The 115,080-nt window shown below is 55.5% G+C and carries 111 protein-coding genes and 1 pseudogene (2 of these 112 only partly in view); 65 read left to right on the top strand and 47 right to left on the bottom strand.

Translation table 11 applies throughout. The features are described from left to right. The 5 genes from USF70_RS09395 to USF70_RS09375 all read right to left on the bottom strand — a co-directional run. On the bottom strand, positions 1-237 hold the 5' portion of the coding sequence (locus USF70_RS09395; RefSeq protein ID WP_033145889.1) for an ABC transporter ATP-binding protein. Its footprint begins 480 nt before the window's first position; the window shows 237 of its 717 coding nt (coding positions 1-237); its start codon is at positions 235-237; its stop codon lies off the left edge, out of view. Continuing rightward, a complete protein-coding gene (locus tag USF70_RS09390; RefSeq protein WP_039263773.1) occupies positions 234-1,109 on the bottom strand; it encodes an ATP-binding cassette domain-containing protein in 876 nt (291 codons plus the stop codon). Before USF70_RS09390 ends, USF70_RS09395 begins: the two co-directional genes overlap by 4 nt. Next, entirely contained in the window at positions 1,106-2,380 is a 1,275-nt protein-coding gene (gene livM, locus USF70_RS09385; protein WP_047061114.1) for a high-affinity branched-chain amino acid ABC transporter permease LivM, read from the bottom strand. Before livM ends, USF70_RS09390 begins: the two co-directional genes overlap by 4 nt. Before the next feature lie 11 nt (positions 2,381-2,391). Further along, complete coding sequence (locus tag USF70_RS09380) at positions 2,392-3,306, bottom strand: ABC transporter permease subunit (protein WP_023312278.1); 915 nt, start codon at positions 3,304-3,306, stop codon at positions 2,392-2,394. A gap of 99 nt (positions 3,307-3,405) precedes the next feature. After that, complete coding sequence (locus USF70_RS09375) at positions 3,406-4,527, bottom strand: branched-chain amino acid ABC transporter substrate-binding protein (protein WP_033145885.1); 1,122 nt, start codon at positions 4,525-4,527, stop codon at positions 3,406-3,408. Between the two features lie 423 nt (positions 4,528-4,950). Between USF70_RS09375 and USF70_RS09370 the strand changes: the two genes are divergently transcribed. Beyond that, the gene (locus USF70_RS09370; protein ID WP_029741940.1) at positions 4,951-5,619 is read left to right on the top strand and encodes a YecA family protein; all 669 of its coding nucleotides are present in this window, start codon (positions 4,951-4,953) and stop codon (positions 5,617-5,619) included. A 33-nt stretch (positions 5,620-5,652) separates the two neighbouring features. On the opposite strand, the gene tyrP is transcribed toward USF70_RS09370, so the two are convergent. Beyond that, positions 5,653-6,864: a tyrosine transporter TyrP gene (gene tyrP, locus USF70_RS09365; protein WP_048979950.1), complete on the bottom strand. Its 1,212-nt coding sequence runs from the start codon at positions 6,862-6,864 to the stop codon at positions 5,653-5,655. Between the two features lie 229 nt (positions 6,865-7,093). On the opposite strand from tyrP, the gene USF70_RS09360 reads away from it, so the two are divergent. Continuing rightward, positions 7,094-7,435, top strand: coding sequence for a hypothetical protein (locus USF70_RS09360; protein ID WP_039263769.1), 342 nt, complete (start codon positions 7,094-7,096; stop codon positions 7,433-7,435). 36 nt (positions 7,436-7,471) lie between these two features. Here the strand turns inward: USF70_RS09360 and ftnA are convergent, their stop codons facing one another. Together ftnA and yecR are read right to left on the bottom strand one after the other, a co-directional pair. Further along, positions 7,472-7,969: a non-heme ferritin gene (gene ftnA / locus USF70_RS09355; protein ID WP_023336146.1), complete on the bottom strand. Its 498-nt coding sequence runs from the start codon at positions 7,967-7,969 to the stop codon at positions 7,472-7,474. Positions 7,970-8,173: 204 nt separating this feature from the next. Next, positions 8,174-8,512 carry a YecR family lipoprotein gene (gene yecR / locus USF70_RS09350; RefSeq protein WP_023336145.1) on the bottom strand — a complete coding sequence of 113 codons (339 nt, stop codon included), beginning with the start codon at positions 8,510-8,512 and terminating at the stop codon, positions 8,174-8,176. A 234-nt stretch (positions 8,513-8,746) separates the two neighbouring features. On the opposite strand from yecR, the gene azuC reads away from it, so the two are divergent. Beyond that, entirely contained in the window at positions 8,747-8,830 is an 84-nt protein-coding gene (gene azuC / locus USF70_RS09345; RefSeq protein WP_014884364.1) for a stress response protein AzuC, read from the top strand. A 108-nt stretch (positions 8,831-8,938) separates the two neighbouring features. Next, a complete protein-coding gene (locus tag USF70_RS09340) occupies positions 8,939-9,190 on the top strand; it encodes a DUF2766 family protein (RefSeq protein WP_008500405.1) in 252 nt (83 codons plus the stop codon). Positions 9,191-9,232: 42 nt separating this feature from the next. On the opposite strand, the gene USF70_RS09335 is transcribed toward USF70_RS09340, so the two are convergent. Then, positions 9,233-10,576 carry an anaerobic C4-dicarboxylate transporter gene (locus USF70_RS09335; protein ID WP_224979112.1) on the bottom strand — a complete coding sequence of 448 codons (1,344 nt, stop codon included), beginning with the start codon at positions 10,574-10,576 and terminating at the stop codon, positions 9,233-9,235. A 156-nt stretch (positions 10,577-10,732) separates the two neighbouring features. Beyond that, positions 10,733-11,236, bottom strand: a complete 504-nt coding sequence (locus USF70_RS09330; protein ID WP_232937726.1) for a non-heme ferritin-like protein — start codon at positions 11,234-11,236, stop codon at positions 10,733-10,735. 787 nt (positions 11,237-12,023) lie between these two features. Between USF70_RS09330 and araF the strand changes: the two genes are divergently transcribed. The 5 genes from araF to otsA all read left to right on the top strand — a co-directional run bounded on the left by araF (position 12,024) and on the right by otsA (position 17,979). After that, positions 12,024-13,013 (top strand): arabinose ABC transporter substrate-binding protein AraF, encoded by a 990-nt coding sequence (gene araF, locus USF70_RS09325; RefSeq protein WP_003859687.1) that lies wholly within the window; start codon positions 12,024-12,026, stop codon positions 13,011-13,013. Positions 13,014-13,084: 71 nt separating this feature from the next. Beyond that, the gene (gene araG / locus USF70_RS09320; RefSeq protein ID WP_320735560.1) at positions 13,085-14,599 is read left to right on the top strand and encodes an L-arabinose ABC transporter ATP-binding protein AraG; all 1,515 of its coding nucleotides are present in this window, start codon (positions 13,085-13,087) and stop codon (positions 14,597-14,599) included. Between the two features lie 14 nt (positions 14,600-14,613). Then, on the top strand, positions 14,614-15,600 hold the full coding sequence (araH, locus tag USF70_RS09315) for an L-arabinose ABC transporter permease AraH (protein ID WP_029742191.1): 987 nt from the start codon (positions 14,614-14,616) through the stop codon (positions 15,598-15,600). 176 nt (positions 15,601-15,776) lie between these two features. After that, positions 15,777-16,580, top strand: a complete 804-nt coding sequence (gene otsB / locus USF70_RS09310) for a trehalose-phosphatase (protein ID WP_320735559.1) — start codon at positions 15,777-15,779, stop codon at positions 16,578-16,580. Next, complete coding sequence (gene otsA / locus USF70_RS09305) at positions 16,555-17,979, top strand: alpha,alpha-trehalose-phosphate synthase (RefSeq protein ID WP_320735558.1); 1,425 nt, start codon at positions 16,555-16,557, stop codon at positions 17,977-17,979. Before otsB ends, otsA begins: the two co-directional genes overlap by 26 nt. A 15-nt stretch (positions 17,980-17,994) precedes the next feature. On the opposite strand, the gene uspC is transcribed toward otsA, so the two are convergent. Continuing rightward, positions 17,995-18,423 carry a universal stress protein UspC gene (gene uspC / locus USF70_RS09300; protein ID WP_033145878.1) on the bottom strand — a complete coding sequence of 143 codons (429 nt, stop codon included), beginning with the start codon at positions 18,421-18,423 and terminating at the stop codon, positions 17,995-17,997. A gap of 794 nt (positions 18,424-19,217) precedes the next feature. Between uspC and flhD the strand changes: the two genes are divergently transcribed. From flhD to cheW, 6 genes are all read left to right on the top strand, one after another. Next, positions 19,218-19,568, top strand: a complete 351-nt coding sequence (gene flhD / locus USF70_RS09295) for a flagellar transcriptional regulator FlhD (RefSeq protein WP_008500415.1) — start codon at positions 19,218-19,220, stop codon at positions 19,566-19,568. A 2-nt stretch (positions 19,569-19,570) separates the two neighbouring features. Next, a complete protein-coding gene (gene flhC / locus USF70_RS09290; RefSeq protein ID WP_013096051.1) occupies positions 19,571-20,149 on the top strand; it encodes a flagellar transcriptional regulator FlhC in 579 nt (192 codons plus the stop codon). A gap of 123 nt (positions 20,150-20,272) precedes the next feature. Next, the gene (gene motA, locus USF70_RS09285; protein ID WP_008500417.1) at positions 20,273-21,160 is read left to right on the top strand and encodes a flagellar motor stator protein MotA; all 888 of its coding nucleotides are present in this window, start codon (positions 20,273-20,275) and stop codon (positions 21,158-21,160) included. After that, entirely contained in the window at positions 21,157-22,086 is a 930-nt protein-coding gene (motB, locus tag USF70_RS09280; protein WP_032658606.1) for a flagellar motor protein MotB, read from the top strand. The genes motA and motB overlap by 4 nt, the downstream gene beginning before the upstream one ends. 4 nt (positions 22,087-22,090) lie before the next feature. Further along, a complete protein-coding gene (cheA, locus tag USF70_RS09275; RefSeq protein ID WP_320735557.1) occupies positions 22,091-24,127 on the top strand; it encodes a chemotaxis protein CheA in 2,037 nt (678 codons plus the stop codon). A 19-nt stretch (positions 24,128-24,146) separates the two neighbouring features. Then, positions 24,147-24,650: a chemotaxis protein CheW gene (gene cheW, locus USF70_RS09270; protein ID WP_023312262.1), complete on the top strand. Its 504-nt coding sequence runs from the start codon at positions 24,147-24,149 to the stop codon at positions 24,648-24,650. Positions 24,651-24,754: 104 nt separating this feature from the next. On the opposite strand, the gene USF70_RS09265 is transcribed toward cheW, so the two are convergent. Next, positions 24,755-26,020 carry a dicarboxylate/amino acid:cation symporter gene (locus USF70_RS09265; protein ID WP_320735556.1) on the bottom strand — a complete coding sequence of 422 codons (1,266 nt, stop codon included), beginning with the start codon at positions 26,018-26,020 and terminating at the stop codon, positions 24,755-24,757. A 429-nt stretch (positions 26,021-26,449) separates the two neighbouring features. Here USF70_RS09265 and USF70_RS09260 point away from each other — a divergent pair, with 429 nt between their 5' ends. The 11 genes from USF70_RS09260 (at position 26,450) to cheZ (ending at position 38,066) form a co-directional block, all read left to right on the top strand. Continuing rightward, on the top strand, positions 26,450-27,022 hold the full coding sequence (locus USF70_RS09260) for a spore coat U domain-containing protein (protein ID WP_167818538.1): 573 nt from the start codon (positions 26,450-26,452) through the stop codon (positions 27,020-27,022). Positions 27,023-27,034: 12 nt separating this feature from the next. Next, on the top strand, positions 27,035-27,583 hold the full coding sequence (locus USF70_RS09255; RefSeq protein WP_047061108.1) for a spore coat U domain-containing protein: 549 nt from the start codon (positions 27,035-27,037) through the stop codon (positions 27,581-27,583). A gap of 16 nt (positions 27,584-27,599) precedes the next feature. Beyond that, positions 27,600-28,355 carry a molecular chaperone gene (locus tag USF70_RS09250; RefSeq protein ID WP_047061107.1) on the top strand — a complete coding sequence of 252 codons (756 nt, stop codon included), beginning with the start codon at positions 27,600-27,602 and terminating at the stop codon, positions 28,353-28,355. Then, positions 28,331-30,715: a fimbria/pilus outer membrane usher protein gene (locus tag USF70_RS09245; protein ID WP_232937730.1), complete on the top strand. Its 2,385-nt coding sequence runs from the start codon at positions 28,331-28,333 to the stop codon at positions 30,713-30,715. Before USF70_RS09250 ends, USF70_RS09245 begins: the two co-directional genes overlap by 25 nt. Then, positions 30,712-31,674, top strand: coding sequence for a spore coat protein U domain-containing protein (locus tag USF70_RS09240; RefSeq protein ID WP_069303012.1), 963 nt, complete (start codon positions 30,712-30,714; stop codon positions 31,672-31,674). The genes USF70_RS09245 and USF70_RS09240 overlap by 4 nt, the downstream gene beginning before the upstream one ends. 84 nt (positions 31,675-31,758) lie before the next feature. Next, on the top strand, positions 31,759-33,426 hold the full coding sequence (gene tar, locus USF70_RS09235; protein WP_232937735.1) for a methyl-accepting chemotaxis protein II: 1,668 nt from the start codon (positions 31,759-31,761) through the stop codon (positions 33,424-33,426). 44 nt (positions 33,427-33,470) lie between these two features. Next, positions 33,471-35,072, top strand: a complete 1,602-nt coding sequence (gene tap / locus USF70_RS09230; RefSeq protein WP_033145869.1) for a methyl-accepting chemotaxis protein IV — start codon at positions 33,471-33,473, stop codon at positions 35,070-35,072. Positions 35,073-35,091: 19 nt separating this feature from the next. Next, positions 35,092-35,958, top strand: a complete 867-nt coding sequence (gene cheR, locus USF70_RS09225; RefSeq protein ID WP_023312253.1) for a protein-glutamate O-methyltransferase CheR — start codon at positions 35,092-35,094, stop codon at positions 35,956-35,958. Then, entirely contained in the window at positions 35,955-37,004 is a 1,050-nt protein-coding gene (locus USF70_RS09220) for a protein-glutamate methylesterase/protein-glutamine glutaminase (RefSeq protein WP_029741783.1), read from the top strand. Before cheR ends, USF70_RS09220 begins: the two co-directional genes overlap by 4 nt. A gap of 17 nt (positions 37,005-37,021) precedes the next feature. Next, positions 37,022-37,411: a chemotaxis response regulator CheY gene (gene cheY / locus USF70_RS09215; protein ID WP_008500431.1), complete on the top strand. Its 390-nt coding sequence runs from the start codon at positions 37,022-37,024 to the stop codon at positions 37,409-37,411. Positions 37,412-37,421: 10 nt separating this feature from the next. After that, positions 37,422-38,066 carry a protein phosphatase CheZ gene (cheZ, locus tag USF70_RS09210; protein WP_023312251.1) on the top strand — a complete coding sequence of 215 codons (645 nt, stop codon included), beginning with the start codon at positions 37,422-37,424 and terminating at the stop codon, positions 38,064-38,066. Between the two features lie 48 nt (positions 38,067-38,114). On the opposite strand, the gene USF70_RS09205 is transcribed toward cheZ, so the two are convergent. The 4 genes from USF70_RS09205 to USF70_RS09190 all read right to left on the bottom strand — a co-directional run bounded on the left by USF70_RS09205 (position 38,115) and on the right by USF70_RS09190 (position 43,230). Next, on the bottom strand, positions 38,115-39,278 hold the full coding sequence (locus USF70_RS09205) for a fimbrial protein (RefSeq protein ID WP_087822793.1): 1,164 nt from the start codon (positions 39,276-39,278) through the stop codon (positions 38,115-38,117). Positions 39,279-39,282: 4 nt separating this feature from the next. Beyond that, positions 39,283-41,823: a fimbria/pilus outer membrane usher protein gene (locus tag USF70_RS09200; protein WP_320735555.1), complete on the bottom strand. Its 2,541-nt coding sequence runs from the start codon at positions 41,821-41,823 to the stop codon at positions 39,283-39,285. Positions 41,824-41,832: 9 nt separating this feature from the next. Continuing rightward, on the bottom strand, positions 41,833-42,525 hold the full coding sequence (locus tag USF70_RS09195) for a molecular chaperone (RefSeq protein WP_087822791.1): 693 nt from the start codon (positions 42,523-42,525) through the stop codon (positions 41,833-41,835). A 129-nt stretch (positions 42,526-42,654) separates the two neighbouring features. Further along, the gene (locus USF70_RS09190) at positions 42,655-43,230 is read right to left on the bottom strand and encodes a fimbrial protein (RefSeq protein WP_047061101.1); all 576 of its coding nucleotides are present in this window, start codon (positions 43,228-43,230) and stop codon (positions 42,655-42,657) included. A gap of 502 nt (positions 43,231-43,732) precedes the next feature. Between USF70_RS09190 and flhB the strand changes: the two genes are divergently transcribed. The 5 genes from flhB (at position 43,733) to USF70_RS09165 (ending at position 50,333) form a co-directional block, all read left to right on the top strand. Beyond that, on the top strand, positions 43,733-44,881 hold the full coding sequence (flhB, locus tag USF70_RS09185; protein WP_033145863.1) for a flagellar biosynthesis protein FlhB: 1,149 nt from the start codon (positions 43,733-43,735) through the stop codon (positions 44,879-44,881). Further along, positions 44,874-46,952 (top strand): flagellar biosynthesis protein FlhA, encoded by a 2,079-nt coding sequence (flhA, locus tag USF70_RS09180; protein ID WP_033145862.1) that lies wholly within the window; start codon positions 44,874-44,876, stop codon positions 46,950-46,952. The genes flhB and flhA overlap by 8 nt, the downstream gene beginning before the upstream one ends. Beyond that, positions 46,952-47,344, top strand: a complete 393-nt coding sequence (flhE, locus tag USF70_RS09175) for a flagellar protein FlhE (protein WP_033145861.1) — start codon at positions 46,952-46,954, stop codon at positions 47,342-47,344. Before flhA ends, flhE begins: the two co-directional genes overlap by 1 nt. 261 nt (positions 47,345-47,605) lie before the next feature. Continuing rightward, on the top strand, positions 47,606-49,189 hold the full coding sequence (locus tag USF70_RS09170; protein ID WP_039263661.1) for an MFS transporter: 1,584 nt from the start codon (positions 47,606-47,608) through the stop codon (positions 49,187-49,189). Between the two features lie 4 nt (positions 49,190-49,193). Then, positions 49,194-50,333, top strand: coding sequence for a glycoside hydrolase family 105 protein (locus USF70_RS09165; protein ID WP_232937749.1), 1,140 nt, complete (start codon positions 49,194-49,196; stop codon positions 50,331-50,333). Between the two features lie 34 nt (positions 50,334-50,367). On the opposite strand, the gene argS is transcribed toward USF70_RS09165, so the two are convergent. Further along, positions 50,368-52,101 (bottom strand): arginine--tRNA ligase, encoded by a 1,734-nt coding sequence (argS, locus tag USF70_RS09160; protein WP_033145858.1) that lies wholly within the window; start codon positions 52,099-52,101, stop codon positions 50,368-50,370. Positions 52,102-52,340: 239 nt separating this feature from the next. Between argS and USF70_RS09155 the strand changes: the two genes are divergently transcribed. Both USF70_RS09155 and cutC read left to right on the top strand, forming a co-directional pair. After that, positions 52,341-52,901, top strand: coding sequence for a VOC family protein (locus tag USF70_RS09155; RefSeq protein WP_033145857.1), 561 nt, complete (start codon positions 52,341-52,343; stop codon positions 52,899-52,901). Positions 52,902-52,979: 78 nt separating this feature from the next. Then, entirely contained in the window at positions 52,980-53,723 is a 744-nt protein-coding gene (gene cutC, locus USF70_RS09150; protein ID WP_033145856.1) for a copper homeostasis protein CutC, read from the top strand. A gap of 189 nt (positions 53,724-53,912) precedes the next feature. Here cutC and cmoB read toward each other — a convergent pair whose 3' ends face one another. Genes cmoB through USF70_RS09125 form a run of 5 tightly spaced genes read right to left on the bottom strand, consistent with a single transcriptional unit; the run spans position 53,913 to position 57,493 of the window. Further along, positions 53,913-54,884, bottom strand: a complete 972-nt coding sequence (gene cmoB / locus USF70_RS09145) for a tRNA 5-methoxyuridine(34)/uridine 5-oxyacetic acid(34) synthase CmoB (RefSeq protein ID WP_039263658.1) — start codon at positions 54,882-54,884, stop codon at positions 53,913-53,915. After that, positions 54,881-55,624: a carboxy-S-adenosyl-L-methionine synthase CmoA gene (cmoA, locus tag USF70_RS09140; protein WP_029741772.1), complete on the bottom strand. Its 744-nt coding sequence runs from the start codon at positions 55,622-55,624 to the stop codon at positions 54,881-54,883. Before cmoA ends, cmoB begins: the two co-directional genes overlap by 4 nt. Positions 55,625-55,664: 40 nt before the next feature. Beyond that, positions 55,665-56,060, bottom strand: coding sequence for an MAPEG family protein (locus USF70_RS09135; protein WP_021240443.1), 396 nt, complete (start codon positions 56,058-56,060; stop codon positions 55,665-55,667). Between the two features lie 51 nt (positions 56,061-56,111). Then, positions 56,112-56,930, bottom strand: coding sequence for a DUF72 domain-containing protein (locus USF70_RS09130; RefSeq protein ID WP_033145853.1), 819 nt, complete (start codon positions 56,928-56,930; stop codon positions 56,112-56,114). Continuing rightward, positions 56,927-57,493 carry a hydrolase gene (locus tag USF70_RS09125; RefSeq protein ID WP_039263656.1) on the bottom strand — a complete coding sequence of 189 codons (567 nt, stop codon included), beginning with the start codon at positions 57,491-57,493 and terminating at the stop codon, positions 56,927-56,929. The genes USF70_RS09130 and USF70_RS09125 overlap by 4 nt, the downstream gene beginning before the upstream one ends. Before the next feature lie 263 nt (positions 57,494-57,756). Between USF70_RS09125 and aspS the strand changes: the two genes are divergently transcribed. The 6 genes from aspS to ruvB all read left to right on the top strand — a co-directional run bounded on the left by aspS (position 57,757) and on the right by ruvB (position 63,012). Further along, entirely contained in the window at positions 57,757-59,529 is a 1,773-nt protein-coding gene (gene aspS / locus USF70_RS09120) for an aspartate--tRNA ligase (RefSeq protein ID WP_023312238.1), read from the top strand. Between the two features lies 1 nt (position 59,530). After that, the gene (nudB, locus tag USF70_RS09115; protein ID WP_032658557.1) at positions 59,531-59,974 is read left to right on the top strand and encodes a dihydroneopterin triphosphate diphosphatase; all 444 of its coding nucleotides are present in this window, start codon (positions 59,531-59,533) and stop codon (positions 59,972-59,974) included. 27 nt (positions 59,975-60,001) lie between these two features. Next, positions 60,002-60,742 (top strand): YebC/PmpR family DNA-binding transcriptional regulator, encoded by a 741-nt coding sequence (locus tag USF70_RS09110; protein ID WP_008500447.1) that lies wholly within the window; start codon positions 60,002-60,004, stop codon positions 60,740-60,742. A gap of 34 nt (positions 60,743-60,776) precedes the next feature. Next, on the top strand, positions 60,777-61,298 hold the full coding sequence (gene ruvC / locus USF70_RS09105) for a crossover junction endodeoxyribonuclease RuvC (RefSeq protein WP_003859749.1): 522 nt from the start codon (positions 60,777-60,779) through the stop codon (positions 61,296-61,298). An 80-nt stretch (positions 61,299-61,378) separates the two neighbouring features. Further along, a complete protein-coding gene (gene ruvA / locus USF70_RS09100) occupies positions 61,379-61,993 on the top strand; it encodes a Holliday junction branch migration protein RuvA (RefSeq protein ID WP_023312236.1) in 615 nt (204 codons plus the stop codon). 8 nt (positions 61,994-62,001) lie between these two features. Next, positions 62,002-63,012 (top strand): Holliday junction branch migration DNA helicase RuvB, encoded by a 1,011-nt coding sequence (ruvB, locus tag USF70_RS09095; protein ID WP_023312235.1) that lies wholly within the window; start codon positions 62,002-62,004, stop codon positions 63,010-63,012. A gap of 58 nt (positions 63,013-63,070) precedes the next feature. On the opposite strand, the gene znuB is transcribed toward ruvB, so the two are convergent. Further along, on the bottom strand, positions 63,071-63,856 hold the full coding sequence (gene znuB / locus USF70_RS09090; RefSeq protein WP_029741768.1) for a zinc ABC transporter permease subunit ZnuB: 786 nt from the start codon (positions 63,854-63,856) through the stop codon (positions 63,071-63,073). Then, on the bottom strand, positions 63,853-64,608 hold the full coding sequence (gene znuC, locus USF70_RS09085; protein ID WP_023312233.1) for a zinc ABC transporter ATP-binding protein ZnuC: 756 nt from the start codon (positions 64,606-64,608) through the stop codon (positions 63,853-63,855). Before znuC ends, znuB begins: the two co-directional genes overlap by 4 nt. A 77-nt stretch (positions 64,609-64,685) precedes the next feature. Between znuC and znuA the strand changes: the two genes are divergently transcribed. From znuA to lpxM, 3 genes are all read left to right on the top strand, one after another. Next, the gene (gene znuA / locus USF70_RS09080; RefSeq protein WP_045404493.1) at positions 64,686-65,630 is read left to right on the top strand and encodes a zinc ABC transporter substrate-binding protein ZnuA; all 945 of its coding nucleotides are present in this window, start codon (positions 64,686-64,688) and stop codon (positions 65,628-65,630) included. A gap of 15 nt (positions 65,631-65,645) precedes the next feature. Then, a complete protein-coding gene (gene mepM, locus USF70_RS09075) occupies positions 65,646-66,965 on the top strand; it encodes a murein DD-endopeptidase MepM (protein WP_024909694.1) in 1,320 nt (439 codons plus the stop codon). Between the two features lie 121 nt (positions 66,966-67,086). Beyond that, complete coding sequence (gene lpxM / locus USF70_RS09070) at positions 67,087-68,058, top strand: lauroyl-Kdo(2)-lipid IV(A) myristoyltransferase (protein ID WP_087822785.1); 972 nt, start codon at positions 67,087-67,089, stop codon at positions 68,056-68,058. A 45-nt stretch (positions 68,059-68,103) separates the two neighbouring features. Here the strand turns inward: lpxM and pyk are convergent, their stop codons facing one another. Both pyk and USF70_RS09060 read right to left on the bottom strand, forming a co-directional pair. After that, a complete protein-coding gene (pyk, locus tag USF70_RS09065) occupies positions 68,104-69,546 on the bottom strand; it encodes a pyruvate kinase (protein ID WP_039263653.1) in 1,443 nt (480 codons plus the stop codon). A 140-nt stretch (positions 69,547-69,686) separates the two neighbouring features. After that, positions 69,687-70,556 (bottom strand): MurR/RpiR family transcriptional regulator, encoded by an 870-nt coding sequence (locus tag USF70_RS09060; protein ID WP_023312229.1) that lies wholly within the window; start codon positions 70,554-70,556, stop codon positions 69,687-69,689. 356 nt (positions 70,557-70,912) lie between these two features. Here USF70_RS09060 and zwf point away from each other — a divergent pair, with 356 nt between their 5' ends. The 3 genes from zwf (at position 70,913) to kdgA (ending at position 75,113) form a co-directional block, all read left to right on the top strand. Next, a complete protein-coding gene (gene zwf / locus USF70_RS09055) occupies positions 70,913-72,388 on the top strand; it encodes a glucose-6-phosphate dehydrogenase (RefSeq protein WP_023312228.1) in 1,476 nt (491 codons plus the stop codon). A gap of 232 nt (positions 72,389-72,620) precedes the next feature. Beyond that, entirely contained in the window at positions 72,621-74,432 is a 1,812-nt protein-coding gene (edd, locus tag USF70_RS09050) for a phosphogluconate dehydratase (RefSeq protein ID WP_047061092.1), read from the top strand. A 39-nt stretch (positions 74,433-74,471) separates the two neighbouring features. Beyond that, positions 74,472-75,113: a bifunctional 4-hydroxy-2-oxoglutarate aldolase/2-dehydro-3-deoxy-phosphogluconate aldolase gene (kdgA, locus tag USF70_RS09045; RefSeq protein ID WP_014884307.1), complete on the top strand. Its 642-nt coding sequence runs from the start codon at positions 74,472-74,474 to the stop codon at positions 75,111-75,113. A 41-nt stretch (positions 75,114-75,154) separates the two neighbouring features. Here the strand turns inward: kdgA and purT are convergent, their stop codons facing one another. Then, entirely contained in the window at positions 75,155-76,333 is a 1,179-nt protein-coding gene (gene purT / locus USF70_RS09040) for a formate-dependent phosphoribosylglycinamide formyltransferase (protein WP_033145846.1), read from the bottom strand. A gap of 170 nt (positions 76,334-76,503) precedes the next feature. Between purT and USF70_RS09035 the strand changes: the two genes are divergently transcribed. After that, positions 76,504-77,151 carry a tellurite resistance TerB family protein gene (locus tag USF70_RS09035; RefSeq protein ID WP_087822784.1) on the top strand — a complete coding sequence of 216 codons (648 nt, stop codon included), beginning with the start codon at positions 76,504-76,506 and terminating at the stop codon, positions 77,149-77,151. A gap of 85 nt (positions 77,152-77,236) precedes the next feature. Continuing rightward, entirely contained in the window at positions 77,237-79,297 is a 2,061-nt protein-coding gene (gene ptrB, locus USF70_RS09030; RefSeq protein WP_213729595.1) for an oligopeptidase B, read from the top strand. Here the strand turns inward: ptrB and exoX are convergent. From exoX to USF70_RS09015, 3 genes are all read right to left on the bottom strand, one after another. Continuing rightward, the gene (gene exoX, locus USF70_RS09025; RefSeq protein ID WP_010432611.1) at positions 79,294-79,956 is read right to left on the bottom strand and encodes an exodeoxyribonuclease X; all 663 of its coding nucleotides are present in this window, start codon (positions 79,954-79,956) and stop codon (positions 79,294-79,296) included. The genes ptrB and exoX overlap by 4 nt on opposite strands. Positions 79,957-79,980: 24 nt before the next feature. Beyond that, positions 79,981-80,631, bottom strand: a complete 651-nt coding sequence (locus USF70_RS09020) for a carbon-nitrogen hydrolase family protein (RefSeq protein WP_033145843.1) — start codon at positions 80,629-80,631, stop codon at positions 79,981-79,983. Positions 80,632-80,741: 110 nt separating this feature from the next. Then, the gene (locus USF70_RS09015) at positions 80,742-80,972 is read right to left on the bottom strand and encodes a DNA polymerase III subunit theta (protein WP_064672722.1); all 231 of its coding nucleotides are present in this window, start codon (positions 80,970-80,972) and stop codon (positions 80,742-80,744) included. Between the two features lie 136 nt (positions 80,973-81,108). Between USF70_RS09015 and yobA the strand changes: the two genes are divergently transcribed. The 3 genes from yobA to USF70_RS09000 are packed head-to-tail and all read left to right on the top strand — an operon-like array spanning position 81,109 to position 82,706. Further along, on the top strand, positions 81,109-81,480 hold the full coding sequence (gene yobA / locus USF70_RS09010) for a CopC domain-containing protein YobA (RefSeq protein ID WP_213729597.1): 372 nt from the start codon (positions 81,109-81,111) through the stop codon (positions 81,478-81,480). A 1-nt stretch (position 81,481) separates the two neighbouring features. Next, entirely contained in the window at positions 81,482-82,351 is an 870-nt protein-coding gene (copD, locus tag USF70_RS09005; RefSeq protein ID WP_087822782.1) for a copper homeostasis membrane protein CopD, read from the top strand. Between the two features lie 16 nt (positions 82,352-82,367). Further along, positions 82,368-82,706, top strand: coding sequence for a YebY family protein (locus tag USF70_RS09000; protein WP_033145840.1), 339 nt, complete (start codon positions 82,368-82,370; stop codon positions 82,704-82,706). A 439-nt stretch (positions 82,707-83,145) separates the two neighbouring features. On the opposite strand, the gene USF70_RS08995 is transcribed toward USF70_RS09000, so the two are convergent. After that, on the bottom strand, positions 83,146-84,042 hold the full coding sequence (locus USF70_RS08995) for a benzoate transporter (protein WP_064672719.1): 897 nt from the start codon (positions 84,040-84,042) through the stop codon (positions 83,146-83,148). 174 nt (positions 84,043-84,216) lie between these two features. Beyond that, positions 84,217-85,158 (bottom strand): VirK/YbjX family protein, encoded by a 942-nt coding sequence (locus USF70_RS08990; protein ID WP_320735554.1) that lies wholly within the window; start codon positions 85,156-85,158, stop codon positions 84,217-84,219. A gap of 166 nt (positions 85,159-85,324) precedes the next feature. Between USF70_RS08990 and pphA the strand changes: the two genes are divergently transcribed. Next, positions 85,325-85,969 carry a protein-serine/threonine phosphatase gene (pphA, locus tag USF70_RS08985; RefSeq protein WP_033145837.1) on the top strand — a complete coding sequence of 215 codons (645 nt, stop codon included), beginning with the start codon at positions 85,325-85,327 and terminating at the stop codon, positions 85,967-85,969. Positions 85,970-86,003: 34 nt separating this feature from the next. Here pphA and USF70_RS08980 read toward each other — a convergent pair whose 3' ends face one another. The 4 genes from USF70_RS08980 to yebS all read right to left on the bottom strand — a co-directional run bounded on the left by USF70_RS08980 (position 86,004) and on the right by yebS (position 91,755). Next, the gene (locus tag USF70_RS08980) at positions 86,004-86,243 is read right to left on the bottom strand and encodes a YebV family protein (protein WP_008500472.1); all 240 of its coding nucleotides are present in this window, start codon (positions 86,241-86,243) and stop codon (positions 86,004-86,006) included. Positions 86,244-86,349: 106 nt separating this feature from the next. After that, the gene (rsmF, locus tag USF70_RS08975) at positions 86,350-87,792 is read right to left on the bottom strand and encodes a 16S rRNA (cytosine(1407)-C(5))-methyltransferase RsmF (protein ID WP_087822780.1); all 1,443 of its coding nucleotides are present in this window, start codon (positions 87,790-87,792) and stop codon (positions 86,350-86,352) included. 77 nt (positions 87,793-87,869) lie between these two features. Further along, entirely contained in the window at positions 87,870-90,503 is a 2,634-nt protein-coding gene (locus USF70_RS08970; RefSeq protein WP_320735553.1) for a PqiB family protein, read from the bottom strand. Next, positions 90,472-91,755 carry a membrane integrity lipid transport subunit YebS gene (gene yebS, locus USF70_RS08965; protein ID WP_320735552.1) on the bottom strand — a complete coding sequence of 428 codons (1,284 nt, stop codon included), beginning with the start codon at positions 91,753-91,755 and terminating at the stop codon, positions 90,472-90,474. The genes USF70_RS08970 and yebS overlap by 32 nt, the downstream gene beginning before the upstream one ends. A gap of 132 nt (positions 91,756-91,887) precedes the next feature. Between yebS and USF70_RS08960 the strand changes: the two genes are divergently transcribed. The 4 genes from USF70_RS08960 to htpX all read left to right on the top strand — a co-directional run bounded on the left by USF70_RS08960 (position 91,888) and on the right by htpX (position 96,311). After that, the gene (locus USF70_RS08960) at positions 91,888-92,385 is read left to right on the top strand and encodes a GAF domain-containing protein (RefSeq protein ID WP_008500476.1); all 498 of its coding nucleotides are present in this window, start codon (positions 91,888-91,890) and stop codon (positions 92,383-92,385) included. 96 nt (positions 92,386-92,481) lie between these two features. Continuing rightward, positions 92,482-93,168 carry an RNA chaperone ProQ gene (proQ, locus tag USF70_RS08955; protein ID WP_023336085.1) on the top strand — a complete coding sequence of 229 codons (687 nt, stop codon included), beginning with the start codon at positions 92,482-92,484 and terminating at the stop codon, positions 93,166-93,168. A gap of 19 nt (positions 93,169-93,187) precedes the next feature. After that, the gene (gene prc / locus USF70_RS08950) at positions 93,188-95,236 is read left to right on the top strand and encodes a carboxy terminal-processing peptidase (RefSeq protein WP_029741991.1); all 2,049 of its coding nucleotides are present in this window, start codon (positions 93,188-93,190) and stop codon (positions 95,234-95,236) included. A gap of 193 nt (positions 95,237-95,429) precedes the next feature. After that, on the top strand, positions 95,430-96,311 hold the full coding sequence (gene htpX / locus USF70_RS08945) for a protease HtpX (protein ID WP_014884290.1): 882 nt from the start codon (positions 95,430-95,432) through the stop codon (positions 96,309-96,311). A gap of 50 nt (positions 96,312-96,361) precedes the next feature. Here the strand turns inward: htpX and USF70_RS08940 are convergent, their stop codons facing one another. Next, a complete protein-coding gene (locus tag USF70_RS08940; RefSeq protein ID WP_219939793.1) occupies positions 96,362-97,735 on the bottom strand; it encodes an MFS transporter in 1,374 nt (457 codons plus the stop codon). Positions 97,736-97,914: 179 nt separating this feature from the next. Between USF70_RS08940 and kdgR the strand changes: the two genes are divergently transcribed. Then, the gene (gene kdgR / locus USF70_RS08935; RefSeq protein ID WP_023312208.1) at positions 97,915-98,706 is read left to right on the top strand and encodes a DNA-binding transcriptional regulator KdgR; all 792 of its coding nucleotides are present in this window, start codon (positions 97,915-97,917) and stop codon (positions 98,704-98,706) included. A 67-nt stretch (positions 98,707-98,773) separates the two neighbouring features. Here kdgR and USF70_RS08930 read toward each other — a convergent pair whose 3' ends face one another. Then, on the bottom strand, positions 98,774-99,013 hold the full coding sequence (locus tag USF70_RS08930) for a YobH family protein (protein ID WP_033145832.1): 240 nt from the start codon (positions 99,011-99,013) through the stop codon (positions 98,774-98,776). A 161-nt stretch (positions 99,014-99,174) separates the two neighbouring features. Here USF70_RS08930 and mgrB point away from each other — a divergent pair, with 161 nt between their 5' ends. The 7 genes and pseudogenes from mgrB (at position 99,175) to rlmA (ending at position 104,406) form a co-directional block, all read left to right on the top strand. After that, positions 99,175-99,318, top strand: coding sequence for a PhoP/PhoQ regulator MgrB (mgrB, locus tag USF70_RS08925; protein WP_006175995.1), 144 nt, complete (start codon positions 99,175-99,177; stop codon positions 99,316-99,318). A 74-nt stretch (positions 99,319-99,392) separates the two neighbouring features. After that, positions 99,393-99,683 carry a YebO family protein gene (locus tag USF70_RS08920; RefSeq protein ID WP_048979899.1) on the top strand — a complete coding sequence of 97 codons (291 nt, stop codon included), beginning with the start codon at positions 99,393-99,395 and terminating at the stop codon, positions 99,681-99,683. A 21-nt stretch (positions 99,684-99,704) separates the two neighbouring features. Next, positions 99,705-100,694 carry an MBL fold metallo-hydrolase gene (locus USF70_RS08915; RefSeq protein WP_320735551.1) on the top strand — a complete coding sequence of 330 codons (990 nt, stop codon included), beginning with the start codon at positions 99,705-99,707 and terminating at the stop codon, positions 100,692-100,694. A gap of 525 nt (positions 100,695-101,219) precedes the next feature. Beyond that, positions 101,220-101,364, top strand: a pseudogene (locus USF70_RS08910) (DUF2627 domain-containing protein). Between the two features lie 13 nt (positions 101,365-101,377). Beyond that, positions 101,378-101,587: a transcription antiterminator/RNA stability regulator CspE gene (gene cspE, locus USF70_RS08905; protein WP_001062678.1), complete on the top strand. Its 210-nt coding sequence runs from the start codon at positions 101,378-101,380 to the stop codon at positions 101,585-101,587. 219 nt (positions 101,588-101,806) lie between these two features. Beyond that, positions 101,807-103,525 carry a peptidoglycan glycosyltransferase FtsI gene (ftsI, locus tag USF70_RS08900; protein WP_032658506.1) on the top strand — a complete coding sequence of 573 codons (1,719 nt, stop codon included), beginning with the start codon at positions 101,807-101,809 and terminating at the stop codon, positions 103,523-103,525. A gap of 65 nt (positions 103,526-103,590) precedes the next feature. Then, positions 103,591-104,406: a 23S rRNA (guanine(745)-N(1))-methyltransferase gene (gene rlmA / locus USF70_RS08895; RefSeq protein WP_320735550.1), complete on the top strand. Its 816-nt coding sequence runs from the start codon at positions 103,591-103,593 to the stop codon at positions 104,404-104,406. Here the strand turns inward: rlmA and mntP are convergent. The 5 genes from mntP to manX form a co-directional block, all read right to left on the bottom strand. Beyond that, positions 104,403-104,969: a manganese efflux pump MntP gene (gene mntP, locus USF70_RS08890; RefSeq protein ID WP_029741998.1), complete on the bottom strand. Its 567-nt coding sequence runs from the start codon at positions 104,967-104,969 to the stop codon at positions 104,403-104,405. The genes rlmA and mntP overlap by 4 nt on opposite strands. A gap of 398 nt (positions 104,970-105,367) precedes the next feature. Beyond that, positions 105,368-105,826, bottom strand: coding sequence for a DUF986 family protein (locus USF70_RS08885; RefSeq protein ID WP_111964794.1), 459 nt, complete (start codon positions 105,824-105,826; stop codon positions 105,368-105,370). 54 nt (positions 105,827-105,880) lie between these two features. Beyond that, the gene (locus USF70_RS08880) at positions 105,881-106,732 is read right to left on the bottom strand and encodes a PTS mannose transporter subunit IID (protein WP_006810994.1); all 852 of its coding nucleotides are present in this window, start codon (positions 106,730-106,732) and stop codon (positions 105,881-105,883) included. Between the two features lie 12 nt (positions 106,733-106,744). After that, complete coding sequence (gene manY, locus USF70_RS08875; RefSeq protein ID WP_008500490.1) at positions 106,745-107,545, bottom strand: PTS mannose transporter subunit IIC; 801 nt, start codon at positions 107,543-107,545, stop codon at positions 106,745-106,747. Between the two features lie 46 nt (positions 107,546-107,591). Then, positions 107,592-108,557, bottom strand: a complete 966-nt coding sequence (manX, locus tag USF70_RS08870; RefSeq protein ID WP_032658500.1) for a PTS mannose transporter subunit IIAB — start codon at positions 108,555-108,557, stop codon at positions 107,592-107,594. Positions 108,558-108,823: 266 nt separating this feature from the next. On the opposite strand from manX, the gene USF70_RS21745 reads away from it, so the two are divergent. Then, the gene (locus USF70_RS21745) at positions 108,824-109,033 is read left to right on the top strand and encodes a protein YoaL (RefSeq protein ID WP_372584218.1); all 210 of its coding nucleotides are present in this window, start codon (positions 108,824-108,826) and stop codon (positions 109,031-109,033) included. Continuing rightward, positions 109,021-110,580, top strand: a complete 1,560-nt coding sequence (gene yoaE, locus USF70_RS08865) for a CNNM family cation transport protein YoaE (RefSeq protein ID WP_033145827.1) — start codon at positions 109,021-109,023, stop codon at positions 110,578-110,580. The genes USF70_RS21745 and yoaE overlap by 13 nt, the downstream gene beginning before the upstream one ends. Before the next feature lie 6 nt (positions 110,581-110,586). On the opposite strand, the gene USF70_RS08860 is transcribed toward yoaE, so the two are convergent. The 4 genes from USF70_RS08860 to pabB all read right to left on the bottom strand — a co-directional run. Continuing rightward, on the bottom strand, positions 110,587-112,185 hold the full coding sequence (locus tag USF70_RS08860) for an EAL domain-containing protein (protein ID WP_320735549.1): 1,599 nt from the start codon (positions 112,183-112,185) through the stop codon (positions 110,587-110,589). Between the two features lie 130 nt (positions 112,186-112,315). Further along, positions 112,316-113,680 carry an L-serine ammonia-lyase gene (sdaA, locus tag USF70_RS08855; RefSeq protein ID WP_039263633.1) on the bottom strand — a complete coding sequence of 455 codons (1,365 nt, stop codon included), beginning with the start codon at positions 113,678-113,680 and terminating at the stop codon, positions 112,316-112,318. Between the two features lie 184 nt (positions 113,681-113,864). Beyond that, a complete protein-coding gene (locus USF70_RS08850; RefSeq protein ID WP_048977605.1) occupies positions 113,865-114,443 on the bottom strand; it encodes a CoA pyrophosphatase in 579 nt (192 codons plus the stop codon). A gap of 6 nt (positions 114,444-114,449) precedes the next feature. Beyond that, positions 114,450-115,080 carry the end of an aminodeoxychorismate synthase component 1 gene (gene pabB, locus USF70_RS08845; protein ID WP_320735603.1) on the bottom strand. Its footprint extends 695 nt past the window's final position, so 631 of the gene's 1,326 nt are visible here — the last part of the coding sequence; its start codon lies off the right edge, out of view; its stop codon occupies positions 114,450-114,452.

Here is a 115,080-nt window from a genome sequence, read left to right as displayed (position 1 = left end):
GGACGCGACGTAGTGGGTGGATTTATGGCTGATATCTTCGCCGCCGAAAAGGATCTGTCCGCTGCGAATGCGGGGCTGGCCAAAGATGGACATCAGCAATGTCGATTTACCCGCGCCGTTTGCGCCAATCAGCGCCACGGTTTCACCCTTATTGACCTCGAGGGAAACCTGTTTAAGCGCCTGAATGACGCCATAAAACACATCCACCTCGCGAAATGCCAGCAGCGGTTCGCTCATAGATTGACCTCGCTTTCATCCGTACCCAGGTAGGCGGCAATGACCTTTTCATCATGCTGGATCTGCTCGGGTTTTCCCCTGGCAATAACATCCCCGTGGTCGAGTACGATAATGTCGTCCGAAATCTCCATCACCATCCCCATATCATGCTCAATCAGTAATACCGTGATGTCATGATGATCCCGCAGAAAACGAATAATGCTGCTGAGCTTATGCGTTTCAACCGGGTTAAGCCCGGCGGCGGGTTCATCCAGACAGATCATTTCCGGCCCGGTGCACATTGCTCGCGCAATTTCCAGACGCCGCTGCTGGCCGTACGACATCTCTCCCGCCAGACGATTGGCGCACTCCACCAGATCCACCACTTCCAGCCAGTAGAAGGCCCTGTCCAGGGCGTCGCTTTCCGCGCGCCGGTATGCCGGCGTATTTAAGATCCCGGCGAGCAGATTGCGGTTAACGCGCATATGCTGCGCAACCAGCAGGTTTTCCACGACAGACATCTCGCGAAAAAGACGGATATTTTGAAACGTGCGGGCCAGCCCTGCGCGGTTGACCAGATGCGTTCCGCCAAACATTTTGTAGAACAGACGCTGCCCGAACTGCGCGGGGTTAATCCAGTCACCCGGCTGGAATTTTTGTCCGAGCACCTGAATAACGTTGGTCGTTTTATGGCGGGTATTAAATAAAATGTTGCCGCCGGAGGCCCTGTAGAAGCCCGTCAGACAGTTAAACACGGTGGTTTTTCCCGCCCCGTTTGGCCCAATAAGGGCGGTAATTGAGCCACGCTGTACGTCCAGGTTGACGTCGTTTAGCGCCTTAATCCCGCCGAAGTGCATCATCAGATGTTCAACGCGCAATATCGTTCCGTTCATGGCGCGACGCCCTTACGCACGGCAAACCCGCTGCGGTTAATACGGATCAAACCGCGCGGACGCCAGATCATCATCACCACCATGAGCATGCCAAACAGCAGGACGCGGTACTCGGCAAAACTGCGCAGCAGTTCCGGCGTTACCGTGAGCACAAAGGCGGCCAGCACCACGCCAAGCGTTGAGCCCATCCCGCCCAGCACCACGATGGCGAGGATCAGTGCAGATTCAAAGAAGGTAAAGGAGGTCGGGTTCACGAACCCCTGATAGGTGGCGAAGAACACCCCGGCAATCCCTGCGGTCGATGCGCCCAGCGTAAAGGCCGACAGCTTAACCAGAACATGATTTAACCCCATCGAGCGGCAGGCAATTTCGTCTTCACGCAGGGCTTCCCACGCCCGACCAATCGGCATCCGCGTCAGGCGGTGCTTGATATAGAGCACCAGCATCACCACCAGGAACAGCACCGCGTAGATAAAAATAAACTTCATGTTCGGGTTGTAGGTCAGGTGGAAAAACTCGTGGAAGGGCACGCCGCCTTCTTTCGCGCGTCGTCCAAATTCCAGACCGAAAAAGGTGGGGGGAGGGGCCGACACGCCGTTTGGTCCGCCGGTGAAGGTCAGCCAGTTGTTCAGTATCAGGCGAATGATCTCCCCGAACCCGAGGGTGACGATGGCCAGATAGTCACCGTGCATGCGCAGTACCGGGAAACCGAGCAGGGCGCCTGCGGCGGCGGCCATAATTGCCGCCAGCGGCAGCATGCTCCAGAAGCCTAAGCCGAGATACTGGTATCCCAGCGCCAGACCGTACGCCCCAATTGCGTAGAACGCGACATATCCCAGATCCAGCAGACCGGCCAGACCCACGACGATATTCAGCCCCAGACCGAGAAGCACGTAGATCAGCCCGAGAATGGCGACGGTCAGCACATATTTCGTGGCGACAAACGGAAAGCAAATCGCAAGGGTAATCACCAGAGGAATAATCCAGCGCATGCGGCTTTTGTATTCCGGTGGCCGGACATATACGCCCGCGCTATCGGCTTCGAAGCGTGACTGGAAACGGGCGCCCGCGGCGGTATCTAAAAAGGCGCTCAACAGAAAACGCCCGAGCATGACGATGCCGACCATCCAGGCCAGCCGCTGCCCGGCGAAGTTAAAGCTGTAACCGTCCAGCACCACGCCCGCAATGGGGCCGAAAATAATCAGCGCAATCAGCCCGGAAAAAATCGCGTCCAGCATGCAGCGTTTAAGTGAAAAACCGTGTGACGTCATCATTCTCTCCCTCACACTTTGGCCACAATCGGGCGCCCAAGCAGCCCCTGGGGACGGAAAATAAGGATCATGACCAGCAGGCCGAACGAAAAGACATCTTTATAGTCTGAGTTCACCATGCCCGAGAACTGGGCTTCCGCCACGCCCAGGATAAGGCCACCGAGCATGGCGCCGGGGAGGGAGCCGATGCCGCCGAGTACCGCCGCGGTAAAGGCTTTAATGCCGATCACGAACCCGACGTAGAAATCAAAGGTGCCGTAATTCATGGTGATCAGCACGCCCGCCAGACCGGCCATCGCCGCGCCGATGACGAAGACCAGTGAAATAATCCGGTCGGTGTTAATGCCCAGAATGGAGGCCATCTTACGATCCTGCTGTACCGCGCGGCACATCCGGCCCAGCCGGGTATGGTTGATAATCCAGGTGAGCACCAGCATGCCGGCAAACGAGGCAACCAGAATAAACACTTTGGTGTAGGTTATCTGTACGAACCCGTCGCCCAGATGCAGGCGAATCACGCCGTCCAGCATGGTCGGCACCCCTTGCTGGCGCGGACCCTGGCTCAGCTGCGCGTAGTTTTGCAGAATAAGAGACATCCCAATGGCGGAGATCAGCGGCGCCAGGCGCGTCGAGTTGCGCAGCGGCTTGTAGGCGATACGCTCGATGGTCCAGCCGTACACCCCGGTTACCACGATGGTGAACACCAGCGTCCCGAGGATCAGCAGCGGGAACGACTGCAGACCGAAGAACGAGAGCAGCGCCAGGCCGATGGCGCAGAGATAGGCGGAAATCATATACACTTCGCCGTGGGCGAAATTGATCATCCCGATAATGCCGTACACCATGGTGTAGCCGATGGCGATTAAACCGTAGACGGAGCCCAGCGTTAAGCCATTGATTAACTGTTGCAGGAAGAATGTACTCATCTTAGCGCGCTCGTTTTATAGGCTGCGCGATGCGCGCAGCCTGATGTTTATTACGCGCCGACGGGCAGGCCCGCCGACGTTGAGCGTGACTCCGTCCCGTTACTGCACTTCCTTATATTTGCCTTTGTCGTCCCACTGATAAACCACGTAGTCAGACACTTTCAGATCGCCCTTGCTGTCCCAGGCTTTTTTGCCCATCACCGTGTCGACGGAATTGGCTTTCAGCCACTCGCTGGCTTTGGCGGAGTCCTTGCCGCCGGTGGCCTTGAAGGCTGCGGCAATAGCCTGTACGGAGGCATAGGAGTAAAGGGTGTAACCTTCCGGCTCGAATTTACCGGCGCGGAATTTCTCGATAACCGCTTTACCGTCCGGGATAAGGCGCGGATCTTTACCGAAGGTCATGTAAATGCCGTTGGTGTATTGCGGGCCACCCGCGGCGGTCACCATCTCTTCGTTGACAATGCAGTCGCCGGAGAAGAATTTCGCCTGCACGCCCTGTTCACGCATCTGGCGAACCAGCGGACCGGCTTCCGGGTGACAGCCACCGAAGAACACGACGTCCGGTTTTTGCGCGCCGATCTTGGTCACCAGCGCGTTAAAGTCTTTTTCACCGCGAGATAACCCCTCATACATCACATCCTGAACCCCGCGTTTCGCCAGCGCCGCTTTGGTGGCGTCAGCCAGACCCTGACCATAGGTGTCTTTATCGTGAATAATCACCACGCGTTTGGCTTTCAGCTTGTCGATGATGAAGTCGCTGGCAACCTGACCCTGCTGGTCATCGCGTCCGCACATGCGGAACATATCGCTCATGCCGCGTTCGGTGATCAGCGGGTTAGTTGAGCCGGGGGTAATCGCAATAATGCCCGCGTCGCTATACACCTCGGAGGCGGGCATTGTGGAAGAGGAGCAGAAATGGCCGACCACGGCGTTGACTTTATCCTGGTCAACTAAACGGTTGGCGACGGCCACGGCCTGCTTGGGCTCGCAGGCATCATCCCCCTGAACCAGTTTGATCTTCTCGCCGTTAATGCCGCCTGCGGCATTAATGTCTTCAGCGGCCTGCGTTGCGCCGTGCCAGTACTGATCGCCATAGGTGGCATTCGGACCCGTGAACGGCCCGGCCACGCCAATCACAATATCTGCCCGGGCGGAAAACGCCGTCACCAGGCAACCGGCCAACACAAGAGAAAGAGGAGTTCTGATTAATTTCAGCGACATTATTATGTTCCTTAGCAAAGAGGTTTTTGCACCACGGCGTAAACCCGAACGCCCGACGGCGCAGCCAATCCGAAACACGAGCAAGAACAAAATGCACTAAACGAACAAGATACAGACGGCATCCTGCATATTACGGCGAGATTTCCCTGCGCAGAGGCGCGCGAAGAACGTTAAGCAAAAACGTTGCCAGAATGGTTAACCCATTGACGGGCATGCGACATGTTTGAGTATAGAGCGCCGCGTTATGCCGCCTTGCGGGAGGAGAAGAAATTACAGCGGAGATCACATATCGTTAACAATAAAGCCCATAAGTTGTGCAAAGGTCACGATTTGCACGTTTTTGCAGCAATAAAGACCTAAACTTCAGCCCGGAGAGGCGTGAGATATGTGTTAGGATCGTTTCCTTTTGCAGGAGTAACAGCGATGACTGAAGGCCCATTGAATGAAAGCGAAATGGCGTGGCTTGAAGAGACGTTAATGTCTTACGGTCATGATGACGCGTCCGTGATTGACGTGTCCGAACTGGACGGCATGCTTACCGCAGTGCTTTCCGGTCCTGTTGTCGTTGAGCCAGATGCCTGGCTGGTGGCGGTGTGGGGTGGCGAGAAGTACATTCCGCGCTGGAAAAACGATCGTGAGATGAATCGTTTTATCGATCTCTGCTTTAAGCATATGAACGATATTGCCGAGCGCCTGAGCGAGTACCCGGATCAGTTTGAACCGATGTTCGGTTATAACGATGTTGACGGTGAGAGCTATACCGTGGTGGAAGAGTGGTGCTATGGCTATATGCGCGGCGTGGCGCTGACGGACTGGTCAGCCCTGCCGGAAGCCCTGAAGGCCGATCTTGACGTGATTGCCCTGCACGGGACGGAAGAGAACAGCGAAAAGCTGGATGAACTGTCCGAAGAGGAGTATATCGCCAGCATCGAAAGCATCCAGCCTGCGGCACTGCGTCTATATCAATACTGGGTAAACAACCCGCAGCAGCCGGAAGTGAAGAAGCCGACGGTGAACGGCACGAAGGTCGGACGTAACGATCCGTGTCCTTGCGGCAGCGGGAAGAAGTTTAAGAGCTGCTGTTTGCACTAATAAAAAAGGGGCTGATGATAGCCCCTTTTTTATTTAACCCACTTCCGGCAGCATCCCGGCTGCAATCAATACCTGCACCAGAATAATCACCACCCCACAGCCAAACACAACGCACAGCAGCGGTTTTCCTCCCGCCACGCGATATCCCTGCTGAGGATGCTGCTGGCGGCTCTTCCACGCCAGCAGGGAAGGGAGCAGCAGGGCCAGGATAGAGAGCGCTACCCCTGCGTAGCCCAGCGCCATCACAAACCCGCGTGGGTAAAATAGCGCGAACGCCAGCGGCGGCAGGAAGGTGATGGCCCCCGTCTGCAACCGTCCGGCCGCGGTATTGCGACGCTGGAACAGGTCGGCCAGATAATCAAAAAGGCCGAGCGCCACGCCCAGGAACGAGGTTGCCAGCGCCAGGTCGGCAAACAGGTGTACCGCCAGCTCCACGTGCGGGGAGGTGACGACCTCGCGCAGCGCCAGCAAAAAACCGTTCAGGCCAGCATGTTGCGCCATCAGCCCAATAAAGGTTGAAGAGTCAATGCTGCCCAGCGTCACCAGCTGCCAGAAGATATAGGCGATCAGCGGGATCGCGCTGCCGATAACAAAGACGCGGCGCAGCTTGCGGATATCACCGTTCATATAGCTGACGATGCTCGGCACGCTGCCGTGGAAGCCAAACGAGGTGAAAATGACCGGGATCGCGGAGAGCGCCAGCCCTTTTTCCAGCGGCAGCGTCAGCAGGTTGACCTTGTGCACGTGCGGCGCCAGCAGCACCAGCATGACGATCAGGAAGAGAATTTTGGCGCTGAACAGAAAGCGGTTAAACAGATCGACCAGCGATGTCCCCACGCAGACCACGCCGCCGCCGATGAGCGCAAAGAAGATAGCCCCCGTCGCTGGGGTGATGTCAGAGCCAAACCAGTCGTTGACGCTGGAGGCGATGAGTTCCCCGGCGCCGCTGATATAGGCGGCGGTCAGGGCGTACATCAGGAACATCATGCTAAAGCCGGTTATCCACTGGCCGTAGCGTCCCAGATAGCGCGCCGCAAGCGAACCCAGACCGGTGTCGGCGGGCACGTGCTGGTAAACCTCAAGCAGCAGCAGGGCGGTGTAGCACATCAGCGCCCAGAGCGTACCCAGCAGCAGCAGGGTCATGCCAAATCCTACGCCCGCGGCTGCCAGGGGCATTGCCAGCATTCCTGCGCCAATCGTCGTTCCGGCGACGATAAAAATACTTCCCAGGGTTCTGTTTCTCACGCTTTCCTCTACAACGATGCTTAACCGCGACAAAATCTGCGGCGCAGAGTAAGGGAAAAGCCGTAACTCGTCAAATCACCGTTACAAGTAGTGTAATGAATTATTTACGAACTACTGGAGCTCTGACCCTTTTTAGGCGCAGGCCTACTTCATAAGGGCAATGTTGCCAGGCGACATTCCGGCGTAACGTAAACAATAAATATAAATTATCAAATTAAGTGAGGGTTTTATGGCTGGGGAGAATCCCTTTACTGCGGCATGGAGCCGGGGAGGTAACCTGTTGTGCCATGGCCACTGGATAATTAGCTGGCAGAACCAGCCCCTGATACTTCCCGAGTCCCGCCGCGAAAAGGATATGGGCACCTGGGCAATCTATTCGATTATCGATCCTGAAGATGAAACCTTTGCACAAGGCTTACAGGAAGATGAGTGGATCGTTGAGAATGTCGACTGGTTAACGGATATGTTCTTCGAGGTGGGGATTCCGCTGGAGACCTCCAGCTACCGCTATTTTTACCAGGCCGTGAATCCCCATGACTGGCGCTGCACCAGCTGTGCGGGCTGTATGTAAATTAACGCGGTGCCGGAAACCGGCACCGCGCTGAAATTAATTCTGCGTATCAAGAGTGGAAAGTTCTTTATCAATAAAGTAAAGGCCTTCGCCGGATTTCCCCACCAGAGATAATTTGTCCAGCACGGATTTAAACAGCTTCTCTTCTTCGTGTTGCTCAGCGACGTACCACTGCAGGAAATTAAAGGTTGGATAATCCTGGCTGGTCATTGCGGCATGAACCAGTTCGTTAATTTTCTGCGTGATCAGCTGCTCGTGCTCGTAGGTGGCGCGGAACAGTTCATCGAGAGAATTATACTCAGCGAAAGGTGATGTCACGGTTTCAATGCGCGGCAGGCTGCCCGTATCCGTAAGATAATCAAACAGACGCTGCATGTGGGTCATCTCTTCCTGAGCGTGACGACGCAGAAACGCGGCCGCACCTTCGAAGCTGTGGTAGCTGCACCAGGCGCTCATCTGCTGGTAGAGCAGGGATGAAAAAAGCTCAAGGTTCATTTGTGCGTTGAGCTTGTCGATCATTTCAGTTTTCAGCATGGTGACGCTCCGGATTATTATTTCTGGTTCACAATGAGCGACACTATAATTTGTTATTTAATTATTTGCAAAACGTAAAATTTTTATTTTATTTATTTAAAATACGAATGGGAATAAAACGCATTGGCGATTTTTATAATTTATTAATGAGAATTGTTTTTGTTCGTAATGAAATATACTGCCAGCAAGCGCTGGCAGCGTTGATTAATACCAGGGATTATTTGACTTAGGGTTAACGGCGTAACCCATACATTTATACTGGATAGTCACGCTCTCGTTCAGGCACAAAGAGCCGCTCGTCAGGGTACAGGTTTTGATGGGCTGACCATAGGCTGAAGCGGTGGCATACCCCATGCTCTGACACGCTTTTGCCGCCGTGCCGTTATTCACATACTCATCGGAATACGCATTTTGCAGCGCTGCCTGGCCGTAATCGAGGCGGACGATGCCGTTCGGCGCGTCGAGGCTGCTGACTTCAGCCTGGCGGTTGATACTACACCCCGCGAGCAGCAGGATTGTGCCGGCTACAATGACTCTTTTCATGGTTCGCTCTGAGTGGATGGAAATACCTTATCGTACCCGCAGATGCCCGCTGCAATGCCTGGAATAGCCGGACAATCTGCCCTCACTCTTCGCAACGGGTCAGAGGGGAGTGCTATCAGGCTAATTCCTCATAAAAATGTGATGAGTATCACAAAATGATTGATTTTTGTGATAATGGTCATATTATAAGCACGTTGACAATAAAGTTGTATAACAAGTTAATGGAGCATCATCGTGAAACTGCGCAAAATCCTGAAAAGCATGTGGGCCAATTACTGCCGCACGTTCAAAGACGTGCCGCCAGGCGCCATGTTCTGATTAAAAAAACCTGCTTCGGCGGGTTTTTTTGTACCTGCAGGCGACGAAGGGAAGATGTCAGGGGACGTGTTTTGCTACTATGGCGGCCTTTAAATAAGGAGAAAACCCATGTCACAAAACCTGAGCGCCGATCAGGAACTGGTCTCTGACGTTGTCGCCTGTCAGCTGGTTATCAAACAAATCCTTGATGTTCTGGACGTGATTGCGCCGGTTGAAGTGCGCGAGAAGATGTCTACGCAGCTGAAAAACATCGATTTCGCCAGCCATCCTGCTGCCGCTGACCCGGTTACGCTTCGTGCGATCCAGAAAGCTATCGCGCTGATTGAGCTGCGATTCACGCCGCAGGGTGAGTCCCACTAAAGCAGGGGTAGGGGCGACGGCACGTGTCGCCCTTTGAAGCGGTTAAAAGAACGTCTGGACCAGCAGGTAGCTCGCCGCGCACGCGCAGCTTACCCCAATCAGCCCTGGCAGAATAAAGCTGTGGTTGATGATAAATTTGCCGATGCGGGTGGTGCCTGAACGGTCAAAGCCGATGCAGGCCAAATCACTGGGATAGGTCGGCAGGACAAAATAGCCGTAGGACGCCGGGAAAAAGGCGATCAGCATTTTCGGGTCGATGCCGAGCATGAGACCCATTGGCGCAACGGCCGTCAGCGCAGCCGCCTGGCTGTTCACCAGTTTTGACACCAGAAACAGCACAATGGCATACGTCCACGGGTGGCTCTTCACCACGCCTTCCAGCGCCAGCTTTAACTCGTCGAGATGCGCCTGAAAAAAGGTATCGCTCATCCACGCCACGCCGAACACCGAGAAGATCGCGACCATACCGGCCTTAAACACCGCGCCGTTGGAAATGGCCGACGCATTAACCTTACAGGCCATCAGCATCACGGCGCCCGCAATTAACATCATCATCTGAATGACAAGGTTCATCGACAGCGCCGTCATTTTGCCTTTCACTTCAAAGGCGGGGCGCAGTTCCGGAAATGCCCCCAGCAAAACGACCACGGCAATACCGGCAAAGAAAATCCACGTGGACCAGTAGGCCTGTTTAGGGAAACGCTGATTCATTAACGTCTCCGTACCGCCGTAGATAAACTCGCGCTGCTTAGGATCTTTTAGCTTTTCCTGAAACTCTATGTCGTCAGCCAAATCTTTCCCACGGCGTAAACTCCACAGGGCCGCAATGGCTACGCCGATGAGCGAAGCGGGAACCGACACGGCGAGAATTTCCAGGATCCCCCACGCGTGGCCGATCCCATGCTGGGCTGCCAGGATAGACACCAGCGACACAACGGCAACGGAAACGGGGGAAGCCGTAATCGCCATCTGTGATGCCACCGACGCCACGGCCATGGGGCGCTCGGGGCGGATCCCTTTTTTCAGGGCGATATCCGCGATGATGGGGAACATGGTGTAGACCACATGGCCGGTGCCGCACAGAAAAGTCAGCATCCAGGTGGTGAAAGGGGCGAGCAGGGTGATGTGCTGCGGGTGTTTGCGCAGCAGACGTTCGGCAAACTGCATCATGACGTTGAGGCCGCCCGCAGTCTGCAGCGTAGCCGCACAGCCAATCACCGCAAGGATGGTCAGCATAACGTCAACCGGCGGTTTACCCGGTTGCAGACCAAAGACAAAACATAAAATAAAAAGACCAATACCGCTGATTAACCCAAGCCCCATACCGCCGAAACGCGTACCCGTCAGCAGGCAGAGGAGAATGACAACAAACTCAATGGTGATCATGATGCTCCCTCGTCAATGATTATGTAACTAAATAAATCATCACACGTTGTGTGGTTAATCATTGGGAGCCAGATCTGATTTGTTAAATTTCAGCAAAAGCAGAAGGTTGGAGATGGGAGGGGGGCCTGCTCCCCGGGACGGAAGCAGGCCAAAAACTCAGTGGTGCTGAACTGCCACAATGTCGAGCAGATGACGGTCGGTTTGCTCAGGACATAAACCCGCCTGCTGCGCATTATGGATTTCATCCGCCAGCGTCTTCAGCAGCATGCCATCCTGCTGCTGCTCTTTGTCCATATCGCGTAAGAATTTGAGCGTTGTAATATCCTGCTGCGCTTTGGCTTCATCGGCCAGTTTGCTGAGCGTGCTGCAGCGTTGCTCGTACTCTTCAAGCGTTTTCTGAAACAGTTCTTCCAGGCAGGAGTAGTTTTCGTTGATCCCACCAAGGGCTTTAACGACAGGATTTGCCCCTGCGGCTTTCAGGAAGTTAAAGACACGCATCATGTGGGTGACGTTACTTTGCGCCTGAGAGCGAAAGAATGTGGCAGACCCCGTAAGACTATTCTCGGCACACCACGCGCTTAAGTGAAGGTGCAGATTCGAGGCGTAGAACTCAAGGTTCATCTGCGCGTTAAGTTTTTGCATCATCGTTTGGGTAGCCATACTCATATCCTTATTGACTGTGGGACGTGATGTCCGTTGCGTAACCTGAGCGCCAGGCAAATACGAAGAGAAGAGCAGAAATAGACATTCTGCCGTGACCGAAGTCGACCGAAATTCACTTCCTGTGTTCGATATAAATAAGCATACCCTTGTATTGGGTCTAAGAAAACTCTTAATCAGACTATATTTACCATACATTACAAAGTTTAATATAGTACAGAAATACAATTAGCTCGCCATGAATTGAATGTGACTTAATGGACTAATAATTAACGATTTTTATCGTGATGACACACTGTTACTCTTTCGAAAATATTAAGTTGGAATATTACTCCGGGAAAAGGAAAAATACGGATTAATCATTTCGAATATATGATGTGTCAATAAAATTGCGCTAAATCAAATTCTGCGGAATAACGTTTTTTCAGGTGAGTTGTACATTCGTGATGAAAAACATGTTGAACCCCTTAACGCCAGGTGCCGTTTTGCCCGCTGAGAGGCATCAGGGATATCTTGGCTAATCTTATGGATAATTCTGCTTAACCCCTTTCTATTTGTCTGACAAATCCCGCCTTTTTTATGTCATTTTTCGCTGAATTTATGTACGCAATTACTGTAATTCTGCGGTGTGATGGGGCTCTCTTATGGATGATTAATTTCCCGCTAAAACTATCACCAGCAATAACGCTTATGACGAGGTAAGCGCTAATGCCTTGTTTTAAGTCCGATTAAATAAGAAGCACGCACTTATTCCCTACAGAAAAGAATGCTAAAGCTGGAGTTTACCATGCACAAATTTACTAAAGCGCTGGCGGCCATCGGTCTGGCTGCCGTTATGTCACAATCCGCTATCGCTGAGAATTTAAAACTCGGTTTTTTGGTAAAACAGCCCGAAGAGCCCTGGTTCCAGACTGAGTGGAAATTCGCAGATAAAGCCGGGAAAGATTTAGGTTTTGAAGTCATTAAAATCGCCGTGCCTGACGGCGAAAAAACCCTGAACGCCATCGACAGCCTGGCGGCCAGCGGTGCAAAAGGTTTCGTTATCTGTACTCCGGATCCAAAGCTGGGGTCGGCAATCGCGGCGAAAGCGCGCGGTTACGATATGAAGGTCATCGCGGTTGACGATCAGTTCGTTAACGCCAAAGGCAAGCCGATGGACACCGTCCCGCTGGTCATGATGGCGGCGACCAAAATCGGCGAACGCCAGGGCCAGGAACTCTATAAAGAGATGCAAAAGCGCGGCTGGGATGTCAAAGAGACCGCGGTAATGGCAATCACGGCTGACGAGCTGGACACCGCCCGTCGTCGTACTACCGGTTCAATGGATGCGCTGAAAGCGGCTGGCTTCCCGGAAAAACAGATCTATAAAGTCCCAACCAAATCCAACGATATCCCGGGCGCTTTCGACGCCGCGAACTCTATGCTTGTCCAGCATCCGGAGGTCAAACACTGGCTGGTGGTCGGCATGAACGACAACACCGTGCTGGGCGGGGTGCGCGCGACGGAAGGCCAGGGCTTCAAAGCGCCTGACGTGATCGGGATTGGCATCAACGGCGTTGACGCCGTCAGCGAGCTGTCCAAAGCGCAGGCTACCGGCTTCTACGGTTCTCTTCTGCCGAGCCCGGACGTTCACGGCTACAAATCCAGTGAGATGCTCTACAACTGGGTAACCAAAGGGGCCGAACCGCCGAAATTTACCGAAGTGACCGACGTGGTGCTGATTACCCGCGACAACTTCAAAGAGGAGCTGGCGAAAAAAGGGCTGGGCGGTAAGTAATACGCTGTGATTGTGCCCCTCATGCATCGTGAGGGGCCAGACGTACACACTACAGGAATCACGGAGACGTTATGCGACAGTCTGATCCGTATCTCTCTTTTCGCGGCATCGGGAAAACTTTTCCCGGTGTTAACGCGCTGACCGATATCAGCTTCGACTGCTATGCCGGCCAGGTTCACGCCCTGATGGGGGAAAACGGCGCGGGGAAATCCACGCTGTTGAAGATCCTCAGCGGCAACTACGCGCCTACGACCGGCACGCTGGCCATTCGCGGCGAAGAGGTGGCGTTTGCCGATACCACGGCGGCGCTCAATGCCGGGGTGGCGATCATCTATCAGGAGCTGCACCTCATTCCTGAGATGACCGTGGCGGAAAACATCTATTTAGGTCAGCTTCCGCACAAAGGCGGCGTGGTAAATCGTTCGCTACTTAATTATGAAGCGGGGCTGCAGCTTAAACACCTGGGTCTGGACGTCGATCCCCAGACGCCGCTGAAATATCTCTCCATCGGCCAGTGGCAGATGGTTGAAATTGCCAAGGCGCTGGCGCGTAACGCCAGAATTATCGCCTTCGATGAGCCCACCAGTTCGCTCTCTGCGCGTGAAATTGAAAATCTGTTCCGCGTGATCCGCGAATTGCGTCAGGAAGGCCGTACGATTTTGTATGTCTCGCACCGCATGGAAGAGATATTTGCCCTGAGCGACGCCATCACCGTCTTTAAAGACGGGCGCTATGTGCGCACCTTTACCAACATGCAGCAGGTTAACCATGACCAGCTTGTTCAGGCGATGGTCGGACGCGAGCTGGGTGATATTTATCACTGGCAGCCGCGTCAGTACGGCCCTGAACGCCTGCGTCTGGACAGCGTCAAAGCGCCGGGCGTGCGCACGCCGATTTCGTTATCCGTTCGCAGCGGCGAAATTGTCGGCCTGTTTGGTCTGGTGGGGGCGGGGCGCAGTGAATTAATGAAAGGCCTGTTCGGCGGTACCCGTATTACCGATGGGCAAGTTTCTATTGATGGTGAACGGGTCGATATCCAGAAACCGGCCCACGCGATCAGGGCGGGCATGATGCTCTGCCCGGAAGACCGTAAAGCCGAGGGGATTATTCCGGTACATTCGGTACGCGACAACATCAATATTTCCGCTCGCCGCAAGTTTATTCGCGCAGGCTGCCTGATAAACGATGGCTGGGAGTCGAGCAACGCCGACCACCATATTCGCTCGCTGAATATTAAAACGCCGGGTCCGGAACAGCTGATCATGAATCTGTCAGGCGGAAACCAGCAGAAGGCGATTTTAGGCCGCTGGCTGTCGGAAGATATGAAGGTCATTTTGCTGGATGAGCCGACGCGCGGTATCGATGTGGGGGCAAAACACGAGATTTATAACGTGATCTATGAGCTGGCAAAACGTGGCGTGGCGGTGCTCTTCGCCTCCAGCGATCTGCCGGAGGTGCTTGGCGTGGCCGACCGCATTGTGGTGATGCGTGAAGGCGAAATTGCCGGTGAATTGCTTCATGAACAGGCGAATGAACAACAGGCGTTGAACCTCGCCATGCCTAAAGTCAGCCAGGCTGTCGCCTGAGTAAGGAGTTAATGATGTCCTCTGTTACTACATCCGGAGCGCCGAAGTCGAAGTCGGCGCTGAGTTTTGGACGTATCTGGGATCAGTACGGCATGCTGGTGGTCTTTGCCGCACTGTTCCTCGCCTGCGCGATCTTTGTTCCTAACTTTGCCACCTTCATTAATATGAAGGGGCTGGGGCTGGCCATTTCCATGTCCGGGATGGTGGCCTGCGGGATGCTGTTCTGCCTGGCCTCCGGCGATTTTGACCTGTCGGTGGCGTCGGTGATTGCCTGTGCGGGCGTCACGACGGCAGTGGTGATCAACATGACGGAGAGCCTGTGGATTGGCGTTCTCGCCGGTCTGCTACTCGGCGTCATCAGCGGTCTGGTGAACGGTTTTGTTATCGCACGCCTGAAGATTAACGCCCTGATCACCACGCTTGCGACGATGCAAATTGTCCGCGGGCTGGCCTATATCATCTCCGACGGTAAAGCGGTGGGGATTGAAGACGAGCGCTTCTTTACCCTGGGTTACGCCAACTGGCTGGGGCTGCCTGCGCCAATCTGGCTGACCGTGGCCTGCCTGATCCTGTTCGGCTTCCTGCTCAACCGGACCACCTTTGGCCGCAATACTCTGGCGATTGGCGGTAACGAAGAGGCCGCCCGTCTGGCCGGGGTACCGGTGGTGCGAACCAAGATTATTATCTTCGTGCTCTCAGGGCTGGTTTCTGCCGCCGCGGGGATTATCCTGGCTTCGCGTATGACCAGCGGCCAGCCGATGACCTCTATTGGCTACGAGCTGATCGTCATTTCGGCCTGCGTTTTAGGGGGCGTTTCCCTCAAGGGCGGCATCGGAAAAATCTCATATGTGGTGGCCGGTATCCTGATTTTAGGCACGGTGGAGAACGCCATGAACCTGCTGAATATTTCGCCGTTCTCGCAGTACGTGGTTCGTGGTCTGATCCTGCTGGCAGCGGTGATTTTCGACCGTTACAAGCAAAAAGCGAAGCGTACCCTGTAACCCTTTTTCCTGTCTTTTATTGCTCAACTTATAACCATAGTTGACCCCTTAACCGCCCCGCCAGTAAAACTGGCGGGGCGGTTGTCAAATGGCGAGCGACGTCACACTGTCTATACTTACATGGCTATGAAAGAGGTAAAGGCGTTTACCTCTCGTAAACCGTAAGGAGGAAAAGGGTGGCTGACATGTTAATCGCACCGCCTGTACTGCCCGGACACTATGCTTTCTTTTTCGATCTCGACGGCACGCTCGCCGGGATAAAACCGCACCCTGACCAGGTGTCTATTCCGGATGCGGTGTTACAGGATTTGCATCAGCTCTCGCTCATGAACGAGGGAGCACTGGCATTGATATCAGGGCGCTCAATGGCCGAGCTGGATACGCTCGCCAGTCCTTACCACTTTCCGCTGGCCGGTGTACACGGAGCGGAGCGCCGCGACATCCATGATCACACGCATATCGTTTCACTCCCTGACGCACTCACGCAAACGCTCCAGAAGCAGCTTTCTGCTGCGCTGGAAGCGCTGCCTGGCACCGAGCTGGAAGCCAAAGGCATGGCCTTTGCCCTGCATTATCGTCAGGCGCCGCAGCATGAGGAGGCCGTGCTTGCGCTGGCTCAGACGGTAGCGGATGCCCATCCTCAGCTGGCGTTGCAGCCCGGCAAATGCGTCGTGGAGTTAAAACCGAAAGGGATTAATAAAGGCGCGGCCATCGCCGCGTTTATGGCGTCGCCGCCTTTTAAAGGGCGAACGCCCGTTTTCATTGGGGATGACCTGACCGACGAGGCCGGGTTTCGCGTGGTGAATCAGGCCGGAGGGATCGCCGTCAAGGTGGGGCCTGGTGACACCGTTGCCGAATGGCGGCTGGCGGATGTCGCCAGCGTCTGGCAGTGGATATCTGACATCGCTAACCAGCAACAACAACAAATAGCGCAAAGCAAAGGGGGAAACCATTATGGGTCGCTTAGTCGTCGTCTCTAACCGAATCGCACCGCCGGATGATAAAAAAGCCAGCGCGGGTGGCCTGGCGGTAGGGGTGTTAGGTGCCTTAAAAGCCGCTGGCGGGCTGTGGTTTGGCTGGAGTGGAGAAATCAGTGAAGAGGAGAAACCGCTCAACAAGGTGACGCGCGGAAACATTATGTGGGCTTCATTTGCATTGAAAGAGAAAGACTATGACGAGTATTACTCGCAGTTCTCAAATGCCGTCCTGTGGCCTGCGTTCCACTATCGTCTTGACCTGGTCAAATTCCAGCGTGAATCCTTCGAAGGCTACTCGCGCGTAAATGCGCTGCTGGCGGATAAACTGCTGCCATTAATAGAGGAAGACGATATTTTATGGATCCACGATTATCACCTGTTGCCCTTCGCGAGAGAGCTGCGAAAGAGGGGGGTGAATAACCGGATTGGCTTCTTCCTGCACATCCCGTTCCCGACGCCGGAAATTTTTACCGCGCTGCCGCCGCATGAAGAGCTGCTGGAGGCGCTGTGTGATTACGATTTGCTGGGCTTCCAGACCGAAAATGACCGCCTCGCGTTCCTTGACTCCGTGTCTGGCAAAGCGCGTCTGGTGACCAAAGGCGGGAAAACCCATACGGCGTGGGGGAAAACCTTCCACACCGAGGTCTATCCAATAGGGATTGAACCTGACGAAATCGCGGAGCAGGCTTCCGGCCCGCTGCCGCCGAAGCTGGCGCAGCTTAAGAATGAACTCAAGCACGTGAAAAATATCTTCTCGGTTGAACGTCTTGATTATTCCAAAGGGCTGCCGGAACGCTTCCTGGCGTATGAAACGCTGCTGGATAAATACCCGCAGCATCACGGGAAAATTCGCTATACCCAGATTGCGCCGACGTCGCGCGGTGAGGTTCAGGCCTATCAGGATATTCGTCATCAGCTGGAGACAGAAGCAGGGCGCATTAATGGCCGCTACGGCCAGCTGGGCTGGACGCCGCTGTTTTACCTGAATCAACACTTTGACCGTAAGATCCTGATGAAGGTCTTCCGCTATGCGGACGTTGGGCTGGTCACGCCGCTGCGCGACGGGATGAATCTGGTGGCGAAAGAGTATGTGGCGGCCCAGGATCCTGCCGACCCGGGTGTTCTGGTGCTTTCCCAGTTTGCCGGAGCCGCAAATGAGCTCACGTCGGCGCTCATCGTTAACCCTTACGACAGGGATGACGTGGCGAACGCGCTGAATCGTGCCCTGACAATGCCGCTCACGGAACGTATTTCCCGTCATGCTGACATGATGGAGACAATCCGGAAGAACGATATTAACCACTGGCAGGCGCGTTTTATTCAGGATCTCCGGAATATCGCTCCGCAAAGCCATGAAGGCGATCTGCAAAAAAAGATCGCGACCTTCCCTAAACTCGCCTGATTTACTGCTGGGGGGCTAATGCCCCCCAAGCGGCACTAACAGCACATCGACCTGGCTCGACGCGACAATAGATTTCGCCGCGCAGGCTGCCCGCGATAAAAAGCTGTGGTTATGGTTCCCGCAAATCACTAAATCTATATTTTGTCTGCGACACATATCGAGAATATGGGCGTTAAGTTCCCCGGTCGCAATAACAGTTTCATAAACAGGATATTGTGCCTTTTCCACTAATTCGCGCAGAAATTGCTGCGTTTCTTCCTGCAGAACCTCGCGAATATCCTCCAGCATGGGGGCGGCCAGCTGATTATACATCTCCGGCTCTGCGGCGAGGGTGATGAGGCTGATGCGGGCATTGTGGGGTCTGGCAATGGAAACCGCCCGGGCGACGAGCTGATGGCTTTCGGGGGAAACTGCAACGGAAACAAGAAGATGGGAGTAACTCATGGCGCACTCCTTAGATGTCTGAAAGACAGCGTTTAACCACCTTTACCGCGAAATCTCCGGTTCTGCAAGAGCAGATTACGACATTAGTGTGAAGCTTATCATAATTATTCATTAATTATTCTTATAAGAAGAATAACTGAAAAATGCGCCTAAATGAAAAAAATTAACAACTTAACGTAAATCACACAAATCCACGCCTGGACTGTTAAATCGTTTTGATGCGTTACAAACTCATTTCGAATGATCACGTCCTGAAACATCTTTTTTGTGCTACCTGCATAACTATATGTTTTTTCACGGTAAGAAAAATGTTTCCAGGAGAGGGGCCTGATGTAAATGTTTCCGCGCGGCGCTTACGGCATGAAAAGCACGTTGCATGCCAGTTTGGATCACCCTTCTGCATGAGTATTCGTCAATTAAGAATACAAAACAGTACCGATTGGCTAAATTTTGACCAAATTACAAGTCATACTGATGGATTTATGGGTCATATTCACTTAAATTGTGTGACGTGGATCACATTTTTTTTAAATTTGAGGGTGGCTGGATTGTATGTGTCAAAACTGACGAGTAGAGTTTGCGTCGAATTAGGAAAAATCTTAGTTATTTGTAAGAAATGATAAATCATGTAAGAGACGCATTCGCGGTTTCTCTCTTACGGTTTCAGTGAATACAAACCTAAATTCAACTATGCATTTAGCCTTTTCTTTTTTATACCGGGTGATTTCCCGGCGACATCACGGGGTGCGGTCTTTCCGCATAAAAATAATAGTTGGTTATTCGGGATGGGAACAATGCATACATCCGAGTTGCTAAAACATATCTATGACATCAATTTGTCGTATTTACTGCTCGCGCAGCGTTTGATTAGTCAGGACAAGGCGTCCGCGATGTTTCGTCTGGGTATTAACGAAGAAATGGCAACCATGCTGGGCGGCTTAACCCTCCCGCAGATGGTTAAACTGGCTGAAACGAATCAACTGGTTTGCCAGTTCCGTTTCGATGATTCACAGACAATAACGCGTCTGACGCAGGAATCCCGTGTGGACGATCTTCAACAGATCCATACCGGTATTCTTCTTTCCACTCGCTTGCTTAACGAAATCAGCCAGCCTGATGACGTAGCCCGTAAGAAAAGGGCCTAGCAATGAGCGAGAAAAGCATTGTTCAGGAAGCGCGTGACATACAGTTGGCCATGGAGCTGATTACACTGGGTGCTCGTTTACAAATGCTGGAAAGCGAGACTCAGCTGAGCCGTGGTCGTCTCATCAAACTGTACAAAGAGTTACGTGGTAGTCCCCCGCCGAAAGGCATGCTGCCGTTTTCTACCGACTGGTTTATGACGTGGGAGCAGAATATTCATGCTTCCATGTTCTGTAATGCCTGGCAGTATCTTCTCAAAACCGGTTTGTGTAGCGGCGTTGACGCCGTGATCAAAGCGTACAAACTTTACCTTGAACAATGCCCACAGCAGGAAGAAGGCCCTCTGCTGGCGCTGACCCGCGCATGGACGCTGGTGCGTTTTGTTGAGAGCGGAATGCTTGAACTGTCGCGCTGCAACTGCTGCGACGGCAATTTTATTACCCATGCTCATCAACCTGCAGGCAGCTTCGCCTGTAGTTTATGTCAGCCTCCATCCCGCGCAGTAAAAAGACGTAAACTTTCCCGGGATGCTGCCGATATTATTCCACAACTGCTGGATGAACAGATCGAACAAGCTGTTTAACCCGAACGTGTGGGAAAGATTCCAGCAGCGGTAAGCAATTACCGCTGCTTTTTTTTACCCCGCAAACGGTAAACGCTGCGAGCTGGACGTCCTTGCCATAGTCACTAGCGGAAGGATGATGTCGTGCTTATCTTATTAGGTTACCTGGTAGTTCTCGGTACAGTTTTCGGCGGTTACATGATGACCGGCGGGCACCTTGGAGCACTCTATCAACCGGCTGAACTTATTATCATCGGCGGTGCAGGGGTAGGGGCTTTTATCGTTGGTAACAACGGTAAATCGATCAAGGGCACGCTGAAAGCGATTCCGTTGCTGTTCCGTCGCTCGAAATACACCAAAAGCATGTATATGGATCTGCTGGCACTGCTCTATCGCCTGATGGCGAAGTCGCGTCAGCAGGGCATGTTCTCGCTTGAACGGGATATTGAAAACCCGAAAGAGAGCGAAATTTTTGCCAGCTATCCGCGAATTCTTGCTGATGCCATGATGCTGGATTTCATCGTCGACTATCTGCGACTCATCATCAGCGGCAACATGAACACCTTCGAAATCGAAGCGCTGATGGACGAAGAGATCGAAACCCACGAAAGCGAATCTGAAGTGCCGGCCAACAGCCTGGCGCTGGTCGGCGACTCGCTTCCGGCATTCGGTATCGTTGCCGCGGTAATGGGCGTGGTTCACGCCCTGGCCTCGGCAGACCGTCCGGCAGCCGAGCTGGGCGCGCTGATTGCCCACGCGATGGTGGGGACTTTCCTCGGTATTTTGCTGGCGTACGGCTTCATCTCTCCGCTGGCGAGCGTTCTGCGCCAGAAGAGCGCGGAAACCACCAAAATGATGCAGTGCGTGAAGATCACGCTGCTCTCTAACCTCAACGGTTACGCGCCACCGATCGCGGTTGAGTTTGGCCGTAAAACGCTTTACTCCAGCGAGCGTCCGTCGTTTATCGAGCTTGAAGAACACGTGCGTGCGGTGAAAAATCCAAACCAACAGACGACAACTGAGGACGCATGAAAAACCAGTCCCATCCGATCGTCATCGTAAAAAAACGCAAGCACAAGGGCGGCGGGCATGGCGCACACGGCTCGTGGAAAATTGCGTACGCCGACTTTATGACCGCAATGATGGCGTTCTTTCTGGTGATGTGGCTGATCTCCATCTCCAGCCCAAAAGAACTGATCCAGATTGCCGAATATTTCCGAACGCCGCTGGCAACGGCGGTGGCCGGTGGGCCGCGTATCTCTAACAGCGAAAGCCCGATCCCGGGCGGCGGCGATGATTACACCCAGCAGAAGGGTGAGGTGAAAAAAGAGCCGAACATCGACGAGCTGAAAAGAAAGATGGAGCAGGCGCGTCTGAAGAAACTGCGGGGCGATCTCGATCAGCTGATTGAAGCTGATCCGAAGCTGCGCGCGCTGCGCCCGCATCTGAAGATCGACCTGGTGCAGGAAGGGCTGCGTATTCAGATTATCGACAGCCAGAACCGCCCAATGTTTAAAACCGGGAGTGCGGAAGTCGAACCGTACATGCGCGATATTCTGCGTGCCATTGCACCGGTGCTGAACGGCATTCCTAACCGAATCAGCCTGTCAGGACACACGGATGATTTCCCGTACGCCAGTGGGGAGAAGGGATACAGCAACTGGGAGCTTTCTGCCGATCGTGCCAACGCCTCGCGTCGCGAGCTGGTGGTAGGTGGGCTTGATGATGGCAAGGTACTGCGCGTAGTCGGCATGGCCGCAACCATGCGCGTTTCCGACCGCGGGCCGGATGATGCCATCAACCGTCGTATCAGTCTTTTAGTGCTGAACCAGCAGGCGGAGCAGGCCATCCTGCATGAAAACGCCGAAAGTCAGAATGAGTCACTGGACGATTTAAAACAGCCTGGGGCCGTTCCTTCGGCTGCCGTTCCAACATCGCCACCAGCCAATCCGAGGTGATAGCGTGAGCATGGATATTAGCGATTTTTACCAAACATTCTTTGATGAAGCCGACGAATTGTTGGCCGATATGGAGCAACACTTGCTCGATTTGGTGCCTGAAGCACCGGACTCCGAGCAGCTCAATGCCATCTTCCGTGCGGCGCACTCTATTAAAGGCGGAGCCGGAACGTTTGGATTTACCATCCTGCAGGAAACGACCCATTTAATGGAAAACCTGCTTGATGAAGCACGACGCGGTGAGATGCAGCTCAATACCGACATTATCAACCTGTTTTTGGAAACCAAAGATATTATGCAGGAACAGCTCGACGCCTATAAAAGTTCGGCAGAGCCTGATGCCGCCAGCTTTGAATACATCTGCAATGCGCTGCGCCAGCTCGCCCTGGAAGCAAAAGGTGAGGTCGCTGCAGCCGTTGTCCCTGCGGCGAAACTGAGCGTTGTCGATGCGGTTGCTGCCGACGAGGCCGCGCCAGCCGCTGCACAAGCGGGCAAACTGCGCGTTGTGCTGTCACGTCTCAAAGAGAATGAAGTTAACCTGCTGGAAGAAGAGCTGGGTAACCTGGCGAAGTTAGGCAACGTGGTAAAAGGCAAAGACAGCCTTGCCGCGACGCTTGATGACGGTATTGGCCAGGACGATATCGTGGCGGTACTGTGCTTTGTGATTGAAGCTGACCAGATCGCCTTCGAAACCGAAACGCCCGCGGTCGACGCCCCTGCCGCTGCGGAAGAGGTGGCCGCTGTCGCTCAGGCCGCCGCACCGGCTGTGGCTCCTGCGGCTCCGGCGCTGAAGGCAGTGCCAAAAGAGGCCGCAGCACCTGGCCGCGGTGAGAAACCTGCCGCGCGCTCCAGCGAGTCAACCAGCATCCGCGTTGCGGTTGAGAAGGTCGACCAGCTGATTAACCTGGTGGGCGAACTGGTGATCACCCAGTCGATGCTGGCTCAGCGTTCTAACGAACTGGACCCGGTTACCCACGGCGATCTGATCACCAGCATGGGTCAGCTGCAGCGTAACGCCCGCGACCTGCAGGAATCGGTCATGTCCATCCGTATGATGCCGATGGAATATGTCTTCAGCCGCTTCCCGCGTCTGGTTCGCGACCTTGCCAGCAAGCTGAATAAACAGATTGAACTGACCCTGATGGGCAGCTCAACCGAACTGGATAAGAGCCTGATCGAGCGCATTATCGACCCGTTAACGCACCTGGTGCGTAACAGCCTCGACCACGGTATCGAACTGCCGGAAAACCGCATTGCCGCCGGAAAATCGCCGGTCGGCAACCTGATCCTCTCTGCGGAACACCAGGGCGGGAACATCTGCATCGAAGTGACCGATGACGGCGCGGGTCTTAACCGCGAGCGCATCCTGGCAAAAGCGATTTCGCAGGGGATGGCGGTCAATGAAAACATGACCGATGAAGAAGTGGGCATGCTGATCTTCGCGCCGGGCTTCTCTACCGCGGAGCAGGTGACCGACGTGTCCGGACGCGGCGTAGGCATGGACGTGGTGAAACGTAACATCCAGGAGATGGGCGGCCACGTTGAGATCCAGTCTAAACAGGGTTCCGGCACCACCATTCGCATCCTGCTGCCGCTGACGCTGGCGATCCTCGACGGCATGTCAGTCAAAGTGGCGGACGAAGTCTTTATCCTGCCGCTTAACGCCGTGATGGAATCCCTGCAGCCGCGTGAAGAAGATCTGCATCCGCTGGCGGGCGGCGAGCGCGTCCTCGAAGTGCGCGGTGAGTACCTGCCGCTGGTTGAGCTGTGGAAAGTGTTCGAAGTGGACGGGGCGAAGACAGAGGCCACGCAGGGCATCGTTGTGATCCTGCAAAGCGCGGGCCGTCGCTACGCGCTGCTGGTCGATCAGCTGATTGGTCAGCACCAGGTGGTAGTGAAGAACCTCGAAAGCAACTACCGCAAAGTGCCGGGTATTTCTGCCGCCACCATTCTGGGTGATGGTAGCGTGGCGCTGATCGTCGATGTGTCGGCGCTTCAGGGATTAAATCGTGAACAACGTGTGGCGTACACAGCCGCCTGATTAAGTAGAAGGTAATAACATGACCGGTATGAGTAATGTAACGAAACTGGCGGGCGAGCCATCAGGGCAGGAATTCCTGGTATTCACTTTAGGCGATGAGGAGTACGGCATCGATATCCTGAAAGTGCAGGAAATCCGTGGTTACGACCAGGTTACCCGCATCGCTAACACGCCTGCTTTTATTAAAGGTGTCACCAACCTGCGTGGCGTCATTGTGCCAATCGTGGATCTGCGCGTGAAGTTCAGCCAGGGCGACGTTGACTACGACGACAACACCGTGGTGATCGTTCTGAATCTGGGGCAGCGCGTGGTAGGTATCGTGGTGGACGGCGTATCTGATGTGCTTTCCCTGACCTCTGACCAAATTCGTCCTGCGCCGGAGTTTGCGGTCACGCTGTCGACCGAATACCTGACCGGCCTGGGCGCGCTCGGCGAGCGTATGCTGATTCTGGTGAACATCGAGAAGCTGCTGAACAGCGATGAGATGGCGCTGCTGGATATCGCCGCGAGTCACGTAGCGTAGGTAAATGCAAAACGGCAACCCAGGTTGCCGTTTTTTGTGTTTGCTCCCTCTCCCTGTGGGAGAGGGCAGGGGTGAGGGCATCAGGCCTCACCCTTTTTTTCACCTTACGCTTCCTGCTTTACCAGCTCAGCTTCAGCTTCCGCTTCCCGCGGGCCTTCATTCTGTGACAGCATCGCAGTCGCGATCCCATTCCCCAGCACGTTAATTGCGGAACGGCCCATGTCCAGGAAGTGGTCGATCCCCATCAGCAGCAGAATCCCCGCCACCGGAATATTAAAGCTCGGAATGGTTGCTGCCAGCACCACCAGTGAAGAACGCGGTACGCCGGCTATCCCTTTCGACGCCAGCATCAGGGTCAGCATCAGCACCGTCACTTCAGAGAAGCTCAGGTGAATGTTGTACGCCTGAGCGATAAACATCGAGGCGAAAGAGCAGTACACCATCGAACCCACCAGGTTGAAGGAGTAGCCAATCGGCAGAACGAAAGAGGCGATGTTGCGCGAGCAGCCGAAGCGCTCCAGCTGTTCCAGCGTTTTCGGGTAGGCGGCTTCAGAGCTGCTGGTGGTAAAGGCCACCAGGACCGGATCTTTCAGCATGCTGACCAGGCGAAACACCTCTTTTTTCAGCACCATGTAGCCCACGGCCAGCAGCACCATGCAGGTAAGAAGAATGGCAACATAGTAGCCGCCAATAAAGGAGGCGTAGTTCAGCAGAATGCCCAGACCCTGCGTGGCAATGACGGATGAAATCGCCGCGAAAATGGCCAGCGGAGCAACGTACATCACGTAACCCGTTACCTTCAGCATGATATGGGAAACCACATCCAGCGCGGCCACCAGCGGCGCGTTGAATTTCTGCCCCAGCGACGCGCCGCCGATGCCGAAGAACATTGAGAACACCACAATCTGCAGGATCTCATTGTTCGACATCGCCCCCGCGATACTGGTTGGAATGGTGTGCGACAGGAACGCTTTCAGCGTCATGCCGCCAACGGCCAGGCCGGTATCCACCGCTTCTGTCGGAACCGTCAGGTTCAGACCGCTTCCCGGATGCTCCAGCGTGACGATAAACAGGCCAACCAGAATAGAGAGCACGGATGAACTGATAAACCACACCATCGCTTTGCCGCCAACGCGGCCAATGGTGGAGGTTTCGCCCAGCTTCATAATGCCGACGGTGAGCGTGCTGAAGACCAAGGGTGCAATGACCATTTTGATCAGACGGAGGAAAATATCGGTCAGAAGGGTAATATTATCCGACCAGGCTTTGATGGCATCCGCAGATGCATACTCATGAATTGCTGCCCCTGAAAGAATACCCGCCAGCATGAATATCACGATGAAGAGTGTGAGTTTGTTTGCACTTGCCACGAAAAAAGATCCTCTATGCGCTTCAGATGTGGCCCGCGTCGATACATATAAATTTTTTATTACGATGCGGGAAATTATTCGGCACATAAATTGACGCAAAGTGTAGGGGGATACAACTCCTTTTTAATTTTTATTAATTTTGTTGTTAATGTGCTGACGATATATTGTGATCGTCGTCACACTTTAATGGATATATTCTCCCCGAATAGAATAAAATCGCTGCCTGAATTAATTTAACCTTCTGTTATTTATAAGAAAGTTGAGTCAATAAGACATATGCCTTATGCGTTAAGGGTCGGGTGGTCGAAGCGATATCCGTAAACTAAATTCTCAATAACCCCCTCAGAGGAACGTTAAGCGGGGCTAACATCTTGAACGACAAAAATAAAATGTGGCAAGGGAACGGAGACGTCTTCTGGAGGGTGGTAAATGAAAAGAAAACTTCTTTTGATCTGCGCAGGCACCTTACTGGCTGGGACAACGGCCCATCAGGCGCTGGCCGTCACCAGCAGCGGCACCATCGGTGCAACGCTGACGCTGACAAACGGGTGTCTGATAAACGGCTCGCCCGCGCAGAGTGGTATTAACTTCGGTACGCTCGATTTCGGTACCCATCCGGCAACCTTTTCCACGCTTACGACGCAGCTGAGCGGCGCTAGCGGCGGAAACACCTTCACCATTCAATGTACGACCGCCAGCTATACGGTCGCGATCACCGGTAATACCCACTCCACCGCGCCCGGCTCCGTTGTCGGTTCGCCGGGCACGCCTGAACGCTATCTGGTGAATACGGCCAACGCGGCACAGGGCGTGGCTTACAGCCTGTACAGCGACAGCGGGTTTAACACCGTGATTGCCAATAACGCCGCGCTGCCGATCGCGTCTACGGCCGGAGGGGTGGACAGTTACACCCTCTACGGACGGATTACCGGCGGCGGTAACAGCGTGACGGTCGTTCCGGGAACCTACACCGACACGATTAACGTCAGCGTCACCTACTAGTCCCAAACCGCCATGAAGGCATCTCTCACAGGTCTGCGCAAACGCGCAGAGGGACGCGTGCAGCCTTTTTTCGCGCTGATCGTCGGATTGCTCACGATGCCCACGGCGGATGCGGTGACATCCCAGTCGTTTAAGGTCAGCGCGACGATCGTACCGGGATGCGCGGTGGCCACCGGTAGCGGAGGGCTTCTCGGTACGCTGGATTTTGGCAGCCATAACGGCGTTGAGAGCGCGCCGGTCAGCACCAGCTTTGTGCCAAACGGGGCGTTGTCTATTGCCTGTACGCCAGGCGTGGCGCTGAGCATGAGCATTAATGGCGGTCAAAATTATTCATCCGTTCGCCGCATGAAGCGCGCGAACGGCGCCGACGTGGTGCCATACCGGCTCTACAGCAGCAGCTCGCTGGCCGCAAACAGCGAAATTGGCGTCAACCAGGCGATAGCGGTGACCTATACCAACAGCAATAACATCGCGCTGCCGCTTTTTGGCGTGGCGCTATTGACCGGGTTTAGCCCGGCGGGAACCTATTCCGATCAGCTCACCGTGACCTTGTCATGGTAATAAAGGGAGAGTGTTGATGAAGCCATTTTTCAGACCGGTTTGTCTGGCGGGCGCGTTGGGAATGGCGGTTGCTGGCCAGGCGCAGGCGGCGGCCACCATCCTGCTCTGGCCCATCGATCCCTGGCTTGCTGCAGACGCCAACGCCACGGAACTGTGGATCCAGAACCAGGGAAATAGTGCCACGACGATGCAGGTCCGCATTGTGCGCTGGAAGCAGGAGGACGGACACGAGCGCTATACCGCGCAGCAGGACGTGGTCGCCAGCCCGCCCATCGTCACGATTGGCACAGGCAGCAAGCAGCTTATTCGCCTTATCAAACAGGCTTCGGTTCCCGCTGGGGTCGAACAGGCCTATCGTATTATCGTCGATGAAATTCCCCAGCCAGATGCCAAAGCCGAACCCGCCATCGGCCTGAAATTGCAGATGCGTTACTCCATCCCTCTGTTCGTATATGGGCAGGGGATCCCGACCATCAAAGAGGGCGCGCATCACGCGCTGGCGGAGACCCAAAACCTGAGCTGGCGGGTGACGCAGGCGGAGGGGAAGCCTGCGCTGGAGGTCAAAAATCGGGGTGATGTCCACGTCAGGCTGAGCCAGGTGGCGCTGGAGCAGGGCGGTCAGAAACGCACGGTGGCGGAGGGATTGCTGGGTTACGTCCTGCCGGGCAGCACCCGCAGCTGGCCTATACCCGCTGGCGTTCGTCAGCCAGAGCGGATGAGCGCGCAGATTAATGCCAGGGACGAACAATGGCAGTCGACGCCCGTCAACTGAAGCCGGCGATGATGATACTGCTATGCGTCAGTTCCGCGACTCTGGCCGGGCCCGGCGACGACAGTTTACCGCCGCCTCCCCAGGCACAGGCGATAAATGATGAAGCGGTTTTCCAGCTGGCCATCGTGGTCAATCATTACGATACCGGCCTGGTCGTGCCCGTGACGCAGCGTAAAGGCGCTTTCTTTATCTCCAGCGCCGATTTGCTGCGCGCGGGGCTGCCCCCGGCGCACGTTCCCACCGGCGAGGTAAATCTCTCCTCGCTTGCTCAGGTTCGGGTGGAGTACGACAGCGCCGCGCAGCGCCTGCTGCTGACCGTTCCCCGCGACTGGGTGACGGCCCGCGTGACGCCTTTCAGCGCGCAAGCGGCGCAGGCCAAACCGCACTACGGGCGCGGGGCGCTGCTGAATTACGATCTCTACACCAACCACACGGAACATATCGGTGGTCAGGCGTCGATCTGGCATGAGTTCCGCTACTTCAACGAAAACGGCTCGTTTTCCTCGACCGGTTACGCGCGGGAAAATTTCACCGGTAACGACGGCCAGCAGGAAGGTTATGTCCGCTATGACACGACCCTGCTGTTCGCTAACGAAGATGACGCGATGAGCTGGAGCGCCGGGGACGTGATCAGCGATGCCCTGAGCTGGAGCTCCAGCGTGCGGATGGGGGGGATAAGCGTCGGGCGGGATTTCTCCCTGCGTCCTGACCTGGTGACATGGCCGCTGCCCGAGTTCGCGGGGGAAGCCGCGGTACCCACTTCGGTCGATCTCTTTATCAACGGCTATCGCTCCGGTTCAACCCAGCTTCAGCCGGGGCCTTTCACCCTGACTAATCTGCCCTATATCAACGGCGCCGGGGATGCGGTGCTGGTCACGACGGATGCGCTGGGGCGCCAGGTAAGCACCACGCTACCGTTTTACGTCACCAGCGACCTGCTCAAACAAGGGCTGAGCGACGGCGCCGTGACGCTCGGCAGCCTGCGGCGTAATTACGGCATCAAGAATTTTGACTACGGTCCGGCAGCCGGCAGCGGCTCGTATCGCTACGGGATGACGGACTGGCTAACCCTCGAGGGCCACGCGGAAGGGGCGCAGGAGCTGGCGCTGGGCGGCGCGGGGACGGTGATAAAACTCGGCCAGTTTGGCGTGGTGAATACCTCTTACTCGCAAAGCCGCATGCGCGGTGATACGGGCGGGCAAATCAACTGGGGTTACCAGTACAGTACCAGCGAGTTTAGCGTCGCCACTCAGCACACGCGTCGCGACCGCGGCTTTGGCAATCTCGCCCTTTACGATCAGCCGACGGTGTATGACGAAAACGATAAGCCCATCGCCAGCTTTAGCCGTAATACGGACCAGTATTCGCTGACCTTCAATCTGGGACGGTACGGCAATATCGGTGCGGCCTGGATCGGCGTGGAGAGTTTTGACAGCCAAAAAACCGAGCTGCTCAATCTCTCCTGGAGCCGCAACCTGTGGGGGGCGAGCAGTATTTACCTGGCCGGCAGCCGGGATCGGCAGCGGGGAGACTGGACGGTCGCGCTGTCGCTGCAGGTGCCGCTGGGTGCGCGCGACAGCGCTGCCGTCACCGTTGAAAATACCCCGGATGCAGGCAGTACCCAGCGCATTAACTACAACCACTCCATGCCTTCTGACGGTGGGTTCAGCTGGAACATGGCCTGGGCCAACCAGTCAAGATCCAGTGATTATCAGCAGGGTACGCTGGGCTGGCGCAATAACAACATCGAGCTGCAGGGCGGCGGCTATGGCGAAAGGGATGCCATGACCTGGTGGGGCGAGGCGATGGGCGCCGTTGTGCTGATGGACGGCGAGCTGTTCGCGGCGAATAAGATCAACGATGCGTTTGTGGTCATCAGTACCGATGGGCACCCGGACGTGCCCGTCAGCTATGAGAACCAGCCCGTCGGTAAAACCAATAACAACGGCTACCTCCTGGTCAGCGGGGTGTCGGCGTATTACCCGGCAAGCTACCGGATTGATACTTTGAATCTGCCGGCGGATACCCGTCTGAAAGAGACCGAGCGGCGGATCGCGATTCGGCGCCACAGCGGCTATCTGGTCGATTTCCCGATGGAGCAGGAACGGGTGGCCAGCGTTATTCTGCATGACGCGCGCGGGAAGGCGTTGCCGGTGGGAAGCCAGGTTCGACGCACCTCGCGCAGCAATGCGGTGGTGGGGTATGACGGCATCGCCTGGCTGGAAAATCTCAGCGATGTGAACCCGCTGGAGGTGATCGCACCTGACGGGAGGCGCTGTAAGACTACCCTGACCGTGGGGGCCAATCCGGAGCACAAGCTGAAAACCTACGGGCCGCTGGTTTGCCGGGAGGAGCCATGACGCGCCTGCTGCTATTCATCCTGCTGCTGTTCTCCGGCGGCGGCTGGGCAGCGTGTACCGTCAGTACGGTTAATGCGTCGTTTGGCAGCGTCACCTCGTTCGCGCTTAGCGGAACCGGAGAAGTTCAAACCACCGGCACGCTGGTGGTGGCCTGCGATGCCGTACTGAATCTGCTGACCAGCGACTCGGTAACGCTGACCTACACCGCGGCATCGGTTTCGGGCAGCAGCCGGGCCACGATGAAACGCACGGATAATGCGGCCATCACCGACGCGATCCCCACCCGGCTGTGCGGGTTATCGGGATGCGCGAGCAGCAGCGAGGTACAGATAAGTAAATCGTATACCTGGAGCGGGAGTACCCTGCTGGGGTTGCTGGGGTCAAAGCAGTACAACATTCCGCTCTATTTCCGCACCGTCGCCGGGCAAAACGTCACTGCCGGGCCATATCAGGTGCAGTTAACCTTCAGCATTAACTACAGCGTCTGCTCCGTCGGCGCGCTCGGCATTTGCACAATCAATCAGACGGGAACCGCGACAACCACCATCCTGCTGGATATGACCGTCACCAACGACTGCAGCGCCATGACCACGCCAGATGTGAACTTCAACAGCGCGCCGCTGGTGCAAAGTTTCCCCACCGTCTCGCAGGCGATTGCCGTCACCTGTACCAAAGGAAGTTCGTATACCATCGGCATTAATAACGGTGCCAACGCGCTGAACAACGTGCGGCGGATGGTGAGCGGCAGCAACGCCATGAGCTACGACATCTATAAGGAAGCCACCGGTAACCGCTGGGGCGGCAGCGGTAGCGAGCGCTGGTCCAGCGCGGTATCGTCCCAGGTCAGTACCGACGGTTTACTGCGCACCTACAACTACACCGCGAAAGTCCTGACCAATCAGGCCACGCCGCCCGCTGGAACCTACACCGACACGCTGATTGTCGACGTGGCGTTTTAACCCCGCGCTTTTCCCTTTCGCAAATGTAAAGTTCCTGTGGGCTGTGCCGATAACACCGTTAATAAATCTATGAGAAGGTGTTGTATGTTGAACCGTATCCGCGTTGTCACAATGCTCATGATGGTGCTGGTCATTTTCGCACTTCTTCAGCTCATCTCCGGCGGGCTTTTTTTCTCGTCATTAAAACAGAACCAGGACAGCTTCGCGGCCTCGAACGATCTCCGCCTGCAGCAGAGTGAACTCACGTCGACGTGGGATCTGATGCTGCAAACGCGTATCAACCTGAGCCGCTCGTCCGCGCGCATGATGATGGACCCCAACAATCAGCAGAGCAGCGCGAAAACCGATCTGTTGAAAAATGCCCGTGCCACCCTCGCTGACGCCGCGAAACATTACGACGCCTTCAAAAAGATCGCCCCGCAGCCTGCTATGGAGCAGGTGAGCCAGAATATCGATGAAAAATACAATGCCTACCATACCGGCCTGACAGAGCTGATTCAGTTCCTGGAGAGCGGCAACATGGACGCCTATTTCGCGCAGCCAACGCAGGGGATGCAAAACGCACTCGGCGCGGCGCTGGGGGAATACGCGAAGGTCAGTGGCGATCTCTATCACTCGGCCTTTACGGCAAGCCAGAATGACTACCGCTTTGCAAAATGGCAGATGGCCGTGATGGCGCTGGCGCTGGTCATTGTGCTGGTCGCGGTCTGGTACGGCATTCGCCATATCCTGCTGAACCCTCTCGGGCGCGTCATTGCCCACATTCGTGAAATTGCCGGCGGTGACCTGACCAAAACGCTGACCGTTTCCGGGCGCAATGAGATCACCGAGCTGGCAAACAGCGTTGACCATATGCAGCGTTCGTTAATCGAAACCGTTGCCAACGTACGTAACGGGTCGGAGGCTATCTACACCGGCACCAGCGAAATTGCGATGGGGAATAACGACCTCTCTTCTCGTACCGAGCAGCAGGCGTCCGCCCTGGAAGAGACGGCCGCCAGCATGGAGCAGCTCACCGCGACCGTGAAGCAGAACGCCGATAACGCCCGCCAGGCGTCTCAGCTGGCGGAAAGCGCCTCCGAGACGGCGCAGCGCGGCGGCCGCGTGGTGGATGGCGTGGTGAAAACCATGCACGAAATCGCCGACAGCTCGAAGAAAATCGCCGACATCATCAGCGTTATCGACGGCATTGCATTCCAGACCAACATTCTGGCGCTGAACGCCGCCGTGGAAGCGGCGCGCGCGGGTGAACAGGGGCGCGGGTTTGCCGTGGTGGCCGGGGAAGTACGCAACCTGGCCAGCCGCAGCGCCAACGCGGCCAAAGAGATCAAGTCTCTGATTGAAGATTCCGTCTCCCGCGTGGATACCGGCTCCGTGCTGGTGGAAAGCGCCGGGGAGACCATGAATGACATCGTGAATGCCGTCACCCGCGTGACGGACATCATGGGTGAAATCGCCTCTGCGTCCGATGAGCAGAGTCGTGGTATCGACCAGGTTGCCCTGGCGGTATCGGAAATGGATCGCGTGACACAGCAAAACGCCGCGCTGGTGCAGGAGTCCGCTGCGGCGGCCGCTGCTCTGGAAGACCAGGCGAGCCGTCTGAAGATGGCCGTCTCGGCGTTTCGTCTCGCTTCACTCGCTGGAAACACGGTCACCCCGCAGGCGACGTATCGCGTGCCAGCCGCTAAATCGGCTGTAAACCGTACGCGCACCGCGACGACCGGACAAGATGAAAACTGGGAAACATTTTGACTGACAATTAAACCGCGGCTGCTTGCCGCTTGATGGGAGCGTGGATGTTAAATCGTATTCGTATCTCGACCACACTGTTTTTGATTCTGATCCTTTGCGGTGTGTTGCAGGTTGGCAGTAACGGGTTGTCTTTTTGGGCGTTTCGCGATGGCTATCAGAATTTGCAGGAAGTTGAGGCGAGTAATCAGCAGCGCTCCGCACTGGCACAAACGCGTGCCGTGCTGTTGCAGGCAAGCACTGCGCTGAACAAGGCGGGAACCTTAACCGCGCTGAGTTATCCGCCGGATGACATTAAAGCGCTGATGGCGACCGCGCGCGACAGTCTGAAGCAGGCTGACGCACAGTTTAAAGCCTTTACGGCGCAGGCCGCCGACAGTGAGAAAGAGAAAGCGCTGAAGGCCGCCATGAAGACGAACTTTGAGCAGTGGTACAGCGATCTGGACCACCAGGCGACGTGGCTTGAGAACAACCAGCTTTCGGACTTTATGACTGCACCGGTTCAGGCCTCGCAGGCGGCGTTTGACGGCAGCTTTAACGCGTGGCAGCAGGATATTAACCAGTCTGTTCAGCGTGCCGGTGACCAGAGTCGTCAAAGCTATCACATGTCGGGCGTCATCTTTGCCGTGGTGGTGATCCTGGCAGGGCTGCTGACCGGCGGGGCACTGCTCTGGTCGCGCAGAATGATCGTACAGCCGCTGGCGATTATCAGCAGCCACTTCGACAGTATTGCGAAAGGGGACCTGGCGCGTCCGGTGGCGGTGTTCGGCAAGAACGAAATTTCGGCGATCTTTGCCAGCCTGAAGGCGATGCAGGGATCGCTGCGGGAAACGGTGAGCGACGTGCGGCAGGGCAGTTATGCCATGCACACCGGGATCTCTGAGATTGCGGCGGGCAACAACGATCTCTCGTCCCGCACCGAGCAGCAGGCGGCCTCGCTGGCGCAGACGGCGGCCAGCATGGAGCAGTTAACCGCGACGGTAAGCCAGAACGCCGATAACGCGCGTCAGGCGTCTGACCTGTCAAAACAGGCGGCGATGACGGCGAAGAAAGGCGGCGACCAGGCGTCCCATGTCGCCAGCACCATGCAGGAGATTGCCACCAGCTCGCAGAAAATTGGTGACATCATCAGCGTGATTGACGGTATCGCGTTTCAGACCAACATTCTGGCGCTGAATGCCGCCGTGGAAGCGGCGCGCGCCGGTGAGCAAGGGCGCGGGTTTGCGGTGGTGGCGGGGGAGGTGCGTAACCTGGCGAGCCGCAGCGCCAACGCGGCGAAAGAGATTAAGGTGCTGATCGAAGAGTCGGTTTCGCGCGTTCAGCAGGGCTCAACGCTGGTGGATACGGCGGCGAAAACCATGCACGAGATCGTCACCTCCGTGACGCGGGTGAACGACATCATGGGCGAGATTGCCTCTGCGTCGGATGAACAGCGTCGCGGGATTGAGCAGGTTGCCCAGGCCGTCAGCCAGATGGATCAGGTGACGCAACAGAACGCCTCGTTAGTTGAGGAAGCGGCAGCGGCAACCGATCAGCTGGCCAGCCAGGCGGATCGTCTGACCGGACTGGTCGCGGTATTTAATGTGAAAGAGCACGTTGAAGCAGTAACAGAAGTCGGGCGGTCGCAGGCCGTGCCAGTTGTATCCTGAATGTAATTAAGAAGGCGCTATGACATCACCAATGCCCCCTGGGCAAACGTCATTATTGTTGCAGATGACACAGCGCCTCGCGCTGTCCGACGCGCATTTTCGTCGGATATGTCAGTTAATCTACCAGCGTGCGGGGATCGTGCTTGCGGATCATAAGCGGGACATGGTCTACAACCGTCTGGTGCGGCGCTTGCGTACGCTGGGGCTGGATGATTTTGGCCGCTATCTGAGCATGCTCGAGGCGAACCAGAACAGCGCAGAGTGGCAGGCTTTTATTAACTCGTTAACCACCAACCTGACGGCGTTTTTCCGTGAAGCTCACCACTTCCCGGTCCTGGCCGAGCACGCCCGCCGTCGCACCGGGGAGTATCGCGTATGGAGCGCGGCCGCCTCGACGGGTGAAGAGCCGTACTCGCTGGCGATAACCCTTGCTGACACCCTGGGCATGACGCCCGGACGCTGGAAAGTCTACGCCAGCGATATCGATACCGAGGTGCTGGAGAAGGCGCGTAACGGCGTGTATCGCCAGGATGAACTGAAAACGCTGTCGCCGCAGCAGCTGCAGCGTTATTTCATGCGCGGCACGGGCCCGCATGAAGGCCTGGTGCGCGTACGCCAGGAGCTGGCGAACTGCGTCGAATTCGCGCCCGTTAACCTGCTGGATAAGCAGTACAACGTGCCGGGGCCGTTCGATGCCATTTTTTGCCGTAACGTCATGATCTATTTTGATAAAACGACGCAACAGGACATTTTGCGTCGGTTTGTTCCGTTGCTCAAGCCTGACGGTTTACTGTTTGCCGGGCACTCGGAAAACTTCAGCAACCTCGCGCGTGAGTTTAGCCTGCGTGGGCAAACGGTATATGCGCTGAGTAAGGAAAAAGCATGAGTAAAATCAGGGTGTTGTCTGTCGATGATTCAGCGCTGATGCGTCAGATCATGACTGAAATTATCAATAGCCACAGCGACATGGAGATGGTGGCGACTGCGCCCGATCCTCTGGTAGCGCGGGATTTAATTAAAAAATATAACCCCGACGTGCTAACGCTGGATGTCGAGATGCCGCGCATGGATGGCATAGATTTCCTCGAAAAATTAATGCGCCTTCGGCCCATGCCGGTGGTGATGGTCTCTTCCCTGACCGGAAAAGGATCGGAAATCACCCTGCGCGCGCTGGAGCTGGGGGCGGTGGATTTTGTCACCAAACCGCAGCTCGGCATTCGCGAAGGGATGCTGGCCTACAGCGAAATGATCGCGGAGAAGATCCGCACCGCATCGCGGGCGAAGCTTGCTGCCCATACGCCATTGGCCGCGCCTGCGACCCTGAAGGCCGGTCCCTTACTCAGCTCGGAAAAACTGCTGGTTATTGGGGCGTCAACCGGAGGAACAGAGGCAATTCGTCATGTACTCCAGCCATTGCCGCTTTCAAGTCCGGGTATTCTGATCACTCAGCATATGCCGCCAGGCTTTACCCGTTCGTTCGCCGAACGCCTGAACAAGCTGTGCCAGATCAGCGTGAAGGAGGCGGAAGACGGCGAGCGCGTGCTCCCGGGACATGCCTATATCGCCCCGGGCGACAAGCATATGGAGCTGTCGCGCAGCGGCGCTAACTATCAAATCAAAATTCATGACGGACCGCCGGTCAACCGGCACCGTCCGTCGGTGGATGTGCTGTTTCATTCGGTGGCGAAACATGCGGGGCGCAACGCCGTTGGGGTGATCCTGACGGGGATGGGCAACGATGGTGCCGCCGGAATGCTTGCAATGCACCAGGCTGGCGCCTGGACGATTGCGCAGAATGAAGCAAGTTGTGTGGTGTTCGGCATGCCGCGCGAGGCCATCAATATGGGTGGCGTGAGCGAAGTGGTCGATCTTAGCCAGGTAAGCCAGCAGATGCTGGCGAAAATCAGTGCCGGACAGGCAATACGTATTTGACTCAGGAGTATTATTTTATGGCGGATAAAGAGCTTAAGTTTTTGGTTGTGGATGACTTTTCCACCATGCGTCGCATCGTGCGCAACCTGCTGAAAGAGCTGGGCTTCAACAACGTTGAAGAAGCAGAAGACGGCGTTGATGCGCTGAACAAACTGCAGGCTGGCGGGTTTGGTTTTGTTATCTCCGACTGGAACATGCCAAACATGGACGGTCTGGAACTGCTGAAAACCATTCGTGCCGATGCCGGAATGGCGTCTATGCCGGTTCTGATGGTTACTGCAGAAGCGAAAAAAGAGAACATCATTGCCGCTGCACAGGCGGGCGCAAGCGGCTATGTGGTGAAGCCATTCACCGCGGCAACCCTGGAAGAGAAGCTCGGTAAGATCTTCGAGAAACTCGGCATGTGAGGTGATGGAAATGTTGCAACCTGCTATGAAACCCGTTGAAGAACACTCGCCGAGCGATATCATCGTCCGCATCGGCAGCCTGACGCGCATGCTGCGTGACAGCCTGCGTGAGCTGGGTCTGGATCAGGCGATTGCCGAAGCGGCGGAAGCCATTCCTGATGCCCGCGATCGTCTGGACTATGTTGTGCAGATGACCGCTCAGGCCGCGGAACGTGCGCTGAACAGCGTCGAAGCGTCACAGCCGCACCAGGATGCGATGGAAAAGGGGGCGAAAGCGCTGAGCAAACGCTGGGACGAGTGGTTTGAGAACCCTATCGAGCTGGCGGATGCCCGTGAGCTGGTGACGGATACCCGTCAGTACCTGGGTGATGTGCCGGGGCACACCAGCTTCACCAACGCCCAGCTGCTGGACATCATGATGGCGCAGGATTTCCAGGACCTGACCGGTCAGGTGATCAAGCGCATGATGGATGTTATCCAGGAGATTGAGCGTCAGCTGCTGATGGTTCTGCTGGAGAACATCCCGGAACCGGCGGCCCGTCCAAAACGCGAGAACGAAAGCCTGCTCAATGGTCCACAGCTCGACGCCAGCAAGGCGGGCGTTGTGGCAAGCCAGGATCAGGTAGACGATCTGCTGGACAGCCTCGGCTTCTGATTGTTTCGATTACCCTCAGGCTGCGGCGTCAACCTGAGGGTAGTTCGGTTAGCGAAGATCCATCTTCACCGTCACGTTACCTTCAAAGCGGCCCGGGGCCGGAGAGGCATTGGTCGTGCTGACCGGTACAGCCTGAATTTTGACCACACCGTTTCCCTGCGCGTCCATCGTCACCGGAAACTCATAGGTCCCGTCCAGCGCGACGTTCTGACTGTGTTCATCATATACACGCACCCCGAGGTCGTCTCTGTCCAGAAGTTTTGCAATGTACGGCGTACTGCTGTCCGCGACCCCCTGATCTGCGGTCAGCGTCAGCTTTATCCGGTCCGTGTTTCCCACTGCGTTATCATCACAGTGGTAGGCAATATCAACGTTTTTGATGGCATAACGTTTTGGCGGTTGCCCCTTGATGACGAATTGCTTGCTGACAATGCTGCCGAACTCAACCTCAATGGTGCTGCCTTCGTTGATAACGCAGCTTAGCGGCGCAGAAAGCGTGCCGCTAAACCAGATATCAGAGACCTGATCTGCCTGCCCGGGATCGCAGCTTCCCCCCGAGCCGAAATAAAGACAGGCATAGTTTTGCGCGACGATCGTCGAAGGGATCACCTCTTGACCCAGGATGGGTTTTTTAATGTGAAGCAGGATCGCCACGACGTTCCAGCGGAAATTACGCTTTACTGTAGCGGCGTTGCTCGGCTGGGTGCCACTACTGCAAACGTTGGCATCTCCCTCCGTTTTGGCGAGTGCATTCTCGCTAGTGTTACGCATATTAGCTCTGGACGTCGGGTATTCATTGACAGCTATCGGGGTCAAAGAAGTGCCGTCCGGAGAGTTGATTGCATCCGCATAGGCGGTGATATCGGCATCGATCTTTTCTGTCAAAAAGCCGTATCCGCTTGTTCCCGGTTTCAACGGGCTTCCGGCGAAGGTTTTTTCATAAACCATGCTCGAAGAAAATATATTCCCGGGACAGCTGCAGTTGGCCACTATCACCGGGCCATTGCCGACCAGATGATTTGGCACATCATAGTCATGATTGGCGATATTTTCGCTGGACGAAAACTCATGATCGAACGTCGTGGTGTAGGCTTGCGGCGCACCGAAGCAGTCATGAAGTAAAGTCGCGGCCATGCTCGGGCTGGTTGCGGTCAGGCTCAGTGCCGTGGCCAATGAAGCCCAGACGGCCCGTTTCTTGAATATAGTTGTCATGTGCTTATTCCTGCTGACAAAGCTCGCTAACCGAGCGAATACCGTTAGGGCTTTCGGTTTGGTTGGCTGACTGTTGCGTAATGCTGGCGCGGCACTGTTGGCCCGTGCCGTTGCCCCACTTCACGGTGAGCTGCGCGGTCTCTCCAATGCCTGACAGATAGACGGTGCTGGTTTCATCGACAATGCCGCTCATCACCGGGTCGCTACTGGTCGCGATGGCGCCGAACGGAACGGGGAGACCGTTTGGACGCTTCAGGGTGACCAGCATCCGGTAGCCTGTGTGGGCATCAAATCTGGCCAGCACCGCCGCGTTGCGCGAGGGAATGACGGTGATGGCGGTATCGCTGCTGTCCACATTTTCCGGCAGGCTCGAGGTATCAATACGAATATTGTTCTCCTGGTACGGAGTGAGTGATGGAATGACTGCGTTACCCTGCCAGTCGGTCTGAATACCCCGCTGGTTCAGGAAACGGACGCCGGAAGCGTCGTTGGCATTGACGATAGCAAACTGGCTTCCTAAAGGTTGAGCCAGCGTGATGCCCTGAGGATGGGCAACAATAGCGCCGCTAATGCCGTAGTTAAGCTGCTGAGAGTGATCGGTGGAAGCGTAATAGCCTGCGGTCAGATTGGCGTATTGCGAGCGGTAACTGCCATAGACGCTGCTGATATCTTCCCCGTCGTGGTTGGAGTGGCTCTGCTGCAACGAGTAGCTCAGACGCTCATCCTCCAGAAGCGTGCCGCTGAGGCCCACGTTTTGCCGCGTATAGCCATTTTTAGTGTTGCTGATGTTGTAGCTACTCCAGGCGCGTGGCAGCCATCTGGCGAGAGGAATGCTAAATCCCAAAGAAACCATCCTGTCAGACTCGTCGCCGTTGGTTTTGCTGTACGTATAGGCAATGTGATAGCTCGTGCCGGCAACAACGGTATTGAATCCCAGAGACAGGCTGCGCTCTTTTTTAGAGGTGCCCCAGTAATCCTGCTGATAACCGTTAAGATACAGACTTACCCCAGCAACGGTTTGGCTAACGCTGGCCTGAATGCGGTTGCGTTTATTGTAACGAAACAGCAGATCGTCATCGTGGCCGTCATGCTTCTGGTTGGCGTCGGCAAAGCTGTAATACCCGCGGCTGGAGTATCGGTAGCTGCCGAGGCTGAAGTTGGTATCGGTCGAATCCAGTTTACCGGTATAAAGCAAACGCCATGACTGGCCGGAATGCTGGCTGTTATCGTCTAGCCGGGTATCAGCCATGGTAACGTCAGCGGACAGCGAGCCCAGCGGCCCGAGCGCCAGACCGGCACCGGTATTGGCTGCGTTATAGTCTTTCGAGAGCGTCAGCCCTCCAAACCAGGTGAGAAGGTTATTTAAACCGTAAATCATGCTTCCCTGGAAAAAATCGGGTTCCTTTTGGTCGCTCCCGCTTTCAGCACGATAACGGCCTGCTGTCATTTCGTACTTCATACGCCCAGGCCGCAGCATAACCGCGATACTGGAGTAGGGCTGCGTAAAGCGATGCTCGGTGCCGTCAGCCTCTTTCACCGTAACGTCCAGATCGCCGCTGTTGGTCGTGGAGTAGAGATCGTCGATTTCGAACGCGCCCGGCGCGACATTTTGCTGATAGATGAGGTAGCCATTCTGGCGCACCGAGACTTCCGCATTTGAACTGGCGATGCCGCGTATGACAGGGGCATAGCCGCGTTGGCTGTAGGGAAGCATCTCTTCATCCGACGCAAGGTTAACGCCCCGGTACTGTAAGCTATCAAATACCTCGCCCCGCGTGTTGCTTTCTCCGGCCGTGAACTGTGCCTTGAGGGCGTCAACGTCATGCTGGAGGAAGGTATTGATGTTTTCCCACAGGTTTTCATTCTCTGAATTGCTCCACGTTGAATAGTTGCGCACTCGCCAGCCACCCATGTTGGCGCCGGTGCGCAAATTCAGATACTGACTGGTGGCGCTGTTGTCGCCGCTCTCCTTATTTTTTGATCCTGAGAAAGCGTAGTCACTGAACAACACGGGAACACCGTCGTCCCAGCGCGAAGGATCGATGTAATCGCGACCGGTACTTCTTAACGCGGCCTGAGGAATACTCAACGCTAATGTCATGTTTGAAAAATCAAGCCGCGCGGAGGCCTGGGGGATATAGTTGCTGATATCTTTAGGCAAAGCCTTATTGGCGGGTAACGCAAGCAAGGCGGGATACTGGTCGATAGCAACCCCCCATGCCCGCAGCATATCCGGTGTGAGCTGCGGTATCAGTGACCCTTCCGGGGAGCTGACGTAAGCGATACTGGTGGTGCTCAGGCGGTGTTCGTTCACCTGCACTCGTGAAGAATAGGTGCCGGGTAGCTGAGCATTCGACTTTGAAAAGAGTGAAAGGTCGATATCCTGCTGGGCCAGCATGTCTCCTTCAAGCGATGAGGGAGAGAAACGATACTCACGGGCCAGCGTCGAGAAGCTCGCGATGAGCAAGACACCGCCAAGGCAGCGAAGAAGCGGATTCGGTCTAAAGAGCCGCTCGTATGACATATCATTACGTCCTGTCATCATCGCGGTCTTTTAATCCTGCGCCAGGGTGGCGGTATATTTTTCGGAAGCATTGCCGTAATCGGTTATGCAGCGCCAGGTGACGCTCGTTCCCTGAGCATTGTCAGGGAGAGGAATGTCAGCGCGGGATTTAGGGGCAACCATGTCGGCTTTCTCCACTTTGTGCGCTCCCAGCGCAAGTGAATCAAAGACGCTGTAAAACGCCCCCTCGTTGATGACAGTGAGCAGCTGACCATGACGCGCGAAGCGCAGGTTTTTGCAGGATTCAGAGGGCGTACCGCTCAGTCCGACAGGGCGCCAGAACAGTTTCAGACGCGTTTTATAGATTAACCGCAGGACGTTTTTGTCTCCCTCATCCGTAGCCGTGGCAGGAACGGTTCGTACGTTCATATAGAACAGAGACTCTTTATCGCCTGCTAAGGTTGTCCCGTTCCAGGTAATACGCAGGCTTTGCTCTTTTTGCGGATCGAGCCGAAAGAGAGGCGGTGTCACGATAAACGGTCCGTGCGTTTTGCCATCACCAGTATCCGTCCATGACTGTATTAACCATGGAAGCTCTTTATCATTATTTTGTAAGGGCAGAGCAACTTCCTTTTTCGCGGCATCGTAGATTATGCGTGTGCGACCGATCTGAATACCTGCTGCGTGACAAAAGGTGCTCGCAATAACAGGAATGCATAATAAGACCCGGAGTAAAATGCGCATGGTGAAACCTTTAATAAAGGAGGTTGAAGGGAAATGATAATAGTCCGAGTCCGGACTATTATCAGATCATGACTCCTTAAACGTCATGACGCCTAAATATATATATTATGAATATCAGTAATACGATTATTAACGGTAAAGAATATTTACCGTCATATCAGCATCTGCTGGACCGGCGGTAACCGCATCTGCAAATGATTTATAGCGGGCATTAAAATCAGCTTTAATCGTATCTTCGGATTTTGTCGCCAGTTCGATATAGATCTGCCCTTCAGCGCCGTCCATCGTGATGAGCTTATCATCTTTACCCGCCGGGCTGACGGCAATGCCGATACCGGTGGCCGCGGTTTCGCCCGTGGTAGTAATTTTACTGACGTCCAGCAGCGTCTTGGTCTTGGTCAGGGTCGTTGGGCCGTTAAAGGTCAGCTGAACAGCCGGAAGCCCAGCGCTTGTTAACGGGCAGTTCGCCAGCGTAATGGAGAACTCCGTAAGTGCGGTCTCCTTCCCAACGGTATTAAACAATGATGTAGGATAGGTACCCAGTGGGATAGTACTGTCTGTACCGTCGTCACCCTGAATGGTACAGCTTGATTCGATAATTTCACCCGTAAAGTGAATAGTGCCGGCATTCATTTCTGCGGCGAAACCATTCATCGACAGTGTTGCAAGGGCTAAGCCCGCAATAATATTCTTTTTGAAATCCATATTAAATGTCCCTTAAGTAAAAAGAAATATCTGGCATACATTTTGCTTTCTGGTGAAAAGTAAATTATGTCGTATGAAATTATAACATTTAATTTTCTGCTGGTAAGGTAGTCTCAGGATTAATGTTATATAGATTTATCCATTTTGGGATTGTGTGGGGGAATGATTTATATGGTTTCGATTGCTGTGAATTATTAAATTTACATAGTTATATCATTCCTGCAATGCCGGGAGGTTAAAATCGACGGTTATGTTAATTTTCTTTCGGGATATTTTAGAGTGAATGTTCTTTAAAACTGCGCTTAATTCATTTTGTAATATGAAACACATCACAAAAGCTGGAGAATGTTCGTTCGAACATTCCTTGCCCTTTTTTCCCTAACCCTAATTGCAGAGGGGGGCTTAAACAGGATAAAAAGACCCGGTTATAGGGTTTTTTCAGCCCATTGATGAAAGGCGGTGCTGGCATGATACCCGTGACGTAATGGGCTGAGCATGCACTGTGGCAGAAGAGAACGACGACAAAACGGAAGCCCCCACACCCCACCGACTAGAAAAGGCGCGTGAGGAAGGGCAGATCCCCCGATCCCGAGAATTGACCTCCCTGCTGATCCTTATCGTAGGGGTGTGCATTATCTGGTGGGGCGGGGAGTCGCTCGCCCGCAAGCTGGCGGGAATGTTGTCCACCGGCTTACGTTTTGACCACAGCATGGTCAACGATCCGAATCTGATCCTCAGCCAGATTATTCAGCTTATTAAAGGGGCCATGGTCGCGCTGCTGCCCCTGATAACCGGGGTTGTGCTGGTCGCGCTGGTCTCTCCGGTGATGCTCGGCGGCCTGGTTTTTAGTGCCAAATCGCTGCAACCGAAATTTTCCAAACTGAACCCGCTGCCGGGTATCGCGAAAATGTTCTCTGCGCAGACCGGGGCTGAGCTGCTCAAAGCCGTTCTCAAATCGGTGCTGATGGGCAGTTCCGCGGGATTTTACCTCTGGTACCACTGGCCGGAAATGATGCGTCTTATCAGCGAATCGCCGCTCACCGCGATGAGCAACGCGCTGAATCTGGTTGGGCTTTGCGCGCTGCTGGTGGTGCTCAGCATTATCCCGATGGTGGGTTTTGACGTGATCTTCCAGCTTTATACCCATTTTAAAAAGCTGCGCATGTCGCGTCAGGATATCCGTGACGAATATAAGCAGATGGAAGGTGACCCGCACGTGAAAGGGCGCATCCGCCAGATGCAGCGTGCCGCCGCCCGTCGCCGGATGATGGACGATGTGCCGAAGGCCGACGTCATCGTCACCAACCCGACACACTATTCCGTTGCGCTGCGCTATGACGAAAACAAAATGAGCGCGCCGAAAGTCGTTGCGAAAGGGGCGGGGCTGATCGCACTGCGTATCCGGGAAATTGGTACTGAAAACCGCGTGCCGATTCTGGAAGCCCCTCCGCTGGCGCGTGCGCTGTACCGCCATGCGGATATCGGACAACAGATCCCGGGACAACTCTACGCCGCCGTGGCGGAAGTGCTGGCCTGGGTATGGCAGTTGAAGCGCTGGCGTCTGGCTGGCGGTCAGCGGCCTGTGAAACCTGAAAACCTTCCGGTGCCTGCCGCGCTGGATTTTATGAACGAGAAGGACACTGATGGCTAATCTGGTGGCAATGTTGCGCCTGCCCGGCAACCTGAAATCGACCCAATGGCAAATCCTTGCCGGGCCGATTCTGATCCTGCTAATTCTGTCGATGATGGTACTGCCGCTCCCGGCATTCATCCTCGATCTGCTTTTCACTTTCAATATTGCGCTGTCCATTATGGTGCTGCTGGTGGCGATGTTCACCCAGCGTACCCTGGAGTTTGCCGCGTTCCCGACCATTCTGCTGTTTACCACCTTGCTCCGACTGGCGCTGAACGTGGCGTCCACGCGTATCATCCTGATGGAAGGTCATACCGGTGCGGCAGCGGCAGGTAAAGTGGTGGAGGCATTCGGCCACTTCCTGGTGGGCGGCAATTTCGCTATCGGTATCGTGGTGTTCGTTATCCTCGTTATCATCAACTTTATGGTTATCACCAAAGGTGCAGGGCGTATCGCGGAAGTAGGCGCGCGTTTTGTGCTGGACGGGATGCCGGGCAAGCAGATGGCGATCGACGCCGACCTGAACGCGGGCCTTATTGCCGAAGATGAAGCCAAAAAACGCCGTTCGGAAGTGACGCAGGAGGCGGACTTCTACGGCTCCATGGACGGTGCGAGTAAGTTTGTGCGCGGTGACGCTATCGCAGGCATTCTGATCATGGTGATTAACGTGGTCGGCGGCCTGCTGGTCGGGGTATTGCAGCACGGGATGGACATGGGCCACGCGGCGGAAAGCTATACGCTGCTGACCATTGGTGACGGTCTGGTTGCGCAGATCCCGGCGCTGGTTATCTCCACGGCGGCGGGCGTGATTGTGACCCGCGTGAGTACCGATCAGGACGTTGGCGAGCAGATGGTGGGCCAGCTCTTCAGCAACCCGCGCGTTATGCTGCTGGCCGCTGCCGTTCTGGGTTTGCTCGGACTGGTGCCGGGGATGCCAAACCTCGTCTTCCTGCTGTTTACGGCGGGTCTGCTGGGGCTTGCCTGGTGGATGCGTGGCCGTGAAATCAAACCGGCAGCGGAACCTGTTCAGGTAAAAATGCCGGAGAATACCCAGGCCGTCGAAGCGACCTGGAACGACGTTCAGCTGGAAGATTCCCTGGGAATGGAAGTGGGCTATCGCCTGATTCCGATGGTCGATTTCCAGCAGGATGGCGAGCTGCTTGGCCGTATCCGCAGTATCCGTAAAAAATTCGCGCAGGATATGGGTTTCCTGCCGCCGGTTGTACACATCCGCGACAATATGGACCTGCCGCCCGCGCGCTACCGCATTCTGATGAAAGGGGTCGAAATTGGCAGTGGTGATGCCTATCCGGGCCGCTGGCTGGCGATTAACCCGGGTACCGCCGCAGGCACGCTGCCGGGCGAGCAAACCATCGATCCGGCCTTTGGCCTGGCCGCTATCTGGATTGAAAGTGCCCTGAAAGAGCAGGCGCAAATCCAGGGCTATACGGTTGTTGAAGCCAGTACCGTGGTGGCGACCCATCTTAATCACCTGATCGGGCAATTCTCGGCAGAGCTGTTTGGCCGTCAGGAAGCGCAGCAGCTGCTTGACCGCGTCACGCAGGAGATGCCGAAGCTGACGGAAGATCTGGTCCCGGGCGTGGTGACTTTAACCACGCTGCACAAGGTGCTGCAAAACCTGCTCGAAGAGAAAGTGCCGATCCGCGATATGCGCACCATTCTGGAAACCCTTGCCGAGCATGCGCCGATACAAAGCGATCCGCACGAGCTGACGGCGGTGGTGCGCGTGGCGCTGGGTCGTGCGATCACCCAGCAGTGGTTCCCGGGAACCGGAGAAGTGCAGGTCATTGGCCTCGATACGCCGCTTGAACGCCTGCTGCTGCAGGCCCTGCAGGGCGGGGGCGGCCTGGAGCCGGGCCTGGCGGACCGTCTGCTGGCGCAAACGCAGGAGGCGCTGGCGCGCCAGGAGATGCTGGGCGCGCCGCCGGTGCTGCTGGTGAACCATGCGCTGCGTCCGCTGCTGTCGCGCTTCCTGCGTCGTAGCCTGAACCAGCTGGTCGTGCTGTCGAATATGGAGCTGTCGGATAACCGTCACATCCGCATGACCGCGACGATCGGAGGAAAATAATGCGTAAATGGCTCTGGATTTTGTTCTTCCCGCTGGCGGCGCACGCTGCCGGGGAAGGCACCTGGCAGGCAAGCAGCATGGGTGTGACCCTCAGCAACCGGGGCGTTGCTATGTCATCTAACCCGCTGTCGCCTTCTGAAGGCGTTTCCGGTCAGATGGGCCTTGTGGTCTGGAATTACCGGCTGATTGGCCCAACGCCCGCAGGGCTGCGGGTGCGCCTCTGTTCTCAGACGCGCTGCACGGAAATTGACGGCGAAAATGGCACGACGCAGGCGTTCAACGGCGTACCGGCCATTGAACCTTTGCGTTTCATCTGGGAAGTGCCGGGCGGGGGACGTTTAATCCCGGCGCTGAAAGTACAGAGTAATTCTGTCATCGTGAACTACCGCTAACACCCTGCCTTTTCACCAGCCATCAGCAATTTTGATGGCTGGCTCTCAAAACTGACCTCACCTTTTGATCAAATAGAAACGCTGTTTTATAAATCAGTGACGCGCGTGACGGTACTCTTTGCATTATTGCCATTGACCCTCTTAGTGATGGCAGAAACAGAAAGGTATCAACCGGTCGATGCATTTACTGTAGCCGTCTAAAAGCTCCCGGAAGACGCTTGCTTGCAGGGAGTCTCCCAAAACTGATTAGGGGTGACGGCAATGAGAACACGTAAAATTGGGCTCGCAAATTATCTCGCTTACGGGTCAGGCGATTTCCTCGGGGCGGGTACCACCGCCCTGACGGCGGCCTGGCTTTTATATTTTTATACCACCTTCTGCGGGCTCTCACCGATCGAAGCAACGTTTATCTTTGCCGCTGCAAGGGTGCTGGATGCCGTCGTTAGCCCGTTAATGGGCTTTTTAACCGATAACTTTGGGACGACCTGGCTCGGTAAGCGCTTCGGCCGTCGTAAGTTTTTTATCCTGCTGGGGATTCCGTGCGTGTTCAGCTACTCGCTGATGTGGGTTGGGGACATGAGCTTCTGGTACTACCTGCTGACCTATCTGGTGTTTGATATTGTCTACACCATGATTCTGGTGCCGTACGAAACGCTGGTACCGGAAATGACCGATGACTTTAAACAGAAAACCAAGTTCTCCGGGGCGCGTATCTCTATGGCGCAGATGTCCGCCATTCTGGCCTCCTTCCTGCCGGGGATCCTGTTAACCCACTTCGGGAAAGAAAACGCCATCTCCTTCTTCTACGCAAGCCTGGTCTTCTCCTTGCTCTGCGCGCTGATGCTAACCTTCGTCTGGTTCTTTACCTGGGAACGCCCGCGCGAAGAGTGGTCAGAAGCGGCGCTGCGTGCTGAAGAAGAGAAGAAGAAGCTGACGCTGGGACAGAGCCTCAACCGCCTGATCGTTGAGTTAAGCTCCACGCTGCGCATCAAGATTTTCCGTCAGCATCTGGGCATGTACCTTGGCGGCTATATCGCGCAGGACGTGTTTAATGCGGTATTCACCTACTACGTGGTGTTCGTGCTGATGCAGGAAGCGTCAATGGCGTCCAATCTGCTGGGCACGATGGCTATTTTCCAGTTCTTTGCGGTTATCGCCATGATCCCGCTGTGCATCCGTTTCGGGCCTGCACCGTCCTACCGCATGGTCGTGGTGCTGTTTGGTCTGGCGTCTCTCTCTTACGCCATGCTCTATTACGCGGGCCTGAGTGACGTCTACGCTCTGCTGTTGCTGATCTCAGCGGTTGCCGGTCTCGGTCGCGGCGGTATCAACTACGTGCCGTGGAACACCTATACCTACATTGCTGACGTGGATGAAGCGATCACCGGCCAGCGCCGCGAAGGGATCTTCGCGGGCATCATGACCCTGACCCGTAAGGCGTCACAGGCCGGTGCGGTGATGCTGGTGGGCATCGTGATGCAGATGTCCGGCTTTGTCAGCGGCCAGAAAGTGCAGCCTGCGGAAGTGAGCCACACCATTTTGACGATCCTGAGCGTGGGCACGATCCTGGTGCTGTTCTGCGGCTTCCTCGTTTCCCTGCGCTTCAGGCTCAATTTGCAGACCCACAGCACGCTGCGCGAGGAGACCGCGAAAATGCGTGAGTGTGGTCATGCGATGCCTGAGTCAGCGACGCCACACGCCCGCGCCACCGTTGAGATGCTGGCCGGTATGCCTTATGAGTCACTCTGGGGCAATAACAACATCGGTTATCTGAATCGCAATAAGCCAGCGGCACCCTCGCTGAAGGATCGCGCGGTACTGAATTCGACATACAACAGAGGTTAAGATAATGAAAGTTTGGCCTGTCAAACATAGCCCGTTATTACGTCAGCCAGAGCGCTTTATCGCCCGGGACGAGCTGGAATCGCTGATTCAAAAGGTGACGCATAGCCTGGTCAATATCCACGACAAAACGGGTGAGTTTTTGCTGCGGCTGGACGACGGGCGCGTGATCGACACTAAAGGCTGGGCCGGATGGGAGTGGACGCACGGCGTTGGCCTGTACGGTATCTGGCAATATTACTGCCAGACCGGCGACGAAGGTATGCGAGACATCATCGACAGCTGGTTTGCCGACCGCTTTGCGGAAGGCGCGACCACCAAAAACGTGAATACCATGTCGCCGTTCCTGACGCTGGCTTATCGCTACGAAGAGACCAAAAATCAGGCCTGGCGGCCGTGGCTGGAAAGCTGGGCGGAATGGGCGATGGCCGAGATGCCGCGTACGGAACACGGCGGGATGCAGCACATCACCCTGGCGGAAGAAAACCATCAACAGATGTGGGATGACACGCTGATGATGACGGTGCTGCCGCTGGCGAAAATCGGCAAGCTGCTCAACAAACCGGAATACGTTGAAGAGGCGGTGTATCAGTTCCTGCTGCACGTGCAGAACCTGATGGACCGGGAGACCGGGCTGTGGTTCCACGGCTGGAGCTACGACGGCAACCATAACTTTGCCCGTGCCCGCTGGGCGCGCGGCAACAGCTGGCTCACCATCGCGATCCCGGACTTCCTTGAGCTTGTGGATCTGCCGGAAAACAGCGCCGTGCGCCGCTACCTGGTGCAGGTATTGAATGCGCAGATTGCCGCGCTGGCGAAATATCAGGACGACAGCGGGCTATGGCATACGCTGCTCGACGATCCACATTCTTATCTTGAGGCGTCCGCCACGGCAGGGTTTGCCTACGGCATTCTGAAAGCCGTGCGCAAGCGCTACGTTGGCACGGAGTATGCCGAAGTGGCAGAAAAAGCGATTCGCGGTATCGTCAAAAATATTTCGCCGGAAGGCGAGCTGTTGCAAACGTCGTTCGGCACGGGCATGGGCAGCGATCTTGAGTTTTATCGCCAGATCCCGCTGACGTCGATGCCGTACGGACAGGCGATGGCGATTCTCTGTTTAACGGAATATTTGCGGAAGTATTTCTGATAAGAAAAACCCGGCGCTTGCCGGGTTTTTTGTATTACATGCGTTCTACGGTTTCGATACCCAGGGTATCCAGACCCAGCTTCAGGGTCTTCGCCGTGAGCTGCGCCAGCTTCAGGCGGCTGTTGCGGACCGATTCGTTTTCCGCAGACAGAATAGGGCAGTGTTCGTAGAAGCCGGAGAACAGACCCGCCAGATCGTACAGGTAAGCACACATCACGTGCGGCGTGCCGTCACGCGCGACAACCGTCAGCGTCTCTTCAAACTGCAGCAGGCGCGCTGCCAGCTGCGCTTCACGATCTTCCGTGATGGTCACTGTCGCATTCGCCAGTACGTTTTCATCAATGTTCGCCTTACGGAACACCGAGAGCACGCGGGTGTAGGCATACTGCATGTAAGGCGCCGTGTTGCCTTCAAACGCCAGCATGTTATCCCAGTCGAAGATATAGTCGGTGGTACGGTTCTTGGAGAGATCCGCGTATTTCACCGCACCGATACCCACGGCGTTGGCCAGTTTTTCCAGCTCATCGGCAGACATGTCCGGGTTCTTTTCGGCCACCAGACGGCGAGCGCGTTCCAGCGCTTCGTCCAGCAGGTCGGACAGCTTCACGGTACCGCCCGCACGGGTTTTGAACGGCTTGCCGTCTTTACCCAGCATCATGCCGAACATGTGGTGTTCCAGCGGCACGCAATCCGGCACGTAACCGGCTTTACGCACGATGGTCCACGCCTGCATCAGGTGCTGGTGCTGACGGGAGTCGATGTAGTACAGCACGCGGTCAGCATGCAGCGTCTCGTAACGGTATTTCGCGCAGGCGATGTCTGTGGTGGTGTAGAGGTAGCCGCCATCCTTTTTCTGGATGATCACGCCCATCGGTTCACCTTCCTTGTTTTTATACTCATCAAGGAACACCACCGTTGCGCCTTCGCTCTCTACCGCCAGGTTTTTGGCTTTCAGGTCAGCCACAATGCCGGGCAGCATTGGGTTATAGAGGCTTTCACCCATCACGTCGTCACGGGTCAGGGTGACGTTCAGACGGTTATAGGTCAGCTGGTTCTGAGACATGGTGATGTCGACCAGCTTGCGCCACATCTCGAGGAAGTATTGGTCGCCGCCCTGCAGTTTTACCACATAGCTGCGCGCGCGCTCGGCAAAGGCTTCGTCTTCGTCGTAGTGTTTTTTGGCTTCGCGGTAGAACCCTTCCAGGTCCGCCAGCGCCATTTCACCCGCGTTTTCCTGCTGCTGTTTTTCCAGGTAAGCAATCAGCATGCCGAACTGGGTACCCCAGTCGCCCACGTGGTTCGCGCGGATCACCTTGTGACCGAGGAACTCGAGCGTGCGCACCGCGGCATCACCGATGATAGTGGAGCGCAGGTGGCCAACGTGCATCTCTTTCGCCACGTTCGGCGCAGAGTAGTCGATCACGACGGTCTGCGCCTCCGGCTGGGAAACGCCCAGACGGTCAGATTTCAGGGCCGCGTCAACGTGGCTTGCCAGGAATGCAGGCTCAAGAAAGATGTTGATAAAGCCCGGACCGGCGATTTCGGTTTTGCTGGCAATGCCGGAAAGATCCAGATGCGTCAGTACCTGCTCAGCGAGCTGTCGCGGCGGCATGCCCAGTTTTTTAGCCACTGCCATCACGCCATTAGCCTGATAGTCGCCAAACTGTACTTTTGCTGACTGACGAACCTGCGGTTCGCAATCCGCAGGCGCGCCTGCGGCAATCAGTGCCTGACTGACTTTTTCGGAGAGAAGAGCCTGAATATTCACCTGGATACCTTACGTTTTTGATGCGGGCTTACAGCCGCCCGCGCCAGTTAAAGAATTTAGGGCGGGAGTATACTGCAAATGCCCTCTGGCGTCAGCATTGCGGGGCCTGAAGATTGCTCAGAATCCAGGCGGTGAAGGTGTGCATAATCATGCAGTCGCAAAAAGCCGGATTCTGCGGTTGGTCAAAACAGGGCAACAGAGTAAATTAGCGGCTTTGCGACATGAAAAGAGAGTGACTTATGGCGAACTGGCAATCCATTGACGAACTGCATGATATTTCCGCAGATTTACCGCGCTTCACCCAGGCGTTCACAGAACTTGCCACCCGTCTTGGTCTGGATATTGCGCCGCTTGAGGCCGATCACATCTCTTTGCGCTGTCATCAGAATGCCACGGCCGAGCGCTGGCGTCGCGGGTTCGAACGGTGCGGCGAGTTGCTCTCCGAGAACATCATCAATGGTCGCCCCATTTGCCTGTTCAAACTGCATGAACCGGTGAACGTGGCGCACTGGCAATTCAGCGTGGTTGAGCTGCCGTGGCCAGGCGAGAAACGCTATCCGCACGAAGGCTGGGAGCATATCGAAATTGTCCTGCCGGGTGAGCCGGAAACGTTGAACGCGCGCGCGCTGGCCCTGCTTTCTGACGAAGGCTTAAGCAAGCCGGGGATTTTTGTGAAGACGAGTTCACCCAAAGGCGAGCGCGAGCGGTTACCTAACCCGACGCTGGCCGTTACGGACGGACAGGTCACGGTGAAGTTTCATCCGTGGACCATTGAGCAGATCGTTGCCAGCGAAGCGTAAGAGATGTGAGTTCACGCCGGGACTGAAAACGGACGGCGTGTCATGATGTTTCGTTTAGTGGAATTTCAGGAGGATTAAATGGCGCTGCTGGAGATTTGTTGTTACAGCGTGGAGTGTGCCGTGACCGCGCAAAAGCACGGGGCTGACCGCATTGAACTGTGTGCGGCACCCAAAGAGGGCGGGCTGACGCCGTCTTACGGCGTGTTGAGGTCTGCCCGTCAGGCCGTCACCATTCCCGTTCACCCGATTATTCGTCCGCGCGGCGGTGATTTTTGTTACACGGCGGGCGAGTTCAGTGCCATGCTTGATGATATCGCACTCGTTCGGGACCTGGGGTTTCCGGGGCTGGTGACCGGCCTGCTGAATGAAGACGGCAACATCGATATACCGCGCATGCGCCAGATTATGAGCGCCGCGCAGGGGCTGGCCGTCACTTTTCATCGCGCATTTGATATGTGTAAAGATCCGCTCCAGGCCTTTGAAACGCTTGAAGAACTTGGCGTGGCGCGCATCCTGACATCGGGTCAGCAGGCGTCAGCTGAAAAAGGACTGCAATTAATTACGGAACTAAAAGCACATTCCGGTGTTCCAATAATAATGGCGGGTGCGGGAGTCCGCGCCAGCAATCTGGAACGGTTTTTAAACGCAGGGGTAGAAGAGCTGCACAGCTCCGCGGGTAAATGGATACCTTCGCCCATGCGTTATCGCAATACAGGATTGTCAATGTCGACGGATGCTGAAGCGGATGAGTATTCACGCTATGGCGTAGAGGGAGAGTCGGTTGCGGAAATGAAGTCGCTGATTGAGCGCCATCACGTGTAGCAACGTACCGATTTTTACCGCGCATCATGTCGCCCAATATGATGCTTGCTTGTACCAGGCCCCTGCAATTTCAACAGGGGCCTTTTTTTATCCCCTCACCCTAACCCTCTCCCCATAGGGGAGAGGGGACGGCTCGGTGCGGTTTTTCTCCCTCGCCCCTATGGGGAGAGGGCCGGGGTGAGGGGAAAACTACGGCTTCGTCGCAATCAACACCGCACGCATCGGGGCCGGATAGCCTTCGATGGTTTTGCTGTGGTCGGCAGGGTCGAGGAACTGCTCCAGCGATTCGGTGATCATCCAGTCGGTGCGGCGCTGTTCCTCAATTGAGGTCACGCTGACGTCGGCAATCCGCACATCCACAAACCCGCACTTCTCCAGCCAGTTCTTCAGCGCCAGCGCGGAAGGGATGAAGTAAACGTTGCGCATCTGCGCGTAGCGATCGCCCGGCACCAGAACGGCATGTTCATCGCCTTCAATCACCAGCGTTTCCAGCACCAGCTCGCCGCCGCTGACCAGCTGATCCTTCAGTTGCCACAGGTGTTCAAGCGGGGAACGACGGTGGTACAGCACGCCCATGGAGAAGACGGTATCAAAGGCTTTCAGGGCAGGAAGTTGTTCAATGCCCAGCGGCAGCAGGTGCGCGCGCTGGTCGTTACCCAGCAGCTTACGCACCGCTTCAAACTGGCACAGGAACAGCTGCATCGGGTCAATACCTACCGCCAGATGCGCCCCCGCGCCAATCATGCGCCACATGTGGTAACCGCTGCCGCAGCCTACGTCCAGAATGGTACGTCCGGTCAGGTCGGAAAGGTGAGGCAGAACGCGATCCCATTTCCAGTCCGAGCGCCATTCGGTATTGATGTTCACGCCGTAAAGTGAAAACGGCCCTTTGCGCCACGGCATCAGGTTACGCATCAGCGTTTCGATGCGGTTGATCTGCCCGGCCGGGAGCGGCTCTTCGCTCTCGGCGGTTACGCTGTGCAGAAGGTCCAGACGATGCGGGGTCAGTTCGGGCAGATACTCCACCGCGTTTGACCACTGCTTTAACAGGCCGTGCTGCTGATCGCGCTGCCAGGCGGCAATCTGCGCGGGCAAGGTTTCCAGCCAGTGGGAAAGCTGGTTTTTGGCAATCAGCTGATAGAAGTTGCTGAATTCGATCATGCGGATTCTCCCGCTTTCAGCGCCACCAGAGAGCCAAAGTTAAAGCACTGGAACCACAGTTCGCTGTGCTCAAACCCGGCTTTGCTCAGACGCGCTTTGTGGGTTTCTACGGAATCCGTCAGCATCACGTTTTCGAGCATGCTGCGCTTCTGGCTGATCTCCAGCTCGCTGTAGCCGTTCGCCCGTTTGAAATCGTGGTGCATATTGAACAGCAGTTCGCCAACCTCGGCATCTTCGAAGCTGAATTTCTCCGAGAGCACCAGCGCGCCGCCGGGATTCAGCCCCTGATAAATTTTGTCCAGCAGCAGCTGACGGTCTTCAGGCACCAGGAACTGCAGGGTGAAATTCAGCACCACCATCGACGCGTTATTGATCTCAATCTCGCGGATATCGCCTTCCACCACGTCGACCGGAACAGGGGCTTTATACGCGTCAATGTGGCGACGGCAGCGCTCAACCATCGCCGGGGAGTTATCGACGGCAATGATTCGGCAGCCTTCGTGGTGAACGTTACGACGAACCGACAGCGTTGCCGCGCCGAGCGAGCAGCCCAGGTCATAGACCTGCGTGCCGGGTTGAACGAAGCGCTCAGCCAGCATGCCGATCATAGAGATAATATTGGAATAACCGGGAACAGAGCGCTGGATCATATCCGGGAAGACTTCGGCTACCCGTTCATCGAAGGTCCAGTCGCCCAGGCTGGCGATAGGCGCGGAAAAAAGCGTGTCGCGATCTGACATAACGTAAAAATCCGGGAAAAATAAAGTGGCGTATTGTGCGCTAATGAAGGGAGAAAACCAACTCCCACGGCATATACCACAGGTTAGCCAGCACCATCAGCAAAAGCGAACACCAGGTCGCGCTCATGCCGGAACGACGCCAGCGGATTAAGCGGTGGTGAAAACCGTAATAGTGCATCAGGCGGCCAGCAATAAGAAGCAGGCCACAGATGTGCACCATCCAGGTTTCTGCGCCATTCATCTCCATAAAAAGCAGCAGGATTAAGGCTGCGGGGATGTATTCGACCGCATTGCCGTGAATGCGGATAGCGCTTTGTAGCTCGGAAAACCCGCCGTCACCGTAAGAGACGCGGTACAGCGTTCTGAGGCGCACAACATCAAATGAAAACTTAATCAGCAGTAATGCACCTAACACCGCATACAGCGCGCTGACCATACAAACTCCCTGTTTTTGGCAGATGGCACTTCACTATGATAGGGGGTGATATCAGAAAAGAGAAGATTGTTGTGGGATGGAAGGGGCGCTGCCCACGGACGGCACCGCAGCCTGCAAGGCCTGCCACAGAGCATCGACCAGTTCGGGCGCCTGGGCGATATCCGGCGTATGCAAAAAGAGATACGGCGTGGTGGTGTGTTCCCACTTTGCTAACGTTTGCAGCCAGACGGCGAACATAGCCTGATTTTGCTGCATGTTATCGCTGCCGATAAACCTGACCATTGGGTTATGCGCGGTCACGATGGCGTGGACCGGCACTTTGGGTTTTTTACGCTGAGCTTCAACGATGGCTTCGCTATGGGGGACAGCGCTGTGCACCGGTCGGCTATCGAGGATCACCCGGTTAACGGAACGCTCAAGCAGGCCGCGATTGAGCGCTTTTTCTGCTTCGCCCTTCGCAAAAAATTCAGGATGCCTGACTTCAACGCCGTAGGCGAATTCACGGGGCAGGGCATCCAGGAACTGCCAGAGCGCAGGTAAATCGCGCGGGCCAAACGTGGCGGGCAGCTGGATCCAGTACTGACCGATGCGGTTCGCCAGCGGCGACATGCGCGTAAAAAACTCTTCGGTCAAATCCCCACAGTTGCGCAGCGCGGCCTGGTGGGAAATGGTGGCCGGAAACTTAAAGCAGAAGCGGAAGTCGTCGGTCGTTTGTTCCCGCCAGCGCGTAACAATCTCGGCTTTAGGGAGCGCATACAGGGTGGTGTTACCCTCGACACAGTTGAAGTGCCGGGCATACTCCTCAAGGCTGGTGATGCCAAGGCGCACCCATTTCGGGTGCGACCACTGGGGCAGGCCCACGTACATCATAGCGCGCTGACAATCTCATCCGTGCTGCGCACGCGGCCGATGCGCGGGAAGATATGGGTCATGCTGCCCTGGTGCTGTTCCGCGGAGGCCGCGCTGCAGGCATCTTCGGCGATCACCAGGTTAAAGCCCAGCTCCCACGCGTTGCGGGCGGTAGACTCCACGCCGATGTTGGTGGAAATGCCGCACAGGATGATGGTGTCGATGCCGCGACGGCGGAGCTGCAGCTCGAGATCGGTACCGTAAAATGCGCCCCACTGGCGTTTGGTCACTTCGATGTCGCTGTCGCGTTTGCCGAGTGCGGCCGGGTACGTCCACCAGTTTTCAGGCAGGGCGCGTGCAGGAGCCTGGGCATCAACGGGCTGTTTTAACGCTTCAGCGTAATCAGCGGACCAGCCGACGCGCACCATGACAACAGGCGCACCGCTGGCACGACATGTTTCCGCCAGGCGAGCTGCGCGGCTGACCACATCATCCGCGGTATGCGGGCCACCGGCGAAGGGCAGAATGCCTTCCTGTAAATCAATCACGACAAGTGCGGTTTTACTGGCATCAAGTGTTAACATCGTTACTCCCGTTAAATGAATCACTTCCAGACACCATACGATGTGATGGCCTGTTCCTGGGCGGATAATTTTGTTAATTTTTGTGAGAATGCGCAATAAGAGTGCAGCAAACGACCGCCAGGCCGTGGTTCGCTCTTATCGTCCGGCGGAATTTCCAGTATAATAGCCGCCTTTTTTCATCCAGTTGTGACATACAGAAAGCTGCGACATAGTAGCCTGCATACCAGGCGACATTTAGCCTGCGGCTAATTAAGGGATATCTCATGCGTACAGAATATTGCGGGCAGCTGCGTCAGTCCCACGTCGGACAGCAGGTCACCCTGTGTGGTTGGGTCAATCGTCGTCGTGATCTTGGTAGCCTTATCTTCATCGATATGCGCGACCGCGAAGGTATCGTCCAGGTGTTCTTCGACCCGGATCGCGCAGATGCGTTGAAGCTGGCCTCTGAGCTGCGTAATGAGTTCTGCATTCAGGTCACCGGCACCGTGCGCGCGCGTGACGAGAAAAACGTCAACGCCGACATGGCAACGGGCGCCATCGAAGTGCTGGCGTCCGATCTGGTGATCATCAACCGTGCAGAAGCGCTGCCGCTGGACTCCAACCACGTCAACACTGAAGAAGCGCGTCTGAAATACCGCTACCTGGATCTGCGTCGTCCGGAAATGGCTCAGCGCCTGAAAACCCGTGCGAAAATCACCAGCCTGGTGCGTCGCTTTATGGATGACCACGGTTTCCTCGACATCGAAACCCCGATGCTGACCAAAGCCACGCCGGAAGGCGCGCGCGATTACCTGGTCCCATCCCGCGTTCATAAAGGCAAATTCTACGCGCTGCCGCAGTCTCCACAGCTGTTCAAACAGCTGCTGATGATGTCCGGCTTCGATCGCTACTATCAGATTGTTAAATGCTTCCGCGACGAAGACCTGCGCGCTGACCGCCAGCCAGAATTTACCCAGATCGATGTGGAAACCTCCTTCATGACCGCCGAGCAGGTGCGTGAAGTGATGGAAGCCCTGGTGCGTAGCCTTTGGAACGACGTGAAAGGCGTTGAGCTGGGCGATTTCCCTATCATGACCTTCGCTGAAGCCGAGCGTCGTTACGGCTCTGACAAACCCGACCTGCGTAACCCTATGGAGCTGGTGGACGTAGCAGACCTGGTGAAAGGCGTTGAGTTTGCCGTCTTCGCTGGCCCGGCTAACGATCCTAAAGGCCGCGTGGCGGCCCTGCGTGTACCGGGCGGTGCGGCACTGAGCCGCAAGCAGATCGACGACTACGGCAACTTCATCAAGATCTACGGCGCGAAAGGTCTGGCCTATATTAAAGTGACCGAGCGTGCGAAAGGTCTGGAAGGCATCACCAGCCCGGTAGCGAAATTCCTGAACGCGGATATCGTGGAAGCGATCCTTGAGCGCACCGGCGCGCAGGACGGCGACATGATCTTCTTCGGCGCAGACAACAAGAAAGTCGTGGCGGATGCGATGGGCGCGCTGCGTCTGAAGCTCGGCAAAGACCTGAGCCTGACCGACGAAAACAAATGGGCACCGCTGTGGGTTATCGATTTCCCAATGTTTGAAGACGACGGTGAAGGCGGCCTGACCGCAATGCACCACCCGTTCACCTCGCCAAAAGACATGACGGCGGCAGAGCTGAAAGCGGCACCGGAAGATGCGGTCGCCAACGCTTATGACATGGTTATCAACGGCTACGAAGTGGGCGGCGGTTCCGTGCGTATTCACAGCGGCGAAATGCAGCAGACCGTGTTCGGCATTCTGGGCATCAACGAGCAGGAGCAGCGCGAGAAGTTTGGCTTCCTGCTGGACGCCCTGAAATACGGTACGCCGCCGCACGCGGGTCTGGCCTTCGGTCTTGACCGTCTGACCATGCTGCTGACCGGCACCGATAACATTCGTGATGTTATTGCCTTCCCGAAAACCACTGCCGCAGCGTGTCTGATGACCGAAGCGCCAAGCTTTGCCAACCCGGCCTCTCTGGCCGAACTGGGCATTGAAGTGGTGAAGAAGGAAGAGAAAAACTGATATGGCATATAAGCTTCCCGTTTCGGTCCTGGTGGTCATTTATGCAGAAGACACGAAGCGGGTGCTGATGTTGCAGCGGCGCGATGACCCTGATTTCTGGCAGTCGGTTACCGGCAGTCTGGAAGAGGGGGAAACCGCGTTGCAGGCCGCCGCGCGCGAAGTAAAGGAAGAGGTCACCATTGACGTTGCCCGCGAGCAACTGACCCTGAAGGACTGCCAGCGCACGGTGGAGTTTGAAATTTTTAGCCATTTACGTCATCGCTACGCGCCGGGTACCGAGCGCAATACGGAGTCGTGGTTCTGTCTCGCGCTCCCCCATGAACGGGAGATCGTGTTTACCGAACACCTGACCTACCGCTGGGTGAATGCGGCGGATGCCGCCGCACTGACCAAGTCGTGGAGCAACCGGCAGGCGATTGAAGAATTTGTAATTAACGCAGCCTGAGAAGGCGCGATTTTTGGAGAACTTTTTATGGCAGGTCATAGTAAGTGGGCCAACACCAAACACCGCAAAGCGGCACAGGATGCCAAGCGCGGTAAGATCTTTACCAAAATCATTCGCGAGCTGGTGACAGCAGCGCGTCTGGGCGGCGGCGACCCGGCATCTAACCCGCGTCTGCGCGCGGCGGTAGATAAAGCGCTGTCTAACAACATGACGCGCGACACCCTGAACCGTGCAATCGCACGTGGCGTGGGCGGTGATGAAGACGCGAACATGGAAACCATCATTTATGAAGGTTACGGCCCTGGCGGTACTGCGGTGATGGTCGAGTGTCTGTCCGACAACCGTAACCGTACCGTTGCGGAAGTGCGCCACGCGTTCACCAAAACCGGTGGCAACCTGGGCACCGACGGTTCCGTTGCTTACCTGTTCAGCAAAAAAGGCGTCATCTCCTTCGAGAAAGGCGACGAAGATGCGATCATGGAAGCGGCGCTGGAAGCCGGTGCGGAAGACGTGGTGACCTTCGATGACGGCGCTATCGACGTTTATACCGCGTGGGAAGAGATGGGTGCCGTGCGCGACGCGCTGGAAGCGGCTGGCCTGAAGGCGGACAACGCTGAAGTCTCCATGATCCCGTCCACTAAAGCGGACATGGATGCGGAAACGGCACCGAAACTGCTGCGTCTGATCGACATGCTCGAAGACTGCGACGACGTGCAGGAAGTGTACCACAACGGTGAAATCTCTGATGAGGTTGCAGCGACTCTCTGATGAGAGCCTGTAAACCGTTTACGGGAGACGCGTGATGTCGATTATTCTCGGGATTGACCCAGGCTCACGCGTCACCGGTTATGGCGTTATCCGTCAGGTGGGACGCCAGTTAACCTACCTGGGCAGCGGCTGTATTCGCACCAAAGTGGACGATCTTCCTTCGCGCCTGAAGCTCATTTATGCGGGCGTGTCGGAGATCATCACCCAGTTTCAGCCGGACTATTTCGCCATCGAGCAGGTCTTTATGGCGAAAAACGCCGATTCAGCGCTAAAGCTCGGTCAGGCGCGCGGTGTCGCCATCGTCGCTGCCGTGAACCAGGATTTGCCGGTATTCGAATACGCGGCACGTCAGGTCAAGCAGACGGTGGTGGGCATTGGGAGCGCGGAGAAAAGCCAGGTGCAGCATATGGTGCGTACCCTGCTGAAGCTTCCCGCGAACCCGCAGGCCGACGCCGCGGATGCGCTGGCGATTGCGATTACCCACTGTCACGTCAGCCAGAACGCGATGCAAATGAGCGAGTCGCGGCTCAATCTGGCGCGAGGCAGGTTACGATAATCAGAAATCAGGCTGGATAAACATCCAGCCTTTTTTTATTATGTCGGCAGTTAATTTCTCTCAGAACGCAGGAGCGTCACGTGATAGGCAGACTCAGAGGCATCATCATTGAAAAACAACCCCCGTTAGTGCTGCTGGAAGTAGGTGGCGTGGGCTATGAAGTCCATATGCCGATGACCTGCTTCTACGAGCTGCCGGACGCGGGCAAAGAGGCGATTGTCTTTACCCAGTTTGTGGTGCGTGAAGATGCCCAACTGCTTTACGGATTCAATAACAAGCAGGAACGCACCCTGTTCCGCGAGCTGATTAAAACCAACGGCGTCGGTCCGAAGCTGGCGCTGGCGATTTTGTCCGGCATGTCGGCACCACAGTTCGTGAATGCCGTTGAGCGCGAAGATCCTGCGGCGCTGATTAAGCTTCCGGGCATTGGTAAGAAAACCGCCGAGCGCCTGATTGTCGAAATGAAAGACCGCTTTAAAGGTCTGCATGGCGATCTGTTCACTCCGGCTGCCGATTTGGTATTGACCTCTCCCGGTGGCCCTGCGACGGATGATGATGCCGAGCAGGAAGCGGTTGCCGCGCTGGTGGCGCTGGGCTATAAACCTCAGGAGGCCAGCCGAATGGTGAGCAAAATTGCCAAACCGGACGCCAGCAGTGAAACCCTGATTCGTGAAGCGCTGCGCGCTGCATTGTGAGGTAAAGGATGATTGAAGCAGACCGCCTGGTGTCGGCAGGCACTATTCAGGCAGATGACGTGGTGGATCGCGCGATCCGCCCAAAACTGCTTGATGAGTATATCGGCCAGCCGCAGGTTCGTTCCCAGATGGAGATTTTCATCCAGGCGGCAAAGCTGCGCGGCGATGCGCTCGATCACCTGCTGATTTTTGGCCCTCCGGGTTTAGGCAAAACTACGCTGGCGAATATCGTCGCCAATGAAATGGGCGTCAACCTGCGCACCACCTCCGGCCCTGTGCTGGAGAAGGCGGGCGATCTCGCGGCGATGCTAACCAACCTCGAACCGCATGACGTGCTGTTTATCGATGAGATCCACCGCCTGTCGCCGGTGGTGGAGGAAGTGCTCTATCCGGCGATGGAAGATTACCAGCTGGATATCATGATCGGTGAAGGCCCGGCCGCGCGCTCCATCAAAATCGATCTGCCGCCGTTTACCCTGATTGGTGCCACCACCCGCGCCGGGTCGTTGACCTCTCCGCTGCGCGACCGCTTCGGCATCGTGCAGCGTCTCGAGTTTTACCAGGTGGCGGATCTCCAGCACATCGTTGGCCGTAGCGCCCGCTATATGGGGCTCGAAATGAGCGAAGAGGGCGCGTTTGAAGTGGCGAAGCGTTCCCGCGGTACGCCGCGTATCGCCAACCGCCTGCTGCGCCGGGTGCGTGACTTTGCCGAGGTGAAGCACGATGGCTCGATTTCCGCCGAGATCGCCGCCCAGGCGCTGGATATGCTGAATGTCGATGCCGAAGGCTTTGACTATATGGACCGTAAACTGCTGCTGGCGGTGCTGGACAAGTTCTTTGGCGGCCCTGTCGGGCTGGATAACCTGGCGGCGGCAATCGGAGAAGAGCGTGAGACGATTGAAGATGTGCTGGAGCCGTATCTGATCCAGCAGGGCTTCCTGCAACGCACCCCCCGTGGACGTATGGCAACGGTGCGGGCGTGGAATCATTTCGGCATTACGCCACCGGCAATGCCGTAATGTTTTGTTCCCTCTCCCTGAGGGAGAGGGCCAGGTGAGGGCTTCAGCGCCCTCAATGTTAATTCGCGGTCTTTTTCATCATACTGAAGATAAACAGCACCGCCGCACTCAGCACCACTGACGGCCCCGCAGGCGTGTCATAGAACGCCGAGAACGTTAACCCACCCGTTACCGCAATCATTCCGATAATCACGGCTACGCCGGCCATCTGCTCCGGCGTACGGGCAAAACGACGCGCCGTGGCGGCTGGGATGATCAACAGCGACGTAATAATCAGCGCGCCGACAAACTTCATTGCGACACCAATCGTTAACGCCGTCACCAGCATTAGCAGCAGTTTCACGCGCTGCAGCTTCACGCCGTCGACAAATGCCAGATCCGGACTGACGGTCATGGCCAGTAAATTCCGCCACTGCCAGAGCAGAATAGCGAGCACCACCACCACGCCAACGGCGATAGCGATGAGATCTTCCGGCGTCACGGCCAGCAGGTCGCCGAAGAGGTAGGCCATCAGATCCACGCGGATGTTCGACATCAGGCTGACCACCACCAGGCCCAGAGACAGGGCACTGTGCGCCATAATGCCAAGCAGCGTATCAATGGCGAGGTGAGGGCGCTTTTCCAGCCAGACCAGACCGGCGGCCAGCAGCAGCGTGACCACAATCACCGCGTAGAAGGGGTTTACATCCAGCAGCAGACCAAAGGCAACGCCCAGCAGAGACGCATGCGCCAGGGTATCGCCAAAATAGGACATTCTGCGCCAGACAACAAACGAGCCGAGCGGGCCCGCGGCGCAGGCAAGCATAATCCCGGCCAGCCAGCCGGGCAGTAACAGTTCAATCATGAGTGTCCATTTCCCCGACGCAGTACGATTCGTCCCTGTAAATCATGGCGATGATTATGATGATGGCGGTAAATGCCCAGCTGTTCAGCGCCGCGGGGGCCGAACATGGAGATAAACTCCGGGTGCATTGACACCACTTCAGGCGTACCGGAGCAGCAGATGTGGTGGTTGAGGCACAGCACTTCGTCGGTTTTTGCCATCACCAGATGCAGGTCGTGAGACACCATCAGCACGGCGCAATCAAGCTCCCGACGGAGCTGGTCGATCAAATCATAAAGCGCAACCTGACCATTCACATCCACACCCTGAGTTGGTTCATCCAGTACCAGCAGCTGCGGGCTGCTCAGCAGCGCGCGGGCAAGTAAAACACGCTGAGTTTCACCGCCGGACAGTTTTTGCAGCGGCGCATCGACAAGATGGCCCGCCTGCACGCGTTTCAGCGCCGGGAGAATATCGGCTTTACGGGTGCCGGGGCGCAGACGCAGGAAACGGCTGACCGTCAGCGGCAGCGTTGCGTCGAGGTGAAGTTTTTGCGGCACATAGCCAATACGCAATTTTTCCTCGCGCTTAATCACGCCTTCATCGGGTGCGACCAGACCCAGCACCACGCGCACCAGGGTGGATTTGCCTGCGCCATTGGGGCCGAGCAGCGTCAGAATTTTGCCGGGCTTCAGATCGAGCGACACGTCAGAGAGGACGCGGCGCTGCCCGAATGAGACCGAAATATTTTCAAGAGAAACCAATGTCGTCATGTCATTTTAAGCTTGAAGAAGTCAACGAATGTTATAATATCACATTCCACGCATTCACTACGATGATTAGTCGCATTATGTTACATAAAAATACGCTTCTTTTCGCAGCATTATCCGCTGCCCTTTGGGGTACAACCGCACAAGATGTTAACGCTGCGGTTGTCGCTTCGCTTAAACCACTCGGATTCATCGCGTCTGCCATTGCAGACGGGGTAACGGAAACCCAGGTTCTGCTCCCTGATGGTGCATCTGAGCATGACTATTCCCTGCGCCCGTCAGATGTAAAACGCTTACAAAACGCGGACTTAGTCGTCTGGATTGGTCCTGAAATGGAAGCGTTTATGCAAAAGTCAGCAAAACAGGTTGCTGGCGAAAAACAGGTGGCGATTGCCGAACTCTCCGGCGTGAAACCGTTGCTCATGAAAGGGGCGGATGACGACGGCGACGAACATGACCATCATGCCGCAGACGGCGAAAAAGGTGATGGAGATCACCATCACGGCGAGTACAACATGCATCTTTGGTTATCCCCAGAGATAGCGCGGCTTTCAGCGGTTGCAATCCACGACAAATTAGTGGAACTTATGCCGCAAAGTCGAGCCAAACTAGACGCCAACCTGAAGGATTTTGAGGCACAATTAGCCGCAACCGATAAGCAGGTTGGTAATGAGCTCGCACCGTTGAAAGGTAAAGGGTATTTCGTTTTTCATGACGCCTACGGCTATTACGAAAAACACTACGGTTTGACCCCACTGGGCCACTTCACCGTCAACCCTGAAATTCAGCCTGGTGCGCAGCGTTTACATGAAATCAGAACACAGTTGGTTGAGCAGAAAGCGACATGCGTTTTTGCTGAGCCACAGTTCAGGCCAGCGGTCGTAGAAGCCGTGGCCAGGGGAACATCCGTGCGCATGGGAACCCTTGACCCGCTAGGTACGAATATCCAGTTGAGCAAAGCGAGCTATTCGCAGTTCCTCAGCCAACTGGCGAACCAGTATGCGAGCTGCCTGAAAGGAGATTAACGAGGAAGTGAATACGTGCAACAGATAGCCCGCTCTGTCGCCCTGGCATTTAACAATCTGCCACGACCCCACCGCGTTATGCTGGGGTCGCTTACAGTTCTCACCTTAGCGGTCGCCGTCTGGCGGCCCTATGTTTACCACCCGAGTTCTGCCCCTATCATTAAAACCATTGAGCTTGAAAAGAGCGAAATCCGTTCTTTGCTGCCTGAAGCCAGTGAGCCTATCGACCAGGCGGCTCAGGAAGATGAAGCTATCCCGCAGGATGAGCTGGACGATAAAACCGAGAACGAGGCGGGTATCCACGAATATGTTGTCTCTACCGGGGACACGCTGAGCAGCGTGCTGAACCAGTACGGCATAGACATGGGCAATATCAGCCAGCTGGCGGCTGCGGATAAAGATCTTCGTAACCTGAAAATCGGACAACAGCTCTCCTGGACATTAACGGCGGATGGCGATCTCCAGCGTCTGACCTGGGAAATGTCCCGCCGCGAAACCCGCACCTACGATCGCACTGCAAACGGTTTCAAAATGACCAGCGAAATGCAGAAGGGCGACTGGGTTAACAGCGTTCTGAAAGGTACCGTGGGCGCGAGCTTTGTCTCCAGCGCGCGAGATGCAGGCCTGACCAGCGCTGAAATCAGCTCGGTGATCAAAGCCATGCAGTGGCAGATGGATTTTCGCAAGCTGAAGAAGGGCGATGAGTTCTCCGTCCTGATGTCCCGCGAAATGCTGGACGGCAAGCGCGAGCAAAGCCAGCTGTTGGGCGTACGTCTGCGCTCCGAAGGCAAAGATTACTACGCAATTCGTGCCGAAGACGGTAAGTTCTATGACCGCAGCGGTACGGGCCTTGCAAAAGGTTTCCTGCGCTTCCCGACGGCAAAACAGTTCCGCGTCTCCTCTAACTTTAACCCGCGTCGTCTGAACCCGGTAACCGGGCGCGTCGCGCCGCACCGTGGCGTTGACTTTGCCATGCCGCAGGGCACGCCGGTACTGGCGGTGGGAGATGGCGAAGTGGTGGTGGCCAAGCGTAGCGGTGCCGCCGGATATTATGTCGCGGTACGTCATGGCCGCACTTATACGACCCGCTATATGCACCTGCGTAAGCTGCTGGTGAAGCCGGGCCAGAAGGTGAAGCGTGGTGACCGTATCGCGATCTCCGGCAATACCGGACGCTCTACCGGCCCGCACCTGCACTATGAAGTGTGGATCAACCAGCAGGCCGTGAACCCGCTGACGGCGAAACTGCCGCGCACCGAAGGCCTGACAGGTAAAGATCGTACTGATTATCTGGCGCAGGTGAAAGAGGTGATGCCGCAGCTGAGCTTAAACTAAGCCCTCTGTTTTTGTTAAAAAAGCCGGCGCACACTGACGCCGGCTTTTTCTTTTGTGCGTGGACGACTGCCTCGCTACACTATCTGAATAAAATTTTGCGTCATCAGACCCTGGATCCAGCATGGAAACCAAAAAAAACAATATTGAATACATTCCTGAGTTTGAAAAATCCTTCCGCCATCCGCGCAACTGGGGCGCCTGGCTTGGTGTTTACGCCTTTGCGGGGATGGCGATGCTGCCTGCCTCTATACGCGATCCCGTTCTGGGGAAAATTGGCCGTCTGGCCGGGCGTTTAGGCAAGAGCGCCCGCCGTCGCGCGCAGATCAACCTTTATTACTGTTTTCCTGAGAAAAGCGACGCCGAGCGCGAGGCAATCATTGATGAAATGTACACCACCGCCCCGCAGGCAATGGCGATGATGGCTGAACTGGCGCTGAAAGGGCCGGATAAAATCGTCGATCGCGTTGACTGGAAAGGGCTGGACATCATCGAGGAGATGCGCCGCAATGACGAGAAAGTCATTTTCCTCGTCCCCCACGGCTGGGGCGTTGATATTCCGGCGATGCTGATGGCGTCTCAGGGCCAGAAAATGGCGGCGATGTTCCATAACCAGGGAAATAAAATCTACGATTTTGTCTGGAATACGGTGCGTCGTCGTTTTGGCGGACGTTTGCATGCGCGTAACGATGGCATTAAGCCCTTCATTCAGTCGGTGCGTCAGGGGTACTGGGGCTACTATCTGCCGGATCAGGACCACGGCCCGGAGCACAGCGAGTTTGTCGATTTCTTTGCGACCTATAAAGCGACGCTCCCCGCGATTGGTCGCCTGATGAAAGTCTGTCGTGCCCGCGTGATCCCGCTGTTCCCGGTCTATGACGGCAAAACGCATCGCCTGAGTATTGAGGTCCGTCCGCCGATGGATGATCTGCTGACCGCTGACGACCACACGATCGCGCGTCGAATGAACGAAGAGGTGGAAATTCTGGTGGGGCCGCATGCCGAACAGTACACGTGGATCCTGAAGCTGCTTAAAACGCGTAAGCCGGGTGAAACTGAGCCCTATAAACGCAAAGAGCTTTATCCGCGGAAATAAAAAAAGCCCTCTCCATCTGGAGAGGGCTTTTTAACACAGACATTATTACTCGACGGTCATAACGCGCGTGGTGTTGGTTGAGCCGATGGTGCTCATCACGTCGCCCTGGGTCACAATGACGATATCACCGGACACCAGATAGCCTTTGTCGCGCAGCAGGTTTACGGCATCGTGCGCCGCAGCTACGCCGTCACTGGTGCTGTCGAAGTGAACCGGCGTCACGCCGCGGTACAGCGCCGTCAGGTTCAGAGTACGTTCGTGACGGGACATGGCGAAGATCGGCAGACCAGAGCTGATACGAGAGGTCATCAGCGCGGTGCGGCCAGATTCGGTCATGGTGATGATCGCGGTAACGCCCTTCAGATGGTTTGCCGCATACATCGCAGACATCGCTATCGCTTCTTCCACGTTGTCGAACTGCACGTCCAGACGGTGTTTAGAAACGTTGATGCTTGGGATCTTTTCAGCGCCCAGGCAGACGCGCGCCATAGCGGCCACGGTTTCTGCCGGATACTGGCCCGCAGCGGTTTCCGCAGAGAGCATCACCGCATCGGTACCGTCCAGCACGGCGTTAGCCACGTCCATGACTTCTGCACGGGTTGGCATTGGGTTGGTGATCATCGATTCCATCATCTGAGTGGCGGTGATCACCGCGCGGTTCAGCTGACGTGCGCGACGAATCAGCGCTTTCTGGATCCCTACCAGCTCAGGGTCGCCAATTTCCACGCCCAGGTCACCACGCGCAACCATCACCACGTCAGACGCGAGGATCACATCGTCCATGGCATCCTGATCGCAAACGGCTTCCGCGCGTTCAACTTTCGCGACGATTTTAGCATCGCAGCCTGCATCACGTGCCAGGCGACGCGCATAGTTCAGATCTTCGCCGCAGCGCGGGAAGGAGACCGCCAGGTAGTCAACGCCGATCAGCGCAGCCGTCACGATGTCCGCTTTGTCTTTATCGGTAAGCGCTTCTGCAGAGAGGCCGCCGCCCAGTTTGTTGATGCCTTTATTGTTGGAGAGCGGGCCGCCGACGGTGACTTCGGTGAACACTTTCATGCCCTGAACTTCCAGCACCTTCAGCTGTACGCGACCGTCGTCGAGCAGCAGGATATCGCCTGGCACCACGTCAGCCGGCAGGCCTTTATAGTCGATACCGACTTTCTCTTTATCGCCTTCGCCTTTGCCCAGGTTGGCATCAAGCAGGAATTTGTCGCCGATATTGAGGAAAACCTTACCCTCTTTAAAGGTCGATACACGAATTTTTGGACCCTGCAAATCGCCGAGGATAGCAACGTGGCGGCCCAGTTTGGCTGCGATTTCACGCACTTTATCGGCACGTAATTTATGGTCTTCTGGCGTACCGTGAGAGAAGTTCATACGCACCACGTTGGCGCCGGCGGCGATAATTTTCTCGAGATTATTATCGCGGTCGGTGGCCGGGCCTAAGGTGGTTACGATCTTGGTTCTGCGAAGCCTTCTGGACATGTAATACTCCGTTGACTGAAACAACTTTGGTGTTGCGTGAACATTGAATCGGCCTTCATCTGCTGCAAGGCAGCGGAGAGTGGACCGAATGCCGTAAATCGTTACATCGTAATTATTGGTTACGTCTTCGTTATCAACTATCAGGGAACATCGCTCTTTATAAGCAATTCTTTATCAAAACGCGATTCCTTCAGCGCTTCCTTGACCCGCTTCAAGTTATCCCGGAATTTTGCGCCCCGACGCAAGGTAAAACCGGTTGCCAGCACGTCAATCACGGTGAGCTGCGCCAGTCGGGAAACCATCGGCATATAAATGTCGGTGTCTTCCGGCACGTCGAGGGTGATCGCCAGCGTCGCCTCACGGGCCAGCGGCGTGCCTGCCGTGGTGAGGGCAATCACCATGGCATCGTTTTCACGGGCCAGCTGCGCCAGCTCTACCTGACTCTTGGTGCGGCCGGTGTGCGAAATCAGTACCACGACGTCATCTTCACTGCAATTCATACAGCTCATGCGTTGCAGCACAATGTCATCGGAATAAATCACCGGGACGTTAAAGCGGAAAAATTTGTTCATGGCGTCATGCGCCACTGCGGCAGACGACCCGAGACCAAAGAACGCAATCCGCTTGGCCTGGGTGAGCAAATCCACCGCGCGATTCACGGAACTCATGTCCAGAGACTGGCGGACGTGGTCAAGCGAAGCCATAGCCGATTCAAAAATTTTCGCGGTATAGGCATCAACGCTGTCGTCTTCATCCACATTACGATTAACATATGGGGTGCCGTTAGCCAGACTTTGTGCCAGATGCAGTTTAAAATCAGGAAAGCCGCGCGTTTCGAGGCTGCGGCAAAAGCGATTGACCGTCGGTTCGCTAACACCCGCTTCCTGTGCCAGAGCGGCGATGCTTGAATGAATCGCCTGAGCGGGGGAGGCGAGAATGACCTCGGCCACTTTTCGCTCGGATTTGCTAAGGTGTTCCAGTTGAAACTGGATTTTTTCCAGCATGTTCATGTTAACAGGACGCTCATGGGTGTAAACGATTTCATAAATTGATGAAATCGTGATTCGATTTAACCGATATTACCCTTGTGGCTTCCATTAAGGGTAACAATCGACAAGATAATGTTGTTGTTTTTTTTCATTACTTGATCGGTGTCGGGTTTTGCTGTGACCCCGTTGCGCAAAGAAACGACGGTTGTTGCGTCATTGCGCCGTCGTAATCTTCCAAAGGGGGAAAAATCGCGTTATCGCACGCGACGATAAGCGCTAATGGTTTCGGGAATGACGTAAAAGCAGTACAGTGCATTGTAATAAAATTACAACGATACCTGGCAGAAGTACCAGGTGATCCAACTGAGGAGAATGACATGGCGGTAACGCAAACAGCCCAGGCATGTGACCTGGTCATTTTCGGCGCGAAAGGCGATCTTGCACGCCGAAAATTGCTGCCTTCCCTGTATCAACTGGAGAAAGCGGGCCAAATTCATCCGGATACCCGTATCCTGGGTGTCGGGCGCGCAGACTGGGATAAGGACGCTTATACCAAAGTCGTCCGCGAGGCGCTCGAAACTTTCATGAAGGAAAAAATTGATGAAAGTTTGTGGGATACCCTGAGTGGACGCCTCGATTTCTGCAACCTGGACGTTAATGACGTCAGCGCGTTTACCCGCTTAGGCGCGATGCTGGATCAGAAAAACCGTGTCACCATTAACTATTTCGCCATGCCGCCAAGCACCTTCGGCGCCATCTGCAAAGGTCTGGGCGAAGCCAAACTGAACGCCAAACCGGCTCGCGTCGTGATGGAAAAGCCGCTGGGTACGTCGCTGGCAACCTCGCGTGAAATCAACGACCAGGTGGGCGAGTTCTTTGAAGAGTGCCAGGTCTACCGTATCGACCACTATCTCGGTAAAGAGACGGTACTGAACCTGCTGGCGCTGCGTTTCGCTAACTCCCTGTTTGTGAATAACTGGGACAACCGCACTATCGACCACGTGGAAATCACCGTGGCGGAAGAGGTGGGGATTGAAGGTCGCTGGGGTTACTTTGACCAGGCCGGTCAGATGCGCGACATGATCCAGAACCACCTGCTGCAAATTCTGTGCATGATTGCCATGTCTCCACCGTCTGACCTGACGGCTGACAGCATCCGTGACGCAAAAGTTAAAGTGCTGAAGTCACTGCGCCGCATCGATCGCTCCAACGTGCGTGAGAAGACCGTCCGCGGCCAGTACACCGCCGGGTTTGCGCAAGGCAAAAAAGTGCCGGGCTACCTGGAAGAAGAGGGCGCTAACAAGTCCAGCAACACCGAGACGTTCGTGGCGATCCGCGTGGATATCGACGATTGGCGCTGGGCGGGCGTTCCGTTCTACCTGCGCACCGGTAAACGTCTGCCGGCCAAATGTTCCGAAGTGGTGGTTTACTTCAAAAACCCGGAACTGAACCTGTTCAAAGAGTCCTGGCAGGAACTGCCGCAGAACAAACTGACTATTCGTCTGCAGCCGGACGAAGGGGTGGATATCCAGATCCTGAACAAAGTGCCGGGGCTGGATCATAAACACAACCTGCAGACCACCAAGCTGGATCTGAGCTACTCCGAAACCTTTAATCAGACGCACCTGGCCGATGCTTACGAGCGTCTGCTGCTGGAAACCATGCGCGGTATCCAGGCGCTGTTCGTGCGTCGCGACGAAGTGGAAGAGGCGTGGAAATGGGTCGACTCCATCACCGAAGCCTGGGCTGCCGATCAGGATGCGCCAAAACCGTATCAGGCGGGTACCTGGGGACCTGTCGCGTCGGTGGCAATGATCACCCGCGATGGCCGCTCCTGGAACGAGTTTGAGTAAGATAATCCTCTAGCTCGAAAGTGTTATTTTACCGGTAACATGATCTAACACAGCTAGTGGCACAATTTTCAACTTTTAAGCTCCGCGTGGATTCACCCGCGGAGCTTTTTTTATTACACTGCCGGAAGTGATTTTGCCCCTGAGCTCCGGACAGCAAGCGTTTCAGCGTTGTTAACAACTGCCAGCGACTTTGTAAACTCCCGAGCCGGACAGATAATTTAGAGGAGCTTTTATGAATCCGACATTGTTACGCGTAACACAACGCATTATCGAGCGCTCGAAAGAGACCCGTTCGGCCTACCTCGCCCGGATTGAACAGGCAAAGAGCAGCACCGTCCACCGATCACAGCTGGCCTGCGGGAACCTGGCGCACGGCTTCGCCGCCTGCCAGCCTGATGATAAAGCGTCGCTGAAAAGCATGTTGCGTAACAATATCGCCATCATTACCTCCTATAACGATATGCTTTCCGCGCACCAGCCGTATGAGGTCTATCCCACTATCATCCGCAACGCGCTGCACAGCGTAAATGCGGTGGGCCAGGTGGCGGGCGGTGTACCTGCCATGTGCGACGGCGTGACGCAGGGGCAGGACGGCATGGAGCTGTCCCTGCTGAGCCGCGAAGTGATTGCGATGTCTGCCGCGGTGGGCCTGTCACACAACATGTTTGATGGCGCGCTGTACCTCGGCGTGTGCGACAAGATTGTCCCGGGCCTGGTGATGGCGGCGCTGTCGTTTGGGCATCTGCCTGCGATCTTCGTCCCGTCCGGCCCAATGGCGAGCGGTCTGCCGAACAAAGAAAAAGTGCGTATCCGCCAGCTGTACGCGGAAGGGAAAGCAGACCGTCAGGCGCTGCTGGAGGCGGAAGCCGCGTCCTATCATGCGCCGGGAACCTGTACGTTCTACGGTACGGCTAACACTAACCAGATGGTCGTGGAATTTATGGGAATGCAGCTTCCGGGCTCGTCCTTTATCCAGCCAGATGCGCCGCTGCGCAAGGCGCTGACAGAGGCCGCGGCCCGTCAGGTCACGCGTCTGACCGGCAACGGCAACGAATGGATGCCGATGGGCAAAATGGTCGACGAAAAAGTCATCGTCAACGGGATTGTCGCGCTGCTGGCAACCGGGGGCTCAACCAATCACACCATGCACCTGGTGGCCATGGCGCGTGCGGCGGGCATTCTGATTAACTGGGATGACTTCTCCGAGATCTCTTCCGTGGTGCCGCTGATGGCGCGCCTGTACCCGAACGGTCCGGCGGATATTAACCACTTCCAGGCCGCAGGCGGTGTACCGCTGCTGATGCGCGAGCTGCTGAAAGGCGGGCTGCTGCATGAAGACGTGAATACCGTGGCGGGCTTTGGCCTTCAGCGCTACACCCAGGAGCCGTGGCTGAACAACGGCGAGCTGGACTGGCGTGAAGGGGCGAGCGCGTCTCTTGATGCGCAGGTGATTGCCACTATCGACAAACCGTTCTCTCCTCACGGCGGCACCAAAGTGCTGAGCGGCAACCTCGGTCGTGCGGTAATGAAGACCTCTGCCGTACCGGAAGAGAACCAGGTTATCGAAGCGCCGGCGGTGGTATTTGAAAGCCAGCATGACGTGTTACCCGCCTTTGACGCCGGTCTGCTCGATAAAGACTGCGTGGTGGTGGTGCGTCACCAGGGGCCTAAAGCCAACGGGATGCCAGAATTACATAAACTTATGCCACCACTTGGTGTATTATTGGACCGCCGTTTCAAAATTGCGCTAGTCACCGATGGACGCCTCTCCGGGGCATCCGGTAAAGTGCCTTCAGCCATCCACGTGACGCCGGAAGCCTACGACGGCGGTCTGCTGGCGAAAGTGCGCGACGGTGACATGATCCGCGTGAACGGCCAGACGGGCGAGTTAACCCTGCTGGTGGATGAAGCCGAGCTGGCGGCACGTCAGCCCCATATTCCTGACCTGAGCGCATCGCGCGTGGGGACCGGACGCGAAATGTTCAGCGCGCTGCGTGAGAAACTCTCCGGTGCGGAGCAGGGCGCAACCTGTATTACGTTTTAAGACGACTTGATTTTAACGATCTGGCGAGAGAAAACTCTGATGAAAAACTGGAAAACAAGTGCAGAAGCAATCCTGACCACTGGCCCTGTCGTGCCGGTTATCGTGGTAAACAAGCTGGAGCACGCTGTACCGATGGCGAAAGCGCTGGTTGCGGGTGGCGTTCGCGTTCTGGAAGTGACCCTGCGCACCGCCTGCGCGATGGATGCTATCCGCGCTATCGCGAAAGAAGTACCGGACGCCATCATCGGTGCGGGCACCGTTCTCAACGCGCAGCAGCTGGCGGAAGTGACCGAAGCGGGCGCGCAGTTCGCCATCAGCCCTGGCCTGACCGAGCCGCTGCTGAAAGCCGCCACGGAAGGTACTATTCCGCTGATCCCTGGCATCAGCACCGTCTCTGAACTGATGCTGGGCATGGACTACGGTCTGAAAGAGTTTAAATTCTTCCCGGCTGAAGCGAACGGCGGCACCAAAGCGCTGCAGGCGATTGCGGGTCCCTTCTCTCAGGTACGCTTCTGCCCGACGGGCGGTATCTCTCCTGCCAACTACCGTGACTACCTGGCGCTGAAAAGCGTGCTGTGCATCGGTGGTTCATGGCTGGTTCCGGCGGATGCGCTGGAAGCGGGCGACTGGGATCGCATCACCAAACTGGCTCGCGAAGCGGTTGAAGGCGCGAAGCAGTAAGCCATTCGCCATATGAAAAACGGGCCTTCTGGCCCGTTTTTTTATCCTGCAACCTTGACGCTCGCAGCGGCCGCTTTCGCTCTCGCCACGGCGTCGTCAACGTTATCCCCGGTGGCTAAGGCCACGCCAAGACGACGAGTTCCGTCGATCTCCGGCTTGCCGAACAAACGTACCTGCAATCCAGCGCCCACCGCCCCGTCGACGTTATCAAACGTGACGTTCTGGCTGGTTAACTGCGGCAGGATCACCGCCGAGGCGGCAGGGCCATACTGACGTACACCGCCGACGGGCAGGCCGAGGAACGCGCGCACGTGCAGGGCGAACTCGGAGAGATCCTGCGAAATCAGCGTGACCATGCCGGTGTCATGCGGGCGAGGGGAGACTTCGCTGAAAATCACCTCATCACCGCACACAAACAGCTCCACGCCGAACAGGCCATAGCCGCCCAGCGCCAGGACGGTTTTACGGGCGATCTCCTGAGCACGCTCCAGCGCCAGGGTGCTCATCTGCTGCGGCTGCCAGGATTCGCGGTAATCGCCATCCTCCTGACGGTGACCAATCGGGTCGCAGAAATGGACGCCGTCAACGGCGCTGACGGTCAGCAGGGTGATTTCGAAATCAAACTTCACGACGCCTTCGACGATCACGCGACCGGCCCCGGCACGGCCGCCCTGCTGGGCATAATCCCACGCGTTATCCAGGGTACCGCTGTCGCGAATAAAGCTCTGTCCTTTTCCGGAGGAGCTCATCACCGGCTTAACGATGCACGGGTAACCAATTTCCTCGACGGCCTGCAGGAACGCGGCCTTATCGCCAGCAAAACGGTAGCTCGAGGTGGGCAATCCCAGCTCTTCCGCCGCCAGGCGACGAATGCCTTCGCGGTTCATGGTCAGCTTTGCGGCTTTCGCACAGGGCACCACGCGCTGGCCTTCCTGCTCCAGGGCGATCAGCGTATCGGTGGCAATGGCCTCAATTTCCGGCACGACAAAATCGGGTTTTTCGCGCGTAATCAGCTCGCGAAGGGCATCGCCATCCAGCATGTTAATCACATAAGAACGATGGGCGACGTGCATGGCGGGTGCGTCGGCGTAACGGTCTACGGCAATGACTTCCACACCTAAACGCTGGCACTCAATGGCGACCTCTTTCCCCAGCTCGCCCGATCCCAACAGCATCACTCGCGTCGCCGCAGGTCGCAGCGCAGTTCCTAAACGAATCATAACAATCCCCCTGAAAAAGTTGCGCGCAGTATAAACGAAAACGTTTGCGTCTGTCTCGTGCACGGCTAAACGAGGGGACAGAAATTTGCGCATCTTTAGCCCGACCAGACATTTCCTGACGCCTGCTCGCTTACGCTGTGAAACATGTTCACCGTTAAGTGAGGGAAACCATGTCTGGCTGGTTAAATCAATTGCAATCCCTGTTAGGGCAGAAAACATCGTCTGGCGAGCGGGACCTCAGCAAACTGCTGGTACCCGGGGCGCTCGGCGGGCTGGCAGGCCTGCTGGTCGCGAATAAATCCTCACGCAAGCTGCTGGCAAAGTATGGTACAGGCGCGCTGCTGGCCGGCGGCGGCGCCATCGCGGGCACCGTGCTGTGGAATAAATACAAGGACAGAATACGGACCGCGCACAGCGATGAACCGCATTACGGCGAGCACACCTCGCCGCTGGATCTGCGTACCGAACGGCTCATTCTTGCGCTGGTTTTTGCCGCGAAAAGCGACGGGCATATTGACGATAAGGAACGATCGGCGATCGAGCAGCAGCTGCGCGAGGCCGGCGTTGAAGAGAAGGGAAGAGTGCTGGTGGCGCAGGCGATTGAACAGCCGCTCGAGCCGCAGCGTCTTGCCCAAAGTGTGAAAAATGAGGAAGAGGCGCTGGAGCTCTATTTCCTCAGCTGTGCCGCCATCGATATCGATCATTTTATGGAGCGGAGCTACCTTAACGCTCTGGGCGATGCGTTAAAGATCCCTCAGGACGTGCGCGAGGGCATTGAGCGGGATATCCGGGAGCAAAAACAGGCGTTACAGGGATAGTCGTCGCCGTCGCGACGCTGTTTCGCTTGCATCATGCGTGGGTTTTGCCAACCTTATAGGGTGTAAAACTTAAAAGAATGATGACATGCCACCGAAAGCCCGACGTACTCCTTATGCGATCACCACGCATGGCGATACGCGTATAGACAACTATTACTGGCTGAGGGACGATTCGCGCTCCCGGCCAGAGGTACTCGACTACCTGCACGAGGAAAACGACTATGGCCGCAAGGTCATGTCCAGCCAGCAGACGCTTCAGGACCAGCTCCTGAATGAAATGGTGCAGCGTATTCCCCAGCGCGATATCTCCGCGCCCTGGACCAAAAACGGCTATCGCTATCGCCATATTTACGAGCCCGGCAATGAGTATCCCATCTACCAGCGTCAGTCGGTATTAAGCGCCGAATGGGATGAGTGGGATATTCTGCTGGATGCCAACCAGCGCGCCGCCCACAGCGAGTTTTATACCCTGGGCGGCATGTCCATTTCCCCTGACAACGCGGTGATGGCGCTGGCGGAGGATTATCTCTCCCGCCGCCAGTACGGCCTGCGGTTTCGTAATCTGGAGACCGGCAACTGGTATCCGGAAATGCTGGAAAACGTCTCCCCGGATTTTGTCTGGGCGAATGATTCCGAGACGGTTTACTACGTCAAAAAGCACGCGTCGACGCTGCTGCCTTACCAGGTGTGGCGACATACCGTGGGAACGGACTCCGCTGACGACGAGCTGGTTTATGAAGAGAAAGACGAAACCTTCTATGTCAGCCTGCATAAAACCTCCTCACGCCACTATGTGATTATCTTCCTTGCCAGCGCGACGACGTCGGAAGTCCTGCTGCTGGATGCCGAACTGCCGGACGCCCAGCCGCTCTGTTTCCTGCCGCGCCGCAAGGATCACGAGTACAGCCTGGACCACTTCCAGCACAGCTTTTATTTGCGCTCCAATCGCGAGGGCAAAAACTTTGGTCTCTATAAAACCAAAGTGCGCGATGAGCGCAAGTGGGAGGTGCTTATCCCCGCGCGGGATCAGGTGATGCTGGAAGGGTTCACCCTCTTTACCGACTGGCTGGTGGTGGAAGAGCGTCAGCGCGGGCTGACCAGTATCCGACAAATCAACCGAAAAACCCGGGAAGTGGTGGGGATTGCGTTCGATGACCCGGCCTACGTGACGTGGATTGGGTTCAACCCTGAACCCGAATCGTCGCGGTTGCGCTACGGCTACTCCTCCATGACCACGCCGGACACCCTGTTTGAGCTGGATATGGATACCGGGCAGCGCCAGGTGATTAAACAGACCGAGGTAAAAGGGTTTGAGTCCGAAAACTACCGCAGCGAGCACCTGTGGGTCACTGCCCGTGATGGCGTGGAGGTGCCGGTCTCTCTTGTTTACCATCGGGCTCATTTCCAGAAAGGCAAAAACCCGATTCTGGTGTACGGCTACGGCTCGTATGGCTCAAGCATGGACGCCGATTTCAGCAGCAGCCGGTTAAGCCTGCTCGATCGCGGTTTTGTTTTCGCCATCGCCCATATTCGCGGCGGCGGTGAGCTGGGCCAGCACTGGTATGAAGACGGGAAATTCCTGAAGAAGAAAAACACCTTCAATGACTACCTCGACGTCTGCGATGCGCTGATTGAGCAGGGCTACGGCGATCCGCAGCTCTGCTTTGGGATGGGGGGCAGCGCGGGCGGTATGCTGATGGGGGCAGCGATCAACCAGCGTCCCGACCGCTTTAAGGGGATTGTCGCGCAGGTTCCGTTTGTCGATGTGGTCACGACCATGCTCGATGAATCCATTCCCCTTACTACCGGGGAGTTTGAGGAGTGGGGGAATCCGCAGGATGAGATGTACTACCGCTATATGAAAGAGTACAGCCCGTACGATAACGTGGAGGCGAAATCCTACCCGCATATGCTGGTCACTACCGGTTTGCATGATTCTCAGGTGCAATACTGGGAGCCGGCAAAATGGGTGGCAAAACTGCGTGAGCTGAAAACCGATGACAATCTGCTGCTGCTGTGTACCGACATGGATTCCGGACACGGGGGGAAATCGGGGCGATTTAAATCGTACGAAGGGGTTGCTCTGGAATATGCCTTTTTAATAGGCCTGGCGCAGGACACGCTGCCAGGCCGTGCGGAGCGTTAAGCGTCGCCCAGATAATGTTTCAGCGTTAAGCGCAGCTCCGGGCTCATTCTGTCGAGGTTGTTATACAGCCAGCGCAAATAGCCCGGGTCTTTATCCGCCACCTCGGACACCGGCTTCCCGCGATATTTACCAAAGGTAAACGTGGTCAGCAGCGCGGGACGTCCTGTGATCGTCGCCATGTCATCCGGCGTCCAGCCAGAGATATTCATAATATCAATCAGCAACGCGGCGGTGATATAGCAGTCATACAGGGCGCGGTGATGGTGAAGCCCCTCAGGGGTACGAACGCTGAGCTTGCGGGACTTGTACAGCGCCATGTTGCTGTATTTAATCCCCGGCCAGAGACGACGCGCCAGCTTCATGGTGCAAATCCATTCCCCCGGCATTTCAGGCAATACCCGGCGGTCAAAGCTGGCGTTATGCGCGACGTACCACGGGCTACCGTAGTAGTGCGGAATGATCTCTTCGATCCACGGCTTATCCGCCACCATCGATTCGGTAATGCGATGGATAGCCATCGCCTGAGGGCTGATGGGGCGATCGGGACGCACCAGATGGCTCATTGGGTTGACGATTTTACCATCAACCACGTCGACAGAGGCCACTTCCACTATTCCGCCCTGAAGATCGCAAGTTTCGGTATCGATGACGCGCAGCATTGAAAACTCCTGAGCTTAAAACGCCTAGCCTAAAGGAATGATATCGCCTTGCCAACCCTCTCCGCCGAGCGTGCCGGTCACCAGAAGCTCGCCCTTATCCGCGCGCACGATCAGCTGGCCTTTTTCATCCCAGAGCGCGCTGCCGCCGCAGGCGTTCGCCATCAGCACCGCAATGGCATATTTATGCGCGAAGCGCTGCAGGTTACTGATGGACTGCCGCCAGCGATTATCCCCCACCGACTGGCAGCTGGTAACAAGCGTTGCCCGGGGATCGAGATTGGGCGAATCGGGATGTGCATCAAGGATGGTAAGGTGTTTATCCCCCGGCACGAGGCTGGCACCGCCCCCTTGCGGATAGCGCAAAATGCGATGGCGAGCGGGCGAAAACAGCACAAGGCCTTTCTGGCGCTGGCCATTCTGTTCCAGGGGGAGCCCGGCAATAACGGTGATCTGGTGTTGATGTGCCGCGTTGAGCAGCGGCTCCAGCTGCGCGTCATCGGGCGGGGGAGGTAACGTCGGCGAGCCAGAGCCCGTTAATGAGAGTTCAGGGAAAACCAGCAGATCGCACCGCTGCCGTGCTGCTTCGGCGATGAAGCGCAGGTGGTGCGTAACATGGTCATCTACAGTCTGATGCAGCCCGCCATACTGGGCTGCCGCTATATTCCAATGTGACATCGTGACTTCCTTATACACTGAGTCGCAGAGATTTAAGAATACACCTAAAATAATCAGGGTTTTCTTATCCTGCCAGATTCCGCGTAAGGAAATGTAACGACTCGTTAAGCTTATTTAACTTTAGGCTCGTACGGTAAACGGGAGAGGTTGACCGAGGCGAGGCGGTGGGCGATGAGTCTTTCGCGAAACCAGTCGCGCAGATGGGCGGGCTGTTCCCGTTCCACGACTTCAGCCACGACGGGCATGTTGTAACGCTCTTTGAACGCGACGCCAGCGGCAGCGAGATCGACATTCACTTTATCCATCTCGTCCTGCGGAAGGACGGCCAGATTGATCTTCATTACCTTCTCCTTTTTATGCGGCGGCAACGTTACCGCGATTGCACGACGATGACAAGCGGAGGCAGGATGATCCTCGACTCGTTTATTATACAGCGTTATTCTTTAGCATACAGACATAACAAAAAGGAATGATAGGATGGGTTTTTCCGCTTCCCGCGCGGTCTGCGCACTGGTTTTTGTGGCCTCGACAATGATGACGCCTTCCGTGCTGGCACATGCACATCTTAAACAGCAGATCCCGGCAGCAGACAGCGTGGTGACCGCACCGCAGGCACTTACGCTGAATTTTTCAGAAGGTATCGAACCTGGATTTAGCGGTGTAGTGGTAACGGATGCGCAAAAGCAGATCGTCAAAACGGGAACCGCTACGCGCGACGAAAAGAACAAAGCTCAGCTTACCGTGCCGCTGGAACAAACGCTGGCATCAGGGACTTACCAGGTGGACTGGCATGTGGTCTCCGTGGACGGCCATAAAACCAAAGGCAGCTATCACTTTAGCGTGAAATAGCATGCTGGCGCTGTGTTATATCGGGCTACGCTTTATCCATTTCGGGGCGCTGATGCTGGTGTTTGGCAATGCGCTTTACAGCGTCTGGTTTGCGCCTTCCTCTCTCCACCGTCTGATGTCCCGGCGATTCCAGTCGCAGCAGAAAGTGGCGGCCTTAGTGAGCCTTGCGGCAGCGGTCCTGATGTTTATGCTGCAGGGCGGATTGATGGGCAGCGGCTGGGGAGATGTGTTTGCGCCACAGATCTGGTTCAGCGTGATGGGAACCCGGTTTGGCGGTGTCTGGCTGTGGCAAATAATCCTCGCTGCGCTGACGGTCGGTGCGGCATGGCTTGCGCCGCTGAAAGGTTCGCGGCTGCTGCTGCTCGCAATGGGCCAGCTTATCCTGCTGGCTGGGGTAGGGCATGCGGCGATGAACGACGGTCCGACGGGGGCGCTGCAGCGTCTTAATTATGCTTTTCACCTGATATGTGCCGCCACCTGGCTTGGCGGATTACTGCCCCTGCTGTTCTGTATGCGTCTGGCGAAAGGGCGCTGGCAGAATGCCGCCATCTTTACCATGATGCGCTTCTCGCGCGTGGGGCATTACGCCGTTGCGGGCGTCCTGCTCTCCGGGGTGATAAATGCGCTCATGATACTGGGCCTCGATATTCCCTGGCAGGCTGGCTACGTGCGGTTTTTGTTGTTCAAATGTGCGCTGGTGGCGTTGATGGTGGTAATTGCGCTGGCAAATCGGTATTTTCTGGTGCCACGGTTTCGTCCGGAGAGCGGGCGAGCACAACAGATTTTTATCAGGATGACACAGGCAGAAGTGGTGCTGGGAGCGCTGGTGCTGGCAACGGTCAGTCTGTTCGCCACCTGGGAACCCTTCTGACAAGGTTAAATATCATATGAAAAAGACAGTACTTTCTCTCTTATTGCTGGCCTGTACGGGGAGCGCGCTTGCCGCACCGCAGGTCATCACCGTGAGTCGTTTTGAAGTGGGTAAGGACAAATGGGCGTTCAATCGCGAAGAGGTGATGCTGACCTGCCGTCCAGGCCATGCGCTGTATGCGATCAACCCGAGTACGCTGGTGCAATACCCGCTGAATGATACCGCAGAGCAGCAGGTAGCCAGCGGCAAGAGCAGCGGCCAGCCGATTAGCATTATTCAGATCGATGACCCGGCGCATCCGGGACAAAAAATGAGTCTGGCGCCGTTTATCGAGCGCGCCGACAAGCTCTGCTAACGTTCGGGTTTCCAATAAAAAACCGCAGATGCTTGCGAAAGCACTGCGGTTTTTCACTTTTAATGATGCTCTGGCGCTTTTTTTCCGACCGCTTTTGCTGTGGACTGGAAAACCTGGCGTCGTCATCTATTCTTAAAAGGCAAGGCGACTTAGCCTGCATTAATGCCAACTTTTAGCGCACGGCTCTCTCCCAAGAGCCATTTCCCTGGACCGAATACAGGAATCGTATTCGGTCTCTTTTTATCTGTATGTTTTTCAAAGCATTGTTCGGTGTTGACTCTAAATCACCCGAAACTTTCTCGAACATTCCATATCCTGTCTAAACCATAACATACTCAGGACCGCGTGCGTCCAGGGTTTTTTGGGATCTTTGTTAAAATTTTGTGGCCGAGCGACCGCTGAGCAAACGCCCTCTGGCGAGCAAAAGGGCAGCCCTAAGTTAAATAATGAACGCGCTGAATTTGTCTTTGTGGCGGACAATGTACTCCGGGAAGTTTTCAACCGTTAGCTCTTGCTTGATTAATGTCCTGTCCCGACCCCAGATATCTTCCGCATTTTTAATGACCTTCATGATGTGTTCCGGGTTGTTAAACTCAGGAAGATCGTATTCAGTATGGGATATGGTCGACATTTTTTCTGAGATGCGCTCGGGGGTCATTACCCACGAGAAGTGCCAGCCACCATTGTCAATAATGCTGTTGTTAATCTTGAACCAGTTCCACTTTAGCCAGGACCAGTTTTTAACGCGTCGGGTGCGTTTAAGATTCCTGAATGATTCAGGTTCGCCGCCAAAGAAACTAACGAGATTTTTATATTGTGTGGCTCGCGGTAATTTACATTTTCTTGGCGTGTTGTCAGTATTAAAAACCTGCAGGTTGAACTGATAATTATAGAAATTCTGATAAATAGTGGTGCAGAGCTTTTTGGGATTTATCGATGCTACCACCTGTGGTGAAAATATCTCATCGACATCGGAAACTAAAATCAAATCATCATCGTTGGCATGCGTCAAACCCTGCATGATGGCATTCCTCTGCGCGGCTTCATTTGCCCACGCATCCACCACCATTCCCTCTGGCAGACCCGGAATCACCTCCCGAGCAGGGTGTGATTCTTCAGCGGCTTTCGTAATCGGTTCTTTATCATGAACAACGTAGATAATTTTATCTTTAAACTGGCTGTATTTATTAATGTCAAAATGCAGCGGCCTCTTTTTACCGGTAAAGGTATGCGTTGACTCAACGATAACGAAGCGATCGACAACGTCCGCTAACGTGTTTAGCCTGATTTCGAGAAGCATATCTTCATCGTAATATAAGAAGCAGTCATAGATCATTACCAAAGTCCCTCATTTTTGCGCCCGCATTGCGCTTTTCCCAACGCATTCGCCGGTTTCATTTCGCGCAATGCTAACTGAGCGCCCTCGCCCTGTGCAATAGTGGGCTGCTTTATCATTCCTCTTTTAAACAGAATACATCCACTACGCAGTGAGCGAAAACGCCAGCCTGGCTTAAAAGTGGGACTTCACGGACGCCTCTATTTCATCGAGCAGCTCAAAGCGACGGCGGTATTCGGCACGTTTTTTACTGGCAATCTCTTCCAGGGATTTACGCTCCATGTGCAGCGGCAACTGCCAGCAGAAGGCTGACAGCTTTTTACCGTCCAGAGATCCCCAAAACTCATCGTAGCTGGCATGGAAATGGCGGCCTTTGCTCAGGCGATATCGCAGCGCGCGGAAAACGTGCCCTTCATCGCTGACGGCAAAAATCGCCCGGACAGATGACTGTGCAGCCAGCTGGAAGAGGACTTCCATCAACACTCGTTTGGGGAACAGGCCGTGGCAGGCGCGGGTGGCCTGCTTAATGACGTCTCGCGATACGCTGCGACGGGGTCCCTGAAGGCCGCCGATGACCATCACTTGCTGACCATTGCTGCGCGCGACGCTGAAGGTCAGGCTGGCCAGCAGCGTATCCTCGTTGTCGCGTAGCCACAAGGTGCTTTCGCCCTCGCGCTCGGCTTTCCCCGCAGAGGAAGCATTGACCGTATAGGTTACGCCGTCTTTGGCGTGGAACTGCACAACGGTTTGCTCCTGCGGGCTGCTCAGGGCCTGAGCGAGACCGCTCTCTTTCAGGCTATCAATCCAGTAGTAATGATTGACGATAGCGTCGGCGCGATCGTTAGCCGTCAGGCCGCGCATCAGATACTGTCGGTGGGTCTTGCTGGGCAACGTAATTTGAGAGGCCAGCAGCCTGTCGAAATCGTCGCGACCCGAAAGGGCTTCAAGCATGCGATGGGTAGAAGACCAGAACAGAAGCGAGCGTAAAAGGAACTTCAGGCGATATTCGCGTTTACGCCAGATTGGACCCGGCACGCGTTTGCCGTTCACCAGCTCGGAAATAATGTTTGTGCGATGCGGATAGAAAACATCGTTATGCAGGTGCGTATTAGACACGTGAAGACCCCTCTTTTTTTATACCCTTATTCTAAAGAGCCAATAAAAAGGGATTAATAGCGCGAGGATCTTTATTTCTGTTTGGTTTACCGTTTGTTTCACTTCGTGACGACCGCGCCGGTCTGTCGCCTTTTCTGCGGCGGCTATACTGTTTAAAGGAGGTTCTATGTATCAGCGAATTGAAGGTGGGATGTGGCGTCACGTCTGGGTTGTCAGCGATATACACGGTTGTTACCAGTGGCTTATGGATGAGCTTAAACGCCGTCACTTTAACCCGTATGAGGATTTACTTATTTCGGTCGGGGATGTGATCGATCGTGGCCCTGATAGCGTTAAATGCCTGCAGTTAATTCATGAAAAATGGTTTCGTGCCGTGCGGGGAAACCATGAGCAAATGGCTCTCGACAGTCTGGATAATAACGATTTTTCACTCTGGACGATGAATGGCGGAATATGGTTTTCGCATCTTGAACGCGACCAGCAACAGCTTGCCCTGTCGTTGCTCGACGCCTGTCGCGATTTACCGCATATCATCGAGATAACCTGTGCGAACGGTCTGAATGTGATTGCCCATGCTGATTATCCTGCCGCGGAATACCGGTGGCAAAAACCGGTCAGTGCCCAGCGCGTCTTATGGAACCGCGACAGGCTGATGGGATTTATGGTGGGCAAAGGAGAGGGCATCAGCGGCGCGGATCATTTCTGGTTTGGGCATACGCCTCTCGACAGAAGGTATGATTTTAATAATCTTCACTACATTGATACGGGGGCTGTTTTCGACGGTTACTTTACGCTGGCGCAGCTGCAGTAATAAATAACCCGCCTTCGGGCGGGTTCTCTTTAGGTCAGGCAAGACGCATGACCCAGGCATCGGTTTTACTATCGTAATGCTCACGGTAAAGGACAGAATGTTCGCCATCAAGTATTGCCGGGACGCTGGTGTCTGCATCCCATGCATCGAGCTGCATGCACAAATCCGGGTCGGATTTGCAGGGAATACTTAACGTTCGATCGCCTTGTGCTTCGCCGCGCAGCTCTGCGTCGTCGATCTCAAAAGCGCCAATACGCACGCTGGTTTTCGTCATAGTGCTCTCCGGGTCGGTTGTCAAAATCTGGTATGACCAGTGCGATCACCCATTTTTGATCGTAGACAAGGAGAGCAAAATCGCCAGTAAAAAAATGCGCTTTTTTTCAGGCTGTGCGATCGTTACCGGTAAACAGACGGCCGTCCCGAACCAGCTCGCGCGGATAGCTGTTTTTCAGCCTTGAACCGACCTTTTTTGCCAGCCCCAGCGGATATCCCTGATACGTCACTATCACTTCATCGCCTGATGGCGTGCTGTCCGGATAGACATCGCGACCACGGTACCACTCTTCGGCTTCCTGATGCGTCAGGGCAAAGGTATTCTCGCCTCCGGCAAGGGCGATAACGGCCTCATGCTGCCAGCGATACCCTTTATTATGCACTTCCGCCAGGCGGATCCCGATTCGGGAAAAACGGACCTTCCCGATAAGCGGCTCGATCTGTGCCGGGAACAGCCATATCTCTTTATCACGCATCCAGGGGTGCAGGCTCTCATCCCAGACCAGCCCAACCTTTTTGGCGGCGGCTTCAAGCTGTGCTGCATCGCGACCTTTAAGAGGGGAAAACGGGAAGTTGCCGACCTTGAATTTAGGTGCGGGCAGGGGAGCAACCGCCTGCGTTTTACGCAAACGCGCCACAAAAAAACCTTCGCAGTCGTAAATCTGCGGGAACACGTGAAGGAAACCCTCCGGCGTGACCGCCTCCTGTGCCGAGGCGAACAGGCCGTTAAGCGGCAGGAACTCAACTGCCTCCGGGTAGTTCGCTTTCAGCCACAGGCAGACGTCTTCGTTTTCATCGCGGTTTAAGGTGCACGTTGAATAGACCAGCGTGCCGCCAGGGCGCAACGCGTGAAATGCGCTGTCGATCAGCTCGCGCTGCGTGGCGGCGATCTCCAGGTTGCTCTCAACTGACCAGTTTTTTAACGCGTCGGGATCTTTACGCACCACCCCTTCGCCGGAGCAGGGCGCGTCCAGCAGAATGGCATCGAAGGCTTCCGGTAAAGCGGCGCCAAACACGCGTCCGTCGAAGTGCGTCAGGGCAACATTATGAATACCGCAGCGGCTGATGTTGGCATGCAGCACCTTCACGCGGCTGGCGGAAAACTCGTTGGCGAGGATCGCCCCGTGGTTACCCATTCGGGCGGCAATTTGCGTGGTTTTTGAGCCAGGAGCGGCGGCAACATCCATCACGCGTTCAGGCGCATTGCCATCGGCGAACAGGGCGGCCACCGGCAGCATCGAGCTGGCTTCCTGAATATAGAACAGGCCGCTCAGATGTTCAGCGGTACTGCCCAGCGGCAGCGAGGCTTCGTCATCGCGTTCGATCCAGAACCCCTCGGCGCACCACGGGACCGGCGTAAGCTGCCAGCCGTACGGCGAGACCAGCGCCAGAAAATCATCGACGCTGATTTTCAGCGTGTTGACGCGAATACTTCGGCGTAACGGACGCTGGCAGGCGGCGATAAAATCATCTAACGACAGGTGAGAAGGAAGCGCCTCGCGCATCTGCGCCAGGAATTGTTCAGGAAGAAATACGGAGTTTTGAGCCACGGGCACACCACAGGGAAAAGTTCAGGTGCGCAGTGTAACATAAAGGCTCCGGTGCGTTGACACCGGAGCCTTTCAGATTAACGCGGCAGGGCGGTTCCCCATTCGCGCCACTCTTTCGGTTCGCTTTCGAGCAGCAGGAAGTGTTTACCCGGCTGCGCTTTCGGCGCCAGCGGCGTGCCCGGCGGCGTGGCAAACGCGATACCGCCGCGAATGAACTGGTTGAAGGTGCCGGTTTTCACCACGCCTCCCGTCAGGCCAAAGTCCAGCGAATAGCCTGATGCCAGCCAGAATACCGAGTTATTACGGACCAGGTGCTGGTAGCGTTCGCTGATGCGTAACGCCACCATTACGCGGTCGGAGAGCGTACCGAGCGTCAGGCCCGTGACCGTACCCACTTCAATGCCGCGGAACAGAACCGGGGTGCCGATGCTCAGCGAGCCGGCTTCCGGCACTTCCACCACGATGCTCAGGCCGCCAAGATAGCGCGAGTCGGTGATCGTGGCTTCCTGAAGCTCGAAATCACGACGTGCATTGCCCTGGCCCGGCTCAACGTTGATGTACGGCTGCAGGATGGTGTCGAGATGCTCAACGCCTGCGGCCGAGATCTGCGGCGTCACCACCGAGAAGCGCGAACCCGTGCGGGCGAAGGTCTGCACATATTCCGGGTACAGCACGGCGGTGGCCTGCACCTCGTTGCGCGAGGTAATCAGCGTCAGCTTCTGGATCTGTCCAATATCAATGCCCAGATAGCGGATTGGCATGCCTTCCGCCAGCTTACCGGCATCAAACGCGTGCAGGGTAATCTGTCCACCCACGGCACGCGCGGCGGTTTCGGACGGGAAGAGAATACGCTTATCGCCTTTACGCAGATTCGCCCCCGCGCCGCTGAGATTATCGAAGCTTATCGCGCCGCGCAGCGCGCGTGAGAGCGGGGAGGCCTGCACGGTCAGCCCGTTACCGTTAAGCTGAACTTTCGCGCCGCCTTCGGCCCAGAAGACGCTGTTTGGCGTCAGCAGCTTGCGGTACTCCGGCTTGATATGCAGTTCGATATCAAACGCGTCCGCACGCGGGCGAACGGCGATCACTTCCCCAACTTCAAACTTGCGATACAGCACCACGGATCCTGCCTGTACGTCCGGCAGCGTCTCGGCGCTTAATGTCAGCGTGGTGGTAGGGAGATCGCTCAGGCTGTTTTCAACCGCTTTCTCCAGGTTGGCATACAGCGGATAGCTGTCGCGAACGGGGCCTTTATCACCGGGCAGAATGCGGATGCCGCCGTTAACCCATTCGCTGGCGCTGGCGCCGAGGAATTCCACGCCGTCCAGTCCCACCTCCACATCGACGCGACTGTTCACCACGAATTTGCTGTCACCGTGCACCAGGTCGCTGTACTGCGGATCGATGGCGACCGAGAAGGTCACGCCATTCGCGGAGAGCTTACGCTCCAGCACCTGGCCGACCTGCACGCCGTGTAAAATTAACGGCTGGCCGGCTTCGATTCCGTAACTTTCTGGCGCATTCAGCGTGACGGTCACTACGCCCGGCTTTTGCAGCAGGGATTTATCCGCCGGGGCAATCACGAAGCTATTGCTGGGCTCACCTTCGCCGGGGATGAGTTCAAACGTATTGCCGGTCAACAGCGTGCTGAGGCTGGCATCGTTCAGGGAGAGCTTTGGACTGCGCATTTCGATACGCGTTTTCTCGCGCAGGAGGTCGACCACGCTCGGGTCGACAGTCATTTCTCCTGTGACCGAGCCGCCCGGGTTGAGCGTCATTTTGGTGAGCTGACCAACCTGCAATCCCTGATACATCAGCGGCGTTGAACCCGCTTTTAGCCCCTTAGCATCGGGCAGAGCGAGTTTGACGATCACGCCGCGCTGGCTGTGCGCCAGGTCTGCGTACAATCCAAATGAGTCATCCGCGGTGGCAGGGCTTGAGTTTTCCGGGGAGTCAAAAGCAATGGCACCATTCACCAGCGCGGCCAGACTCTCCAGCTTCACTTTCGCACCGCTCAGGCTGAGGTCCGCATCCACGCCGGAGACGTTCCAGAAGCGGCTGCCTTTTTTCACCAGATTGGTGAAGCGACGCTCGATCAGCACGTCGATGGTGACGCCCTGTTTATTCGGGTTGATCGCGTAATCGTACACGCGGCCAACCGGGATTTTGCGGAAATAGACCAGCGAACCGCTGTTCAGAGAACCGAGATCCGGCGCCTGCAGATGAATCATTAAATCGCCGTTGTTGAGGCGGTACTTGGGCTGTGTATCCAGGGCAACAAAGTGATCCTGCGGCTCTCCTTTACCCGGCATCATGCCGATATAGTTACCGCCCACGAGCGCATCCAGCCCTGACACGCCCGCCAGAGACGCTTTTGGCGTGACCAGCCAGAACTGCGTTTCGCTGCGCAGGGCATCCTGCATGTCAGATTTAATACTGACCCGCACCTGAATCTTGTTCAGCCCTTTTCCAAGGGAGATGTCCTGAACCGTACCCACTTCAACCCCCTGGAAGCGAACGGGCGTTCGCCCGGCGACGATGCCGTCGGCGGTCTGGAAATCAATGGTGACGGTACTCCCGCGATCTTCATAGCTCGTCCAGATCAGCCAGCCTGCAATCATCAGGGCGATGACGGGCAGCAACCAGAATGGCGAAATGCGGCGTTTTGTTTTAATTCTCGCTTCAGTCGGCGAAGCGGGGGTTTCCTGACTCATGTGCATCCCAAAGTAAGCGGCTATCCAGCCATTCCACAGCAAGAATAGTCAATATCACCGCAGAGCCGAAATAAAAAGCCGCGGGTCCCATTGTAAAAGCAAGTAGCTGGTCGCGATTGATGAGCGACATCATCAGCGAAATCACGAACAGATCTAACATTGACCAGCGGCCAATCCAGGTGACGAACCGCAGCAGCAGAATGCGGGTCCGTAAGCCTTGTTCACACTTAAAGTGAATGCTGATGAGCAGGGTAAACATCACCACCACTTTGGTAAAGGGAACCAGGATACTGGCAATAAAAACGATCGCCGCCACCCCGACGTTGCTGTGCGCAAGGGAGATAATCCCGGAGAGGATAGTATCCTCCTGACGCCCGCCATTCACGTAAATGATGGAAATCGGCAGCATATTGGCTGGGATCAGAAACACCAGGGAGGCGATCAGCGCGGCCCAGCATTTTTGCAGGCTGTTGTTGCGCCGCAGTCTCAACGGAATGTGACACCGCGGGCAGCGCCCACGCGCGTCGGGCAAGCCGGTATAGTGGCATCCCAGACAGACGCGCAGATTTTCATCAGGAAGCGTGGCGGGGCGCTGAGGGTAAAATCGCTCCCAGAGCTGTTCAACGTTCAGGTGGATCAGCGTCAGGATGCTCAGCAATACCAGGCTGATGAAAGCAAAAAGTCCGATGCCGGGCTGCAAAAAGGCGTAGTCCTGCACCTTTATTGACGCAACGCCCACGCCCACCAGATAAATATCCAGCATCACCCACTCTTTGAGCTTATCCAGCATCAGCAGAACCGGGCGAAGGTTCATGCCGAGAATATTACCAAACCACAGATAGGCAATGGCGGCGACCAGCACCAGCGGCGCACCAACGGTGCAGAAAAGCACCATGGCAGCGGTGATGGGATCGCCCTGACGGGTCATCTGCCAGATACCCTGCAGCACGTTGGCGTCAATGCGTACGCCAAGCAGGTAGAGTTTCAGCAGCGGTTCGCTCCAGGCGAAGGGCATCAGCAGCAGCATGGTGACGGCCATGGCGGCGAGGCGGGTGAGCGACCAGTCGCGGCCGTCGCGAATTTTGGCGTCGCAGCGGGGACAAAAGGCACTTTGGTGCGATTTCATCTTCGGCAACATAAAAAGCGTATCGCACTGGGGGCAACGCTGATAATGTGCACGTGGCAAAGCTTCGCTCACCGTATGGACAGTTATCTTTCTTGTCGGCGTAATTTGGGTTGTTTTTAAGGCCATCAGCTGCGCACAAATAAGTATTGTTGAAAGTTATAATAACTCATGAACGGATTCATCTTGAGCATGAGCGCATTTAATGCTTATTTTAATAGGCTATGCGGTAAATTTGTAAGACAACTAAGTGATTGAATAATGAACAAAACAGAATTCTACGCGGATCTGAACCGCGATTTTAAGGCATTGATGGCGGGTGAGACCAGCTTCTTAGCCACTCTGGCAAATACTAGCGCATTGCTGTTTGAACGTCTCTCTGATGTGAACTGGGCCGGCTTTTACCTCCTGGAAGGTGAAACGCTGGTGCTCGGCCCGTTCCAGGGCAAACTGGCCTGCGTGCGTATTCCGGTAGGGCGTGGCGTATGCGGCACGGCGGTGGCCGAAAATCAGGTCCAGCGTGTGGAAGACGTTCATGCGTTTGACGGGCACATTGCCTGTGATGCCGCCAGTAATTCTGAAATCGTTCTGCCGCTGGTAGTCAAAAATCAGATTATTGGCGTTCTGGATATCGACAGTACGGTCTTCAGTCGCTTTACAACCGAGGACGAACAGGGGCTGCGCGAGCTGGTGGCGAATCTGGAAAACGTACTCGCTGCAACCGATTATCAAAAATTCTTTGCGAGCGTCGCAGGATAATCAACGGATAACGTAGCATTTACTGATAGCGTCATTATAATGACGCCTGTTCATGCCTGCGCTTGTTGGCAACGTCCGTTGTAATCAGGAAATTTCATGGAAAATCAACCTAAGTTGAATAGCAGTAAAGAAGTTATCGCATTTCTGGCCGAGCGTTTCCCGCAGTGCTTCAGCGCGGAAGGTGAAGCTCGTCCCCTGAAAGTCGGTATTTTTCAGGATCTGGTGGCGCGTGTTGAAGGGGAAATGAACCTCAGCAAAACTCAGCTGCGTTCCGCCTTACGTCTTTATACTTCGAGCTGGCGCTACCTGTACGGTATCAAAGCTGGCGCGACCCGCGTGGATCTCGACGGCAACCCGTGTGGTGAGCTGGACGAGCAGCACGTTGAGCACGCGCGTAAGCAGCTTGAAGAAGCCAAAGCACGCGTTCAGGCACAACGTGCAGAACAGCAGGCGAAAAAACGCGAAGCCGCCGCGGCAAACGGCCAGGAAGAAGCGCCTCGTCGTGAGCGTAAACCACGCCCTGCGCCGCGCCGTCACGATAATAACGATCGCAAACCGCGTGCAGACAAACCAGCAGCAAAAGCCCCGCGCGCCCCTCGTGAAGAGCCGCGCCATACGCCGGTTTCTGACATTAACGCCCTGAGCGTAGGTCAGGCACTGAAGGTAAAAGCGGGTAACAATGCTATGGACGCCACCGTACTGGAAATCACCAAAGATGGCGTTCGTGTACAGCTGACTTCTGGTATGTCAATGATTGTACGCGCAGAACACTTGTTGTTCTGAAACGGAGGCCAAGCCTGGCATGAACACTTTTTTTAAGCTCACCGCGCTAGCGGGCCTGTTTGCCATAACAGGTCACGCTTTTGCAGTGGACGATATTACGCGTGTTGATCAAATTCCGGTTCTCAAGGAAGAGACGCAGCACGCGACGGTGAGCGAGCGCGTGACCTCACGTTTTACCCGCTCGCACTATCGTCAGTTCGATCTCGATCAGGCCTTTTCGGCCAAAATCTTTGACCGCTATCTGAACTTGCTGGATTACAGCCATAACGTTTTGCTCGCCAGCGATGTCGAGCAGTTCGCTAAGCGCAAATCCGAGGTGGGTGACGAGTTGCGTTCTGGCAAGCTGGATCTGTTCTACGATCTCTACAACCTGTCGCAAAAGCGCCGCTTTGAACGCTATCAGTACGCGCTGAAAGTGCTGGAACGTCCGATGGACTTCACCGGTACTGACACCTTTAATCTGGATCGCAGTAAAGCACCCTGGCCGAAAGATGAGGCCGAGTTGAATGCGCTGTGGGACGGTAAAGTTAAATACGACGAACTGAGTCTTAAGCTGACCGGCAAAGACGAAAAAGAGATCCGTGACACGCTGACGCGTCGTTACAAATTCGCCATTCGTCGTCTGGCGCAGACCAACAGTGAGGATGTTTTCTCACTCGCGATGACCGCCTTTGCGCACGAAATCGATCCGCACACCAACTATCTCTCTCCACGCAACACCGAACAGTTCAATACCGAGATGAGCCTGTCTCTGGAAGGTATCGGCGCGGTGCTGCAGATGGATGATGATTACACGGTGATCAATTCCATGGTCGCGGGTGGCCCGGCATCCAAAAGCAAAGCGATTAGCGTAGGCGATCGCATTGTGGGTGTAGGACAAACAGGCCAGAACATGGTCGACGTGATCGGCTGGCGTCTCGATGACGTGGTTGCGCTGATCAAAGGTCCGAAAGGCAGCAAGGTTCGTCTGGAAATTCTGCCTGCCGGTAAAGGCACCAAAACCCGTATCGTTACCCTGACCCGCGAGCGTATCCGTCTGGAAGACCGCGCGGTGAAAATGTCGGTGAAAACCGTGGGTAAAGAGAAGGTGGGTGTTCTGGATATTCCTGGCTTCTACGTGGGCCTGACTGACGATGTTAAGGTTCAGCTGCAGAAGCTTGAAAAGCAGAACGTCAGCAGCATTATCATCGACCTGCGCAGTAACGGCGGCGGGGCGCTGACGGAAGCGGTTTCACTCTCCGGTCTGTTCATTCCATCTGGTCCGGTGGTTCAGGTGCGCGATAACAACGGTAAAGTGCGTGAAGATGCCGACAACGACGGTGTGGTCTACTACAAAGGCCCGCTGGTGGTCCTGGTTGACCGCTTCAGTGCTTCCGCGTCTGAAATCTTTGCCGCTGCAATGCAGGACTATGGCCGCGCGCTGATCGTCGGTGAGCCAACCTTCGGGAAAGGCACCGTTCAGCAGTATCGCTCTCTGAATCGTATTTACGATCAGATGCTGCGTCCGGAATGGCCTGCGCTGGGCTCGGTTCAGTACACCATTCAGAAATTCTACCGCGTGAACGGCGGCAGTACGCAGCGTAAGGGCGTAACGCCGGACATCATGATGCCGACAGGCACGGAAGAGACCGAAACCGGCGAGAAGTTTGAAGATAACGCCTTGCCGTGGGACAGCATCAATGCCGCGACCTACGTGAAAGCGGGTGATATGACGCAATTTGGCCCTGAACTGCTGAAAGCGCATAACGACCGCATCGCGAAAGATCCGGAGTTCCAGTACATCATGAAGGACATTGCACGATTCAATGCCCTGAAAGATAAGCGGAATATCGTTTCTCTGAACTACGCACAGCGTGAGAAAGAGAATAACGAAGACGATGCAACTCGCCTGGCGCGTATCAACGATCGCTTCAAGCGCGAAGGTAAGCCTCTGCTCAAAAAACTGGACGATCTGCCAAAAGATTACCAGGAGCCGGATCCGTATCTGGACGAGACGGTGCATATCGCTCTCGACCTGGCGAATCAGGAAAAAGAGAAACCTGCCGTACAGCCCGCTCCGGCAAAATAACCTCCCAACAGGCACAAGAAATTGTGCCTGTTTCTTTTTGTTCTTCATCCTTCCGTCAGCCAGATTTCCAATTGTGTAAAGTTGTGTCTTTCTGGTGACTTACGCCCGCCGGATGCTTGAAAATAGCCGCAATACCCATACGATGTGGGTAATCGCATAGTGCGTTTTGTTAAACTGAGGTAAAAAGAAAATTATGATGCGAATCGCGCTCTTCCTGCTCACCAATCTGGCGGTCATGGTGGTTTTCGGGCTCGTGCTAAGCCTGACAGGAATTCAGTCGAGCAGCGTTCAGGGTCTGTTGATTATGGCGCTGCTGTTTGGTTTTGGTGGCTCGTTCATCTCCCTGCTGATGTCGAAGTGGATGGCACTGAAATCGGTGGGTGGTGAGGTTATTGAACAGCCGCGTAACGATATGGAACAGTGGCTGATGAATACGGTGGCTCAGCAATCCCGTCAGGCCGGGATCGCCATGCCGCAGGTGGCGATTTACCATGCCCCGGACATCAACGCTTTCGCCACGGGCGCCCGTCGCGATGCGTCACTGGTTGCCGTCAGCACCGGATTGCTGCAGAACATGAGCCGTGACGAAGCCGAAGCGGTTATTGCCCACGAAATCAGCCATATCGCCAACGGTGACATGGTGACCATGACCCTGATTCAGGGCGTGGTGAACACCTTCGTAATCTTTATCTCCCGTATTCTGGCGCAGATCGCGGCTGGCTTTATGGGCGGAAACCGTGACGAAGGTGAAGAGAGCAACGGCAACCCGCTGATCTACTTCGCCGTTTCGATGGTTCTGGAACTGGTATTCGGTATTCTGGCCAGCATCATCACCATGTGGTTCTCCCGCCACCGTGAATTCCACGCGGATGCCGGCTCGGCGAAGCTTGTTGGTCGTGAGAAGATGATTGCCGCGCTGCAGCGTCTGAAAACCAGCTACGAGCCGCAGGAAGCGAACAGCATGATGGCCTTCTGCATTAACGGTAAATCCAAATCGCTGAGCGAGTTGTTTATGTCTCACCCGCCGCTGGATAAACGTATCGAAGCGCTGCGCAGTGGGGAATACCTGAAGTAACGCTAAGAACCCTAATAAGCCGGGCAGGAGAACACTCCGCCCGGTTTTTTTTATGCCTGAACTTTGGGCTGGGTCACCCGCAGGCCGCTGATGACCGCCGCGAGGGAAGCAAGGGCTCCCGCGGTGAGAAGCGCAACGTGGTTGCCGTTTTGTCCGGCGAGGTTAAACATCAGGGCAACCAGTGCCGCACCTGTGCTTTGCCCCAGAAGGCGCGCGGTCCCCAGCATGCCGCTGGCACCACCGCTGCGATGGCGCGGCGCGGAGGTGATAATGGTGTGATTGTTAGGAGACTGGAACAGGCCAAACCCTGCGCCGCACAGGATCATGCGCCAGATGATGTCCAGATCGGTTGGCGATGACGGTAGCAGAGCCAGCGCGAACAGGCCTGTCGCCATCACCGCCAGCCCCAACGCTCCCAATAAACCGGCATGGACGCGTTCAATTAAGTAACCTGCCAGCGGAGCCATCACCATGGTCGCCAGCGGCCAGGGGGTTAACAGCAGGCCGGTCTCCACTTCTGAACGGCCGATCGCGCTCTGCAGAAAGAAGGGCAGAGAAACCAGAGCCAGCATCTGGGCGCAGAACGAGCAGACGGACGTGCAAATGGAGAGGGAAAAGAGGGGAATACGCAGCAGATCGACCGGCAGCAAAGGCACGGGGAGAGTGAGCTGGCGGCGAACAAAGAAGAAGCCGATCGCCAGCAGGGCGATGAGCTCCGCGGCGGTAAGCATCAGAGACTGCCCCTGCGCAAAGCCGCTCAGCGCCGTAATCAGCAGGCCAAAGGTCAGGGCATTCATCACCGCACTCGCCACATCGAAGCGCGGCATGGTGCTTTTAGGGCCGTTAGCGGGAAGAAAGCGCAGGGCAAAGAATATAGCGACAATGCCCAGCGGCACGTTAATAGCAAACAGCCATTGCCATGACGCAACGGAAAGGATCGCCGCCGCAATAGTTGGCCCGGCGGCGGAAGAGACGGCGACAATAAACGAGTTTATCCCCATGCCGCGACCCAGATGACGCTGCGGATAAATTAAGCGGATCAACGCCGTGTTTACGCTCATGAGCGCCGCGCCGCCAAAACCCTGCGCGATGCGGGCAAGCGTCAGGGTATGCAGTGAAACTGAAAGGGCGCATAGCAAGGACGTGAAGGTGAAAACCACCAGACCGCACTGATACACCCGACGGTAACCGAACATATCGCCCAGGAAAGAGAACGAGAGCAGGGAAACCACAATCGCAATCTGATAGGCGTTAACGATCCATATCGAACTGGCGGGAGAGGCATGCAGGTCGCTGGCGATGGTTGGCAGGGCAACGTTCGCAATTGCGCCGTCAAGGACGGCCATTGAGATACCAATAATGATGGTCGCTATAGCGCCATACCGCTGGGGTAAAGGCAGGCCATCGGAAAGGGTCTTTTCCATTAGGATTAAAAAAGCTCAGCGTGAAATTATTCTCAGGGTAACTATTTTAGCATTGTTACAGCCGCGATATGTCGCAGATTTGTAACGAAGTAAACGCGGATTGATTGCAGGTGACATGACGGGAACTTATAATAAAAACCGGTTCTGATTTTTATAAAACACTCTCTATGAGGTGGTAAATGGCTATTGCGGATTTGGATAAACAGCCAGATTCTGTTTCTTCCGTGCTGAAGGTGTTTGGCATCTTACAGGCGCTGGGGGAAGAGCGTGAAATAGGTATTACAGAGTTGTCGCAGCGCGTAATGATGTCTAAAAGCACCGTATATCGCTTTTTGCAAACCATGAAGTCGCTGGGCTACGTAGCTCAGGAAGGCGAATCTGAAAAATACTCTCTGACGCTGAAGCTGTTTGAGCTGGGCGCCCGTGCGCTACAAAATGTTGACCTGATCCGCAGCGCTGATATTCAGATGCGTGAAATCTCTCGCCTGACTAAAGAGACCATCCATCTCGGCGCGCTGGATGAAGACAGCATTGTTTACATCCATAAAATCGACTCCATGTACAATCTGCGCATGTATTCGCGCATTGGTCGTCGCAACCCGCTCTACAGTACCGCGATTGGTAAGGTTCTGCTGGCGTGGCGCGATCGTGAAGAAGTGAAGCAGATCCTCGAAGGCGTGGAATACAAGCAAAGTACCTCACGAACCATTACCAGCACGGACGCGCTGTTAACGGTGCTCGATCGCGTACGCGAACAGGGGTATGGCGAAGATAACGAGGAGCAGGAAGAAGGGCTTCGCTGCATCGGCGTTCCGGTGTTTGACCGCTTTGGCGTGGTGATCGCGGGCTTAAGTATCTCCTTCCCAACCTTACGCTTCTCCGAAGAGCGCCTGCATGAATATGTGGCTATTCTGCACACTGCCGCACGTAAGATTTCTGAACAGATGGGTTACCACGACTACCCGTTTTAACCTCTGCTCGTATAAAAAAACGCCGCATCTGTTGCGGCGTTTTTTTGCCAGTCATTTCACCGGCCGATTAGCCATTATCAATCACGACGGATGTCTTACGCAGGACCGGACAGTGGGTCAAGCCAACGATCCCGCTGTCAGTATGCAAATATTGCGCAGTGCTCACGCCCTGTGCTGTTAAATATTTACATTGAATCCCTAACCCGGCTGCGTTCTCGGTGCTTCCCACGAGCACACCGTAACCCGTGAGCAGAAGGCCAATCCAGACGATGGCCAGCGCAATAATTGTACGAATGATGAAGCGCATCATTAACCTCTTTTGTCGTTGTTATCATAAAGCTAGCGTAAAGGGTTTACACGATGAAACAAGGGCAGGATTCTGAAAAAAGCGCGATGGCGGTACAGTTAGCCCTTGTTTAAGATAAGCGTGATAACCTCGTTACATCAGGTTTTTAGACGGAGTGTGGAGTGAAAAAAATACGCTGGGTAATTCTGATTATCGTGCTGATAGCGTGCGTGGTGTTATGGACGCAGACGATCAATGTGATGTGCGATCAGGATGTACAGTTTTTTAGCGGCGTTTGCGCAATCAATAAGTTTATTCCGTGGTAATACGCATTTTTTCTCAAGGTGATTTCCTTCCTTCGCGCCAGTGGTAAAATAGACGTTTTTATTGAGGTGGTGAAATGGGTGAGTTACTGAATTCAGGGCTGCTGAATATGGCATCCCTGTTGATTTCTTTGGTTGTTCTGCTTGTGGGCCTGGTCATCTGGTTTTTCGTGAACCGCGCCAGTTCCCGTACTAACGAGCAGATTGAACTGCTGGAAGCGCTTCTCGATCAGCAAAAACGTCAGAATGCGCTACTGCGCCGTCTGTGTGAGGCTAACGAACCGGAAGAAAAAGACGCGCCGAAAGACGCGGTCGCTGAAGATAACAAAGACGAAGACGACTTTATCCGCCTGGTGGCTGAGCGTTAATCTTTTGTCCGGGAGGTGGCTGTGGTCTGGAAAAATCCCTGGTATGACCCCTCCCTGAAACATCATACTCCGAATGGTTTTCGTAATACCGATCCTGTTGGATATCAACCCGGCGACCTTGACCGTTGGCGCAAAGCGCGTAAAGAGGCCGGTTTACCGAAGCCACCCGCGCTGGGTTATGAAGACTTTATCCAACAGTGGTGGCAACCGGTTGAGCTTACGCAACCTCATGAAGATGGGGTATGGTGGCTGGGACACGCGAGCGTGATGCTGCAGCTGGACGGCAATATCATCCTTACCGATCCGGTTTTTTCACGGCGCGCTTCTCCACTCCCTTTCCTGGGACCACAGCGCAAAACGCCTCCCGCTCTGTCAGTCGATCAACTCCATCAGCTTGATGCGGTCGTCATCTCCCATAATCATTACGATCATCTTGATGACGTGACCATTCGCCGTATTCTCAAACGCTTCCCCGAGGTCAGTTTTTTTGTTCCGCTGGGCCTGGCCAGCTGGTTTCGCCGCCGGGGGGCAAAACGCGTGGTTGAGCTCGACTGGTGGCAGAGCTTCACCTGGCAGGGGATGACGCTAACCGCCGTACCGGCACAGCACTGGAGTATGCGCACGCCATGGAACCGCAATCGCTCATTATGGTGCGGCTGGGTTATGGAAGGTCGACATCATCGTTTCTGGTTCAGCGGAGATACGGGGTATTCGCCAGAGCTGCTGTTGATACCTGAACGTCTGGGCCATATAGATGCTGCCGCGTTACCGATTGGAGCCTATGCCCCACGCTGGTTCATGGCTGTCCATCATATGGATCCGCAATCTGCGGTGGCATTGTGGCAGCAGCTGGGCTGCCCTCTGGCGTTTCCCATTCACTGGGGCGTGTTTGAACTGGCAGATGAATCCCTGGATGAACCTGTGCGGGAGTTAACTGACGCGCTAGATAATTTAGCACCAGTTAATCATTCTTTCAGGATACTGAAAGTTGGTGAATATTTATCCTTATAAACGAAGCGATAACGTAGTGCATATATTCTGTCTGTAAACGCGTTCAGGAATGTTTTATTTTTATCGAAACGTTTTGCTTGCCTTCTTTTGATGCAGAGTCATAAAAATTTCATTATTTTGGTGCATAACACTGTTTATTAGTTGGTGCATTTTAATACAGGTCGGCGCGGGTTATTAACAGTGTTTTTTGTCTGAAACAATTTGGTCGCGTTACAATGATTTAAGCATAAGTTTTCACAAATTGTTCTAACTCAATCAGGACGTAAGATTTCTTTTCCCGGTTGCTGGACGCTTCGTAATGATTGAGCTATGTTAAAAAAGTCTTAGATTACAGCGCTTGTGAAAGCAACGCTGGGTCTTTGTTACGCAGCAGAGCTGTCTGTAAGTGATGCGCATAATTGTGCAAAACCTGACAGGCACTGTTCGAATTTGTGCGGCGGATCGAGACATGTTTAAAAATGGCTTGCCATATTAAACATAGTGTGTGATAACACGTTTTGGGTCAAACGAGGTACAGTTCTGTTTATGTGTGGCATTTTCAGTAAAGAAGTCCTGAGTAAACACGTTGTCGTTGAATACCGCTTCTCTGCCGAACCTTATATTAGTGCCTCATGCAGTAATGTCTCAGTTTTATCTCAGTTAATGCCTGCGGGCTAAGAAAACACTCTAAGGAATTTTGCAAAATGGCAAAGATTAAAGGTCAAGTTAAGTGGTTCAACGAGTCTAAAGGTTTTGGTTTCATTACTCCTGCTGACGGCAGCAAAGACGTGTTCGTACACTTCTCTGCAATCCAGGGTAACGGCTTCAAAACTCTGGCTGAAGGCCAGAACGTTGAGTTCGAAATTCAGGACGGCCAGAAAGGCCCAGCTGCAGTTAACGTAACTGCTATCTGATCGAACCGCTGCTGACTGAAGCGCTTAGCGCTTCAATCTCAGACATAAAGCCTCGCATAACGCGGGGCTTTTTTATGTCCTTTATCTTTCAAAATATTACCATTTGCGGTCTTGTTAGTAACTTGTTGCAAAGCTGCGAGGTTAGTAGCACTGTTTTGCCACCTTAACCCCATCTTTTCCCGTTAAATCAGGGCGTTGTTTAACAGTCCTGGGGTTCAGGTGAAGAAGAAATTGATAACGACCGCTGGCAATTTCACGCCGGCGCGTTTTGTGCTGCTCTGTTTAGCTATTTTTTGTAGTCTGGCTTTTTTGCTGGGCCGCGTTGCCTGGCTGCAAATCATCAAGCCTGACAACCTGGTGAAGCAGGAAGATATGCGATCCCTCCGCCAGCTGGCGATTGATGCGCCGCGGGGCATGATAATGGATCGTGAAGGTCGCCCCCTGGCGGTGAGCGTGCCCGTCCGGGCCGTCTGGGCCGACCCTAAAACGGTGCTGGCAAAAGGGGGCGTTGGCATTGACGAACGCTGGCAGGCGTTGGCAAATGCGCTGCATCTCTCCCTGGGCACACTTTCGGCGCGAATCAACGCCAACCCGCAGGGGCGTTTTATTTATCTTGCCCGTCAGGTCGATCCTGCTCAGGCGAAGTGGATCGATAAGCTGAATCTGCCCGGCATCAATTTACGCGACGAGTCACGCCGTTTTTATCCTGCCGGCCATGTGGCAGCGAACCTGATTGGCTTCACCAATATTGACGGGCAGGGCATTGAAGGCGTGGAAAAAAGCTTTAACGCGCAGCTGACCGGCAAGCCGGGTGTGCGGCAGGTAAGGGAAGACCGATACGGTCGCGTGGTTGAAAACCTGACGGAAGTGGCGCCTGCACCGGCGCATAACATCCAGTTAAGTATCGACGAGCGGCTGCAAACCATCACCGAAGATGCGCTCGATAATGCCGTGGCCTGGAACAAGGCCGAGTCTGGTGCATCGGTGCTAATTAATATCCCAACCGGGGAAATACTCGCCATGGCGAGCTATCCGGATTTCAATCCCAATAATCGGGAAGGCGCGACGATAAACGATTTCCGCAATCGCGCCATCAGCGATACGTTCGAGCCCGGTTCGACGGTCAAGCCGCTGGTGCTGATGACGGCCCTGCAGCAGGGCCTGGTCCAGCCGGACAGCGTGATTGACACTCACCCGTATACCCTTGACGGGCATCGTATCCGCGACGTGGGCTATTATCCTGAACTGACGATGACCGGGATCCTGCAAAAATCGAGCGACACCGGCGTGTCACGACTGTCCCTGGCAATGCCTGTCCAGCATCTTATTGATACCTATCGCAACTTTGGATTTGGCACGAATACGGGGCTTGGCTTAACGGGCGAAAGCGCGGGGCTGTTGCCAAATCGTAAATACTGGAGCCAACTCGATCGCGCGACCTTTGCTTTCGGCTATGGGCTGATGGTGACGCCGCTCCAGCTGGCGCACGTCTACGCCACGATTGGCGGCTTCGGGCTCGAGCGACCTCTCTCGATTACGCGTATCGATCCACCCGTTATCGGGCACCGCGTCATGCCGGAAGAGATTGCGCATGAGGTGGAACACATGATGGAGAGCGTTGCGCTGCCCGGCGGCGGGGGCGTTAAGGCCGCCGTTCGCGATTACCGGGTGGCGGTGAAAACCGGTACGGCGAAGAAAATTGACGACAGCGGGAAGTACGTCGATAAATACGTTGCGTATACGGCCGGCGTTGCGCCCGCCAGCGATCCGCGCTTTGCCCTGGTGGTGGTGATTAACGATCCGCAAAATGGCGCCTATTACGGCGGTGCCGTTTCCGCACCTGTCTTCAGCGAGATTATGGGCAACGTGCTGCGTCTGGAGAATGTGAAACCTGACGGGTTACCGGCGGGTTCCGATCACCTTATCGTTATGCGTTAACCGGGCGTTTATAACCAGGGCGAATAGCGGTACACTTCGCCCTTTGATTATGCTCCGGAGTCACCATGTCCTTCAGCTGTCCCCTTTGCCACGCCCCCCTGACGCACTCAGATAAAAGCTATACCTGTCCGCAGGGGCATCAGTTTGATATGGCAAAAGAAGGCTACGTGAATCTTCTGCCGGTGCAGCATAAGCGCTCCCGCGATCCAGGCGACAGTGCAGAGATGATGCAGGCGCGTCGTGCGTTTCTGGATGCCGGGCACTATCTGCCGCTGCGGGAGACCGTCGCGCAGATGCTGAATGACATCCTGCCGGGTTCAGCCACCGCCATGCTCGATATCGGCTGCGGGGAAGGGTACTACACCGCACGCTTTGCCCAGATCGCCCGTGAGAAGTGCGCGTTGACATTCGGTCTGGACGTGTCGAAAGTTGCCATTCGCGCGGCGGCAAAGCGTTACGCTGACGTGACGTTCTGCGTGGCATCCAGCCACCGGCTGCCGTTTGACGATGCCAGCATGGATGCGGTTATCCGTATTTACGCGCCCTGCAAGGCGGAAGAGCTGGCTCGCGTGGTGAAACCGGGCGGATGGGTAGTCACCGTAACGCCGGGCCCGCGTCATCTGATGGAGCTGAAAGGGCTGATCTACGACGAAGTGCGACTGCATGCCCCTCATTCTGAACAGCTGGCCGGTTTTACCCTGAAGCAGGAGCAAACCGTAGCGTATGAAATGACGCTGAAAGGCGAAGAGGCCACCGCGCTGCTGCAGATGACGCCGTTCGCGTGGCGGGCAAAACCGGAAGTGTGGGAAGCGTTAGCTGTACAATCAATATTTAACTGCCAGACGGATTTCAGTATCCACGTCTGGCAGCGAGAAGATTAACCGGCGAAGTGTGCCCAGAGGATCTGGGCACCAATGCCAATCAGCACAATTCCTCCCAGGATCTCGGCGCGTTTACCCAGCAGCGGGCCGATAAACCGTCCAACCATCATGCCCAGCGTGGACATAATCAGCGTTGCGCAGCCGATGGCCAGCGCGGTGGCGATAATATTGACCTGCAGGAATGCCAGACCGACGCCGACGGCCATTGCATCAAGGCTGGTGGCAATCGCCGTGGTGACCAGCAGCCAGAACCCGTGGCGGTGCTGCGGCTCTTCGTCTTCATCATCACCGCCGCGAAAACCTTCAATCACCATTCGGCCGCCGAGAAACACCAGCAGTACGAAGGCAATCCAGTGGTTCCACTCCAGCACGAACTGGCTGGCGAGCATGCCAAGTCCCCAACCGATAAGCGGCGTCAGCGTTTCGATAGCGCCAAAAATGAGGCCGGTACGCAGGGCTTCTGAGAACTTAGGTTTGTGGAGCGTGGCGCCTTTTCCGATGGAAGCCGCAAAAGCGTCCATGGACATGCCAAAAGCGAGAAGGATCGTAGCGGAGATATTCATAACAGCGTCCAGACCGGGGATATCCATATGACACATCACTGCCCCCAGTAAACAGCAGTTGATGTATCTATGGTCTCGCCTGATCGCACCGCACATAAGATGTGCTGTCAGCGATCCGTACGCGCCACGTTTTTCAACGAGTATGTTGACACGTACATTTCCTGCGAGCAGGAAATCGGCTACTCCCCAACGACGGGCGCAACCTTAACATATTTTGAGAATATAAAACAACAATGGATAAGCATTATTTAAAATGCTTGTTGATAACGATTTTCATTTGTCTTTAAGCGTGAAATTATCGTTAAAAAATAGAGAGCAAATTAACGAAAAGGATATAGCTTAGGCTATATTTCTTGCGCAAGATAAACACAGAATATAGCCATTGCTATATATTTAACTCATTGAGTTTTAAGAAGTAAATTGTATATTTTTTCCAGATCGTCAATATTCTTCACCCGAATAAGCAGGCGGCGTTGTTCTAATTGCATCACCAGCACACCGTCTTCGGATAAATTCATCTCTTTAATACGGTTATATTCTATCCACACATTGGCGAAGAAAAATCCGCGGGATTTAAAAATGATTTTCGGCGTGCGGATCCAGAACAGATAAACCGCCATTAATGCCAGCGCACATAATAACCATGTGGTTAATATTGCACCATGACTGGTGACGTTATTGTAAATAAGAATAACGATGAGACCCGCGAAGATAAACGCATCTACGCGCCCGCGTCGCAGAAGGGGAAGGGAGAGCAGCGTCTCGCCGTGACGGCGGGGCATGATGAATTCGTCATAGATCGCGTAAGCCAGAAGGGCAGCAATAAATAAAACCAGTACGATGTCCGTGACAGTCATTCATCCTCCAGATAAAAAAACCGGGGGCAAGCCCCCGGCCTATAGCATTGAAACTTACAGACCCAGCAGGCCGACAGCGTAGCCCGCGATACCGATGACGAAGAAGCCAACGATAATCCACAGCGGGTTTACTTTCTTACGCAGCAGCCACATGCAGGCAAAGGTCAACAGCAGCGGTACCAGGCCAGGCATCAGCTGGTCCAGAATCGTCTGCACGGTGGTGACGCGGGTCTGACCATCCTGACCGGTGATGGTCGATACCACCAGCGGGATGTTCACGTGCGTCCACTTGTTAACCAGCGCCCCCATGACAAACAGACCGAGGATTGACGCCCCCTCAGTCAGTTTCTGCAGGAAGCCGCCGCCCATGTCCTTAACGATGTCCACCCCTTTACGGTAGCCGTAGGCCACACCGTAGTAACGGGTCAGCAGGCGCACGGCGTTGAACAGGATGAAGAACAGCAGCGGGCCAAGCAGGCTGCCGCTCATCGCGATACCGGCCCCCAGCGCCGCGAAGACCGGACGCACGGTACCCCAGAAGATTGGGTCACCGACACCGGCCAGCGGACCCATCAGGCCGACTTTGATACCGTTGATAGCACCATCGTCAATCTCTGCGCCGTTCGCACGCTGTTCTTCCATCGCCAGCGTTACGCCCAGAACCGGAGCCGCTACGTAAGGATGGGTGTTAAAGAATTCCAGGTGACGCTTGATCGCCTGACGGCGCGCTTCGTTATTTTCCGGGTACAGGCGCTTGATCGCCGGCACCATGGAGAAGCAGAAGCCCAGCGCCTGCATACGTTCGAAGTTCCATGAACCCTGAAACAGGTTAGAACGGATGAACACGCCACGAATATCACCCGGAGTGAGTTTTTTCTCGGTGGTAGTTTTTGTCATATCAACCATTTCGCTCACCTGCTAGTCCAGTTCGTTATCGAGATCGTTGTTACCAGCAGCCTGCGCTGGGGCACCCGCGACGCGGTTATATTTCGGGCTGAGCTGGATGTAGAGAATCGCCATTACCGCACCAATCACACCCAGTGCAACCAGGTTGAAGTTGGTGAAGGCAGCGGTCACGAAGCCGAGGTAGAAGAACGGCATCAGATAGCCTGCGCGCATCATGTTGATGACCATCGCATAACCGACGACCACGATCATGCCGCCCGCGATGTTCAGACCGCCGGTGACCACTTCTGGAATGGCGTTCAGCATGCTCTGCACTTCACTGGTACCAACAGAGATCGCTACGATAACCGCCGGGATCGCGATACGCATCGCCTGCAGGAACAGGGATGAAACGTGGATCCACGACAGTGCCGTGAGGTTGCCGTTTTCGGCCGCCTTATCCGCCGCGTGCTGGAAGGCAACGGTGATAGTACGAACGATGATGGTCAGAACCTGGCCTGCTGCAGCCAGCGGGATCGCCAGGGCGATACCGGCACCAATACTCTGGTGACCAGCAATAACCAGAACGGTCGAAATGATAGAGGCCAGCGCCGCATCGGGCGCAACCGCCGCGCCGATGTTCATCCAGCCCAGGGCGATCATTTCCAGGGTACCACCGATGATGATACCGGTTTTCATGTCACCCAGAACGGCCCCAATCAGCGTACAGGCCACCAGAGGGCGGTGGAACTGAAATTCATCAAGTACGGATTCCATACCCGCAATACATGCGACGACGAACACCAGCACAATCTGAAGAGTGGTAATCTCCATTGCACTTCTCCTATTACATAAACTTTATATGAGAACCGGCGCGGGCTTATTTCCCAACTTTGCCGATCAAATCCATCATTTTCAGTTTTTGATCCGTAGAAACCTTACGGGCTTCCAGTTCAATACCGCGCGCATTCAGCTTGTTGAATGCCTCGATATCTTTCGCATCGACTGAAATGGCGTTGTTGACCTGCGTTTTGCCCTGACGGAATGCCATACCACCAATGTTCACGGAGGTGATTTTCACGCCGCCTTCAACAATGCGCTCAACGTCTGTCGGGTTAGTGAACAGGAGCATTACGCGTTCGCCCGCATATTTTGGGTTGTTGTACACGCGGATCATCTTGGCGACATCCACGACGTGCGCGGTAACGCCAGGAGGAGCAACCTGAGTCAGAAGGGTTTTACGTACGGTATCGGCGGCAACTTCGTCGCTGACCACGATAATGCGTCGAACGTTGGTCTCTTTGGTCCAGCGCGTGGCGACCTGGCCGTGGATTAAGCGGTCATCAATACGCGCAAGGCCGATAACCATGTAATCGTTCGGGCCCATCGGTTTTGCCGGTGCTGCCGCTTTTGGTGCCGCTGCAGGTGCAGGGGCAGGTTTTTCAACCGGCTGCGCTTTCAGGGCTTTTACCCCTTCGCGACCGGTTTCAACGGCCAGCGCCACCAGCTCATCGAACGCCGGATTGTCGTCGCGCGCCATGAAGGTTTCCACCAGCATGGGAATATTAACCCCGGCGACAACTTCATAGTGCTCTTTATCGACGACAATGCGGCTGGCGGCATTGAACGGGCTGCCGCCCCATGTATCGACGAGAAACAGCACGCCTTTGCTGGTATCCAGCTTCGCGAGTTGAGCGTTGTACTTCTCTATCAGCGTCTCGGCGTTTTCACCGGGAACGAAATCGATCCAGCCGACGTTTTCCTGCTCGCCCAACAGCATCTCTGCCGTTTTGAGTAGCTGCTCAGCAGCCCAACCATGTGTGCCTATGACAATAGCAATGGTCACTTGCTACCTCCTTTTATTATCATTAATACGCCTGCCAGGCAGCCGTACTGAGAATCGTATTGGCGAACCGAATCGATTCAGATAAGGGTTAGAGTTCAAAAAAACTAAGACTTCCGCGAATTATTTTAGATAGTGAAAAAATAATTTATGTGATGAAGATCCGTAATTTAGCCACGCGTTACAGATTTATCTGTAGCGTAAAGCTGCTGTGTTACAGAACTTTGCAAAGGAACGTAAATCTTTGCTAAAAACACAGTGTCTCTGATATGTTTAGCCTCCGTTTAATCGTTCAGGAGTATAGGGTTACAGCCCACTATATGGACCGTCACCGACGTCAGTCATCAACCAGGCCATTTCGCGCCTTATTCACCGGCGATCCTCGCCACGTATCGACTCTGTTTACCTCTGTTTTGCCCACGTTGAGTGGGGCACCGTTTCGTCATTCCTTTAGCAGGAGCTTGTCATGGAATTCTTAATGGACCCGTCAATCTGGGTGGGATTGCTCACGCTGGTGGTGCTGGAGATTGTTCTCGGCATTGATAACCTGGTGTTTATCGCCATCCTTGCGGACAAACTGCCGCCAAAACAGCGTGATAAAGCGCGTCTGATTGGTCTCTCGCTGGCGCTGGTTATGCGACTGGGGCTGCTCTCCGTCATCTCCTGGATGGTCACGCTGACCAAACCGCTGTTCTCCGTCATGGATTACACCTTCTCCGGGCGTGATTTAATCATGCTGATCGGGGGGATATTCCTGCTTTTCAAAGCGACGACGGAGCTACACGAGCGGCTGGAAAACCGTCAGCACGATGATGGGCACGGTAAAGGCTATGCCAGCTTCTGGGTGGTGGTGCTGCAGATCGTGGTGCTTGATGCGGTCTTCTCGCTGGATGCGGTGATTACGGCGGTCGGCATGGTGAATCATCTGCCGGTAATGATGGCGGCTGTTGTCATTGCGATGGCGGTCATGCTGCTGGCCTCGAAGCCGCTGACGCGCTTCGTCAACCAGCATCCGACGGTGGTCGTGCTGTGTCTGAGCTTCCTGCTGATGATTGGTCTGAGCCTGGTGGCGGAAGGTTTTGGCTTCCATATTCCGAAAGGCTACCTGTACGCCGCGATTGGCTTCTCGATTCTGATCGAGCTGTTCAACCAGATTGCGCGCCGTAACTTTATTAAGCAGCAGTCGAATCAGCCGCTGCGCGCCCGTACCGCAGACGCGATTCTGCGCCTGATGGGCGGTCGTCGTCAGGTGAACGTCCAGTCTGATTCCGAAAACCATAACCCGGTTCCGGTCCCGGAAGGGGCGTTTGTGGAACAAGAGCGCTACATGATTAACGGCGTGCTCTCCCTGGCCTCCCGTTCGCTGCGCGGCATCATGACGCCGCGCGGGGAGATCAGCTGGGTTGATGCTAACCTGAGCGTCGATGAAATTCGCCAGCAGCTGCTCTCTTCTCCGCACAGCCTGTTCCCGGTGTGTCGCGGAGAGCTGGATGAGATCATCGGCGTCGTGCGGGCGAAAGAGATGCTGGTGGCCCTGGAAGAGGGCGTGAACGTGGAAGCCGTTGCCGCTGCGTCGCCTGCGATTGTCGTGCCGGAAACGCTGGATCCTATTAACCTGCTCGGGGTGCTGCGCCGCGCTCGCGGTAGCTTTGTTATCGTCACCAACGAGTTTGGCGTGGTGCAGGGGCTGGTCACGCCGCTGGACGTGCTGGAAGCGATTGCCGGTGAATTCCCGGATGCCGACGAAACGCCAGAGATCGTTGCCGACGGTGAAGGCTGGCTGGTTAAAGGTACCACCGACCTGCACGCGCTCTCGCACACGCTGGGGCTGGAAAACGTGATCAACGATGAAGAAGACATCGCGACCGTTGCCGGTCTGGTGATCGCGGTTAACGGGCAAATCCCGCGCGTCGGCGATGTGATCGAGCTGGCGCCGCTGCACATTACGATCGTTGAAGCCAACGACTATCGCGTTGATATGGTTCGTATTGTTAAAGAACAATCAGCCCACGACGAAGATGAGTAAGCCGGCTTAGCGCAGCGGCATTAAGGGCACGATGTGCCCGTTATGATGCGCTGGCGGGGATGAACTTCCCGCCAGCCACTTCGGAAAATCCCGTAGCGGCATGGGCCGCGCATAGAAAAAACCCTGCAGGACAGGCACGCCATGGCGGCGCAAGTAGCGCGCCTGCTCCTCCGTCTCGACCCCTTCAGCCACCAGTTCAATATTCAGCCGCTGTCCCAGCGCAATAATCATATCCGTCACCGTCGAGTTCACGGCGTCGGTGCCGATGGCGGTGGTAAACGACTGGTCGATTTTCAGCACGTCCGGGTGAAGCTTTTCAAGCCAGGAGAGGGAGCTGTTCCCGGTACCAAAATCGTCGATGGCGAGCTTCACCCCTTTGCGATGCAGTTCGCGCACGATGCGATAATCCGCATCCAGCAGCGCATCCCGTTCCGTGAGTTCAATCACCAGCTGCTGGCGCGGACAGGCGCTGAACCAGAGGCGGTTCAGGTCCTGTATCAACACCGCATGACGGAAATGGCTGGCGGCGACGTTAATCCCAATGTGAAAACCGGCGCTGGAAGGGAAGTAGCCTATCTGGCGCACCGTTTCGGCGATGACATAGCGGGTCAGGGGGATAATCTGGTTATGTTCTTCTGCCAGAGGGATAAACACCTCCGGGGTGATCCAACCCTGACGGGGGTTATTCCAGCGCAGCAGGATCTCCACGCCGGTGCACGCCTGGGTACGGGCATTCACCAGCGGCTGGCAGAAAAGCTCAAATTCCCGCGCCGCAATGCCCATATCGATCTCCCACGTAAAGCTCATCCGGTTTGCCGTTGCCAGCCAGGCGAGATAGCCCAGCAGCAGGCTGAGCATCACCCCCAGCGGCAGCTGGGCTGGCAGGCTTTTTAAGGCTAACTCTCCAGGGCCTGGCCCGCTGACCGTAATGGTGAAAGGATTTCGGGTTGATGATTGCCGGAAAAGAGAGCCCTCCTCATCAAACGTCAGGCTGTCGCTGACGCGTTGTCCATAGCGCAAAAAGCGATCGCCTACGGTCAGCGCCACGTCATTGATGAGCGGGCGCTGGGGCTCGAGAATCATTTTGGCGATCAGATCGATATTGATGATTTCGATAACGCCAGCTTCACCGTCCTGTGAGACGGGATACCACTGGATCAATATCGGGCTACCCTTAAGCAGCCACTGATCGCTCGATAAAATCAGCTTCGCCGTGCTGGCGGGTAATTCTTTCAGGAAGTCGCGAACGGGCACATTGCGGCTCCCGAAAATACTTGAGCAATACAGGATACCCTCGTTAATCAGGGCGATGGAGCGTACCGTCTGCAAAATGGCGGCCTGCTTTCGCAGCGCCAGGTGCGCCTGCGGGCAGGGCTGCCCTACCAGGGGCTGCAGCACGCTGCGGCGGTTCTCTAAAGAAAGCAGGACGTTATCAAGGGCGCGAACGGTGTGGCTGGTAAAATCGAGGATCCGCTGTTGGTTAACATTGCGCTGTGAAATGAAGCGAATGCCTAACGTCAGGATGAGCGTGAGGAGCGCAACCGTGACACAGACGATAACGCGTTTTCGGCGATAGTTTTTAATGATCGTTTGTGCAGTTTGCATGAACGGTCGCCTGATAAGCCACCAGCCACAAAAGCCGGACGCAACAGTAAAAGTGTAGTGGGGAAAGCAGAAGGAGACGAGAAAGAAGAGGGAAATTCGCCCATCCGTTGCAGATGGGCGAAAGGCAGTATTAGTCGCACTGCACCTTAATGGCCAGGCCACCGCGGGACGTCTCGCGGTATTTCGCGTTCATGTCCTTGCCGGTTTCGTACATGGTTTCAATCACCTTATCCAGCGATACGCGAGGTTCGCTGGTACGGCGCATCGCCATACGTGAGGCGTTGATGGCTTTCACCGAGGCAATCGCGTTACGCTCGATGCACGGCACCTGCACCTGGCCCGCGACCGGGTCACAGGTCAGACCGAGGTTATGTTCCATACCGATTTCCGCCGCCACGCAAACCTGCTCAGGGCTTGCGCCCAGCAGCTCTGCCAGACCTGCCGCCGCCATGGAGCAGGCAACGCCCACTTCACCCTGACAGCCCACTTCCGCACCGGAGATGGAGGCGTTCATTTTGTACAGCGCACCGATGGCCCCTGCCGCCAGGAAATAGCGGATGTAGATGTCCGGCGTCACGGGCTCAATAAAGTGATCGTAATACGCCAGCACTGCCGGAACGATACCGCAGGCGCCGTTGGTTGGCGCCGTCACGACGCGACCACCGGCGGCGTTCTCTTCGTTAACCGCCAGGGCAAACATGTTTACCCAGTCGACCACGTTCATCGGGTCGTTGGAGAACTTGTCCGTGGTCACCAGCATACGGCGCAGGGCAGAGGCACGACGCGGTACGCGCAGTGGACCCGGCAGAACGCCTTCGGTGTTCATCCCGCGGTCGATACAGGCGCGCATGGTTTGCCAGACGTTCGCAAAATAGTCTTCAATCTCTTTTTTGCTGTGCAGGGCCAGTTCGTTCTGCATCACCATGCCGGACAGTGAAAGACCGGTCTCTTTGCAGTAGCCCAGCATTTCTGTAGCCGATTTGAACGGGTAAGGTACGCTGACGTCGCCGACGCTGTCTTTGCCAAAATGCTCTTCATCCACGATGAAGCCACCGCCGATGGAGTAGTACGTTTTGCTGTAAATCTCTTTTTCACTGCTGTAAGCGTGAATGGTCATGCCGTTTTCATGCAGCGGCAGGTTGTCGCTACGGAAACGCATGCCGTCATCCTGCGGGAAATCGACTTCCTGCTGACCGTTTGCCAGCAGCAGGCGGCCGCGTGTTTCCACGTCGCGGATGAATGCCGGGATGGCATCAATATCTACGGTATCCGGCATATTGCCTGCCAGACCCATAATAATGGCGATATCGGTGTGGTGGCCTTTACCCGTTAATGACAGCGAGCCGTAAACATCCACGGCGACACGGGTAACGCTTTCCAGTAATCCTTTTTCGACCAGATCATCGACGAACTGTTTACCGGCCTTCATCGGGCCAACAGTATGGGAAGACGAAGGGCCAATTCCCACTTTGAACATGTCGAATATACTAATCACTTTCACACTCCTGACAGGGTTACCGGGGTTCCAGTAACGATGTTATAACTGCGCATAGTGTAAGAGGGAACACCGACCTCGGCTTAACTATTCACATGAATTAAACTAATGGTTAACGATGGGTTTTGCTAATAGCGCGACGCGGATCGCAAACCTGCGAAAAAGGGTGGAATGTAAAGTATAGTCAAGGTTTCAGGCCGATTTGCAGCGCCAGTTCACGAATGATGCCCGCCGTCATGCCCCAGACAAAATAATGCTGATACCAGGACAACCAGACCCGATGGTCATGCCCCCGTCGATGGATATCGAGCGGATGATAGCGGCTGAGCCGGAGCGCCTCTTCGAGCGGCATTTCAAACACCGCTGAAACTTCATCGACGCTGGCGTGATACTGCAGGCCGGGCGGGATAATGCCGACCACCGGCGTGACCTGAAAACCGGTAACGCTGTCGACGGGCGGCAGCACGCCAATGACCTCAACGGCCTCCGGCGGAATGGCAACCTCTTCCTGCGCTTCCCGCAGCGCGGCGGCAATCAGCGAGGCGTCGGAGCTGTCCACTGCGCCACCCGGAAAGGCGACCTGACCCGCGTGCTTGCGTAAATGGGGAGAACGCTGGGTGAGCAGCAGGCCCGGCTGCGCGCGACGCACGACCGGGATCAGCACGGCCGCCTGACGCTGGTTCAGCGCTTCGCGGTTGACCTGCGGTCGTAATAGCTGAAAGCGAGATAAAAAATTGTCCAGCGTCAGGTTCTCTTTTTCCACCCGTGATTACTCCAGTTGTTTCAGGATACGGTTAACTTTATCAAAGGTTTCCTGATATTCCGCGTCGACCTGGCTATCGGCAACAATGCCGCCCCCGGCCGAGCAGTAAAGGTTTCCGCCGCAGGCCGTCAGCGTGCGAATGGTAATGCTGGTATCCATGGTGCCGCACAGGCTGATATAGCCGATGCTGCCGCACCAGGCGTTGCGGCGGTGCGGCTCCAGCTCATCAATGATCTCCATCGCCCGTACCTTTGGCGCGCCGGTGATGGAGCCGCCCGGAAACGCGGCGCGGAGCAGATCGCAGGCGGTGCGAGAGGCGGGTAGACGCGCGGTAATGGTACTGACCAGATGATGCACCGCCGGGAAAGGCTCGACGACAAACAGTTCCGGCACGCGCACGCTGCCCGGTTCGGCGACGCGGCCAATGTCGTTACGCATCAGATCGACAATCATCAGGTTCTCGGCGCGGTCTTTCGGCGAGGCGGCGAGCTTTTCCGCCTGCTGGCGATCGGCATCGGGATCCGCAAGACGCGGTAACGTGCCTTTAATCGGACGGGTTTGAATCGTACCCTCGGCCAGATGGATAAAGCGCTCGGGTGACAGGCTGAGTATGGCCCCCTGTTCCAGACGGACAAAC

Source organism: Enterobacter sp. 237C8 (assembly GCF_034106865.1).
GTDB classification, from domain to species: domain Bacteria; phylum Pseudomonadota; class Gammaproteobacteria; order Enterobacterales; family Enterobacteriaceae; genus Enterobacter; species Enterobacter asburiae_B.
Note: the sequence above shows the minus strand (reverse complement) of the source record. Positions and strands in the feature narration are given on the sequence as shown.

What these genes read in the sequence shown, in the direction of transcription:
- USF70_RS08880 (WP_006810994.1), bottom strand. Translation starts at nt 106,732, where the DNA reads ATGGTTGATATGACAAAAACTACCACCGAGAAAAAACTCACTCCGGGT.
- motB (WP_032658606.1), top strand. Translation starts at nt 21,157, where the DNA reads ATGAAAAACCAGTCCCATCCGATCGTCATCGTAAAAAAACGCAAGCAC.
- ruvC (WP_003859749.1), top strand. Translation starts at nt 60,777, where the DNA reads ATGTCGATTATTCTCGGGATTGACCCAGGCTCACGCGTCACCGGTTAT.
- zwf (WP_023312228.1), top strand. Translation starts at nt 70,913, where the DNA reads ATGGCGGTAACGCAAACAGCCCAGGCATGTGACCTGGTCATTTTCGGC.
- tap (WP_033145869.1), top strand. Translation starts at nt 33,471, where the DNA reads ATGTTAAATCGTATTCGTATCTCGACCACACTGTTTTTGATTCTGATC.
- USF70_RS09015 (WP_064672722.1), bottom strand. Translation starts at nt 80,972, where the DNA reads ATGAAGATCAATCTGGCCGTCCTTCCGCAGGACGAGATGGATAAAGTG.
- ruvB (WP_023312235.1), top strand. Translation starts at nt 62,002, where the DNA reads ATGATTGAAGCAGACCGCCTGGTGTCGGCAGGCACTATTCAGGCAGAT.
- flhD (WP_008500415.1), top strand. Translation starts at nt 19,218, where the DNA reads ATGCATACATCCGAGTTGCTAAAACATATCTATGACATCAATTTGTCG.
- USF70_RS21745 (WP_372584218.1), top strand. Translation starts at nt 108,824, where the DNA reads ATGTTTAGCCTCCGTTTAATCGTTCAGGAGTATAGGGTTACAGCCCAC.
- USF70_RS08980 (WP_008500472.1), bottom strand. Translation starts at nt 86,243, where the DNA reads ATGACGAAAACCAGCGTGCGTATTGGCGCTTTTGAGATCGACGACGCA.
- USF70_RS08940 (WP_219939793.1), bottom strand. Translation starts at nt 97,735, where the DNA reads ATGGAAAAGACCCTTTCCGATGGCCTGCCTTTACCCCAGCGGTATGGC.
- USF70_RS09260 (WP_167818538.1), top strand. Translation starts at nt 26,450, where the DNA reads ATGAAAAGAAAACTTCTTTTGATCTGCGCAGGCACCTTACTGGCTGGG.
- znuC (WP_023312233.1), bottom strand. Translation starts at nt 64,608, where the DNA reads ATGACGACATTGGTTTCTCTTGAAAATATTTCGGTCTCATTCGGGCAG.
- USF70_RS09060 (WP_023312229.1), bottom strand. Translation starts at nt 70,556, where the DNA reads ATGAACATGCTGGAAAAAATCCAGTTTCAACTGGAACACCTTAGCAAA.
- yebS (WP_320735552.1), bottom strand. Translation starts at nt 91,755, where the DNA reads ATGGCCTTAAAAACAACCCAAATTACGCCGACAAGAAAGATAACTGTC.
- USF70_RS09340 (WP_008500405.1), top strand. Translation starts at nt 8,939, where the DNA reads ATGTCACAAAACCTGAGCGCCGATCAGGAACTGGTCTCTGACGTTGTC.
- flhA (WP_033145862.1), top strand. Translation starts at nt 44,874, where the DNA reads ATGGCTAATCTGGTGGCAATGTTGCGCCTGCCCGGCAACCTGAAATCG.
- araG (WP_320735560.1), top strand. Translation starts at nt 13,085, where the DNA reads ATGCGACAGTCTGATCCGTATCTCTCTTTTCGCGGCATCGGGAAAACT.
- kdgA (WP_014884307.1), top strand. Translation starts at nt 74,472, where the DNA reads ATGAAAAACTGGAAAACAAGTGCAGAAGCAATCCTGACCACTGGCCCT.
- livM (WP_047061114.1), bottom strand. Translation starts at nt 2,380, where the DNA reads ATGACGTCACACGGTTTTTCACTTAAACGCTGCATGCTGGACGCGATT.
- yecR (WP_023336145.1), bottom strand. Translation starts at nt 8,512, where the DNA reads ATGAAAAGAGTCATTGTAGCCGGCACAATCCTGCTGCTCGCGGGGTGT.
- USF70_RS09110 (WP_008500447.1), top strand. Translation starts at nt 60,002, where the DNA reads ATGGCAGGTCATAGTAAGTGGGCCAACACCAAACACCGCAAAGCGGCA.
- USF70_RS09155 (WP_033145857.1), top strand. Translation starts at nt 52,341, where the DNA reads ATGGCGAACTGGCAATCCATTGACGAACTGCATGATATTTCCGCAGAT.
- nudB (WP_032658557.1), top strand. Translation starts at nt 59,531, where the DNA reads ATGGCATATAAGCTTCCCGTTTCGGTCCTGGTGGTCATTTATGCAGAA.
- copD (WP_087822782.1), top strand. Translation starts at nt 81,482, where the DNA reads ATGCTGGCGCTGTGTTATATCGGGCTACGCTTTATCCATTTCGGGGCG.
- htpX (WP_014884290.1), top strand. Translation starts at nt 95,430, where the DNA reads ATGATGCGAATCGCGCTCTTCCTGCTCACCAATCTGGCGGTCATGGTG.
- USF70_RS09245 (WP_232937730.1), top strand. Translation starts at nt 28,331, where the DNA reads ATGGCAGTCGACGCCCGTCAACTGAAGCCGGCGATGATGATACTGCTA.
- USF70_RS09200 (WP_320735555.1), bottom strand. Translation starts at nt 41,823, where the DNA reads ATGATGACAGGACGTAATGATATGTCATACGAGCGGCTCTTTAGACCG.
- ptrB (WP_213729595.1), top strand. Translation starts at nt 77,237, where the DNA reads ATGCCACCGAAAGCCCGACGTACTCCTTATGCGATCACCACGCATGGC.
- znuA (WP_045404493.1), top strand. Translation starts at nt 64,686, where the DNA reads ATGTTACATAAAAATACGCTTCTTTTCGCAGCATTATCCGCTGCCCTT.
- cmoB (WP_039263658.1), bottom strand. Translation starts at nt 54,884, where the DNA reads ATGATCGAATTCAGCAACTTCTATCAGCTGATTGCCAAAAACCAGCTT.
- USF70_RS09125 (WP_039263656.1), bottom strand. Translation starts at nt 57,493, where the DNA reads ATGTTAACACTTGATGCCAGTAAAACCGCACTTGTCGTGATTGATTTA.
- USF70_RS09380 (WP_023312278.1), bottom strand. Translation starts at nt 3,306, where the DNA reads ATGAGTACATTCTTCCTGCAACAGTTAATCAATGGCTTAACGCTGGGC.
- flhC (WP_013096051.1), top strand. Translation starts at nt 19,571, where the DNA reads ATGAGCGAGAAAAGCATTGTTCAGGAAGCGCGTGACATACAGTTGGCC.
- USF70_RS09195 (WP_087822791.1), bottom strand. Translation starts at nt 42,525, where the DNA reads ATGCGCATTTTACTCCGGGTCTTATTATGCATTCCTGTTATTGCGAGC.
- USF70_RS08960 (WP_008500476.1), top strand. Translation starts at nt 91,888, where the DNA reads ATGAACAAAACAGAATTCTACGCGGATCTGAACCGCGATTTTAAGGCA.
- tar (WP_232937735.1), top strand. Translation starts at nt 31,759, where the DNA reads ATGTTGAACCGTATCCGCGTTGTCACAATGCTCATGATGGTGCTGGTC.
- exoX (WP_010432611.1), bottom strand. Translation starts at nt 79,956, where the DNA reads ATGCTGCGCGTCATCGATACCGAAACTTGCGATCTTCAGGGCGGAATA.
- cheR (WP_023312253.1), top strand. Translation starts at nt 35,092, where the DNA reads ATGACATCACCAATGCCCCCTGGGCAAACGTCATTATTGTTGCAGATG.
- USF70_RS09135 (WP_021240443.1), bottom strand. Translation starts at nt 56,060, where the DNA reads ATGGTCAGCGCGCTGTATGCGGTGTTAGGTGCATTACTGCTGATTAAG.
- USF70_RS09220 (WP_029741783.1), top strand. Translation starts at nt 35,955, where the DNA reads ATGAGTAAAATCAGGGTGTTGTCTGTCGATGATTCAGCGCTGATGCGT.
- USF70_RS09190 (WP_047061101.1), bottom strand. Translation starts at nt 43,230, where the DNA reads ATGGATTTCAAAAAGAATATTATTGCGGGCTTAGCCCTTGCAACACTG.
- USF70_RS09390 (WP_039263773.1), bottom strand. Translation starts at nt 1,109, where the DNA reads ATGAACGGAACGATATTGCGCGTTGAACATCTGATGATGCACTTCGGC.
- pyk (WP_039263653.1), bottom strand. Translation starts at nt 69,546, where the DNA reads ATGTCCAGAAGGCTTCGCAGAACCAAGATCGTAACCACCTTAGGCCCG.
- cheZ (WP_023312251.1), top strand. Translation starts at nt 37,422, where the DNA reads ATGTTGCAACCTGCTATGAAACCCGTTGAAGAACACTCGCCGAGCGAT.
- araH (WP_029742191.1), top strand. Translation starts at nt 14,614, where the DNA reads ATGTCCTCTGTTACTACATCCGGAGCGCCGAAGTCGAAGTCGGCGCTG.
- cspE (WP_001062678.1), top strand. Translation starts at nt 101,378, where the DNA reads ATGGCAAAGATTAAAGGTCAAGTTAAGTGGTTCAACGAGTCTAAAGGT.
- rlmA (WP_320735550.1), top strand. Translation starts at nt 103,591, where the DNA reads ATGTCCTTCAGCTGTCCCCTTTGCCACGCCCCCCTGACGCACTCAGAT.
- ftnA (WP_023336146.1), bottom strand. Translation starts at nt 7,969, where the DNA reads ATGCTGAAAACTGAAATGATCGACAAGCTCAACGCACAAATGAACCTT.
- znuB (WP_029741768.1), bottom strand. Translation starts at nt 63,856, where the DNA reads ATGATTGAACTGTTACTGCCCGGCTGGCTGGCCGGGATTATGCTTGCC.
- USF70_RS09255 (WP_047061108.1), top strand. Translation starts at nt 27,035, where the DNA reads ATGAAGGCATCTCTCACAGGTCTGCGCAAACGCGCAGAGGGACGCGTG.
- USF70_RS09000 (WP_033145840.1), top strand. Translation starts at nt 82,368, where the DNA reads ATGAAAAAGACAGTACTTTCTCTCTTATTGCTGGCCTGTACGGGGAGC.
- edd (WP_047061092.1), top strand. Translation starts at nt 72,621, where the DNA reads ATGAATCCGACATTGTTACGCGTAACACAACGCATTATCGAGCGCTCG.
- USF70_RS09240 (WP_069303012.1), top strand. Translation starts at nt 30,712, where the DNA reads ATGACGCGCCTGCTGCTATTCATCCTGCTGCTGTTCTCCGGCGGCGGC.
- mntP (WP_029741998.1), bottom strand. Translation starts at nt 104,969, where the DNA reads ATGAATATCTCCGCTACGATCCTTCTCGCTTTTGGCATGTCCATGGAC.
- purT (WP_033145846.1), bottom strand. Translation starts at nt 76,333, where the DNA reads ATGATTCGTTTAGGAACTGCGCTGCGACCTGCGGCGACGCGAGTGATG.
- pphA (WP_033145837.1), top strand. Translation starts at nt 85,325, where the DNA reads ATGTATCAGCGAATTGAAGGTGGGATGTGGCGTCACGTCTGGGTTGTC.
- cmoA (WP_029741772.1), bottom strand. Translation starts at nt 55,624, where the DNA reads ATGTCAGATCGCGACACGCTTTTTTCCGCGCCTATCGCCAGCCTGGGC.
- otsA (WP_320735558.1), top strand. Translation starts at nt 16,555, where the DNA reads ATGGGTCGCTTAGTCGTCGTCTCTAACCGAATCGCACCGCCGGATGAT.
- USF70_RS09370 (WP_029741940.1), top strand. Translation starts at nt 4,951, where the DNA reads ATGACTGAAGGCCCATTGAATGAAAGCGAAATGGCGTGGCTTGAAGAG.
- USF70_RS08885 (WP_111964794.1), bottom strand. Translation starts at nt 105,826, where the DNA reads ATGACTGTCACGGACATCGTACTGGTTTTATTTATTGCTGCCCTTCTG.
- USF70_RS08860 (WP_320735549.1), bottom strand. Translation starts at nt 112,185, where the DNA reads ATGCAAACTGCACAAACGATCATTAAAAACTATCGCCGAAAACGCGTT.
- USF70_RS09130 (WP_033145853.1), bottom strand. Translation starts at nt 56,930, where the DNA reads ATGATGTACGTGGGCCTGCCCCAGTGGTCGCACCCGAAATGGGTGCGC.
- cutC (WP_033145856.1), top strand. Translation starts at nt 52,980, where the DNA reads ATGGCGCTGCTGGAGATTTGTTGTTACAGCGTGGAGTGTGCCGTGACC.
- USF70_RS09035 (WP_087822784.1), top strand. Translation starts at nt 76,504, where the DNA reads ATGTCTGGCTGGTTAAATCAATTGCAATCCCTGTTAGGGCAGAAAACA.
- USF70_RS09170 (WP_039263661.1), top strand. Translation starts at nt 47,606, where the DNA reads ATGAGAACACGTAAAATTGGGCTCGCAAATTATCTCGCTTACGGGTCA.
- cheW (WP_023312262.1), top strand. Translation starts at nt 24,147, where the DNA reads ATGACCGGTATGAGTAATGTAACGAAACTGGCGGGCGAGCCATCAGGG.
- proQ (WP_023336085.1), top strand. Translation starts at nt 92,482, where the DNA reads ATGGAAAATCAACCTAAGTTGAATAGCAGTAAAGAAGTTATCGCATTT.
- yoaE (WP_033145827.1), top strand. Translation starts at nt 109,021, where the DNA reads ATGGAATTCTTAATGGACCCGTCAATCTGGGTGGGATTGCTCACGCTG.
- prc (WP_029741991.1), top strand. Translation starts at nt 93,188, where the DNA reads ATGAACACTTTTTTTAAGCTCACCGCGCTAGCGGGCCTGTTTGCCATA.
- USF70_RS09020 (WP_033145843.1), bottom strand. Translation starts at nt 80,631, where the DNA reads ATGTCACATTGGAATATAGCGGCAGCCCAGTATGGCGGGCTGCATCAG.
- USF70_RS09375 (WP_033145885.1), bottom strand. Translation starts at nt 4,527, where the DNA reads ATGTCGCTGAAATTAATCAGAACTCCTCTTTCTCTTGTGTTGGCCGGT.
- USF70_RS09360 (WP_039263769.1), top strand. Translation starts at nt 7,094, where the DNA reads ATGGCTGGGGAGAATCCCTTTACTGCGGCATGGAGCCGGGGAGGTAAC.
- uspC (WP_033145878.1), bottom strand. Translation starts at nt 18,423, where the DNA reads ATGAGTTACTCCCATCTTCTTGTTTCCGTTGCAGTTTCCCCCGAAAGC.
- kdgR (WP_023312208.1), top strand. Translation starts at nt 97,915, where the DNA reads ATGGCTATTGCGGATTTGGATAAACAGCCAGATTCTGTTTCTTCCGTG.
- lpxM (WP_087822785.1), top strand. Translation starts at nt 67,087, where the DNA reads ATGGAAACCAAAAAAAACAATATTGAATACATTCCTGAGTTTGAAAAA.
- USF70_RS08970 (WP_320735553.1), bottom strand. Translation starts at nt 90,503, where the DNA reads ATGAGTCAGGAAACCCCCGCTTCGCCGACTGAAGCGAGAATTAAAACA.
- USF70_RS08930 (WP_033145832.1), bottom strand. Translation starts at nt 99,013, where the DNA reads ATGCGCTTCATCATTCGTACAATTATTGCGCTGGCCATCGTCTGGATT.
- cheY (WP_008500431.1), top strand. Translation starts at nt 37,022, where the DNA reads ATGGCGGATAAAGAGCTTAAGTTTTTGGTTGTGGATGACTTTTCCACC.
- araF (WP_003859687.1), top strand. Translation starts at nt 12,024, where the DNA reads ATGCACAAATTTACTAAAGCGCTGGCGGCCATCGGTCTGGCTGCCGTT.
- aspS (WP_023312238.1), top strand. Translation starts at nt 57,757, where the DNA reads ATGCGTACAGAATATTGCGGGCAGCTGCGTCAGTCCCACGTCGGACAG.
- manY (WP_008500490.1), bottom strand. Translation starts at nt 107,545, where the DNA reads ATGGAGATTACCACTCTTCAGATTGTGCTGGTGTTCGTCGTCGCATGT.
- yobA (WP_213729597.1), top strand. Translation starts at nt 81,109, where the DNA reads ATGGGTTTTTCCGCTTCCCGCGCGGTCTGCGCACTGGTTTTTGTGGCC.
- USF70_RS09335 (WP_224979112.1), bottom strand. Translation starts at nt 10,576, where the DNA reads ATGATCACCATTGAGTTTGTTGTCATTCTCCTCTGCCTGCTGACGGGT.
- flhE (WP_033145861.1), top strand. Translation starts at nt 46,952, where the DNA reads ATGCGTAAATGGCTCTGGATTTTGTTCTTCCCGCTGGCGGCGCACGCT.
- USF70_RS09330 (WP_232937726.1), bottom strand. Translation starts at nt 11,236, where the DNA reads ATGGCTACCCAAACGATGATGCAAAAACTTAACGCGCAGATGAACCTT.
- USF70_RS09250 (WP_047061107.1), top strand. Translation starts at nt 27,600, where the DNA reads ATGAAGCCATTTTTCAGACCGGTTTGTCTGGCGGGCGCGTTGGGAATG.
- USF70_RS09205 (WP_087822793.1), bottom strand. Translation starts at nt 39,278, where the DNA reads ATGACAACTATATTCAAGAAACGGGCCGTCTGGGCTTCATTGGCCACG.
- USF70_RS09165 (WP_232937749.1), top strand. Translation starts at nt 49,194, where the DNA reads ATGAAAGTTTGGCCTGTCAAACATAGCCCGTTATTACGTCAGCCAGAG.
- USF70_RS08995 (WP_064672719.1), bottom strand. Translation starts at nt 84,042, where the DNA reads ATGATCTATGACTGCTTCTTATATTACGATGAAGATATGCTTCTCGAA.
- USF70_RS08920 (WP_048979899.1), top strand. Translation starts at nt 99,393, where the DNA reads ATGGGTGAGTTACTGAATTCAGGGCTGCTGAATATGGCATCCCTGTTG.